The sequence below is a fragment of the Chryseobacterium sp. C39-AII1 genome, assembly GCF_039672645.1.
Lineage (GTDB): Bacteria > Bacteroidota > Bacteroidia > Flavobacteriales > Weeksellaceae > Chryseobacterium.
In genome coordinates this window covers 115344-230686 of the sequence record NZ_JBDFPQ010000005.1, presented here as the reverse complement: position 1 = coordinate 230686, position 115343 = coordinate 115344, and the positions used below count along the sequence as shown (strand labels likewise).

Annotated in this window: 94 protein-coding genes, 1 tRNA gene and 1 pseudogene (2 of these 96 cut by a window edge); 49 read left to right on the top strand and 47 right to left on the bottom strand. The window is 35.9% G+C overall.

Translation table 11 applies throughout. The features are described 5' to 3' along the window. Both ABEG63_RS10685 and ABEG63_RS10680 read left to right on the top strand, forming a co-directional pair. Positions 1–378: the final stretch of an SDR family oxidoreductase gene (locus tag ABEG63_RS10685; RefSeq protein ID WP_346584649.1), read on the top strand. The gene continues 426 nt to the left of window position 1, outside the view; only the last 378 of its 804 coding nucleotides appear in the window; its start codon lies beyond the left edge, outside the window; its stop codon occupies positions 376–378. Positions 379–414: 36 nt separating this feature from the next. Next, complete coding sequence (locus tag ABEG63_RS10680) at positions 415–1332, top strand: helix-turn-helix domain-containing protein (protein ID WP_346584647.1); 918 nt, start codon at positions 415–417, stop codon at positions 1330–1332. 12 nt (positions 1333–1344) lie between these two features. Here ABEG63_RS10680 and ABEG63_RS10675 read toward each other — a convergent pair whose 3' ends face one another. The 4 genes from ABEG63_RS10675 to ABEG63_RS10660 form a co-directional block, all read right to left on the bottom strand. Continuing rightward, entirely contained in the window at positions 1345–2253 is a 909-nt protein-coding gene (locus tag ABEG63_RS10675) for an AraC family transcriptional regulator (protein ID WP_346584645.1), read from the bottom strand. Between the two features lie 57 nt (positions 2254–2310). Then, positions 2311–3537: an MFS transporter gene (locus ABEG63_RS10670; RefSeq protein ID WP_346584644.1), complete on the bottom strand. Its 1227-nt coding sequence runs from the start codon at positions 3535–3537 to the stop codon at positions 2311–2313. A 97-nt stretch (positions 3538–3634) separates the two neighbouring features. Continuing rightward, the gene (locus ABEG63_RS10665) at positions 3635–4456 is read right to left on the bottom strand and encodes an SDR family NAD(P)-dependent oxidoreductase (protein WP_346584642.1); all 822 of its coding nucleotides are present in this window, start codon (positions 4454–4456) and stop codon (positions 3635–3637) included. A 530-nt stretch (positions 4457–4986) separates the two neighbouring features. Further along, positions 4987–5616, bottom strand: a complete 630-nt coding sequence (locus ABEG63_RS10660) for a nitroreductase family protein (RefSeq protein WP_346584641.1) — start codon at positions 5614–5616, stop codon at positions 4987–4989. A gap of 105 nt (positions 5617–5721) precedes the next feature. Here ABEG63_RS10660 and ABEG63_RS10655 point away from each other — a divergent pair, with 105 nt between their 5' ends. From ABEG63_RS10655 to arsB, 6 genes are all read left to right on the top strand, one after another. Beyond that, a complete protein-coding gene (locus ABEG63_RS10655; protein WP_346584640.1) occupies positions 5722–6087 on the top strand; it encodes a helix-turn-helix domain-containing protein in 366 nt (121 codons plus the stop codon). A gap of 450 nt (positions 6088–6537) precedes the next feature. Beyond that, positions 6538–6867, top strand: coding sequence for a metalloregulator ArsR/SmtB family transcription factor (locus tag ABEG63_RS10650; RefSeq protein WP_267406542.1), 330 nt, complete (start codon positions 6538–6540; stop codon positions 6865–6867). A 71-nt stretch (positions 6868–6938) separates the two neighbouring features. Beyond that, positions 6939–7403: a DUF6428 family protein gene (locus tag ABEG63_RS10645; protein WP_346584638.1), complete on the top strand. Its 465-nt coding sequence runs from the start codon at positions 6939–6941 to the stop codon at positions 7401–7403. A gap of 15 nt (positions 7404–7418) precedes the next feature. Continuing rightward, entirely contained in the window at positions 7419–7817 is a 399-nt protein-coding gene (locus ABEG63_RS10640) for an N-acetyltransferase family protein (RefSeq protein WP_346584636.1), read from the top strand. A gap of 119 nt (positions 7818–7936) precedes the next feature. Next, positions 7937–8548 carry a protein-tyrosine-phosphatase gene (locus ABEG63_RS10635; protein ID WP_267406538.1) on the top strand — a complete coding sequence of 204 codons (612 nt, stop codon included), beginning with the start codon at positions 7937–7939 and terminating at the stop codon, positions 8546–8548. A 4-nt stretch (positions 8549–8552) separates the two neighbouring features. Then, positions 8553–9581, top strand: coding sequence for an ACR3 family arsenite efflux transporter (arsB, locus tag ABEG63_RS10630; RefSeq protein WP_346584635.1), 1029 nt, complete (start codon positions 8553–8555; stop codon positions 9579–9581). A gap of 294 nt (positions 9582–9875) precedes the next feature. Here the strand turns inward: arsB and ABEG63_RS10625 are convergent, their stop codons facing one another. From ABEG63_RS10625 to ABEG63_RS10600, 6 genes are all read right to left on the bottom strand, one after another. Then, entirely contained in the window at positions 9876–10379 is a 504-nt protein-coding gene (locus tag ABEG63_RS10625) for a site-specific integrase (protein ID WP_346584633.1), read from the bottom strand. A gap of 40 nt (positions 10380–10419) precedes the next feature. Then, a complete protein-coding gene (locus tag ABEG63_RS10620) occupies positions 10420–10686 on the bottom strand; it encodes a phage integrase SAM-like domain-containing protein (RefSeq protein ID WP_346584632.1) in 267 nt (88 codons plus the stop codon). Then, complete coding sequence (locus ABEG63_RS10615; protein ID WP_346584631.1) at positions 10683–11102, bottom strand: Arm DNA-binding domain-containing protein; 420 nt, start codon at positions 11100–11102, stop codon at positions 10683–10685. Before ABEG63_RS10615 ends, ABEG63_RS10620 begins: the two co-directional genes overlap by 4 nt. 250 nt (positions 11103–11352) lie before the next feature. Beyond that, positions 11353–11440 (bottom strand) — tRNA-Ser (locus ABEG63_RS10610). Positions 11441–11587: 147 nt separating this feature from the next. Beyond that, a complete protein-coding gene (locus ABEG63_RS10605; RefSeq protein ID WP_346584630.1) occupies positions 11588–12856 on the bottom strand; it encodes a DUF4041 domain-containing protein in 1269 nt (422 codons plus the stop codon). 132 nt (positions 12857–12988) lie between these two features. Beyond that, positions 12989–13447 (bottom strand): hypothetical protein, encoded by a 459-nt coding sequence (locus tag ABEG63_RS10600; protein WP_346584629.1) that lies wholly within the window; start codon positions 13445–13447, stop codon positions 12989–12991. Positions 13448–13586: 139 nt separating this feature from the next. On the opposite strand from ABEG63_RS10600, the gene ABEG63_RS10595 reads away from it, so the two are divergent. After that, positions 13587–13760, top strand: a complete 174-nt coding sequence (locus tag ABEG63_RS10595; RefSeq protein ID WP_346584628.1) for a DUF4236 domain-containing protein — start codon at positions 13587–13589, stop codon at positions 13758–13760. 67 nt (positions 13761–13827) lie between these two features. On the opposite strand, the gene ABEG63_RS10590 is transcribed toward ABEG63_RS10595, so the two are convergent. Continuing rightward, on the bottom strand, positions 13828–15624 hold the full coding sequence (locus ABEG63_RS10590) for a hypothetical protein (RefSeq protein WP_346584627.1): 1797 nt from the start codon (positions 15622–15624) through the stop codon (positions 13828–13830). A 255-nt stretch (positions 15625–15879) separates the two neighbouring features. On the opposite strand from ABEG63_RS10590, the gene ABEG63_RS10585 reads away from it, so the two are divergent. From ABEG63_RS10585 to ABEG63_RS10570, 4 genes are all read left to right on the top strand, one after another. After that, positions 15880–18690 (top strand): TonB-dependent receptor, encoded by a 2811-nt coding sequence (locus ABEG63_RS10585; RefSeq protein ID WP_346584626.1) that lies wholly within the window; start codon positions 15880–15882, stop codon positions 18688–18690. A gap of 44 nt (positions 18691–18734) precedes the next feature. After that, positions 18735–19760, top strand: coding sequence for a phytase (locus ABEG63_RS10580; protein ID WP_346584624.1), 1026 nt, complete (start codon positions 18735–18737; stop codon positions 19758–19760). 270 nt (positions 19761–20030) lie between these two features. After that, on the top strand, positions 20031–21089 hold the full coding sequence (locus tag ABEG63_RS10575; RefSeq protein WP_346584622.1) for a ketoacyl-ACP synthase III: 1059 nt from the start codon (positions 20031–20033) through the stop codon (positions 21087–21089). Positions 21090–21236: 147 nt separating this feature from the next. Further along, complete coding sequence (locus ABEG63_RS10570; RefSeq protein ID WP_346584620.1) at positions 21237–22055, top strand: 5'-nucleotidase, lipoprotein e(P4) family; 819 nt, start codon at positions 21237–21239, stop codon at positions 22053–22055. Between the two features lie 157 nt (positions 22056–22212). Here ABEG63_RS10570 and ABEG63_RS10565 read toward each other — a convergent pair whose 3' ends face one another. Together ABEG63_RS10565 and ABEG63_RS10560 are read right to left on the bottom strand one after the other, a co-directional pair. Beyond that, positions 22213–23205 (bottom strand): SDR family NAD(P)-dependent oxidoreductase, encoded by a 993-nt coding sequence (locus tag ABEG63_RS10565; protein WP_346584619.1) that lies wholly within the window; start codon positions 23203–23205, stop codon positions 22213–22215. Between the two features lie 124 nt (positions 23206–23329). Next, positions 23330–24511: a glycoside hydrolase family 88 protein gene (locus ABEG63_RS10560; protein ID WP_346584617.1), complete on the bottom strand. Its 1182-nt coding sequence runs from the start codon at positions 24509–24511 to the stop codon at positions 23330–23332. Between the two features lie 114 nt (positions 24512–24625). Between ABEG63_RS10560 and ABEG63_RS10555 the strand changes: the two genes are divergently transcribed. After that, on the top strand, positions 24626–25084 hold the full coding sequence (locus tag ABEG63_RS10555; RefSeq protein ID WP_346584615.1) for a VOC family protein: 459 nt from the start codon (positions 24626–24628) through the stop codon (positions 25082–25084). Positions 25085–25088: 4 nt separating this feature from the next. Here ABEG63_RS10555 and ABEG63_RS10550 read toward each other — a convergent pair whose 3' ends face one another. Continuing rightward, on the bottom strand, positions 25089–25412 hold the full coding sequence (locus ABEG63_RS10550; RefSeq protein WP_346584613.1) for a helix-turn-helix domain-containing protein: 324 nt from the start codon (positions 25410–25412) through the stop codon (positions 25089–25091). A 365-nt stretch (positions 25413–25777) separates the two neighbouring features. Here ABEG63_RS10550 and ABEG63_RS10545 point away from each other — a divergent pair, with 365 nt between their 5' ends. Then, entirely contained in the window at positions 25778–26311 is a 534-nt protein-coding gene (locus ABEG63_RS10545; protein ID WP_346584611.1) for a hypothetical protein, read from the top strand. 9 nt (positions 26312–26320) lie between these two features. Here the strand turns inward: ABEG63_RS10545 and ABEG63_RS10540 are convergent, their stop codons facing one another. The 7 genes from ABEG63_RS10540 to ABEG63_RS10510 all read right to left on the bottom strand — a co-directional run bounded on the left by ABEG63_RS10540 (position 26321) and on the right by ABEG63_RS10510 (position 35506). Further along, positions 26321–27106 (bottom strand): DUF2490 domain-containing protein, encoded by a 786-nt coding sequence (locus tag ABEG63_RS10540; protein ID WP_346584609.1) that lies wholly within the window; start codon positions 27104–27106, stop codon positions 26321–26323. 82 nt (positions 27107–27188) lie between these two features. Continuing rightward, positions 27189–28355 (bottom strand): cytochrome-c peroxidase, encoded by a 1167-nt coding sequence (locus tag ABEG63_RS10535; protein WP_346584607.1) that lies wholly within the window; start codon positions 28353–28355, stop codon positions 27189–27191. 90 nt (positions 28356–28445) lie between these two features. Further along, positions 28446–29126 (bottom strand): hypothetical protein, encoded by a 681-nt coding sequence (locus tag ABEG63_RS10530; RefSeq protein WP_346584606.1) that lies wholly within the window; start codon positions 29124–29126, stop codon positions 28446–28448. 10 nt (positions 29127–29136) lie between these two features. Continuing rightward, positions 29137–29694 (bottom strand): 2Fe-2S iron-sulfur cluster-binding protein, encoded by a 558-nt coding sequence (locus ABEG63_RS10525; RefSeq protein ID WP_346584605.1) that lies wholly within the window; start codon positions 29692–29694, stop codon positions 29137–29139. A gap of 512 nt (positions 29695–30206) precedes the next feature. Then, a complete protein-coding gene (locus ABEG63_RS10520; RefSeq protein WP_346584603.1) occupies positions 30207–31634 on the bottom strand; it encodes a RagB/SusD family nutrient uptake outer membrane protein in 1428 nt (475 codons plus the stop codon). Between the two features lie 12 nt (positions 31635–31646). Continuing rightward, entirely contained in the window at positions 31647–34436 is a 2790-nt protein-coding gene (locus ABEG63_RS10515) for a SusC/RagA family TonB-linked outer membrane protein (RefSeq protein WP_267406518.1), read from the bottom strand. Between the two features lie 281 nt (positions 34437–34717). Next, a complete protein-coding gene (locus ABEG63_RS10510) occupies positions 34718–35506 on the bottom strand; it encodes an SDR family oxidoreductase (protein ID WP_346584601.1) in 789 nt (262 codons plus the stop codon). Between the two features lie 104 nt (positions 35507–35610). Here ABEG63_RS10510 and ygiD point away from each other — a divergent pair. From ygiD to ABEG63_RS10480, 6 genes and pseudogenes are all read left to right on the top strand, one after another. After that, positions 35611–36390 (top strand): annotated as a pseudogene (ygiD, locus tag ABEG63_RS10505) (4,5-DOPA dioxygenase extradiol). After that, a complete protein-coding gene (locus ABEG63_RS10500; RefSeq protein WP_346584599.1) occupies positions 36387–37118 on the top strand; it encodes an alpha/beta fold hydrolase in 732 nt (243 codons plus the stop codon). The pseudogene ygiD and the gene ABEG63_RS10500 overlap by 4 nt, the downstream one beginning before the upstream one ends. Positions 37119–37323: 205 nt before the next feature. Then, a complete protein-coding gene (locus tag ABEG63_RS10495) occupies positions 37324–39063 on the top strand; it encodes a hypothetical protein (RefSeq protein ID WP_346584597.1) in 1740 nt (579 codons plus the stop codon). Then, positions 39021–39935: a T9SS type B sorting domain-containing protein gene (locus ABEG63_RS10490; protein WP_346584596.1), complete on the top strand. Its 915-nt coding sequence runs from the start codon at positions 39021–39023 to the stop codon at positions 39933–39935. The genes ABEG63_RS10495 and ABEG63_RS10490 overlap by 43 nt, the downstream gene beginning before the upstream one ends. A gap of 352 nt (positions 39936–40287) precedes the next feature. After that, positions 40288–42642, top strand: a complete 2355-nt coding sequence (locus ABEG63_RS10485; protein WP_346584594.1) for a TonB-dependent receptor — start codon at positions 40288–40290, stop codon at positions 42640–42642. A 3-nt stretch (positions 42643–42645) separates the two neighbouring features. After that, positions 42646–43452, top strand: coding sequence for a DUF4249 domain-containing protein (locus ABEG63_RS10480; RefSeq protein WP_346584592.1), 807 nt, complete (start codon positions 42646–42648; stop codon positions 43450–43452). A gap of 285 nt (positions 43453–43737) precedes the next feature. Here ABEG63_RS10480 and ABEG63_RS10475 read toward each other — a convergent pair whose 3' ends face one another. Continuing rightward, entirely contained in the window at positions 43738–44538 is an 801-nt protein-coding gene (locus ABEG63_RS10475; RefSeq protein ID WP_346584590.1) for an HAD family hydrolase, read from the bottom strand. Positions 44539–44834: 296 nt separating this feature from the next. Then, positions 44835–45707, bottom strand: coding sequence for an AraC family transcriptional regulator (locus ABEG63_RS10470; RefSeq protein WP_346584588.1), 873 nt, complete (start codon positions 45705–45707; stop codon positions 44835–44837). 156 nt (positions 45708–45863) lie between these two features. Here ABEG63_RS10470 and ABEG63_RS10465 point away from each other — a divergent pair, with 156 nt between their 5' ends. After that, positions 45864–46460, top strand: a complete 597-nt coding sequence (locus tag ABEG63_RS10465) for a hypothetical protein (RefSeq protein WP_346584587.1) — start codon at positions 45864–45866, stop codon at positions 46458–46460. 672 nt (positions 46461–47132) lie between these two features. Here ABEG63_RS10465 and ABEG63_RS10460 read toward each other — a convergent pair. After that, on the bottom strand, positions 47133–47279 hold the full coding sequence (locus tag ABEG63_RS10460) for a hypothetical protein (protein WP_346584585.1): 147 nt from the start codon (positions 47277–47279) through the stop codon (positions 47133–47135). Next, positions 47280–47735, bottom strand: coding sequence for a hypothetical protein (locus ABEG63_RS10455; RefSeq protein WP_346584583.1), 456 nt, complete (start codon positions 47733–47735; stop codon positions 47280–47282). 462 nt (positions 47736–48197) lie between these two features. Between ABEG63_RS10455 and ABEG63_RS10450 the strand changes: the two genes are divergently transcribed. Continuing rightward, a complete protein-coding gene (locus ABEG63_RS10450; RefSeq protein ID WP_346584582.1) occupies positions 48198–49769 on the top strand; it encodes a sigma-54 dependent transcriptional regulator in 1572 nt (523 codons plus the stop codon). A gap of 139 nt (positions 49770–49908) precedes the next feature. Here ABEG63_RS10450 and ABEG63_RS10445 read toward each other — a convergent pair whose 3' ends face one another. The 12 genes from ABEG63_RS10445 to ABEG63_RS10390 form a co-directional block, all read right to left on the bottom strand. Continuing rightward, complete coding sequence (locus ABEG63_RS10445; RefSeq protein WP_346584581.1) at positions 49909–50529, bottom strand: TMEM175 family protein; 621 nt, start codon at positions 50527–50529, stop codon at positions 49909–49911. A gap of 320 nt (positions 50530–50849) precedes the next feature. Continuing rightward, entirely contained in the window at positions 50850–52202 is a 1353-nt protein-coding gene (locus ABEG63_RS10440; RefSeq protein ID WP_346584579.1) for a sigma-54 dependent transcriptional regulator, read from the bottom strand. A 16-nt stretch (positions 52203–52218) separates the two neighbouring features. Next, complete coding sequence (locus tag ABEG63_RS10435) at positions 52219–54465, bottom strand: histidine kinase dimerization/phosphoacceptor domain -containing protein (protein WP_346584577.1); 2247 nt, start codon at positions 54463–54465, stop codon at positions 52219–52221. 45 nt (positions 54466–54510) lie between these two features. Next, a complete protein-coding gene (locus tag ABEG63_RS10430) occupies positions 54511–55176 on the bottom strand; it encodes a YoaK family protein (RefSeq protein WP_346584576.1) in 666 nt (221 codons plus the stop codon). Between the two features lie 3 nt (positions 55177–55179). Further along, positions 55180–55653 carry a DNA starvation/stationary phase protection protein gene (locus ABEG63_RS10425; RefSeq protein WP_267406489.1) on the bottom strand — a complete coding sequence of 158 codons (474 nt, stop codon included), beginning with the start codon at positions 55651–55653 and terminating at the stop codon, positions 55180–55182. A 1-nt stretch (position 55654) separates the two neighbouring features. Beyond that, entirely contained in the window at positions 55655–56080 is a 426-nt protein-coding gene (locus ABEG63_RS10420; RefSeq protein WP_346584575.1) for a DoxX family protein, read from the bottom strand. An 11-nt stretch (positions 56081–56091) separates the two neighbouring features. Continuing rightward, the gene (locus ABEG63_RS10415; RefSeq protein ID WP_346584573.1) at positions 56092–57981 is read right to left on the bottom strand and encodes an amidohydrolase; all 1890 of its coding nucleotides are present in this window, start codon (positions 57979–57981) and stop codon (positions 56092–56094) included. Positions 57982–57987: 6 nt separating this feature from the next. Continuing rightward, positions 57988–58731 (bottom strand): M17 family peptidase N-terminal domain-containing protein, encoded by a 744-nt coding sequence (locus ABEG63_RS10410; protein ID WP_346584571.1) that lies wholly within the window; start codon positions 58729–58731, stop codon positions 57988–57990. Between the two features lie 502 nt (positions 58732–59233). Beyond that, on the bottom strand, positions 59234–60619 hold the full coding sequence (locus tag ABEG63_RS10405) for an alginate export family protein (protein WP_346584569.1): 1386 nt from the start codon (positions 60617–60619) through the stop codon (positions 59234–59236). Positions 60620–60638: 19 nt separating this feature from the next. Continuing rightward, positions 60639–61271, bottom strand: a complete 633-nt coding sequence (locus tag ABEG63_RS10400) for a hydrolase (protein ID WP_312389176.1) — start codon at positions 61269–61271, stop codon at positions 60639–60641. Between the two features lie 300 nt (positions 61272–61571). After that, positions 61572–61880: a phosphoribosylpyrophosphate synthetase gene (locus tag ABEG63_RS10395; RefSeq protein WP_346584567.1), complete on the bottom strand. Its 309-nt coding sequence runs from the start codon at positions 61878–61880 to the stop codon at positions 61572–61574. A 17-nt stretch (positions 61881–61897) separates the two neighbouring features. Continuing rightward, on the bottom strand, positions 61898–62719 hold the full coding sequence (locus ABEG63_RS10390) for an alpha/beta hydrolase (protein WP_346584565.1): 822 nt from the start codon (positions 62717–62719) through the stop codon (positions 61898–61900). 399 nt (positions 62720–63118) lie between these two features. On the opposite strand from ABEG63_RS10390, the gene ABEG63_RS10385 reads away from it, so the two are divergent. From ABEG63_RS10385 to ABEG63_RS10345, 9 genes are all read left to right on the top strand, one after another. Beyond that, complete coding sequence (locus ABEG63_RS10385; protein ID WP_267406993.1) at positions 63119–63592, top strand: DNA starvation/stationary phase protection protein; 474 nt, start codon at positions 63119–63121, stop codon at positions 63590–63592. Positions 63593–63663: 71 nt separating this feature from the next. Continuing rightward, a complete protein-coding gene (locus tag ABEG63_RS10380) occupies positions 63664–64359 on the top strand; it encodes a LytTR family DNA-binding domain-containing protein (RefSeq protein ID WP_267406995.1) in 696 nt (231 codons plus the stop codon). A gap of 94 nt (positions 64360–64453) precedes the next feature. Further along, positions 64454–66646, top strand: a complete 2193-nt coding sequence (locus ABEG63_RS10375) for an ATP-binding protein (RefSeq protein ID WP_346584562.1) — start codon at positions 64454–64456, stop codon at positions 66644–66646. A gap of 4 nt (positions 66647–66650) precedes the next feature. After that, complete coding sequence (locus ABEG63_RS10370; RefSeq protein WP_346584560.1) at positions 66651–67709, top strand: NADH:flavin oxidoreductase/NADH oxidase; 1059 nt, start codon at positions 66651–66653, stop codon at positions 67707–67709. A gap of 19 nt (positions 67710–67728) precedes the next feature. Then, the gene (locus ABEG63_RS10365) at positions 67729–68277 is read left to right on the top strand and encodes an antibiotic biosynthesis monooxygenase (protein WP_346584558.1); all 549 of its coding nucleotides are present in this window, start codon (positions 67729–67731) and stop codon (positions 68275–68277) included. Positions 68278–68971: 694 nt separating this feature from the next. After that, positions 68972–70018 (top strand): cupin domain-containing protein, encoded by a 1047-nt coding sequence (locus ABEG63_RS10360; protein ID WP_346584557.1) that lies wholly within the window; start codon positions 68972–68974, stop codon positions 70016–70018. A 5-nt stretch (positions 70019–70023) separates the two neighbouring features. After that, the gene (locus ABEG63_RS10355) at positions 70024–70716 is read left to right on the top strand and encodes a YoaK family protein (RefSeq protein ID WP_346584555.1); all 693 of its coding nucleotides are present in this window, start codon (positions 70024–70026) and stop codon (positions 70714–70716) included. A gap of 25 nt (positions 70717–70741) precedes the next feature. Next, positions 70742–71257 carry a thioredoxin domain-containing protein gene (locus ABEG63_RS10350; protein ID WP_346584553.1) on the top strand — a complete coding sequence of 172 codons (516 nt, stop codon included), beginning with the start codon at positions 70742–70744 and terminating at the stop codon, positions 71255–71257. Positions 71258–71523: 266 nt separating this feature from the next. Beyond that, positions 71524–72345: an alpha/beta hydrolase gene (locus tag ABEG63_RS10345; RefSeq protein WP_346584551.1), complete on the top strand. Its 822-nt coding sequence runs from the start codon at positions 71524–71526 to the stop codon at positions 72343–72345. 462 nt (positions 72346–72807) lie between these two features. On the opposite strand, the gene ABEG63_RS10340 is transcribed toward ABEG63_RS10345, so the two are convergent. From ABEG63_RS10340 to ABEG63_RS10330, 3 genes are all read right to left on the bottom strand, one after another. Beyond that, positions 72808–73329, bottom strand: a complete 522-nt coding sequence (locus ABEG63_RS10340) for a hypothetical protein (RefSeq protein WP_346584549.1) — start codon at positions 73327–73329, stop codon at positions 72808–72810. Between the two features lie 66 nt (positions 73330–73395). Next, on the bottom strand, positions 73396–80145 hold the full coding sequence (locus ABEG63_RS10335; RefSeq protein ID WP_346584547.1) for a hypothetical protein: 6750 nt from the start codon (positions 80143–80145) through the stop codon (positions 73396–73398). Between the two features lie 80 nt (positions 80146–80225). Further along, complete coding sequence (locus ABEG63_RS10330; RefSeq protein ID WP_346584545.1) at positions 80226–80816, bottom strand: hypothetical protein; 591 nt, start codon at positions 80814–80816, stop codon at positions 80226–80228. A gap of 588 nt (positions 80817–81404) precedes the next feature. On the opposite strand from ABEG63_RS10330, the gene ABEG63_RS10325 reads away from it, so the two are divergent. The 9 genes from ABEG63_RS10325 (at position 81405) to ABEG63_RS10285 (ending at position 101310) form a co-directional block, all read left to right on the top strand. Then, entirely contained in the window at positions 81405–82997 is a 1593-nt protein-coding gene (locus ABEG63_RS10325; protein WP_346584543.1) for a helix-turn-helix transcriptional regulator, read from the top strand. Positions 82998–83552: 555 nt separating this feature from the next. Then, positions 83553–90551: an SDR family NAD(P)-dependent oxidoreductase gene (locus ABEG63_RS10320; RefSeq protein ID WP_346584541.1), complete on the top strand. Its 6999-nt coding sequence runs from the start codon at positions 83553–83555 to the stop codon at positions 90549–90551. Positions 90552–90572: 21 nt separating this feature from the next. Beyond that, positions 90573–94808 (top strand): beta-ketoacyl synthase N-terminal-like domain-containing protein, encoded by a 4236-nt coding sequence (locus tag ABEG63_RS10315; RefSeq protein ID WP_346584539.1) that lies wholly within the window; start codon positions 90573–90575, stop codon positions 94806–94808. Next, positions 94796–95095 (top strand): phosphopantetheine-binding protein, encoded by a 300-nt coding sequence (locus ABEG63_RS10310; protein WP_346584537.1) that lies wholly within the window; start codon positions 94796–94798, stop codon positions 95093–95095. The genes ABEG63_RS10315 and ABEG63_RS10310 overlap by 13 nt, the downstream gene beginning before the upstream one ends. Beyond that, positions 95086–95877: an alpha/beta fold hydrolase gene (locus ABEG63_RS10305; RefSeq protein WP_346584536.1), complete on the top strand. Its 792-nt coding sequence runs from the start codon at positions 95086–95088 to the stop codon at positions 95875–95877. The genes ABEG63_RS10310 and ABEG63_RS10305 overlap by 10 nt, the downstream gene beginning before the upstream one ends. Then, complete coding sequence (locus tag ABEG63_RS10300) at positions 95870–98266, top strand: nucleotide disphospho-sugar-binding domain-containing protein (RefSeq protein ID WP_346584534.1); 2397 nt, start codon at positions 95870–95872, stop codon at positions 98264–98266. The genes ABEG63_RS10305 and ABEG63_RS10300 overlap by 8 nt, the downstream gene beginning before the upstream one ends. A gap of 4 nt (positions 98267–98270) precedes the next feature. After that, positions 98271–99539 (top strand): condensation domain-containing protein, encoded by a 1269-nt coding sequence (locus tag ABEG63_RS10295; protein ID WP_346584532.1) that lies wholly within the window; start codon positions 98271–98273, stop codon positions 99537–99539. Further along, positions 99536–100780: a condensation domain-containing protein gene (locus ABEG63_RS10290; protein WP_346584530.1), complete on the top strand. Its 1245-nt coding sequence runs from the start codon at positions 99536–99538 to the stop codon at positions 100778–100780. Before ABEG63_RS10295 ends, ABEG63_RS10290 begins: the two co-directional genes overlap by 4 nt. Next, positions 100777–101310, top strand: a complete 534-nt coding sequence (locus ABEG63_RS10285; RefSeq protein ID WP_346584529.1) for a hypothetical protein — start codon at positions 100777–100779, stop codon at positions 101308–101310. Before ABEG63_RS10290 ends, ABEG63_RS10285 begins: the two co-directional genes overlap by 4 nt. Positions 101311–101382: 72 nt before the next feature. Here ABEG63_RS10285 and ABEG63_RS10280 read toward each other — a convergent pair whose 3' ends face one another. From ABEG63_RS10280 to ABEG63_RS10255, 6 genes are all read right to left on the bottom strand, one after another. Continuing rightward, positions 101383–101778, bottom strand: a complete 396-nt coding sequence (locus ABEG63_RS10280; RefSeq protein WP_346584527.1) for a PEGA domain-containing protein — start codon at positions 101776–101778, stop codon at positions 101383–101385. 353 nt (positions 101779–102131) lie between these two features. Next, positions 102132–102494, bottom strand: coding sequence for a cupin domain-containing protein (locus ABEG63_RS10275; protein WP_346584526.1), 363 nt, complete (start codon positions 102492–102494; stop codon positions 102132–102134). A gap of 296 nt (positions 102495–102790) precedes the next feature. After that, positions 102791–103318 (bottom strand): GNAT family N-acetyltransferase, encoded by a 528-nt coding sequence (locus ABEG63_RS10270; RefSeq protein ID WP_346584525.1) that lies wholly within the window; start codon positions 103316–103318, stop codon positions 102791–102793. Positions 103319–103321: 3 nt separating this feature from the next. Then, positions 103322–103927 carry a DUF2911 domain-containing protein gene (locus ABEG63_RS10265; protein WP_346584523.1) on the bottom strand — a complete coding sequence of 202 codons (606 nt, stop codon included), beginning with the start codon at positions 103925–103927 and terminating at the stop codon, positions 103322–103324. 28 nt (positions 103928–103955) lie between these two features. Continuing rightward, positions 103956–104999, bottom strand: coding sequence for a methylated-DNA--[protein]-cysteine S-methyltransferase (locus ABEG63_RS10260; protein WP_346584522.1), 1044 nt, complete (start codon positions 104997–104999; stop codon positions 103956–103958). Continuing rightward, on the bottom strand, positions 104999–105775 hold the full coding sequence (locus ABEG63_RS10255; protein ID WP_346584520.1) for an isocitrate lyase/phosphoenolpyruvate mutase family protein: 777 nt from the start codon (positions 105773–105775) through the stop codon (positions 104999–105001). Before ABEG63_RS10255 ends, ABEG63_RS10260 begins: the two co-directional genes overlap by 1 nt. A 244-nt stretch (positions 105776–106019) precedes the next feature. Here ABEG63_RS10255 and ABEG63_RS10250 point away from each other — a divergent pair, with 244 nt between their 5' ends. From ABEG63_RS10250 to ABEG63_RS10215, 8 genes are all read left to right on the top strand, one after another. Then, on the top strand, positions 106020–106754 hold the full coding sequence (locus ABEG63_RS10250) for a hypothetical protein (RefSeq protein WP_346584518.1): 735 nt from the start codon (positions 106020–106022) through the stop codon (positions 106752–106754). 354 nt (positions 106755–107108) lie between these two features. Further along, positions 107109–108389 (top strand): L-fucose:H+ symporter permease, encoded by a 1281-nt coding sequence (gene fucP, locus ABEG63_RS10245; RefSeq protein ID WP_346584516.1) that lies wholly within the window; start codon positions 107109–107111, stop codon positions 108387–108389. Between the two features lie 133 nt (positions 108390–108522). Beyond that, positions 108523–110163: an altronate dehydratase family protein gene (locus tag ABEG63_RS10240; protein ID WP_346584514.1), complete on the top strand. Its 1641-nt coding sequence runs from the start codon at positions 108523–108525 to the stop codon at positions 110161–110163. 207 nt (positions 110164–110370) lie between these two features. After that, positions 110371–111135 carry an SDR family oxidoreductase gene (locus tag ABEG63_RS10235; protein ID WP_346584512.1) on the top strand — a complete coding sequence of 255 codons (765 nt, stop codon included), beginning with the start codon at positions 110371–110373 and terminating at the stop codon, positions 111133–111135. 238 nt (positions 111136–111373) lie between these two features. Then, complete coding sequence (locus ABEG63_RS10230) at positions 111374–112225, top strand: fumarylacetoacetate hydrolase family protein (RefSeq protein ID WP_346584510.1); 852 nt, start codon at positions 111374–111376, stop codon at positions 112223–112225. After that, positions 112222–112551: an L-rhamnose mutarotase gene (locus ABEG63_RS10225; RefSeq protein ID WP_346584508.1), complete on the top strand. Its 330-nt coding sequence runs from the start codon at positions 112222–112224 to the stop codon at positions 112549–112551. The genes ABEG63_RS10230 and ABEG63_RS10225 overlap by 4 nt, the downstream gene beginning before the upstream one ends. 217 nt (positions 112552–112768) lie before the next feature. Next, positions 112769–113593, top strand: a complete 825-nt coding sequence (locus tag ABEG63_RS10220; protein WP_346584506.1) for an amidohydrolase family protein — start codon at positions 112769–112771, stop codon at positions 113591–113593. 228 nt (positions 113594–113821) lie between these two features. Continuing rightward, the gene (locus ABEG63_RS10215) at positions 113822–114604 is read left to right on the top strand and encodes an SDR family oxidoreductase (protein ID WP_346584505.1); all 783 of its coding nucleotides are present in this window, start codon (positions 113822–113824) and stop codon (positions 114602–114604) included. A gap of 312 nt (positions 114605–114916) precedes the next feature. Here the strand turns inward: ABEG63_RS10215 and ABEG63_RS10210 are convergent, their stop codons facing one another. Continuing rightward, positions 114917–115343 carry the 3' portion of an HNH endonuclease gene (locus tag ABEG63_RS10210; RefSeq protein WP_346584503.1) on the bottom strand. The gene runs 260 nt beyond the window's last position, so 427 of the gene's 687 nt are visible here — the last part of the coding sequence; its start codon lies beyond the right edge, outside the window; its stop codon occupies positions 114917–114919.

The following is a 115343-nucleotide window of genomic DNA, read 5'->3' as shown; positions in this document are numbered from 1 at the left end:
GCCAGTTTATACAACAGCTCGAAATTTGCAGTAGAAGGATTTTCTGAAGCTTTACATTTTGAAGTTTCTCCGTTTGGAATTGATGTAAAAATCATAGAACCAGGAAGTATTGCCACCAATTTCAGAAGCGGAATCGAGATGATTCAAAACACGATTGAAGAATACAATACGGAATTGACTGCATTTATACCAAAATTCACCAAACGGACAGAACATCTTCCGAAAGCAAGCGCAGAAGAGGTTGCAGAAACTATTTTCGGCGCAGCAACCGACCGGCTTTCCAAATTAAGATATGTGATTGGCGAAGATGCGCAGTTTTACATTGATTTGAAAAACAAAAATTCTGAAGAAGATTTTCTGAGATTGATGCAGAATTAATCCCAAGAAATTTTAACTTTAATTAAAATCAGAAAAATGTCAGAAGCTTTTATTTCTATAAAGTCTGTTGCAGACCTCCATCTTTTTTACAATTACGGAAGTCCAAAACATCCTTTGATTACGGTGATTGATCTGAAAAATATAAGCCGTTCCGACGAAAATTTCGCAGACTATCTGTACAGCCTTGATTTGTATACGATTGTTTACAAAAAATTTAAAGGAAGTTTAAAATACGGCCGTTCAAACTATGATTTTCAGGAAGGAACTTTGATGTTTACCGCTCCGAATCAGGTGATGAGTCCGAGTGCGGATACAGAGATTGAGGAAGGTTGGTTTCTGGCATTTCATCCTGATTTTATTTACGGTTCGGATTTAGGCAGAAAAATTCAGAAGTACAGTTTTTTTCAATACGAAAACAATGAGGCACTTCATATTTCGGAAGATGAAAAAGTTTTGCTTGATGAAGTGATTGTAAGAATTAAAAAAGAATATTCCCAGAATATTGACCGCCATACGCAGGGATTGATTTTAAACCAGATTGAAATGCTTTTGAACTACTCCGACCGATTTTATGACAGGCAGTTTTTCACCCGCAACAAAACAGGAAACGATATAACCCAACGTTTTGAAAGTCTCCTTAATGATTATTTTAATGATGACCATTTGATAGAAAAAGGGATTCCCGAAGTAAAATATTTCGCCGAAAAACTGAATCTTTCTTCTAACTATTTATCAGATTTGCTCAGTAAATTCACAGGTAAAACAACGATAGAACACATCCATCTGAAATTGGTAGACAAAGCAAAAAATATCCTCTTGGGAACGACAAAATCGGTAAGCGAAATTGCTTACGAACTCGGATTTGAACATCCCTCCCACTTTACCAAAATTTTTAAAACCAAAGTCGGAATTTCTCCTTTGCATTTCAGAAAGCTGTTTCCTGAGCAGAATTAAAAACATTTGAAACTACTTAACCGCTTCCTTTTTATACTGAACAGGGGTTACGCCAACCACTTTTTTGAATAATCGGGTAAAATAAGACGGACTTTCGAAACCTAAATCGTAGGCTATTCCTGCAACATTACTTTCTGAACTTAACAACAGATTTTTAGCTTCTTTAATCAAATAAATATGAACGTGCTCCAACGCTGTTTTTCCCGTCTCCTGTTTCAGAATATCGCTAAGATAACGGGGAGAAACCGCAAGTTCTCCAGCCATAAAATTGACACTTGGCAAACCGTCTTCACTGTGTTTGTTTGCTTTGAAATAATCATCCAGAACCGTTAGGAATTTTTTAACCATACTTCCTGAAACATTCGGGCTTCGGTCTATGAACTGTCTTTTGTAAAAACGGTCGGAATATTTTAAAATTGAATCGATATGCGAAAGGATAATTTCCCTGCTGAATTCGTCAGAGTTTTCCTCATATTCTCTTCTGATCTTTTCATATAGTTCCCACATAATCACTTCTTCCGAAGGCGAAATATGAAGCGCTTCATTGATTTCATATTCAAAATAGCCGTATTTTTTGATCTGTTCATTCAACGGATGTCCCGACAGGTAATCTTCGTGAAAAAACATTACAAAACCCTTTTCGGCAAACTGTACATTTTGCACCTCAATAATCTGTCTGGGCTTCATAAAAACCGCAGAACCGTTGTTGTGATCGTATTTGGTCTTTCCATACAACACGTAACCGGATTTTATTTTCTTTAAACCAATCATATAAAAATCTCCTGTAAAACGGTCTTCACCAACAGAATATGTCATCAGTTCTTTACAGGTCATCAAACTCAAAAGAGGATTTTTCGGAGGCTCGAAACCGCTTTTCTCGTGAAGTTCAGTGATGCTTTTATAGTGATTGATTTTTTCCATATTTATTGGGGTTAGAAGTTTTAACTATAATCAAATTTAGTAAATAAAAAGGAGCTTTTATATCTTGGATTTTATAAGATGAGAAGGAATATCTGTATTGCTGACAATTGCTTTTCTAAACAGTAAAATAACTATAAACAATGTTACCACAATAATAAAATTAACCATTGCAAATGTCTGAATATCTTTAATTTCAAATACATTGATTAATCCGTAACCAGCAACTGAGCTTACAACATACACACCACCGCCCGTCAAACCACTAGCAATACCTGCATTTGTCGTGAATCTCTGCAAACTGTATGCATAAACATTGTTGAAAATGAAACCCGATAAAAGATGTAGTGATAAAGTGAATCCCAGTAAAAACACCAACCCGTCATACTTTGAAGTGACTGCAAACATTATAAAAACGATGATTAGCTGTAAAATAATCGCAGCATTTATTTTTGCGAAAAGTCCTTTTTTAATCATTAATTTAGAAATAATTCCGCCACTCATCAAAGCAATTCCGGAAGCCAACGAACTGTATCCTGTAACGACAGGTGAAAATCCGTATATTTTTTCGATAATAAACGGGCTTACCATTCCATAAATTACCAGAAGTGAATAACTTAAACCAATAATGATTAATCCCAAATAAAAATCAGGCGTTCCCAACATTTTCCTGTAAACTGCTGCGATTTCTTTTCTTTTAAATACCTGAAAATTCTGTAGAGATTCTCCTGTAAACCGAAGTTCAAAAAATAAAATAATAACGGTAAGAATTCCCAAAAGATAAAAGTTAGACCGCCATCCGAAAAGCACCTGCAAGTAACCTCCGATAAACGGCGCAACAATAGGTGCAGTCGCCCAGACAATCGAAAAAAGACTGGTGTAGTGTTTCAGTTTTTCACCTTTGTAGAGGTCAACAAAAAAAGCTCTTTTCCCAACAATAATTAATGAAACCGTGATTCCCTGAACGATTCTCATTAAATAAATCACATAAATTTCCGGAACTAAAGCAATAATAAAACTTGCCAAAGAAAAGGTAATCAACGCAAAAATATTGATTCTGTACCTTCCAAAACTGTCGAGGATACTTCCGATAAAAAGCTGGCTGAATCCCGAACTTACCATAAATAAAAGCAACGAAATCTGCACTTTTTCGACCGGAACATTCAGATCTTCTGCCATTGCCGGAAGTGACGGAATGTAAATATCCGTTGTCAACCCACCCAACGGAATGAGTATAAATGCCAGCAATGTACTGATGTATAAATATTTTGTATTTTGAAATTTCATCGTGATAATTGATTTTATGTGGAAAAACCCTTACATTTTTAAACAAAAAAGTAAATCCAATCTTAAGTCGGATTTACTTAATTTTTCACACTTGAAATTATCCGTGCGCAGCTTCGGAAACCTCTTTCCAGTCGTTCCAGACCTGGAGTTTTTCTGCGTACACTCTTTCCGTTTTTCTCAATCCTACTTTTCCTAATAATAAACGAAGGGGTGGATTCTCACTGTCAATTAATTTCAAAATTGCAGGAACCGTTGCTTCCGGCTTTCCATAATCTTCCGGTAATAACCCTTCAGCTTCTCCCAAACTTGATTTCAAAGCATCATAAGCTTGAATGGTATCACCGTGAACGGCTGAACTTCCGCCGAAATCGGTTGTGTAACCATTAGGTTCAATCATTGTCACATTTATTCCAAAAGGTTTTACTTCTGTCGCCAAAGCTTCGCTGAAACCTTCCACTGCAAATTTGGTAGCGTTGTAAATTCCCAAAGTCGGCAAACTCCAAACACCTAATACACTTGACAGCTGAATCACGTGTCCACTTCCCTGTGCTCTGAAAATTGGCAAAGCCGCCTGTGTTACCCAAAGTGTCCCGAAAACATTGGCTTCAAAAACATCTTTGGTCACTTTTTCTCCCACTTCTTCCACCGCTCCAAAAACTCCATAACCGGCGTTATTGATTACAACATCTAAATTTCCGAAGTGATTCTTCGCTTTATTTACCGCTTCAAAAACTGCTTCTCTGTTGGTAATATCTAAAGAAATAGGGAGAAAAGTTTCGGGATATTGTTCTGCCAAATCTTTATAGGCTTCAATATTTCTGGATGTTGCAGCTACTTTGTCGCCTCTTTTAAGGAACGCCTCAGTCCAAAGTTTTCCAAATCCTCTTGATGCTCCTGTGATAAAAATTGTCTTTTCCATTTTTAAAAATTTTAATTGTTTTGTTTTTTAATTTTGATAGGACAAAGTTATCTCGCATCGAAGCCAAACTTGTAGCTCAAATCAGCGGAAGAATAGCACAGAATTACGGAATGTTTTTTAGTTTTAAACTTTAAAGTAAAATCGGAAAAAAATTCTCCCCATTAATTCAATCACAAATATGAAATAAAGCTTACATATAATTTTATGTATTTCCAAGCCAAATTATCCCGCAGTAGTCTATTTCACATGCGAAGAATTAAATTGAAAAATTTTGCATTGTATCCATAAATTATGACTTAGCGATCAACCGTCAATGTCTGCTAATCGCTGGCTGAAGAGTTATGTAAGGTTCACAAACGCATAAATGACGTCAACTAAATACAGCGGATGCCATTTTAATTACTTTGAATAATTGTTTATTATTACTATACATTTTAAATATATCTGATAAAGTCTTTGATACATACAATATACTTTTGTACAGATTAATAATATTTTTTGAAGTATGAAAATTTAAACATGTAGTCGCATCAAATTATTTTGGTAGAAAATTCATTGATTGGCAAACGAGCCTTTGGAACCGATGCTAAATAATCATTGTCAGAATCCCGATAGCCCAATGACAAGATTACCGATGCATGCAGCCCTTTTTCCGACAAGCCTAAAACCTCATCAAACAATTTCGGATCAAAGCCTTCCATAGGCGTGGAATCTACTTTTAATTCTGCAGCAGCAATTAAGGCTGTACCCAAGCCAATGTATGCCTGTTTACTTGACCAGATTGCATTTTGTTCTGGTGTCTGGGTCGAGAAATAGTCAATCAAAGTGTCCTTGAGTAAATTCAACGCTCCGTTTTCCATATCTCGTTGCTGTTCCATCATCTCAACATAGTCAGTAATGTAATCATTAGTGATTTTATTGAACCCTGCAAAAACCAGTAAATGGGAAGAAGCGTGGATTTGCGCATTGAATGAACCTTCTCCCAATCTCTGTCTTATTTCAGGATTGGTAATTACAAACAACCGATAGGGCTGTATCCCACAAGAAGAGGCGCTTAGATTAATGGCTTCAATAATTTGATCAATTTTATCTTCGTTTACTGATTCATCTGAGTATTTCTTGACTGCATAACGCCATTGTAAATTTTTGATTAGATCCATTTTTTATTATTTTAAATTAGAGGAACAAAGTTATGCGTTCAATGTGTATATTTGTAACCAAGTGACAAAAAGTTATAGTGACAAACGAGTAACCAAGTGAATGGTATGGAACAAGAATTTGATTTAGTTAAGGATTGCAGTCAAAAAATAATGGCAATCAGTGATACAATGGAAATTTTAAATGGAAAGTGGAAAATGTCCATTATTGCTTGCTTGTGCTATAAACCTATGCGGTATTCTGAGCTTCTGAAAGAGGTTAAGGGAATTTCCGGCAAGATGCTCAGTCGTGAATTAAAAGATTTAGAGATCAATGAATTAATTGAACGCAATGTATTGAATACGGCACCTGTAGCTGTAGAATATCAAATTACAGAATACGGAAAATCGCTTAAACAGCTCACCAATACTATAGCAGACTGGGGATTTATACATAGAAAAAGGATCATATCCGGAATGAATAATAAAATTTAACAAGGAAGTGTAAAATAATTTTTATAAACGTTGATGTTCTAAATACTTTTTTTCTCTCTCTCAAATTGATGTAAAATGGTCATGGCAACAAAATTTGAATCTCCCAATTTAATTTCAATATGTTTTTAATGAGAAAAAATATCATAGTATTTTTTTCTTTATCAGAAAACTATTATACGCAGACAATTGTCTGATTTCATTTTTATAACTTAAATGTTAGTTAATACTTTCAAAATATTATTTATATCTTCTAATAAATGGTTTTAATAGAGTCTTGTTAAGTTCACAAACGCCTAAATGGATGTAATATAAGCCATTTTTTATACCAGAATAATCCAGATTAATCTTTTTTAATGTTTTAGTAAATTTAGTTTTTCAAATATTAAAGTAAACATTAAATATGGTTATTTAAAATTTATATCGTAATATTGCAATATAAAAATATCATATATGGGACTTACTAAAACAGAAATATTTACAGATGAGCAAAATAACCTGGCCTCTCTCTTTAAAGTTTTGGCACATCCTGCAAGAATTGCAATCCTCCAATACATCATTAATCAGAAAGCTTGTATCTGTAATGACTTAGTGGATGAACTTGGACTAGCACAGGCCACTATCTCTCAACATTTGAAAGAATTGAAAAGTATCGGGATTATTCAAGGTACTATCGAGGGAAAATCTGTTTGCTATTGTATCGAAGATAAAAAATGGAAAGAGGTTCAGGGATTGTTCAATCAATTTTTTGAACAAGATGTAAAAGTTGGGCAATGTTGCTAACAACTTTTTTTATAATTTCTATCATCGTAATATTGCAATATACAAATTAAATAACATCAATATTAATTATTATGAAACTATCAAAAATCAAAGCAATCTTACCTACACTGAACAATGTAGAATTTCAGTTAGAGAATGGAAAATTTATCCCTGAGCATTTCCACGTTACAGAAATAGGGGTTATCACAAAGAATTTTATAGACTGCGGTGGCAATACAAGAAATGAAAAGGTTGTCAATTTCCAATTGTGGGATTCGAACGACTTTGAACATAGATTGAAACCTACCAAACTCTTAGACATCATCTCTCTGTGCGAAGACAAACTGGGAATCGAAGATTCAGATATAGAAGTTGAATATCAAAGCGAGACCATTGGCAAATATGATTTGGATTTTAACGAAAATAATTTTGTTCTGAAAAATAAACAAACTGCTTGTCTGGCAAATGAAGCTTGCGGAATTCCAGCAGAAAATCAAACTGTAGAACCATCTGATTTGAATACTTCGTGCTGTACTCCCAAGTCAGGTTGTTGCTAAAAAAAAGACTGCATTATGGAAATCAAACCTATAACCAATGACAACTTTTCGGAAGTAATAGAAATCTACAATCAAGGATTGGCGACCAACATAGCCACTTTTCAGAATGATTCCCCACAATGGGAGGAATGGGATAAAGGACATCTCGCTTTTTGTAGAATCAGCATTTATGATAATGACAAGATGATTGGCTGGGCGTCTTTGACACCAGTTTCAAGTAGATGTGTTTATGCTGGTGTTGCAGAGGTAAGTATTTATATTGCACAAGACGAGCGAGGTAAAGGAATTGGGAAAACCTTGTTGACAGAATTAATTCAACAAAGCGAAGAAAACGGGATATGGACTTTGCAGTCTGGTATATTCGCTGAAAATGAAAGCAGTATCACGTTGCACGAGAAATGCGGATTTCGATAGGTTGGCTACCGAGAAAAGATAGGTAAGAAAAATGGGGTTTGGAAAGATAACGTCCTTATGGAAAGTAGAAGCAAAAATATCGGAATAGATTAATAATCAATAAAACTTAAACAACAATTATGTATTCAGAATTAACAAATACTATTGAACAATTGCATTATCAAAACATCAGCGAGGAAAGAAAAATCACATTGCAACCATTAATTGATTTTGTACAGCAAAAAATGGATGAAGGAAAAGATATTAATATCAATTTCATTTGTACACATAACTCGCGTAGAAGCCATCTATCACAAATCTGGGCGCAAGCTGGAGCTGCCTATTTTAATATTCCAAACGTACATTGTTATTCGGGAGGTACAGAAGAAACAGCATTATTTCCAAAAGTGGCTGAGACGCTGATTAATCAAGGCTTTAATATCTTCAAAATTGCACATGGAAATAACCCTGTATATTCTATTAAGTACAACGATGATTCGTTACCTGTAATTGGATTTTCAAAAAAGTATGATAGCGTGTTCAATCCAACAGCTGGGTTTGTTGCAATTATGACCTGTTCTCAAGCAGACGGAGGCTGCCCTTTAATCGCTGGAGCAGAGAAAAGAATCCCTATCACATTTGAAGACCCTAAAATCTCTGATAATACATCACAGCAGTCACAAGTATATGCAGACAGAAGTTTGCAGATAGCTTCTGAAATGTTCTACGTTTTCTCTAAGATTAAAAAGTAGTTTTATGCAACCAAAACTAAAATTTATTGACCGCTATCTTACCTTATGGATATTCCTTGCAATGGCAACAGGTATAGGCTTAGGATATTTCTTTCCTGCAATTTCACAAATCACAAATGCAATGTCAGTAGGAACGACAAATATTCCATTGGCAATAGGTTTGATTTTGATGATGTACCCTCCTTTGGCAAAAGTTGATTATTCATTATTACCTCAAGCTTTCAAAGATAAAAAAGTAATAGGTCTTTCGTTATTTCTCAATTGGTTTGTTGGTACGATGCTGATGTTTGGATTAGCTGTTTTGTTCTTACGAAATGAACCCGATTATATGACAGGATTGATACTGATAGGCTTGGCGAGATGTATTGCAATGGTCATTGTTTGGAGTGATTTAGCAAAAGCAAACAGAGAATATACCGCTATGTTGGTTGCATTGAACAGTATTTTCCAAGTTGTTTCCTACAGTTTTTTAGTTTGGCTTTTCATCAATATATTGCCAAGCAAATTAGGTTTAGCCAACTTCAATGTAACTGTATCAATGAAAGATGTTACAGAAAGTGTGTTGATTTATTTAGGTATTCCATTTCTGGCAGGCTTCCTAAGTCGTTACTTTCTTATCAAATCAAAAGGTACAGAATGGTATAACAGAAAGTTTGTTCCAAGAATATCGCCCATCACATTATATGCTTTACTATTTACCATAGTAATAATGTTTAGTTTGAAAGGAGATAAAATATTAGAATTGCCAATGGATGTGATAAAAGTTGCCATACCGTTGGTTATTTATTTTGTATTAATGTTTTTTGTCAGCTTCTTTATCAACAAATCTTTAAACATACCCTATGATAAAAATGCTTCAATCGCATTTACTGCTACTGGCAATAATTTCGAATTGGCGATAGCAGTAGCAATAGCAGTTTTTGGCATTCACTCTCCACAAGCTTTCGTAGGTGTTATCGGACCATTGGTGGAAGTTCCTGTGCTTATCTTGTTAGTGAAAACTAGTTTGTGGCTTAAGAAAAAATACTACTAATATTAAGACAATCGAAGTAGACAAAAGCCAAGCTATGCCAACTTCATTTGTTTAGAATGTTAAAAATTATATTGCAAAAAAAATAACTATCAGAAATTGAATGGTAAATTGACGGTAGACAATTCTTGTTTAATTTGGCTCAAACGAATTAAATCATCTACAAAAGTGTTTGTATAGACATACGTCAACGTCCCTTGGCAGGACTATAAAAATCCAATTTGATAAAATATTAAAAGATAATCCCATCTTGATTATGAGATGGGATTGTAATTATCATAATTATGAAATCTTACATTAGTTGTCACATTTCTCTCCAAGTTTGCTTTTTAGAATCGACATATCATCACTCACCTTCTTATCTAAAATCTTAGCATAATGTTGAGTAGTTTTTATGTTCATATGACCTAACATTTTGCTTATACTCTCTATCGGAACGCCATTAGACAATGTAACTGTCGTCCCAAAAGTGTGCCTTGCAATGTGAAATGTCAATTCTTTGTTAATCCCACAAACATTGGCAATTTCTTTGAGATAGGAGTTCATTTTCTGATTACTAAGAACAGGAAACAAGACCTTTAAATTTACACATTCAGGATGTTCTTCATATTTTAAAATCAGTTCTTGTGCTAGCGGTAATAACGGAACTCTTGTTGAAGTATTGGTTTTCTGGCGATTTGTAAATATCCATTTGTCGCCATCTATTCCGAAATTAATATGAGATTTAGATAATTTTTTCACATCAACATAAGCTAAACCAGTATAACAACTGAAAAGGAAAATATCACGTACTTGACTCAATCTATCTGATGCAAATTCCTTATCATAAATCGCCTGAATTTCATCCTTTGTAAGATAGGGGACGTTCTACTTCTTTAATCTTCGCTTTGTAGCCCAGAAAAGGATCTTTTGATAGCCAACCGTTTGCCATACATAGCCGCATAATCTTTTTGAAATTCTTGATATATTTTATTGCAGTATTATTAGCGCATTTTCGCTCACTACGAAGCCAGAAATCGTAATCCATAATAAAAGCGTGATCGATCTTTGTAATATCAATGTCTGAAATTTTATATTTCCAATTTAGAAATTCCTGCGTGTGTTTCAAGGAAGTTTTGTATCGTTCCAATGTACCTGGAGCAAATCCTGACCTATTAATGCTTCAACTTTATCATTGTGATCCTGAAAAATAGGAATGAGCATTCTTGTGGTAACATCAGTTCCAAGTAGTTTAGATTTTAAACTCTCTGCTGTTACGAAGTCTTCTTCTTTGAGCATCAGGTAGTGGAAATCATAAACTTTCTGTTCCAAAGTCTTAAGATAGAGATTCAGTGTTTTGGCTTCTTGACTATTACCTACGGCTTTCTGTGATTTATTATCCCATTTCTTTGGATCGATATACCTTTTAGCTGCAATCTCTGCAGCCTTGCCGTCTATCGTAATTCTTAAGTAGATAGGAGCAGTTCCGTTTGTTCTGATTTTATTCTTTTTTATAAAGAATAACAGGTTGAATGTTTTGTTCATTGTGTGATAACTTTAATTGTTTAATAATTTACTTTTTGTTACCACTTTTTGCAAGATGTTCAATCGTTAGACTCCCTATTGGTAGGGCTTTCCCTGATTTTTCGTGACCCATTTTTGTGTTTTTTTGAATGGGACACGAAATAGGACATATAAATAGTGACCTATTTTATTTTTTTTTATACTGTGCTCAAACAAAAAATGCTGTAAACATCAATGTTTACAGCGTCTTAGCTTATTTTGGTTTCCCAACTGGCGGAGAGTGAGGGATTCGAACCCCCGGACCTGTTACAGTCAACAGTTTTCAAGACTGCCGCAATCGACCACTCTGCCAACTCTCCTTTGAAACTCCGATTATATCGTTGTTTTTAGTGGTGCAAATATAGAAACATTTTTAATACTGACCAAATATTTTTTCGATAAACATTGAGAAAAATCGGTATAATTCTAAAATTCAGCAGGATAAAATTAATATATTTTTCTGTGAATTATATTTCCACTTCTTCTATTTCGGCATCTTCATAAATTACAGGATCAATTTCTTCCTGATAATGCTCCCAGTCGGCTTCTAGCTGGCGGTTATTTTTCATCTCATCTTCTAGTTTTTTCGTTTCACGGAACTGTTTTGCTTCCGCAGCTAACGTCCATTTACATGCTACCCCGATGGATTCAACATAATTTTTAATATCACTGATGCTTAATCTGAAGAATTCTTTTCTTGGATTAATTTTATTCAGCTGATTTTTAAGAAACTTTCGGTGCAGCTGTTTTTCCAGTGCCGGAGCATCTTCGGAATAGATCATCGCATGAACATCAAACTCAAAAGGCACACTCGCGTCACCCAATTCACGAACACGATCCATCGGTTCCAGCCTTCTCGTCATCCCAATTTTATACACATCTTCGCCAAAAGAGCCAATATTCGAAATAATATACACATTTCCCGTTCGGGTTTGCTGCGCCATAGAAATCGCTCTTTGGTTTTTCTCTTCCGCCAATTCTAATTTCTGCTGCAATTCATCAAGTTTTTGCTGGAAAAGCAATTTCTGTTCTTCATTTGCCCTCGCCACTTGTGATTCTGCTTTTTCAATCAGTTTTTTCAACGTTAGCTCTTCTTTTTCGGCTTCTTTCATTGCCTTTTCGTAATCTCTACGGGCTCTCTCTTCTTCGCGAATCTGCTCACGGATCTGGCGCTGCTCTTCCTGTTCCTGAGATTTTAATTCCTGAATAATACATGCCCACTTTAGTTCTTCCAATCTTGCGTGATGATAAACCTCGGAAATTCTTGCTTTTCTAAATGCTAATCCGTTAAAATTCACCAATTCAAAAGCATCATTTATTTTCTGTTTTAAAATTCCGAAATTATCCTTTTTCACCGATGCCATAATTGAATCTACTTTTCCGTTGTAAGCATCAATCACAAAATCGATGGCTGTATTTCTTCTTTCCTCATCCATATATTCACAGATTCCGGCCTGTCGGGAAATGATCATCTTTTTATTATTTTCGCGAAGTTTTTTCAATGTTTCACCCGCTTCTTTATGACTGTAATCACGGGCTAAATCATCCAATAAAGTATATGTTGGAACCAAATATTCATTTCCATATCCTTTGATTACATTTTTCATGGCCTGAATTCTGTTTTCAATCTGATCGGCTTCTCTCAAACTTCGATAAGCATCACCACCAATAGACTCGGCTTTTAACTCTGCGGTTTCAACAATACGTTTCGCTTCGTTTACTGCATTTTCAAACAACAAAGCGATTTCACGGTTCTTCTTTTCATTGTATTCTTTGGTTGCTCTTCGGGATTCTTTCGCTTCATTTTGAGCATCAATAAGATCCTGCTGTGTTCTTTCAATTAATTTTCGACTGTCTTTTTCTGCTTTCTACAAAAGATAGTCACACTCCACTTTTACATCAATGATATCCTGATATTTCTTTAAAGCGTCATTATTGGTCTGAACTTTTAAAATCTTAATATCCAAATCTCTTCTTTCAATTTTAAGATTTGTCACTTCTGTTTTTAGACTTTGATTTTTTTCATGAAGTAATTTTTTATCAGATTCTAAAGTATCATTAGTCGTTTGAATCTGTCTAATTTTAGCGTCTAAACTTCTTCTCTCAACCTGAAGATTCGCTACTTCAGTTTTTAAACTTTTATTCCTATCATTCAACGATCTTGTATCTGATTCAAATCTAAAAATTTCGGATCTGAGCTGACCGATCTCGACATTTAAACTGGTGATCTGAGCATCTTTTTGAAGCAATTCTTTCTTTAATTTATTTGATTTGGCAACAAAAAAGAAAACAACGCCAATCAAAATAATAATGAGTAATATTTCCATGGTATAATCTAAATAGTTTTAAACTTTAAATTGATGAGCAATATTAGTTAAAAATCATTTCAATTCTTTACGTGAAACCGTAATGAGTTACAATCCAACTCTAATAATTTTGTCATTATAAAAACAAAAAAAAATCATCATGGGCTGGAGCTATAGAAAAAGAATCAAGATAATCTATGGAGTTCATTTGAATATCAGTAAACGAGGAATTTCCACAGCGATTGGTAAACGTGGCGCAAGTGTGAATTTTAGCTCTTCGGGAACGAGAGTAAATGGCGGATCCGTTTTTAAAATTCTGAAAAAATTATTTTAGTTTAAATTTAATTGGAAAAATCCTTGTCAAAGTTTGGAACATTGACAAGGATTATAACATTTATCATTTAAATTTTAGGAATCTCAACTTCCAAAATCTTCAATCTATATTCCGAAAGCTGATTCATTAAATAAATATCCTTCCTGAAAAAATAAGTTTCTTTAAACAGGTTTTCATAATATTCTACGCCCAGCAAAAGGTTTTGCTTAAAAGTATTCCATTTTTTTATTTGGGTCTTGGTTACATTTCCGGTGAAGTCATTGAGCTCTTTCTTCAAATGTTCCACATACATTTTAAGCTCATTGATAAACATATTCGGACGATTTTTATCCCCTAAAATATCATCATTTCCGTAAATATGCTGAACCATTTTGGAAAGCGAAACTTCCTGATCAAAAAAAGCAAGATTAGGTCCCGGACAAATCACGACGCCCTGTTTTTCACCTCTTATTTCAAGATTATTTTCAATATAGGCAGAATTGACCAAACCTACACACAGACAGGCTTTTTCAGCTATATTTTCTTTTCTGTTTTGATATTCAATCTCATTCAGCTGCTGTTTTTCCGTTTCCAATTCAGTAAATTTAATATCCTGAAACTTTTTAGAAGCGATGCAAATTCCTTCCGAAGAATATTCTTTACTCAGTGCCAGTAATTTTTTCGGGCAAGAACTTCCGTAACGGTTTTTCTTTTCTTTTTTCTTTCTTATGATTTCATTGGATGTACCTTTAACGGTATTAAAAGGAACACCCAGCGGTGAAAGATTACTCAGATAAAAATCTTTTTCTTTAGATTGTAAAAGCAAATTTCGCGTTTCAGAATCCACCGAAGTCGCTTCAGGAACAAGTAAAAACGGGGAACCCCAACCGATACTGTCAACATTGTAATGCTGCAAAAGAAAATCATGTTCTTCCGATGTCCCTACGCCGCCCTGAACGGTAATTTTCATTTCCAACGGCTCAGAAATAGTAAATTTTCCTTTTTGTTCTAAAGCTTTTATCATCAATTGGTGTGCTGAATCGATAAGTTCATTCTTCTTTTGCTTAAACTCTTCCATAATCGGTCCTAAAAGCAGACCTTCTGTCGCAAAAGCATGCCCGCCACAATTTAAGCCAGATTCAATTCTGTATTCTGAAACCCAGAGTCCTTTTTTGGCTAAAAAATTTCCCTGAATCATCGCAGAACGAAAATCACTGACTTTAAGAATAATTTTCTTTTTCAGCTGACCATTTTCATTGGGAAAAAAATCATCAAATTCTTCGATATAACTGTATAATCGAGGATTCATTCCTGCAGAAAGTACCATGGAAGAAGATAATTTACTGTTCGCAAAACCGCGTAAAGAAGCATGGGCATCATTATAGATTACAGGCAATTGCTGTTTATCTTTAAAATTGTCCTTGTCCACTTTCGTCATGATATTAACATCAATACTTCCCGGAGAAAGATGGGTTTCGATGAAATTTTTAATGGTAGAAGCCAGTTCGTTCCGGTTCAGAAAATTCTGCAAACCGTCTTTCAGCTCTGAAGTATTGGGAAGCATTTCCATGAAGCTTTTCAGAGCCGTTCTGTTTTTGGAAATCTCTTCTTTAAATGCCTCAAATTTTTCATTCACGATATCATCTACCATATCAAGATAATCGGTAATTCTCTTGGCGCGGTAGTCGTCTATCTTTGTTGAAATACTTAAGTAATTCAGATTAAACTTCTTACTGTAAAAATTTTTCATTTTTTCTATAATCTCATCATCAATTATAGAAACTACGGAAGATATTCCGTATTGTGCCACACGAATAGGACTATCTATCGTATACGCTAATCCCATTACGGGAATATGGAAATTGTGCAAAGGTTTTTTGATCATTTTTATATTAATTAAATCAATTATTTACCTCTAAATTCCCATCAACTAATTCACTGCCGCAAAAGTATTGGATTTAAATCAATTATGCATTAAATAATAAAAATATTTCTACAAATCAGGTAAAAAATCATCCGCAAAATCTTTCAAAACCATTAATTCTATTAACAATTCGTTAAAACAACCTTAATCTTATATTCAAAGGATTTTCTAAACTACCGTTTAATTTTGCCAGAATTTAAATCTAAAGAAAGAAAAGTGAAGAAAATTTTAACTTCTGTTTTATTGTGTGCTTCTATTTATTTTTATGCGCAGAGTGGTACAGTTTCAGGGAATATTAATGATGATTCTAAAATCGCATTGCCCGGAGCCAAAATCGCCCTGACACCGGGGAATATTTACACCACATCAGACGAACACGGAAATTTTATTTTCCTGAATGTGCCTGCCGGAACTTATACCATGAAAGTGGATTATTTAGGCTACGGAGCGCATGAATACAACGTAACTGTAGAATCTGATAAAAATACAAAACAGAATATTGTTTTTGCTAAAAAAGAGACAACCATTCAGGAAGTTGTGGTAAGTGGCGGAACGCTGAAAAACCAGGCAAGAGCTTTAAACAAACAGAAAAACAATGCCAATATCACGAATGTGATTTCTTCTGACCAAGTCGGCCGTTTTCCGGATGCCAATATCGGTGATGCTTTGAAGCGTGTTCCCGGAATTACCATTCAGAACGACCAAGGTGAAGCGAGAAATTTAATTATCAGAGGTTTGGCCCCTAATTTAAATTCTGTAACGCTGAACGGCGACAGAATTCCGTCTGCTGAAGGGGACAACAGAAATGTTCAGATGGATTTGATCCCTTCTGATATGATTTCTACCATTGAAGTGAATAAAACCTTAACTCCCGATATGGATGCCGATGCGATCGGAGGTTCTGTAAACCTTATTACAAGGGCTTCTCCGAACGGGCAAAGAATTTCTGCAACTTTAGCCGGAGGTTACAACCCGATTCGTGAAAAAGGAAACTATACTGCCGGATTGGTGTATGGTGACCGTTTTTTAAACAAAAAATTGGGTGCAGTTTTCAGTTTTTCTTATAATAACAACAATTTTGGATCTGATAATATTGAACCCACCTGGAGCCTTGCCAATGATGCTGCACAAACGGCTTATGTGAGCAAAATGGGGATACGTTATTATGATGTTCAGCGTATCCGACATAGTTTTGATCTTAATCTTGATTATGAATTCAATTCTAAAAACAAGATCTATGCTTCGGCGATGTATAATTTCAGAACCGATCGAGAAAACCGTTATGCTTTAGGTTATAAAATCAAACCAACTTATAATGATGACGAAACGGAGATCACAGGTTGGAAAGGAAGCATGACGAGACAAAATAAAGGTGGAGATTTCAATAATGACAATTCTCGTCTTGAAAGACAAAAAGTTCAGAATTACGCATTGCGTGGAGAGCACGTTTTAGGTTCAAAAATAGATTTGGACTGGTCGATGAACTACGCCATGGCAAGCGAGAAAAAACCGCATCAGCGTTATATTGAATTTGAAAGTGATGGATTGAAATTCAACACCGATTTCAGTGATTCTTACAGACCGATGATCTCAACCATCGGAGCAGATAATCTTGGAAATTATTCGTTAAGTGATCTTTCTGATGCAAACGATTTCACTCAGGAAAAAGAATTTGGAGCTAAAGTGAATTTACGTTTTCCGTTTTCTGTAATTCAGAATCAGAAAGGTAGAATTCGTGTGGGAGGACGACTTCGTTTAAAGGAAAAAGAAAGAGTAAATGATTATTATGCTTTTGAGGCTATTAATGATATGGGAAGCTTACTTTCTGTACCGACCGTTAATTTAAACGGAAACAATTTTCAGGCAGGAAATTATGTTCCGGGAACTTTCGTAGATCCTGCTTACATGGGAGGTTTGGATTTATTTAACCCCAATTTATTCAATGGAGAATTGAGACCTGAAGAATTCCTTTCCAGTAATTACAGCGCAAAAGAGAATATTTACGCAGGATATATCCGATGGGATCAGGATTTTAACGATAAATTATCCATGATTCTGGGAGCGCGTGTTGAAACCACAAAAATTGATTATACCGGAAATTATGTGATGGATGAAGAAGATTTAGTGGGAAAAATCTCTAATACGAACACGTACACCAACGTGCTTCCTAATTTATCTTTCAAATATGTTCCGATGCAGGATTTAGTGCTTCGTGCCGCTTTCACAACGGCTCTAGCACGACCTAACTATTATTCGCTGGTTCCTTATTTAAATGTAATTTCAGGTGATGAAACCATCGCAGCCGGAAACCCGAATCTGAAAGCTACTTACGCTTACAATTTGGATTTTATGGCGGAGAAATATTTCAAATCAGTCGGAATTCTTTCGGGAGGTCTTTTCTATAAAAACCTAAACAATTTTATTTATACTTATACGAAAAGAAACTATTCTGCAAACGATTTTGCGAATGATTTTGCAGGACAATCCAATCCTATCCCGGCTGGACAAAACAACTGGAGATTTACCCAACAGAGAAATGGAGATAATGTAGATATCTATGGTTTTGAAGTGGCATTGCAAAGACAGCTAGACTTTATTCCTGGAGCGTTTTGGAAAGGTTTGGGAGTGTATATAAACTATACTTATACAAAATCTAAAGCCAAAGGAATTACCAATGAAGACGGTGATGAAAGAACAGATGTTGGACTGCCGGGCGCTGCGCCACATATGTTCAACGGGTCGCTTTCGTGGGAAAACAAGCGTTTTTCAGCAAGAGTTTCCATGAATTATGCGTCTCATTATATCGATGAATTGGGTGGAAATGCTTTTGAAGACCGTTATTATGACAAACAGATTTTCCTGGATGCCAATGCTTCCTACAAAATTACAAGTCAGTTGAGAGTTTTTGCTGAAGCGAATAATTTAACCAATCAGCCGTTAAGATATTATCAGGGAATCCAAAGCAGAACTGCACAGGCTGAATATTACAGACCAAGATTTACTATGGGTGTGAAATTTGATTTTTAATTAAAAAATATCATCCTTTGTCATCTGCAATTAGAAAAATTTAAATGAAAAAAGTCAATTATATTATCGCGCTATCCGTTTTACCGTTTGTCTTAAACTGTACCGGACAAAGCCAGTTAGGAAAAAAATTAAAACCAAGTGCGATCACTGAAACGGTGGTTCATGATACAGATGATCCCGCGATCTGGATCAATCCTCAGGATGCTTCTAAAAGTATCATCATTGGGACAGATAAAGATACCGACGGTGGTTTGTACGCTTTTGATCTGGATGGAAAAATCATTAATAAAGTAGTAGGATTAAAACGTCCGAACAATGTAGATCTTGAATACGGATTTACTTTAAACGGTAAGAAAATCGATTTTGCAGCCGTTACCGAAAGAGAAACCAATAAAGTAAAACTATATTCTCTTCCTGATTTAAAAGAAGTGGGAGAATTTTCTGTTTTTGACGGCGAAACCGAACGAGGACCAATGGGAATTTCAATCTATAAAAATCCACAGACTGAAGAAATTTTTGTGATTGCCGGAAGAAAATCAGGACCAAGTGACGGCTATCTTTGGCAATATAAATTAGTTGAAAAAGACGGAAAAATAACCGGTGAAGTTGTAAGAAAATTCGGAAAATATAGCGGTTTGAAAGAGATTGAAAGTATTGCTGTTGATGATGAAATGGGTTATATCTATTATTCTGATGAACAGTTTGGTGTTCACCAATATTACGCGGACCCGGCAAAAGGAAATGAAGAATTAGCCGTTTTCGGAAAAGGAGATTTTAAATCTGATGTGGAAGGAATTTCCATTTATCCTACTTCGTCGAATACGGGTTATATTTTAGTTTCCAATCAGCAGAAAGATACTTTTAATGTATATTTAAGAGAAAATCCGTCGAAAGGAATGATCGCCGAAATTCCTGTTTCTACAAAGGAAAGTGATGGTTCAGAAGTTACGAATGTGAATTTAGGCTCCAAATATCCGAAAGGTATTTTTGTAGCGATGAGCAACGGTCGTGTTTTTCATATCTATGACTGGAGAAACGTGGAAGAAAAAATTAAAGCACATATGAAGTAGTTTAAAGTAAAATTCACACTAACAAATTGTGAAAACCATTGTAATCTTATTGATTTGCAATGGTTTTTATTTTGAAACAATCTAAATTGACAGATCAGCATTAAACTTTAATTTTCCTTCCATCAAAATCAAATCAAGATCAGTTATTATGCTAAACTCTATTAAATTATATTAACTTTTAATAATAAATTTAATTTTCACTATTTAATCATTATATTTACGCACTTATTCAGGCCTCTAACATTTAAAATACTGAATATCAAAGTGTAAATGACAAGCAAGATTATCGGCGTAGGAAACTACATCCCTTCAGAAACGATTACCAATTTATTTTTTGATAACCATCTATTTCTGAGTCAGGATGGGAATGCTTTAAAAGAAAATAATGCAACCATCACTTCAAAACTCAAAAAAATCACCGGAATTGAAGAAAGAAGGTATGCGAGTGTCGATCAGGTAACTTCTGATTTGGGGTTAATAGCCGCTCAAAAGGCCATTGAAGATTCAGGAATTGATCCCGAAACGCTAGATTATATCATATTTGCTCATAATTTTGGTGATGTAAAATTCGGAACTGTGCAATCGGATGCTGTGCCTTGTCTTGCGGCGCGAGTGAAGCACTTACTTCAGATAAAAAATAATTTCTGTGTTGCCTATGATGTTCTGTTCGGTTGTCCGGGATGGATTGAAGGTGTGATTCAAGCCAATGCTTTTATCAAATCAGGAATTGCAAAAAAATGCTTAGTTATTGGTGCTGAGACACTTTCCCGAGTGGTTGATATTCACGATCGTGACAGTATGATCTATGCCGATGGCGCTGGAGCCGTGGTTTTAGAAGCAAGTAGTGATGAATCGGGGATAAAATCTCACCTTTCTGCTTCCTTCACTTTCAAAGAAAAAGATTATTTATATTTCGGAAAATCCTATAATAATGAAGGTTGCCAGGATACTCGATATATTAAAATGGATGGTAGAAAGATTTATGAATTTGCTTTGGTAAACGTTCCGGATGCGATGAAACAATGTCTTGATAAGAGCGGATATTCTATCGATCAGCTGAACAAAATCATTATTCATCAGGCTAATGAAAAGATGGATGAAGCGATTGTTGAAAGATTTTTCCAACTGTATGACAGGTCTGTTCCCGAAAATGTAATGCCGATGGTTATTGAAAAATTAGGAAACAGCAGTGTGGCAACTATTCCTTCTTTGTTATCGATGATTCTGAAGGATGAACTAGACCTTCATCAGATCGAAAAAGGAGATATTGTACTTTTTGCTTCTGTTGGCGCAGGAATGAATATTAATGCAATTGTTTATAAATTTTAATTGAATAGGTGAAATTTAGCTTAGATTAAATCAACATTATAATTCTCCGAAAATCAGTTAATAAAGATTTGAAATCATCAGAAATCAGGAAAAAAGTTGTGGCAAAAATCAAATTGTCATAGCTTTGTTTTTCTCTAATTTATTTCAATGAAAAATTTCAGTCTTATCATCGGAAGCTGCGCGCTGGCTTTAATGACTTCGTGCAAAACAGCAGCATCAGGGACTTCAAATCAACATACGCCTTACGAAAATCTTACTCGTGACGGGAAAATATATGCCGCTTTCTATCAGCAAAGAGCCGCGGAATATGAAGCGCTTTGTCTTCAGGCTTATAATATTGCAAAATTGCGTCTGGATGAGGCTTTAGAACAAAACTCAGATAAACCTTTAGCCATTGTTTCAGATATTGACGAGACTTTTCTTGATAATTCCTATTACGCTGTTGAAAGAGCAAAAATGGGGAAAAGTTACGACCAGAAAACCTGGGAAGAATGGACTGCAAAAGGTGCCGCCACTCCGTTGACCGGTTCTCAGGAGTTTTACCAATATGCGGCAAGCAAAGGGGTTCAGGTATATTATGTAACCAACCGTACAGAAAATGAACGTGCCGGAACTTTGAAAAATCTGAAAAAATATAATTTCCCGCTTCAGAATGAAAATAACCTGATCGTACGTTCTAAAGAAAGCAGTAAAGAAACGAGGCGAAATGATATTGCTAAAAATTATAATATTGTTTTATTTTTAGGCGATAATCTTGCAGATTTCTCTAATATTTTTGATAAAAAAACGGAAGTTGAAAGATCATCTGCTGTAAAAAATTCAGCTAATGAGTTTGGAAAGAAATTCATTATTATTCCTAATGTAGGCTATGGTGATTGGGAATCTTCTTTTTATAAATACAAATACGATGATACCGATCAGCAAAAAGATTCAATGATGTATGATGCTGTGAAATCTAATCCTTAAAATTAAAGTAAAAAGGTAAAAGTAAAAAGAGCCAAGTGGTTGGAGAGAATATTTCAAAATATTTTATTTGACTAAAAATGATAGACGTATAGATTATAGACAAAGTTTTTTAAAGTATGTTTTCTATCCGTCTATCATTTTTTAGCCTTAAACATTTCTATTTCTTCGAAGTCTTAACTTTCAAAAACATATACGCCAAGCCTAGCCCAAGCCCTGCTAACATGGCAATTTTTGTATTTTTGGACGGAACAGGTAAAATAGTTTCCCCGTAAATTCTATGAGGTTCTGAAGAAGGTTCAAGTACATTCCCTGAATCTGGCGGCGCATTTTTAACCTTCATCATCAGTCGCATTCCCGCTGATGCTGTGTTGATAATCGGTTTTGGAAATAAACCATATATATTTTTAAGCATCAGAGAAGTAACATCCGGAAACAGATCTTTTCTTGGATTTTTTGCCAGCTCCACAATTTTCGCGGCGGTATCTCTCGGATCTGCTGCAAATGGGGGAATTTTAAAATCCAATCCCGAAAATTTTGCCGAATGCATATTTCCTGTAGAACGTTGAATTTGAGGATATAAATTACAAATATGAATATTCTTAAAATCTGAAATTTCGCCGTGAAGACACTCCATCATTCCGCGGATTCCAAATTTTGTAGCCGAATAAACCGCGCTGTAGGGAGCCGGCATGAATCCGCCAATAGAAACATTATTGATTAGGATTCCATCTTCCTGTTTTTTGAAAATAGGCAACACGCTGTAAGCTCCGTGCATATATCCGAAAAGATTGGTTTTAATGACCTGTTCATTAATATCCATTGGAATTTCTTCAAATTTACCGCTTGACATGACGCCTGCATTGTTCACCCAAATATCTATTCTTCCGTTAAATTGTAATGCTTTATTGGCCAAATTCTGAACATCGGAAGCAATCGAAACATCCGTCGGAATGCCTTTTGCGCCTACACCTAAGTCTCTGCATAAGGCAACGGTTTCGTCCAATGCTTCCTGTCCTCTCGCCGCAATGATAATATTACAGCCTTCCAGTGCAAAGGCTTCTGCAGTCGCACGTCCTACTCCACTTGTTCCTCCTGTTATAACGACCGTTTTCCCTATAAGACTTTCTCTAAAAGCTTCTTTTGATTTCATATTATACTAATTTTGGTGATTCTGTTTATAAAATCAACCTATTATCATGCCATAAAAAGAATTCATTAAAATCATAAATTAGATTAAAATAAAACTCGGGCAAATCGAAGATTTGCCCGAGCCTTTATAAATACCAGTCTTTAAATCTTTTTAACGCTTCCAGAAAATAATAATCTGCGTAAATCAACGGAACATCAATTTCTGAATTCAAAGGAAGTCCACCTGTGCTGTGCATTAATAAGAAACCGCCATTTTCATTCAGTTTTGCATGATACTTTTTAGTTGATAAATTTACAAGCATCTGTTTCGCAGTCTGAATATATTTACTCTTTTCTTCTCCATTTGAATATTGTCCTAGTTCAAGTAAAGCAGAAGCTATAATCGCTGCAGCCGAAGCATCTCTGGGAACATCCGGAATTTTAGGATCATTAAAATCCCAATACGGAATCTTATCTTCAGGCATCGCAGGATTATTCAAAATAAATTTAGCAATATTCTGAGCCTGCTGTAAATATTTTCTATCTTTCGTCATTCGATACATCATCGTATAACCATACAAAGCCCAACCCTGACCTCGTGCCCAAGCTGAAGAATCCGCATATCCCTGAAATGTTTTTTTGCTTAAAACATCTCCCGTATTCACATCATAATCAATCACATGATACGAACTAAAATCTGGACGGAAATGATTTCTTATGGTGGTATTGGCATGGGTAACAGCCACTTCTTTAAGCTTTTTAGAGCCTCCATTTTGAGACGCCCACATCAACATTTCAAGGTTCATCATATTATCAATAATCACTGGATCTTTGAAATCAGCCATTTTATCCCAAGAAAGAATAGCCTTCATTTTCGGACGAAATCTTGTTGAAAGGGACTCGGCTGAAGTAAGAATCACATTTTTATATTCAGGATTTTTAGTAATTCTGTACGCGTTTCCGAAGCTGCAAAACATCATAAAACCCAAATCGTGATCTCGGGTAAAGGTTTTATTGGATTCAATAATTTTCAATCTTTGTTCGGCTTCTTTTTTTATTTCAGGATCTTTCGTCTGTTCATAAATCATCCAAAGAGAGCCTGGATAAAAGCCTGAACACCACCACGAAATATCTTTTGTGATTAATTTTCCGTTTTTATAAGATTGAGGCATTTGATCAGCAGGAACCCTTTTCATTAAATATTTATATTGCTGATTGGCAAATTCGAATTCATTTTGAATCAGTTTAGACATCTCTTTTTTACTTTGGGCAAAAAAGGAAATGCTTAAACATGTGAAAGCAGCAATGGCTATTTTTTGTAAAATCATTTTCTAAAAATTGCTGTACAATTTACTTATTTTTTAATGATCAACTTACAATTTTGTAAGTCCTTTCAAGAGAAGATTCCGCTTTTTACCTTTGATACAAATTAAATCAAAGAAATGGAATTATCAGAAAACATTACGGCTTTTCACCATGTTTCAATTAAAGCGCAGAATTTTGAAGAAACAATTGTTTTTTATGAAAAGTTAGGATTTACAGTCGCTCACGATTGGTCGTTACCGGAATTTAATCTTGAAAAATGCGCGATGCTTCATCATCCAAACATCAATTATTATCTTGAAATATGTGATAAAAATGCAGATATGCCAACACAGGGAAGAAAGCGAGTGGAAAATGAAGAATATGTTGAAAATGCTTTACTTCATATCTGTTTCACCGTAAAAAATGCAGAAACAGCGAGAGAAAAAGCAATAGAATACGGTGCAAAAGACCTTAGCGAAGGAACTTTTCAATTAGATTTAATCAATAAAAACAAATCGGTGACCGTAAAAAACAGCTTGGTCTACAGTCCGAATGGAGAAGTTATTGAATTTTTGGAAAATGTAAATTTTAGTTAATATTTTACTTTTGAAAATCTGATAAAGTCAATAAAACAGATTGTAAATTTTTCCCTTTTTTGGTGAGTGAATAAACGGAAGAGATCTTATTTTTTTCTTTTGAAATCAAACCATCCTCGATTAATTCTTTTAATTGTTTTGAAAGGCTTCTGTCACTGATTTCAGGTAAAAGAATTTTAAATTCAGAATAATTGACGTCTTGATCCATCAATTTAAATACAATCGAAAGTTTCCAGCGACCGCTGATCATCATTAACGTTTTTGAAGCATTGCAAAAATTTTGCAGTGCTTTTTCATTCATAGAATTGGTAGAATTTTCTTTTCGCATAAACTACAGCAAAATTAATTATTTCACTGGAAAATAGAGAATTCATTAAATTTTAATTTTGAATAAAAATGAAGTTTTGCTCTTTTTTATATCTTTGGAAAATAAACTATAAGTTTGTTTAAACTAATTTTAAATTTAACCGCAAAAGAAGCAAAAGATCTTATTGGATTTGTTTAAAGGAGTTCAAAAGTCTGCAAAGAGAAAAAATCAAAGATTTTTTTTAAACTTATGTGATCTTTTTTATTTAAATCTTAAACTTAAAAATAACTAAAGTGTTAAAATCTTTTGTTTCTTTTGTGGTAAAAAAGTTTAAACAAGTTTTTTGGAAAATAAACTATATAAAAACCATTTGAACTAAAATTAATATGAAAAATTTCTATTTTTTACTCGTTATATTTTCAATTTTCACTTCTTGTCATCGCGATTACGATAAAAATGTAGACACGGATACTTTACCTGCCGAAACACAGACCGGAGCGAGAACCGGAGGTGCTATTATTGACGGAAAAGTATGGGTCGCTACAAAAAATTATACCAACGACGGACCTGGAATTCATACCTATTGTGAGAAAATTAAAGACAGAACCTATATAAAAATCTATTTAAAAGGAATTAAGGATAATAACAGTATATACATCAGTTATCAGGCAGATCATTTTGAATTAAATAAAACATACACCATCACTCCCAATAATGGGGAAAGCGACAATACCATTTACTTTTCGCGAAGTCTTGATGATATTTTTTATAATACCAAATACGATTGTAAACTTAAAATCACCCGCCTCGATCTTGAAAACCAAATCGTTTCCGGAACATTTGAATTAAAACTCAACCGTTATGCAGGTGAAGGAATCATCAATATTGTTGAAGGCAGATTTGACAAAAAATTCGATTAATCTATTTCTTTATTGATGTTTAAAAGGTAAATTCCAGACCAGATCGGCAGCAAAATAATGCACGCCGCCGTGTTTAATACTTTCTGTTCCATCAATTAAATCATCCATATAGCCAATATCCATGGTGAAAGGCGAATTTGGAATTTTAAACATATAATAAGCTGTAACGCGCAATTCTTTATAATCAAATGAAGTCCATTTTGATTCAGGACTATTCAGATAACTTGTTGCCAACAAAGCTTCTACACCAAGAGAGAGCTTCTGACTGTTTTTTTCCGACAAATTATACGTGAGCTGACTTTTTAGCCTTGTTCTCAGCTGAAAATCTTCTTCCACTTCATGAAAATCAGCATCAAAAAATTTTCTAAACTCCTGACGAACGGTATTTTTAAGTTTAAGCTTATCATTTAGGCTAAAAGTATAAGAATACCTTCCATATACGCGAAATTCCTGCTCAGTACCTTCATTTTCGTAAGGAGAATCGCTTGCATAAGAAGGCTGTCTTCTGTAGCTGAGCGCATAACTGTACTGCTGATTTTTGGCAAAAGAATGAAAAACCTCGTGGTTTAAAACAAAAATAGCCTGTTTTGAAAGCAAATTATAATCATTTGGGCTGCTTTTTCTTCCGAGTGCAATATAACTCATGGAATGTTTTTTTCCTAAAGAGTCCATTTGTTTCTTTACACCGAAGGCTGTCCAAAATGCTGTTTTTGCATCTCCAAGTCCGGGTGGACTGATTTGTGCGTTTGCAACCCCAACTGTTCCTAAAAATAAACCTGCCAAAATCTTCTTCATCCCGTAAAGATAGCAAGTTTAAATTTAACCGATTTTTCTTAAAATCTAAAAAAACCTTTTAAAATAAGGATAAAATGAAAAACTATTGAGGCAATTGTGGTGGAGTTATTCTTTGCGTTTTCGTAGATAAAGTTCCTAAAAATGCTTCTAACTGAGCCACTTCTTCATCAGTCAGCTCCAACAACCTCAGCATTTGCGATTTCTCAGAATGTAAAGTTACACCTTCATAAACTGTTGAGCGTTTTTTGGGAGGTTCGGGATTTCCTTTGCTGTAAAACTGAATGACATCTACCATGGTCATGAATGCTCCGTTATGCATCCAAGGTCCTGTGCGCGTGATTTCTCTTAATGAAGTCACTCTGAATTTTCCTGCATCTTCAGGTTTTTTAGTCACCAAATATCTTCCCAGATCTTCCTGTTTAGAACCCAATAAAGAAGTTCCCGTATTTTCAAAACGGTTGTTGGAAAAATATCCTGAATTGTGACAGTTGATACACTGTGCTTTGGTTCTGAAAAGGTGAAGTCCCATCACTTCATTATTCGTAAAAGCATCTGCCTTACCATCAATAAACTGATCAAACTTACTTGGCGGACTTTTAATTGTTCGTTCAAAAGTCGCAATGGCTTTGGCAATTTTATCTTTTGTGACAGTTTTATCGCCAAAGGCTTTTTCAAATAAAATCTCGTATCCTTTAATTTTAGCAATTTTTCCGGCAGCAATGTCAATATGCTCGCTCATTTCCTTTTTATCCTGAATCGGCATTTGAGACTGCGCTTCTAAAGATTCTGCACGACCATCCCAGAATAAGCTTGTTGCATAGGCTACATTAAGGATGCTCATGGCATTTCTGGTTCCGACCTGCCTGTCGTGACCGAAAGAAAATGTTCGGTTATCACACCAACCCAGCTCGGGATCATGGCATGAAGCACAAGCAATCTGATTGGAGCCCGAAAGTCGAGGATCATAAAAAAGTGTTTTTCCTAAAAAAGCCTTTTCTGCAGAATACTGATTATCTGACGGATACTGAACATCTGGTAAATGCCCGATCTCGGAAAAATGCGGAACGGCTTCAGGATCAAGTAATGGCTTTGGCCAATTGGAAGAATCTCCTGATGAATATAGCTTTCTCAGTTTTGTCATAAACGAAATTTTATCGTTGATCTCTTTATTTACTTTATTGCTCAGGCAATTATTTAAAAGAGAAACGGTTACAAATAAAACAACAATCCAGCTTATAACATTCTTCATTGATCCTTGAAATTTTGGCAAAAATAGGTATTCTGAAATTATTTTTATTGATTCCGAGAAACCTATTCAATTTAAACAGTATAAATACTATTAATGATGGTGTACTTTTTGGTGTTGTTTTGCAGCTTCATTTCTCATTCTTATAATTTCAGGATTTAATTCAAAAGATTTATTCAGTATTTCTTCACTAGACAATTTAGCAATCATATTATAGTCTTGCTTAAAATCAGTTACTAAAATATTTTTGATTCTATTAATTTCAGCTTTTTTAAATTCAGATTCTTCATAATTACTTTTAAAATGTTTAAACATCAAATAAGGATGTTTATATTCATACTGAATGTTTAAGTTTTTTAAATCTCTTTCACTTCTATGTAAATAATAACCAAGCCTTTTCCAAGAAAATGTTATTTGTTGTTTAGCAATTCTTGTGGCATTCCAATCTTTTAACTCATACATTAAAACTACTCCCAATGAGTCTGAATAATTTTTTATCCTTTCTTTTATATAATGATTTTCCTTCAGAGATTTGTTGAAGGAATTATTATCTATTAAAATCTTGAAATCTTTATTTAAATATTTAAAGGAATGTGCTAAATAATCAATTTTCAACAAACTATCTACTTTTATTTGACTGTTTTCTTTTTCAACTGAAGAAATAATAGAATCTATAAATTGATCATTATTTTCTTTCTGTACCAAAACGTCTTTTTTCTGTGAACATGCTGATAATAAAATTACCCCTAAAACTGTTGTTAGGGATAATTTCATTTTTTTATAATTAAACATCAGGTAAAGTGTCTTCTTGATGTGTTTCTAATGTACAATCACTTAATGCATATCCTACACATAATAATCGATACCCTAAATCTAACTGCCCATCAGTTAAGAAATTGTTCAAAGTATTATCTACATCACCAGACACGAGTTTGGCAACACAGCTACTACTGGATCCCGCTCTGTCACATATTGGTAAGTCGATTCCATCTTCGTTTGCTTGATCATAAATATAAGTACTTTCATCACAATCAATCGTATGCTCACCATCAGGCATAATTAGCTTAACCTTGAAGGCATAAGGAGTTAATTTACTTTGGGTTTTCTTAATTTTGGTATCAGCGATAAACAATTTTCTTTTTATTACTTCGTTATAAAAATTCTCAGCACTTCCATACTTTACAATAAGTTTGTTTTTTTGATCTTGCGAGAAAGGTTTTTTCATGTTTAAAAGTTGTTCAACCTTTTCAAAATCATTTTCTTGAGCAATATTTTCATTATTGCTGCAACTGTTAAAAACTGTAAGGGCAGATAATAGCCCAATAGTCCAAAACTTTTTCATATTTTATTATTTTGTTATTAGTTTGCTTCTTTTAGCAAATATTTTATTATTCACAAATATTAGAAATAAATATTATTTATCAAAACTTCATTTAAAAAAATATTTTTGATGAATAATAAAAATAGCTTTTAAGATTATATAGAAACGATTGGTAAAAAATGACATGACAAATATCACTTCTTTTAATAAGGAATAATCGGAATAATGTGAATTAAACTCCCAACTCTTTTAAATAGCTTACATCCACAAAATACTCTCTGTTTTTGGAGAATTAATAGTAATAGTAATAGTAATAGTAATAGTAATAGTAATAGTAATAGTAATCTACCGAATTGGTCTTCACATAGGAGTTTTAATTTCTCGGCCTCGCTTTATTTATACTAAAACAATATATTACTTAGCTCCTCTTCATGTGCAATCAGTTTTTTAATTCGATCAGGATAAGTTTAGACAAAAAAACCTTCCGAGACAAATGCATCGGAAGGTTTACATTAAAATATATTAATATTCTGCTAATATCCTGGGTTTTGTTGCATGTTGCTGTTGACCTCCAGGGCTGCCTGAGGAATCGATGCCACAAACTTATCATTTGGATAAGAAGGACTGCAGTTGGTAGAGATGCAACCATTATTTCTTACAATATTTTTGTGATTTCTCATCAAATCAAAAAAGTATAGGTTTTCGAAGGCAAATTCTTTTCGCTTTTCTTCAATAAGTACATCAATCGTTATAGAATTCAGAGTATTAAGTCCTGCTCTGTTTCGAATGATATTGATGTCTGCCAATGCCTGAGCGGTGTTCCCTAAATGAAGAGCGGCCTCAGCACGGATGAAATAGAGTAAGCTAAACCTGTAGACTATATTCGTTGTTGTTCCATTATGTTTTTTAGTGAAATGATATGGAAGACTTGCAGTTCCCGCTGAGCTTTTAGTACTGATATTATAAGTATCAAACAGCTGTTTTCTTAGATCATCCTGACTGTACATATTATATACATCATTAGAAGCTGAGTACAATGGCCATGTTTGGGTTTCGTCTCCTATTGCCTTGACAAAAGTGTATATTAATGACAATGGAGAATCATTTTCATCTGTATTTGCCAACTCCCAAATAGATTCAGCATTTCCCCAATTATTTACCAAATCACTTTGAGCCGTTAATTGTAAACCCGAATTATTGATAATGTCTGTACTGTAATCATAAGCTTTTTGCCAGTCATTTCTGTATAATGCTATTTCAGCAGCAATGGCCTTTAAAGCAACAGGAGTGATAAAATTCTTGCTTTCTCCCGCAGGAATAGCTTTGTCTGGTTGAATCAAGCTTAAAGCACTATCAATATCATCTTGCAGCAAAGCAAAGGTTTCTGCTGTGGTTTTTCTTGAAGGATAATCAACTCCCACTTTTAATGGCTCAGTATTATAAACTATTCCAGGATGAGACGCATTAGAAGTGTAGGTATAATTTTGAGCATAATATTTAAACAACTGAAAATGTGAAAATGCTCTTAATGCCAATGCCTCAGCTTTAATTTCATTAATTTCCTGATCTGTAGCATCTGGCAAGGCATCTGCATATTGCAAAATTAAATTAACATTATTAATCAGCTGATAACTGCTACTATAAATCCCTGAAATATTGCTACTCGCTGGCTGATCATCAAAATTATAAATTCTAACAACTCTTGTAGGAATACTTATTATGCTTGTAGAAGAAGGCGTAAATGCTATATTTCCTGAAAGCAGATCTCCATAAATATAGGAAGCCTCACTATTGTATGTAAAACGTACCTGATAATAGGCTCCGTTTAATGCCTGTAGCATTCCTTTTTTATTACTAAGCTGATCTACAATAGAAATCTGTTCCACGGGCTCACTAACAAGAAAGTCACTACATGAAACCACCGACATCAAAAAAACAGTACCTACAATTATTTTTTTCATAAATTTTTTGATTTAAAAATTAAACTTAACTCCAAAACTGAAAGTTCTCATCTCTGGATATAAATACCTGAATTCCCTTATTCCATTTTTTCCTGCAGGAGATTTTTCTTTATACCAATACAAAACATTGGTGCAGTCGGCAAAAATACTAGCGCTTTTAATAAAACTGTTTTTTATGCTGTGAAGTGGAAGCTGGTAATTTAAATTAATGTTCTGAAGCTTAACATAGGTATTATCGTATAAATGCTTTGTACTGTTGGGAACAATTTTAGCATTGCTTTTAGGAATATGATTGATTGCAGAGATATCACCGGCACCCGTCCAATAATCTAAAGCATTAACGCTCATATTTCTGTTAGATAAAATATTATATTGATCTATAAGTTCTCCGGCTACCAATACATCTCCTCCAATTTCAAAGTTTATTAAAAATGAAAGGCTAATATTTTTATAGCGCATAGTATTACTAAACCCGCCAATGGCATCTGGTTGTGAATTACCTATTATCGTGTAGGTAGAAGAATTAGCAGTAAATTGATTAGCATCCGTAGGAACTCCATTAACCATGAAGATATCCTGGCCGTTATCCGGATTGATGCCCAACCATTGGTATCCCCAAATTGCAGAGGTTGAAACTCCAATTTTTTGGGCTCTCGCCATAGCTGCAGTAGAATACTGATCTTCAAGGCCTAATAAATAGGTCACTCTATTTTTTACCGTGGAAATATTAAACATTGAGCTCCATTTGAAGTTTGGTGTTGTGATCCAATTTCCACGCATGGATATTTCAATACCTTGATTATACATAGCTGCCCCGTTGATTTCTGCAGAGCTATATCCTGTTTCTAAAGGAACTTCTCTGCTTACAATCATATCTGAAATATTATTTCTATAAACTTCAACGGTGAAATCTAATTTTTTGAATAGCGTAAAGTCAACACCTATATTCAACTTTTCATTTTTTTCCCATGAAAGCATACGATTCGGAGGTGATGAATTTTCCGGATAAGCATAATCATAGTCGTAGGTAAAGCCATTTTGATACAATTTGTATAAACCTGAGGAACGATAGCTTCCAATTCGTGAATTTCCCGTTATTCCCCAAGATCCTCGAAGCCTCAAAAAGTTTAAAACAGAGTTATTTTTAAGAAAATTTTCTTTTGAAATCAACCAAGAGGCACCCACCCCACCATTCATAGCAGCTTTTGTATCCGTACCAAATGCAGAACTTTCATCTCTTCTCATACTTGCTGAAAGAAAATATTTTTTATCATAATCATAATTCAATTGTGAGAAAAAACTTCTTCCGCTATCTCTTAAAGTAAGCGTTCTGGTAGTATAATTTGAACCCTTGGAAGGATCCTGATAATTGATGAAATCTTCAAAGTTGGTTCCGCTTCTATATTCTTTGGAATCTTTATTTTGTCTTAGCTCCATTCCTACCAAAATATCTGCATGATGTTTTTTAAGAAAATTCTTTTCATACATCAGGTGTGAACTCCAGTTCCATTTTTCGCCATCCGAATCATTCAATCGGCTTCTCCCTAATATCTTATTAGCAATTCCACTTTGGTTCAATCCCGATCTCCAATCAATATTTTCTTTTTTGGATAGATCTACACCGAATAAACTGCTTATTTTAAGATCTTTTAAAAGTTCATAACTGACATTTAAGCTTGACAGCAATGAATTATTTTTAATATTGACTAAATTTTGATTTGCTGCTGCTAAAGGATTAGGAATTCCTGTATTTCCGGACAGCGCATAATCTCCATTTTCATCATAGGCAGCTCTGTTGGGTGCCAGAATAAAATTGAAATAGGTATTAGGCTGATTTTTATCCAAATTATTATAAGCAGCATAAAGACTAACCTGAAGCTTTTTATAATTAAACCCTATGGTAGCATCAATTCCTTTTTTCTCTAATGAATTCATGATCTTAGATTCATTATTATTGGAATAATCCAAACCAACACGGTACGTAATATATTTCCCACCCCCGCTGGTTGTTAAATTGGTTCTGAAAAAATCGCCATTGCCATTCATTAAATCAAACCAGTTGACATCTACTCCATTCCACTCTACCCCACTTCCCGGTTTATTATTATTCTGAAAGTCTCTGAAAAGTTGTGAATACTGTTGTCCACTCAAATATTTTATTTTGTTGATGCTTTGTGAAACACCATACTGGCTAGTGAGTGAAAATTGAGGTATTTTACTCTTTTTACCTTTTTTAGTTGTAATTAATATCACTCCGTTAGCAGATTCAGCACCATACAAAGCTACAGCCGCCGCATCTTTTAGAATATTTATGCTTTCTACATTATCAGAATTAAATCTTGCCAGTGGATTAATATTCATTTCTGCATTTTCACCTCCATCAAAACTTGCTGCATCAAAACCATTATCTTCTCTCATGATAACGCCATCTACTACGATTAAAGGCTGGGTTGATGTTCCGAACTTTTTAGTAGTTTGAACTAAAGAACCAAGCCCTCTGATATTAATACTCACAGGCTTCCCCAACTCCGTATTATTCACAATCTGAACACCCGGCGCCTGTCCGGCAATCATCTTATCAATACTTTCATACGGTTGTGAAGTCTGAATATCTTTTTCTGTAAGCGTCACGATGGAGCCGACAACCTCTTCTTTCAGTTTTTGGGTTCCGTACGAAGAGGTAACAATTACCTCTTCAATCGATTGCACTTTTAACGAATCATTTTTTAAGTTTGATGAAGTTTGGGCATTGATGTAAACGGCACCACAAATCATCAGAATGCTTGCGACAGATTTATTCATTACAGCTGAATGAGATTAATTTAAAATAAAAGAATATTGATAATTTTCCGAATTAGAACCATCGTTAAAAGCCTGACTTTGTGAAATATAACTAGAAATAAAATGATAGTGTTGAAAAACCTTCCTCATGAAAATCTTAATTAGAATCAATAAAAATAATTACAAATCTAGGTATTTTTATTGAATTAAAAAGTGTTAAAAATCATCTTTTGTTTCATAATGAAGCATAAAAAACCTCTAACCCAACGGATTAAAGGCATAAATTATATAAAAATTAATTTTTAATAAGAATTATTGAGTCCACCATCCAAAGGAATGTTCGTTCCTGTAAGATAAGCAGCATAATCTGAAGCTAAAAAAGTAACCAAATGTCCATACTCTTCTGTTTTTCCAAGCCTTTTCATCGGAATTTTACTTTCTCTTCCCTTTTTTATTTCTTCAACAGATTTACTGGTTTGCTCAGCCTCGTGATTAATCAATTTTTTAATACGATCTGTGTCAAAAAAGCCCGTCAAAATATTATTTACTGTTACATTATACTGTGCCACTTCATTTGCCAATGTCTTTGCCCACGCTGCCGTCGCAGAACGTATAGAATTTGATAACACCAGATTATTGATCGGTTCTTTTACCGATAAAGAAGAAACATTAATAATACGACCATGCTTTTGCTTAATCATATAAGGCAATGCTAAAGTTGTGGTTTCACAAACCACTTTAAAAACCAGATCAAAAGCTTTCTGATAATCATCCACCACTTTGTCTAAAGCAATTCCAGGCTCAGGGCCATTTGTATTATTCACCAGAATATCAATAGAATGATGCTGGAAATACTGAGTAATTATCTTTCTATACTGCTCAAAATTACCAAAATCTGCCACCAGATAATGATGTTTCTGATGAGCATTTACGATGGGAAGCGAAGCAACAAAACTTTTCAGCTTATCTTCATTTCGAGCCATCACCGTTACATTGGCACCACTTTTCGCCAGTTCAGAAGCAATTCCCGCTCCGATTCCCTGTGTGGCAGCCCCTACTAAAGCATTTTTTGAGGTCAGATCAATATTCATACGTTGTAATTTGAATTTAATGCATATAAAAGTAGTGAAAGATTTAAAATTTTCACTTACAAATTTTCTTTTTTAGGATCAATAACCTAGCGCCTACGGAACGAATGCCCGTTTTATTTCTGGGGCACGGCAATCCGATGAATGCGCTGGAAGACAATACTTTCACCCAAGGGTTTCAGGCAGTTGCCCAAAAACTTCCGAAACCAAGGGCAATATTATGTATTTCGGCACATTGGGAAACCAAAGGAACCTTTGTCACCGCCATGGAACATCCGGAAACCATTCATGATTTCGGAGGATTTCCTCAGGCTTTATTTGATGTGCAGTATTCTGCTCCCGGCAGCCCCGACCTGGCCTTGGAAACAAAAAAACTCATCTCATCTGTCGATATAGGTCTTACCGAAGAATGAGGTCTGGATCACGGATGCTGGACGGTTGTAAAATTTCTCTTTCCCCATGCTGATATTCCGATCATCGAAATGAGCATCGATTATACAAAAGAGCCGGAGTTTCATTATACATTAGGTAAAGAACTGGCCGCATTACGAAGAAAAGGCATCCTTATTATCGGAAGCGGAAATTCCGTACACAACCTCCGAATGGCAGCGTGGGACAAAATGATGACTCCCGGGTTCGGCTATGACTGGGCAATTACCGCCAACGAAAAATTAAAGCAGCTGATTACAGAAGGTGATCATAAATCTCTAATTCAGTATGATAAATTAGGAAAAGAGGTTCTGCTGTCTATTCCTACTCCTGAGCATTATCTTCCTCTGCTTTATATTTTAGGGCTTCAGGAAAAAGATGAAAAAGTAACGATTTTCAATGATGAGCTGGTGGGCGGTTCACTCAATATGATGTCCGTGAAAATTGATAAATCATGATAAAAACAAAACATCTGCTTTTATCTGCCTGTTCAGTTACCTTATTATTAATTTTTTTCAGTTTTAAAATGACAACAACTTCACCATCTCCCCGTTTACAGTATTTGATGAGAAAACCAAAAACATCTTCACCCAATCCACCGCTTATCATTCTTTTGCACGGCGTCGGAAGCAATGAAAAAAATATGTTTTCCTACTCAGAATCTTTACCTGATGATTTTCTCATCGTTTCGGCAAGAGGTCCATTAACATTGAGGGAAAACAGCTATGCCTGGTTTCAGGTGCAATTTACCCCAAACGGTTCTATCATCAATGAGCAACAGGCAGAAAATTCACGAAAAGAAATCATTAGATTTATTGATGATTTAAAGAAGATAGAACAATTTGATGAAAATAATGTCTATCTCGTAGGTTTCAGTCAGGGTGGAATTATGAGTTACAGCGTATCTCTCACCGCTCCCGAAAAAGTAAAAGGAATTGCCGTAATGAGCGGCCGACTTCTTCCTGAAGTAAAACCTCTCATTGCAAAAGATAACGAATTGCAGAAGCTTAAGATATTTATATCACACGGAACCCACGATTCGGTTTTGAAATTTCAATATGCCGTTGATGCTTTTGATTTTTTACAGTCGAAAAATTTACAGCCGCAGTTTCACAAATACAATGAAGATCATACCATCAACTCTTCCATGTTGTCTGATCTTAATCAATGGCTTACCGAAAAGTAATGAGCAAAAGCCTTACAATTTTTATTAATGTTATCAATAAAGTCAGTGAATATAAAAGTGCGCTGGCTTTATTTTTTTACCCAAAAACTAATTTTTTTATTAAAAATGATAATCCCCGATAACAAGATATTCGGAAATGATAATAAAAATTGGTGTACCACATAATTTTGCAGCGTTAATTTAGAATAATTAAAAATAAAATTTTATGTATACGATTGCACATCCCTTATTAAAAAAATTGGGAATCGGATTCGGATTACTTGTTTTGGGTAATTTACATGCTCAACAATGGGAAAATGTCGGAGGAGTGTCTACCGTTTCGGCGGGAGCAAGCAGCTTTAACAACTTGGTGATTGACAATGTAGGAAACTATTATCTTTCTTATTACGATCTTTCAGTTTCAAAAGGATCGGTTCAGAAATTTAACGGAACTTCATGGTCTTATGTAGGCGGAAGTGCTGGAATTACAACGAGCTACGCAACTTATAACTCATTATCCATTAACAATTCGGGAACAAATCTATATTATACCAATCAGGGAACAGGCTTTGAAGCAAGACAATTCGACGGATCTTCATGGGCAGTACTTCCCAAAGTAACCACCAGTACAACCAATTATCAGGCTTCGGCAGTTTCTCCTTCCAATGTATTATTTACTTACGGAAGCTACGGCAGCGGAACTGTAAAACGTTATGTAAACGGAGCTTGGGAACAAGTAGGAAACGCAGGATTTTCCAGCGGAGCCGAATTTGCAGAAATGGTAATCGGAACCAACAACATAGTTTATACGGCCAATGTTTCTTCAGGTTTAAAAGTATATCAAAATAATGTAAATGCTACCACTTCAGATGCTTGGACATTAGTAGGCGGAAGCAATGTTGATGGTGCTTCGTCAGGAGAACAATATTCATCAGATTTAGCTATTGATGCCAATAATAATCTTTATGTAGCGTATGTCTCTACGACTTCTGTCGGAAAAAAAGTAAACGTAAAGAAATTCGACGGAACTTCTTGGACACAGGTTGGAAACGCAGATTTCTCAAACGGAAAAACGCAATATGTAGCCTTGGCGGTAACAGATGCAGGAGTACCTTACGTGGTAGCGAGCAGATGGGAAGATGATAACTTTTTAAGAAATACAGCTTACAAACTAGACACAACAACTCAAAACTGGGAAACTTTCGGAGGAGATTTTGTTTCTACGGGAGAAGCTAAATACAATGATCTTGCGGTAGATAATACAAATAATTACCTTGTTTTAGCTTATTCTGAAGATAATACCATCGTTAAAAGAATTGCTTTGCCGGCAGATAATTCACAAGCCTGCAACAACGCAGATCCGGGGAGCAATCCTGGCAATATTGGCTGTGTTACTTTTCAGTATGCGGGGCAATCGGTTACATATAATACGGTAAGAGGTAATGACGGAAAAGTTTGGTTACAGCAAAACTTAGGAAGTACCAAAGTAGCGGAAAGTCTTACCGACGACAATGCTTACGGAGACTTCTTCCAATGGGGAAGATGGGCAGACGGGCATCAAAAAAGAAATTCACCATTGATCGGAACCCCTCCTAATCCAAATAATCCTCAGGGAATTGCCAACGGAAGTACTTCTTTCTATTCAGCGGGTTACAATTCAGCTTCAAACTGGTGGAAAAACGGGGCAACAACTGACAAATGGGACGGAGAAACCGCATCTTCAGCAAGCAGCACAACGGGAGTTGACCCTTGTAAAGCTATCGGAACCAACTGGAGATTGCCTACAGTAGATGAGATTGAAAATATTTTAAGTGTAGAAAACATTACAAATACAAGCTCGGCATTGGCAAGTAATTTAAAATTTGTTCCTGCCGGATATAAAGATTACAGCGGAATTTTCGATCCAGGAGTGAGACTTTATTTATGGTCTTCACAGGAACATTTAATCTTACTACAGCAGCAGTAACTACCGAAACAGGAATCACTAAAAAGTATTTCACCAGTTATAATGACGCCCTTGTAGAAATTAACGAAATTCCGAATCCGCTAGCCTATATTTCAGCCAACGGAACGGCGTATATTAAAGTCATCAACAGCAATGGTTGCGGAAGTATTGCGAAAGTAAATTTAAATGTTATTCCGCCTGTTTATTCTACAATACTGAAAGATCAGATCATCTGTATTGAAAATACTACCACTCTTGATGCTGGGGCTGGTTTTACTTCGTATCTATGGAGTACAGGAGCGACTACACAAAGCATTAGCAATGTCGGAGTTGGAACCTATTGGGTTGATCTGAAAACCGGAGACTGCGTTTTGAGACAGGAAGTAAAAGTCATCCCTTCAGAATCTCCCGTAATCAAGGAAATTCATCAGGAAGGCAATACTGCAACTGTTGAGGTAAAAGGCGGAAAATCTCCTTATCAATATTCATTAGACGGAATTAAATGGCAGGAATCTAATGTATTTTCGAACTTAATAAGAGGCGAAAATACGTTTTATGTAAAAGATTTTTACAATTGCGATCCTGTTGTCGTAATCGTTACGGTACCAAATCTGGTGAATGTAATTACTCCAAACGGTGATGGATACAACGATACGATTAATTATTCTGAACTTGGTTACAAGAAAAATTTATCATTCGTGATCTACGACCGATACGGGAATAAAATTTTTGAAGGAAACGCGTTCAACAATTATACATGGGACGGAACTATTCAGGGAAGAAAAGTACCTACCCAAACCTATTGGTATCATATTTCGTGGGACGAACCATCGAAAAAAGATAACCCGCAAATTAAATTGACGGGATGGATTTTGATGAAGAATAGAGATTGATGAGATTGGAAGCCAGAGGATGGAAGAAAGGAAGTGATGATGTTCATAAGAAAAAGATCTTTACTTGATTCTGAGTTTCTTTACACTTTCAGCATCCTGCCTCAAACTTCCCTCTAAATAAAAAAGTCTTTAAGCTCAGTGCTTAAGGACTTTTTTTTCGCCTTTAAACAATATTTTCAATCAACCTACGATAATATACTGTACCACATTTAAAAACTTTAACCAGTTTATTCAAATTACCCTTTACAATATAAAGGTATTGCGGGAAAAATTCATTTTCCGTTCATCTAAATTGGTCTAAAGAAAATTATATTTAATATTTTTAGATTTTCATCACATTAAACACCTATAAATGCAGACATTATCCTTGAAAATTGCCACTTCCGCAGCAGCAATTTGTTTCAGCACAATCGTTTTTGCGCAACAAAAGTACTCGGTAAGCGGCACTGTAAAAGATAAAAAGAATGGCGAATTACTGATCGGCATCACCGTGAAGGTTGCCGAAGATCCCACGATTTCAGTGGTTGCCAACGAGTACGGTTTTTATTCTTTATCGCTTCCAAAAGGAACGTATAACCTGATTGTTTCTAATCCGGGATATAAAGATTTTCAGCAAAGCATCAATGTTGAAGATAATATCAAACAAAATCTCGAACTGAGCTCCGGAGAGGAAGAAGAAAAAACAGAGGAAAGAACGGGAAAAATTGATGAAGTCGTGATTTCCGGCGTTAAAAAAGATAAAAACCTCACCTCCGCACAAATGGGGATGGAAACGTTAAGCATCAAAAACATCGAAAAACTTCCCGTTTTGTTTGGTGAAAAAGATGTAATGAAGACGATTCAGCTTTTGCCGGGAATTAAAAGTAATGGTGAAGGAAGCAGCGGTTTCAGCGTAAGAGGCGGCGCATCAGATCAAAATTTAATATTATTGGATGAAGCACCTGTTTATAATGCTTCTCACTTATTAGGCTTCTTCAGTACATTCAACAGTGATGCATTGAAAGATGCAAGCATCATCAAAGGAAATAGCCCGGCACAATACGGAGGTCGACTTTCTTCTGTGATGGATGTTAAAATGAAGGACGGAAATAACAAAGATTATAACGTAAACGGTGGAATTGGTTTAATCAGCAGTCGATTAAGCGTAGAAGGTCCTATTCAAAAGGAAAAATCATCATTTATCGTTTCGGGAAGAAGAACGTATGCCGATTTATTTTTAAAATCGACAGATGATTTCAAAGACAGTAAGCTTTATTTTTATGATTTAAATTTAAAGGCCAATTATCAGATCAATGATAACAACCGTCTTTATTTATCAGGATATTTCGGAAGAGATGTTTTGGGATTGGGCGACACTTTTTCAACCGATTGGGGAAATACGACGGCAACTCTTCGTTGGAACAGCATCATTAACAGTAAATTATTCTCAAATACATCATTAATTTACAGCAATTATAACTATAACGTAAGTTTAACCAGCAACGACAATACTTTCGGGTTGGATTCCCAAATTGAAGACTGGAATTTAAAGCAGGATTTCACATGGTTTGCAGGAAATAAACATTCGGTTCGTTTTGGATTACAGTCTATTTATCATACAATTACACCAAGCAGCGCTTCAGGAACTAGTGTCAGCAGTTTTCCGAGGAATCCTAGATCTTCTTGGGAAAATGCACTTTACATCAATGATGATTTTAAAGCAACTGAAAAATTAACCCTAAATTATGGATTAAGACTTTCCATGTTCAGTGTTTTGGGCGGCGACACTTTCAATACTTATGAAAACGGAAATCTTATCGGTTCTGAGTTTTTGGAAAAAGGAAAATTCGGGAAAACGTATGTGAATGTAGAGCCGAGAATTAGTGCTAATTATAGAATTAATGAAGTAAGCAGTATTAAAGGAGGGTATTCCAGAAACACGCAGAACCTTCATTTATTAAGCAACAGCGGCAGTGGAAATCCTACCGACCAGTGGATTGGGAGCAGTTACAGTGTAAAACCTGAAATTGCAGATCAGGTAAGCGTTGGCTACAGCAGAAATTTCAACAATAATAATTATGAATTGAATGCCGAGGTTTATTATAAATCTATGCAAAATCAAATCGATTTCAAAAACGGAGCCCAGATTTCATTTGATACGGCAGCCGATGTGGAAAGTGAATTGTTATTCGGAAAAGGAAGAGCTTACGGTCTTGAATTGATCGCCAAAAAGAAAAGCGGAAAACTGACCGGATGGATTTCTTATACTTTATCTAAAACCGAAAGAAAAATAAACGGAATTAACGATAACGACTGGTACAATGCCAGACAGGATAAAACCCACGATCTTTCTATTGTGGCAACCTATCAGCTGAATCCAAAATGGTCTTTCTCAGGATTATTCCTTTACAGCACAGGAAATGCAGTCACTTTCCCAACAGGAAAATATGAGCTGAACGGACAAACCGTATTCCAGTACAGCAACAGAAATGCCGACAGAATGCCAGCCTATCACAGAATGGATCTGAGTGCAACGTATGAACCGAGTGTAGGTTCCAACAAACGTTTCAAGGGATCCTGGTCGTTTGGTATTTATAATGTTTACGGACGTGAGAATGCCTACACCATTACCTTTGAAGATAATCCTGACAAGCCGGGAACAACCCGCGCTATGCAGACTTCCCTATTCCGTTGGGTACCCAACATCACTTATAATTTCAAATTTTAATTCATGAAAAATATATTTTTAATCATATTATCGCTGTTTTTATTGACCTCTTGTGAAAAGGAAATCGACCTCGATTTAAAAGATCAGAGCGGGCAAATTGTTATTGAAGGCAATGTAACTGATCAGGCAGGGCCGTATTTTGTAAAAATTACGAAGTCTGTGGCTTTTACAGAAGCCAATCAGTATCCTGCAATTGCCGATGCCGAGGTGATTTTAAGTGATAATTCAGGACAAACCGAAACCTTGCAATATGTAGGAAACGGAACCTATCAAACCTCTACTTTTGTGGGACAACCTGGAAACATTTATACTTTAAAAATCACTGCAGAAGGACAGCAATACACGGCACAAAGTACAATGCCCGATGCCGTGGATTTTGAAGATCTTGAACAGGATTCTTTTATGGTAGGCGGCGAAACGAGCTATACGCTTTTACCTGTTTTCACAGATCCTCCAGCGTTGGGAAACCGTTACCTTTTCAGCTATACAGTGAATAATAATCCAAAGAAATTTTTCTCAGAATTTTCTGATAATGTGAACAACGGAATGCCCAACCAAAGACCTTTGATCCTTCCTAATGACGATGAAGAAGTGGATGACATTAAAGTGGTTGTAGGGGATACCATTCATGTAGAAATGCAGTGTATCGACCAGAGTGTTTATACCTACTACTCTGCTCTTTTGCAGCTTTCGGGAGGTGGTCCTGGTGGTGGCGTGACTCCAACCAATCCACCGAGTAATATCAGCAATGGTGCATTGGGATATTTCTCTGCACATACGGTGAGAAAGAGAAGTACAGTAATTCAGTAAAATAAGAAAGGCTATTTCGCATTGAAATAGCCTTTTATTTTGATCTGATTTTTAGAATTAATCGACTCTTGCAGATTGAGCAGATTGATTTTTCAAAACCTTTAATTGATGAACACTAAGTCCGCAAAGTGCTTTGAAAACTAACCGTTTTAAGTTTCACCAAGTCGTTCTACTTATAAAAGCCCACAAAGATTTATTTCAAGATTATCGCATCATCTGTGAAAATGTGTGTCATCTGTGGGAAATAATAAAGCAGCAGCATTCGTGCATTCGCGGTAAAAAAAATTAATTGCTTTTCAGATATTCCTTAATAGTTTCCAGCACGCCAAATTGATCATTAGAGCAAGCTTCAAAGTTAGCCGCTTTTTTTACGGAAGGATGTGCATTTCTCATTGCATAAGAATATTTTGAGTTTTCAAGCATCTGAATATCATTCATATAATCTCCGAAAGCCATGGTTTGCTCCGGAGTAATATTTAATGATTTCTGAAGTTTCTCTAAAGCGATTCCTTTATTGATATTTTTATTCATGATATCAAGCCAGTACTGACCGGAAACTACCACTTCAAGATCATATTTTTCAAATTCTTTGGCAACAGGATATACATTTTGCTCCGAACCTTCGGGATGATAAATGGCGATCTTAAAAATACTGTCGTCCACAGGTTCTGTAAGATCCTCTCTCCTTTCATTATCCGTATAAAATTGTGAAATATAATCGATAAAATCCTGATTATCGGTTTCTACATAGGCTTTTTTCTTGCCTGATAAAACAGCCGTTGCTCCTGGAATGGTTCGGATTGCTTTGATGATTTCCGCAATATATTGTTGATCTAATTGATCCGCAAAAAGCTCTTCGTTTTTATAAATAACATACCCTCCGTTTTCTGCAATAAAAGCCATTTCGTTTTCAATATCTCCAAAATACTTAGTGATGCCCAACATCTGTCTGCCGCTCGCAGGAACGAACAGGATATTTCTTTTTTTCAGTTCTTCATAAATTTTCGGAAATTCCGGACTTACTTCGTGTGAAGAATTCAGAAAAGTTCCGTCCATATCCGTTACAATCAGTTTAATATCTTTCATAATGTTGTTCTGTGAAAATAATATTGAAATTTAAAGTAAAACTACTTAATTCATTTTTAAAATCTTGCCTTTTTGAAGATTTTTGTTATTTTTTATGACACAATTTTTTGTGGTATTTTTTAATTTTATCTAAATTTTATTGTTGATACAAATATCAATTTACCAACTCCCTCCTAGCCGTGATTGCAGCTTTGTTTGAGCTCATTTTATGAGTTTTGGGCGACGGCTGGCTTTGCCAGCCGTCGCCCAAAACTCATAAAATAGCGAGTGCGGAAAGCGCGAAAAAGCTCCTAAAACTATTCAATAAAAAAATTAAACTCTTTTCTGTACTGAGAAGGGTTTTTCTTCATATATTCTTTAAACGTTTTGTTGAAATAACTGAAATTATTAAAACCCGATTCAAAACAAACCTCAGTAATGCTCAAAGGCTTTTCAGCAAGCAGTTTCAGGGAATGTGTGATTCTATATTCATTCACGAACTGGGTAAATGTTTTATTGGTAATTTTTTTGAAATAACGGCAGAAAGACGGCACCTTCATATTCGCAAGATCTGCCACTTCATCCAGCGTAATCTGCTCTTTAAAATGGTCTTTTACATAATTAAAAATCAGGTTAATTCTCTCATTATCTTCTACCTGTGTCTGAAGATAATATTTTCCGGCATTCAAAATCCTGTAATCCTGTGTAGAAGCCAAAACATCAAGAATTTCGATGAATTTTACCAATCTGTCCAAAGAAGAAGATTCGTGCATTTCGACAATCTTTTTTCCGATTGATTTTTTGATAGTTTCGCTGAAAACAATACCCGCTTTTGCCTTTTCCAGCAAATTGGCAATTCTATGCATTTCAGGAAGTTCCCAAATCCCTTCCCCCAGAAAATCAGGCTTAAACTGAATCACCATTTCATAATCGTTATTCGTGTTTTCATTCGTCATCCCACAATGTGGAAGATTACTTCCCATCATCACTAGATCGCCATCTGTAAAATAGGAAATATTACTACCGATTTGCCTTTTTCCTGAACCTCCACATACGAAAATAAGTTCCACTTCGGGATGATAATGCCATACGTGAGACTTTATATTGTCATTTTTAAGAAATTTTAAACTCGTAAAACTGCTTCCTATATTCGGTTTTATCGCTTCAAAGGCTGGATTTGAATGTTTCATAACTAAATTAATAAATTCATGTACAAAATTAACAATTAATTTAAAATAAAACAATCGTTAGGGTAAAATAGAACATAAATATGAAAATTGTATTGTAGATTAAGATCATTGACTGTTCTAAATTTGCAGTATCAATAACAGATAAAAATTGTCATTATGAATAAAATATTAAAATCAGCTTTCCTTCTAGGATTTTTAAGCATCTCGGCAACTGCCATGAGCAAAGACAAAGATTTTTCTCTTTCTTTCGGAACGGCAAACGAAAAAACTGTAAATTTTGAAGTACTTAATGCGAAAAACATCTCTTTAGTAGTTTATAACGACACTTATGGAGAATTATTTTCCGAAAAATTAGGTACAGAAAATCATGTGGCAAAGTCGTATGATTTGAAAGATCTGAATTCCGGAACTTATTATCTGGTAGCAGAATCTGATCAGAAAATCGAAAAATATAGAATAAAAATCGGCAATAACAATACGCTTGAAATAGAAAAAACGCCTTTTTCAGAAATCAACAAACCGGAATATACGGTTTCAGGAAATGTAGCAAAACTTCACCTTTCCAATCTGAAAAGTAAAGCAACGATTTCCGTATCTGATTTTGCAGGAAACTCTTATTACACAGCAACAAAAAGTCCGGAAAACGGAGAGTTGGAAATGAGTTTTGACTTAAACCCTAAAACGGCTGATAAATACATCATCAGCGTTGAAGAAATGGGAAATGTTTTTAACAAAATAGTTACTCTTAACTAAAATTAAGAGATTCATATATTTCCGTATTTATATCGGAACTAAAATTTTACGTACAGTTAGTATTGAGGCAACTCTTCTTTCTTTAAATCACGGAGAATGAGTTGCCTTAATTTTTTTAATTGATAATGCTTTTATTTCCCACAGATCATACAGATTTTCAGGATCAGTTACAAAAATTGGGAAGTAAGCAAAAAGTTCGTATCCATCAAGTTTGTCATCCCTGTAGGGATCTAAGCATAGTATTAGAAAAAAGACTGAAACAATTCTTTATTTTCTCTTTAACGCTATCGGCCTTACATATCATTACACCAATTTTCGGTCGCGACGGCGTTTCACTCAGCAAATGATAGCAATACTTAACTCAGCTTAAATATTTGAACACAGAGCCAACAAAGTTTTTTTTTGACTATCAATTTTTTTAAGTTTCACAAAGCCATTCCATTTATAAAAGACAATAAAAAGTTTATCTACTTTCTCCCTAAGTTTTGAGATCGAGCCGATTTTCACAGATGATATGATCTGTATGCCATGAATGCTCAAATTTTAACGAATTGTTCTGTTTGTTCTTATTGTGAGACTTAAAAAAAATCTGCGTTATCTACCAAATCTGCGAGAGTATAAAACCTTCATGATCTGTACAAATTTGTGCAAAGATGATTACCTTCTTGTAGATTAATTATGATGCTTAAGATCCAGTTTTATCTTCTTCATATCTTCCAATTCATGAACAGGTCTTTCAATATCATAAGGAATCGGCATTTTTGAAAACATCTGAAAATACAATAAACATGCATTTTTCCACCAAACGGCATCCTTCACCTAAATTTTTAATTTAGACTGAACCGACCTAAACCTTTCCGCATCAACATACTTTTCCATTTTATCCCAAGTCTTCTGATATTCACGAACGTTCTGAACGCCCATATCATATTTGAAAGCCAATTCTTCCCACAATGTCTTTCCATTTTTCATTTTATAATTCCACGGAACATGATGAAACCATAAGATCAAATTTTCCGGACAGGTTTCTATATTTCCATAGATATTATTTAATGGAGAAAAATATTGCGAAACGGCATCACTTCCCGTTTTCGTTCTGTCAAACCCAATTCCGTTGGCATCTGCTTTATGATAATAAACCGGCGACCAGTCAGGTCTTCCACCTTGATAATCTCCCCAAGGTTCGGATCCGTAATGATGTCCCGACGCAAAAATATGGTGAAGTCCTGAAGGCATCATATAATCAACCGCCGTTTCGCGTGAAGAAAGCATCATGTAACATGACAAATATAAAAATTCAGTTGAATAAAAAAATAAATTGCAAACTATCTACTGTTTATCAACCACTTACTTATCTATTTTTAATGACAACTATACCATAAATTTAATGATAAGATTATCATAAAAAACATGATATAATTTTTATAAATCATTAAAAAATAAAACTTTAACTCAAAAAAAAATAAATCTTTCTTTTCATTAAATTTATGATAAGAAAAAACATAAAATATTTTAATATTTTTTTTAAAAATAATGATCAAAAACATCAATTTTGATATAAAATGATTAGAATTAGAGAAATTATTTTACCCAATTTTCACACTGGCATTACAATTTTGTGAATCAGTGAAAAATGACATCAAAAATTGAGATACAATCTAAAGTTCCGAAAATATAAACAACCCATTATAAAAACTCGTTTGGATTGATTACCTTTAAACTTTCTTTTCATTAACTATGGATAAACAGTCAGATCAGCACCTTCTTCTTATGAAACGGCTTCAGGAAATGCAGAAAGAGCAACTGACAATATCTGCCTTAAATCTTTCTTTTGCTAAAGTTTTAGACCAAAAAGAATTTCATCTTATTTTGAATCAAAATTTTAAAAATGAAGTAAGATGTAATGAAATTATCATTCTGAAAGCTGAAAATTCCACTGTTAAAAGTTTTTACAGCAGTTTTTCAATAGAAAAAGATCAGGAAAAACCAATGGATCTCTATTTTGAGCAATGTTTACAATCTCCGGAGCCCATTTTATTTGATTTAAAAGATCTCTCTGAAAAGAATGATTCTGCCCCTTTTTACTGTAAAACAGCAAAAAGTTTAGGAATGCGAATGGCGGTGGGTTTTTCCTTACCTTCCATTCAGAAAAGTCAGGAAGTTGTTTTTCTATTTTATAAGAATTTTATTTTGACAGACGATATCCGCGAAAGAATTTTAGAAGGAATTTCCACCCAACTTTCGATTACGATTAGGAATATTTCTATTCAGCAACAATTAAAATTATTTCAAAATCATCCAATTTCTTCTGCACCAGAAATTAATACTGAAAAACAGGAAGCTAAAAAGGGATTTCACGGAATTATCGGCGACAGCGATATGATGCAGAAAGTATATGAACAGATTTCACAGGTGGCTCCTTCTCAGTCTAATGTCATTATTTATGGTGAAACGGGAACAGGAAAAGAACTGATAGCTAACGCCATCCATGAACTTTCTGATGCTTCAAATCAACCCATGATCCGGATCAATTGTGCAGCAATTCCAGCCCATCTTATTGAGTCTGAACTTTTCGGACACGAAAAAGGCAGCTTTACCGGAGCCACCGAACAACGCAAAGGAAAATTTGAACAGGCACACAATAGCACCATCTTTTTAGATGAAATTGGCGAACTTCCTCTGGAACTTCAAGGGCGCTTACTGAGGGTTTTACAGGAAAAAGAAATCGAAAGAATCGGCGGAAATCAAAGAATAAAAGTGAATGCTCGAGTAATTACCGCCACGAACAGAAATCTGGATCATGAAGTGGAGAAAGGTAATTTCAGAAGTGATCTTTTTTACCGACTGAATGTTTTTCCAATTCACCTTCCGCCTTTAAGAGACAGAAAAGAGGATATTCCGTTGCTGGCTAATTTTTTTCTTGAAAAACATTCTGAAAAATTAGGGAAGAAAGTGAAAGGTTTTTCTAAAAAAGTGATGGATTCCATGATTGAAAATTCATGGTTAGGAAATATCCGTGAACTCGAAAATATGGTAGAACGAAGTATTCTGACCACGAAAACAGCTACTATCACAGAAATGGCTTTTCCGAAAACGGTTGAAACTAAAAATACGGAAGATCATTTTCAAATTAAACCTCTTTATGAATTTGAAAAGGAATATATTGTAAAAGTCGTGGAAAAATGCAAGGGCAGAATTTCCGGTAAAAATGGAGCTGCCGTTTTGCTGGGATTACCTTCTACCACGTTGATTTCTAAAATGCAGAAATTGGGTATTGAGAAAAAGCACCATTTCAAAAAAATTGAATAATTTTTTAACCATTAAGAACATTTAAGTTATTAAAGTTTAATGAAGAAAATTTTATAGGCTTTATAAACATTATACTGAAAAGCGAAGCTAATCTTAATATTCTAAACTTCTTAATCAAAATCTTAATGGTTTAAAATACTCAGACTTTCATACTCATTTCAATTTTTCCTGAGGAAAGCGCCCAGAAAATCCAAAGTCCGAGAATAATCATCAGTGAAATAACTGGAATCCAGAAGGAAAATGCCAACGCAATAATGTAAATCGGAAGTCCGTACAGATAGTTATTGTGAATTTTTCTAATGGCTTCATCGGTAATTCCGGGACGTAAAAGTTTTTTGTTTTTACTCGCCAGATACCATAATAAATTGTAGGCTAAATTAATCAGAACAAAAATTCCCGTATAGATCGCCACGACTACAGAAGCTGCTTCGCCATTGAAATATTTTGCCAATAATGCCGTCGGATATGAAACCGCAGAAACGAGAAAAAGAATCAATCCGTTGGCAAACATAATTCCTGAATTCCTGCTGTAAATCTGTTTGAAAATTTTATGGTGATTTACCCACATAATGAAAATACTGAAAAACGAAAGGATAAACGCCAAAAACGTTGGCCATTGATTTTTCATAAAAATTAATATCTCGTTTCCATTGTTAATCGCATCTGCTTCCGGTACATGAAGATCGAGTACCAAAAGCGTGATGGCAATGGCAAAAACGCCGTCGCTGAAGCCTTCTATACGGCCGGTTTCTTTTTCCATGATTTTTTATTTTTTTACTACAATTGTTGGCACTCAACGTCAATTCGAGTAAAATTCTGAAAGAATTTTGTATCGAGAATTTGTTATAAACTAAACTTCTATCTTGTTGATTTTTTATATGTTCTCGATACAATTTTTCTCCACTTTGTTTCGAAAAATCACTCGAACTGACGGAGTTTTTATTATAAAATAAGTACTTTCACTTAATCTAATAAGTGACTTTAAAAGTTTAATTATGTTTTTGGCTAAAGCCTTAGATTTTGCGTTTTTTGAAAGCAGACTAAAGTCCACTTCTATTGAATGAAATTATTCGTTACAATTTATTTATATCCTTTATCAATTCCCAGCTTTTTCATTTTAGAATACAACGTTTGAGGTTGAATTTTCAATAATTCTGCAGCACCGCCAATTCCGGAAACTTTTCCGTTGCAAGTTTGGAGTGCATTCAGAATGTGATCTCTTTCCATTTCTTCCATTGATTTTAACTGTCCGTGAAATGGTTCCGCAGATTGCTCAACCGATTTTGGAAGTTCGAAATTTTCGATTTCAGTGGTTTTTGCCAAGAGAACGCTTCTTTCAATTAAGTGTTCTAGCTCTCGAATATTTCCGGGCCACTTATAGTGTAATAATTGCTCTAAAGCATTTTTACTGATGGAAGAAATGTTTCTTCTCGAAGCTGTTGCATATTTATTCAGGAAAAAATTGGCTAGTAGTTCAATGTCTTCTTTTCTTTCTCGCAAAGGCGGTAATTCTATCGGGAATACATTTAATCTGTAATATAAATCCAGCCGGAATCTGCCTTCTGCCACTTCTTTTTCCAAAGATCGGTTGGTTGCGGCAACAATTCTTACATTGACTTTAAACGTCTTGTTTCCGCCTAATCTTTCGATCTCTTTTTCCTGCAAAACTCTCAATAATTTAACCTGAGAATCTAATGGTAATTCACCAATTTCATCCAGGAAAATGGTTCCGTTATTCGCCTGTTCAAACTTCCCGATTCGCTGTGTATTTGCTCCTGTAAAGCTTCCCTTTTCGTGTCCGAAAAGTTCGGATTCAATTAAAGATAAAGGTAATGCCGCACAGTTGACAATCACGATTGGCTGATCTTTCCGGTCTGATAATTCATGGACAGAATGGGCAATTTTTTCCTTTCCTGTTCCACTTTCTCCGACTACCAAAACCGAAGTTTCTGTTGGAGCAACCACTCTCACTTTTTCAACAACATCCTGAAGAACTTTACTTTTTCCGATAATTCCTTCAATTGATTCGTTGTCTACATTTTGAATGAATTCACATCCTTTTTCAATATCAAAACGATACTTCGCAATATCGAGCATCACAATCAGATCACGCTCACGGAAAGGTTTTACCATAAATCCATACGGTTGTGTTTCTTTTACCGCTTCCAACGTGGTTTGGTTGGTATTGGCAGAAATATATAAAAATGGCAGATTGATCTCACGCAATTCCCACGCAAGATCAATTCCTGTAAGATCGCCTTTCAGCATAATATCAAGCAACACCCAGTCGGGCTTTTTTTCGGCAATAGATTTCCTTGCCTGAACCACTGATGAAGCAATTCCGGTGATTTGGTAGCCCGCCTTTATCAGCATGATTTTAAGATCATTGGCTACAATAAATTCATCTTCTACAATTAATATTTTTTCTTTCATTTTTTATATGATCCACTTACTTTTCGTGAGCTTCAATTTCTGTATTTTTTCTAAATGTTATGGTAATTTTCAATCCGTTGTTGTTTTCAATTGAAAAATTTCCGTCAAGCTGATCGGTTAAGCCCCTCATTAAGTTCATCCCGAGAGATTCAGTTGCATCCATATCAAAACCTGCGGGAAGGCCTACTCCATTATCAGAAATTATTAATTCATAATTATCATTTTCTGTATTTTTAAAAGAGACAATAACTTCTCCTTTTTTATCATCAGGAAAGGCATATTTTGTCGTATTAATCACCGCTTCATTAATAATAAGCCCCATCGGAACTGCCTGTGCGACATCCAAAAAGACTTTTTCTGCATTTACGGTAAATTTAATCTTATTTTCAGAGGAATAACATTCTTTGATATAATTAATTAACTCATACATATACCAAGACATATCGATCATCGACAGGTTATCCGACTGATACAATTTCTGATGAATCAACGACATCGCGTGCATTCTGTGCTGACTGTTCTGAATAGCCATCAAGGCGTCTTCATTATCCAAATAAGCGGACTGTGTATTCAGTAAACTAATGACAATCTGTAAGTTATTTTTAACTCTGTGATGAATTTCTTTTAACAACCATTCTTTTTCAGCGAGGAGTTTTTTAAGTTGCTCATTTTGTTCGTCGATCTGCTTACGTTTTAATTCTAGTTCCTTATTTTTTTTCTTTTTAATCCTGAAGCTGTTGTACAAAATAGCTAAGAAAAGTACCAAAGCCAACAAACTTCCAATAAATACATAGCGAATTACTCTTTCATTCTGAATTTTTGCTTCCTGCAATTTTCGCTGATGTGTAAGCAATTTGATATTTTTATCTTTCTTTTCTGTTTCAAATTGTAATTCCAGAGCTTCAGAATGTTTTAATTTTTCCATATTAAAAAGTGAATCTCTGAATACCTGATGTTGCTTCAAATGTTTTATTGCCGACTCATATTTTTTACTGGCGTGATCGGACTGATAAGCTAAAAGCTCAATCTGAGAATACAGAATAAGCCTGTTCGATTTCTTCGCAAATTCTCTGAATTTATCAAGATAAGCATACGTTTCTTCTACACGATCCGCATTTTGCAGATAAATGATAATCCCGTTGAGCTTATAATAAAGACCGACCTCAGATTCTTTATATTTCTTCAATAATTCATTAAAATAAGGCTCTGCTTTATGAGGTTGTTTTAACAAAGAATAGCAGATGGTAAACATAAAAAGCTGTCTTATTTTAGTCTCTTCATCTGTCGGAGGATACGTTTTTTCAGTTCTTTTTAATGTTCGCAGTGCGTTGCGATAATCTTTTTGCTGACAATATAATGATGCCAGATTATATGTTAAAACATTAATATCACTGATGTTTTTATGTTTAATCGCAATATCCAGCGATTTTTCAAAATTCGCAAAAGCCTGATTATATTTTAAAACATCATAATACGCCAATCCCAAATGATTGTAAATTGTACACCACTGATAACTTTTATCATCCACATCTTCTGCTGTTTTTTCTGCCAACAATGCATATTGTAAAGACAACTGTGAATTTTGTAAAATTCCGTAATTGCCCGATATCAAAGTATAAACACCCTGCAATTCTTTGAAACCGATAGATTTGTAAACATTCACGGCATTTTCGAGGAGCTCCAAAGATTTTTGATTCTCCCCTAAAATGCTGTAATAATCTCCTAAATCTTTCAGGGCATCGCCTTCTTTTTTGAAGAATTTATATTTCTTATAAAGCGAAATCGCAAGCTCAAGATACTTTATTTTCTTTCTGAAATCTTCCTCTTCATATCCTTCATACGCACAGAGTTCACGGTAAATATCGGGAAGAACAGACAAGTTATTCTTTATGGCATAGGAAAGCGCTTCATTGGTCTTTTTCTGAGCCGTTTTAGAATCACCTTTTTCACGAGTAATCTGTGCATCCAACAACATCAGCTTTCCGTTTCCTAATTTATAATCTAAAGAATTGCTCAGTTTCTGAGCTTCCTGTCTCAGCTGATTGGCTTGGTCTATATCTGATTTTACTTCACCTTCTTTCGTAAGATAATAGTCACTTAATCTAATCAGTAATTCAACTTTCTGCGTATTAATTCCGGCTTTACTGATTTCTCTTTCCAACTGTTTTGGATCTTCTTTCGGTTGTCCTGAAGCCAACTGAAAAGCCGAAAATAGCAAGATTGCCGAAGAAAAAATACGCAGATATGTAAAATTGAATTTCATTGTTTAAAGATACTCTATTATCTAATTATTTTCATGCTTTATCAGCTATTTTTCCCGGTGATACAGATAGCAGATAATCATCGCTAAACCTGGTAAAACCAGCGTTACCAAACCAAACTGTTTTCCTGCATAAGCTCCTAAAAAACAGCCCACCAAAAATCCTAAAATGGTAATCAATTGTTTTTTTAAACTTTCTAAAGCTTCCGGATGATGAAAACCATTTTTCAGCAATGTTCCGAAATCCAGAGAAGCCTGAGTTACATTCCCAGTCATCATGGTAGTCGGGCCGTGCGTTTCTTTCGCATATAATTTTCCAAAGGCATTCTGAAGTCCCATCGCAAAAACCGCCATCATGGTTATCGCGTACATCATCCATTCTTCAAAGGCATTATTATAATTTAAAACGGCTACAATTACTCCGCTCAACAATAATAAAAAACCTTCCCAACACAAAATGGTGTAATGATTAAGGGCTTTTCCGGCGATTCTTCCTCCCGCAATTACTGCTAAAATAAAGACGGGGAATGTCAATAATTTTACCCAAGCATGAACATCTGAACCTTTCACAAACTGGTAGGCAAACACGATAAAGTTTCCCGTAACATGGGCAGAAAAAATAGAATCTGCCGCTACGAAAGTCACTGTATCACAATAACCTGCAATCATCGTGAGCAACAACGTAACAAAGCCAATATTATGTTTTATCTCCATGATTTATTTTAAATGTGAACGAAGCATCCACGCCATTTTTTCGTGAGTTTCCAATAATCCGGTGATGTAATCGCTTGTTCCGGCATCTTTAAATTCTACCGCAAAATTTTCTATATTTTCACGTAAATGAATTAAAATACTTTCGTGATCTGATAATAATTCTTTCATATACGTTAAACTGTCATTCGATTCTAAATGACTTTCAGAAAGATGAGTTAACGAAAGATATTCTCTCAACGTCGCCGGAGCGTAATGTCCCAACATTCTAATTCTCTCCGCCAAATCATCAATTATTCCGTCTAACTGCTGATATTGAGATTCAAAAAACAAATGTTTGTTATAAAAATCTTTTCCTTCTACGTTCCAATGCGCTTTTCTTGTTTTGGTGTACAGAATAAATTCGTCAGCTAGCGTCTGTATTAAAATTTCAGCAACTTTTGCCAAATTTTCGTTTTTAATTCCAATTGAAGTTTTCATTTTAAATAAGATTTAATAAATAATAATCGAGTGAATATTTTCCTGCTCCCAAGGCAAGAATTAGTAATAATGATAAGGTGTACATAAAAGGAACATCGCGCACTTCCAAAGAATCTTTTCTGTGAACTACAAAATATCCGATGGCTGTCACACCAATTGTCGGTAAAACAGCGAGCTTTGTTCCCAATCCTAAAATGATTAAAAAAGGAACCACCAAATCTGCAAATGAAGCCACCAAAGCATTCATTTTATCGGGTAAACCGAGCGGATTGGGAATGATTTCTTTCTGTCCGTTTTCCAATCTGAATTTCTTTAAGCCATGAGCTCTAAATAGCTGAACAGCAAAAAGTACACGGAAAATAAGAAAAGCGATGTCGTTAAATGACGATCCTAAATCTGAACTAAGGATCTGTTTTAAAATTTCCATAATTTTTAAGTTTAAAAAGCAAAACATGAACACCCTAAAGCGCCCCAAAATGTGTGATAATTATTCACCGGAAGATTGCTCATTCTCGCTGCATTATGATTATGTTCGTGAACATCACAACTTCCAACACAACTGTGAATTTGAGAAATCAAAGGATCTTTTAAATCTGACTTTGCATTTTTCTCAATTTCCTTTTGAAAATGCCCTCCGACAGGAGAATAACCGTTATACAAATTCGTTGGAGACCAATCCGGAAGAACTGGAATTGATGGCGGTGCAAAGCTTGAAAACTCTCCTTTTGCATACACAATTTTTCCATCTACCACGGTCATTTCTGCTTCAATATTTTTAATATCTTCATCATCCACAGTAAAATAATCCTGATTAAGAATCGCTAAATCTGCAAACATTCCCACCTGAATATCTCCTTTTTTCTCCTGTTCCTGAGAAAACCACGCGCTTCCTTTAGTGTATAATTCCAGCGCGGTTGCTCTATCTAACCTCGTTTCATGATACAATTGAAGTCCGCCAACCGTTTTCCCAACCGTCAGCCAATACATGGAAACCCACGGATTGTAACTGCTTACTCTCGTTGCATCCGAACCACCACCAACAGGTACTTCCATTTCCAGCATTTTTTTGATGGGTGGTGTACTTTCAGCAGCGGCAGAACCATACTGATCGGTAAAATATTCTCCCTGATAAGCCATTCTGCTTTGGATTGCGATTCCTCCGCCGAGCATTTTTACTCTTTCTATATTTTTCTCATCAATCGTTTCGGCGTGGTCAAAAATCCAAGGTAATCCGTTGAATGGAATGTCCTGATTTACTTTTTCAAACACATTTAAAAATCGAGAAATACTTTCATTGTATGTTGCGTGAAGTCTGAAAGGCCAACGGTTTTCAACCAGTAAACGGACTACTTTTTCAAGATCGGCTTCCATATTTTCAGGCAAATCGGGTCTTGGCTGAAGAAAATCTTCAAAATCTGCTGCCGAAAACACCAACATCTCTCCTGCCCCGTTGTGACGATACATATCATCGCCTTGATACAATTTTACCGTATTTATCCAATCGCTGAAATCTTCGAACTCGTGCTTCGGTTTTTGGGTGAATAAATTGTAGGCGATTCTCACTGTTAGCTGTTTTCTTTCATTTAATTCATTCACCACCTGATAATCATCAGGGAAATTCTGGAAACCTCCCCCCGCATCAATGACACTGGTAATTCCGAAGCGGTTGAGTTCCGTCATAAAATGTCTCGTAGAATTTACCTGATGTTCATATGATAATTTCGGACCTTGTGCTAAAGTTGAATATAAAATCATAGCATTTGGTGTTGCGATAATTAATCCTGTTGGTTCACCGTTGGCATCTCTTTCTATATGTCCGCCAGCCGGAGCCGGCGTATTTTTAGTAAAGCCAACTGCTTTCAAAGCCGCTCTGTTCATCAATGCTCTGTCATACAAATGCAGAATAAAAACGGGAGTTTCGGGGGCAATTGCGTTGATTTCTTCCAACGTTGGCATTCTTCTTTCTGCAAACTGGAATTCTGACCAACCGCCGACCACACGAACCCACTGCGGAGAAGGCGTTCTGTCGACCTGATCTTTCAGCATTCGAAGAGCATCGGATAAAGAAGGAACACCGTCCCATCTTAATTCCAGGTTATAATTTAATCCGCCACGAATCAAGTGAATGTGAGAATCATTAATTCCGGGAACGACTCTTTTCTTTTTCAAATCGATCATTTGGGTGGAATCATCTGAAAATTGTTCGCTTAAGCCATCATTTCCAACGGCGATAATTTTACCGTCTTTAATGGCAACTGCGGAAATTTCAGGTGTTTCTTTATTGAAACTGTGAACTTTTCCGTTATATAAAATTAGGTCTGCTTTCATTTTTTCTTATTTGGTGTTTAGTTTTGAAATGGCTTCCTGAATTCCTCCTCCGGCAACGGTAAAAAATGATGGTCCTGCCAGTAAAATCAGCTTCTGCAATTTGATTTTATCTGATAAATGCTGAGCATTTAAATACGTCTGCGTTCTGTAAGCATCGAAAGCTCCCAAAACCACATTTTCTGCCACCAGAGCCGTTGGAGAATCGATTCCTGCATCTTTAATGTCGCTCGCAAAAGAAACGGTTTTCACCTGTAATTTTAACGCTTCTCTCATCGCCACGCTTCCGATTTCTTTCATTAATTCGGCATCGAAAGAATTTCTGTTACCTAAGCCAATCAATAATAATTTTTTAGAAGACAAACTTCCTTTTGGCGGCGCAATAAGCAAGGTTTCTAGCGCATGACCTTTGAATTTCCCGGTTTTTCTGACTTCGGTAACGGCTCCTTTTAATGCGTCATCCAAATGAACCATTCCGTTAAGTTCTTTGGGAAGCGCGGGCGGATTGAAAATATCTCCGTCTGTATATTCGAAAACGCAGGCAATCTGTAAGTCTGCAACTGCGGCAGAAGGCCCCTGAACAAGCCCAACCACAGAAACTCCGTCGACGTTTCCCCAAATTTTTGTGGTTCCGATTGCGGTCTTTGTTTCAGCGGTTTGTGCTGAAATAAAAGTTGTTGTTGAAGTGGTTAAAATCAATGCGGTGAACATTGTTTTAGACCAGCTGATGTATTTTGAAATTGATTTTTGCATAATTAAATGATTTTTGTTTATTGTTGGAAATCGCAAAGGCACAAAGCTTTTTTGCTATTGTTATATTTTAAGGCACAAGGATTTTATCCGTTATAAAATTTTATATTACTTTTTTACTTTTTAAATTCTATTGATAAACTGTCGTCACTTCGAGTAGGTTTTTCAAAAACCGTATCGAGAAGTTTTGTTTAGTGTTCTCGATACATTTTTCTTCATTTCATTACGAAAAACACTCGAACTGACGGTGACAAATCCAAGATGATGATTGATCTTGGAAATATTCGCGTTTAGACCTCTACGGGATGACAAACTTTGGGGTTATTTTCTTCCCTTCAAATTGATGATTGACACCCTAGCCCCGATTGCAACGGCATCCTTTTTGGTTGCGGGCGAAGCGAAGCGGAGCCCGTAATCAAAAAGATACAGTGGAAAGCGGGATTAAGCTTCTTAAAAAGTTTTAGAGTAAGAGTGTTTTAGGGTTTTAGAGTTGATTTTTTTATGATTAAAATTTAAATCCTACGCGAATGTTATAAAAGACACCGCTTTTCGCATTCGGGATAATATCTTCGATAAAAGATCCTTTCTGGAAGTACTGAAACCCACTTACTAAATTGAAATATTTGTTAAAACTATAGGTGAAATTGGTTAAATAAGCTGTTCCGATATATCTTTTGTCTGAGCTGCTTCCGGGACGATTCAGGACACCGCTTGGTCGGTAAACCCCGTCGTTTAGTGAATATCGCCAGTTGAAAACGACATCGACCTGCATTTTCAGTTTTGAGGTTAAATCCAGCGTCGCATAGGGATGAATATCTATTAAATTGACGGGCCCAACCTGTGGACTGAAACCAAAATATCCGCCTTTCGGATACAAAGGATTGAACGTATTGAGCTTTCCATCTTCTTTGGATTTATCTCCAGAAATATAGTCGTTTCGAAGATTGATGCTCGGTTTGAATTTTACATTTTCAAATAGATATCCAATGTCGACAGAACCCGTCCATGCGCTGATGTCTTTGTTTCCAAAAGTTCCGAACTGATAGTCTGCTTCCAGATTATAAATGAATCCGCCGCCATATTTCCAGAGTCTTCCGCCAATAGTATGGCGTTTTTCTTTGGCTGTTCCTACTTCAAAAACAGATTCATCTCTTCGAATTCCAATGTAATATAAATCCAGATTTCCAGCTTTCGGAATAATGATTTTCGAATACGCACCCCAAAGATTGAGCTGTTTTGAGACTTTATTATCAAAAACTCCGGTGTTGATGCTGTCTGCCATCATTGCAAATGCATCTACATAAACATTTTTGTGGGAATACATCGCTTTAGCTCCGGTAAAAGAAAGTCTTGCATTGGGACCTTCTCTTACAGAAATTAATCTTCCCGAACCATAATCCAGTTCCTGTCGCCCCACTCTGAATGTCAGTTTATGATCATTTTTATGAATCAAATCAGCATCAATAAATAGATTCTGAATGCTTAGTTGATCTTCATCAATACCTCTGGAACCATTTTTTCTTCCATTCTGTAAAGCGCTTCGGACTTGTGAAAATATTCTGATATTTTTTCTGAGATGCAAATCTGCATGAAGATCATACCGTTGCAGAAAAAAGTTGTTGTGCCCAATATTCAGTCTGCCCCAATCTTCGTTGTTGAAATCTACATATTCATACCGTGCTTCGCCACCGAAAGACAGATAGATATCCTTCTTTTCATTGAGCGGAAGAAATTTAACCTTATTATAAAAACTATCTGCCGAATCTTTTAAATATTCATAATTCTCATCGTAGCGCAGGAGCTTAAAACTCTGAGCCGAAAGCATTTCTGAACATAAAAGAATCAAAACAATGGTGATTTTAAAAAACGATATGGAAGTAGATTTCAACATTGAAAATTGTATATAAATATTAGTGGTTCAGCATATTGTGAGCGTAGTGAATTCCCAATCCGTAAGAACCGCCGTATTTTTTCATCAGATTCGTTACCGGAACATACGTTTCCTGGCGCGCCCAATCTCTCTGAAGTTCAAGAATATACTGAATAGAAGTCACTGGTTTTACTCCCGCGTGAATCATTCTCTGAACGGCTCTTTCGTGAGCTTCGTCTGTCACATCTCCACAAGCATCGGTGATTACGTAAACATCATAACCTTCTTCAAGCGCAGATAAAGCGGGACCTACGATGCAAACACCTGTCCACAAACCTGCAAAAACAAGTTTCTGTTTTTGAGTTCCCGTGATCGCTTTGTAAGCATTTTCATCTTCCCAAGTATTCATCGTCGTTCTATCGATATATCCTGAAGTTGCGATGGGAAATGCTTCTTCAATTTCCGGGAAAACAGGCCCTGCAAAGCTCTCTTCGGCAACCGTTGTTACGATAGTCGGAACATTGAAAATTTTTGAAGCTCCGCAAACGACTGCAACGTTGTTACGCAGTTCGTTCATGGAAATACTTTTTGTGGCAAATGCCATCTGACCTTCAAAGTCGATTAATACTAAGGCGTGATTTTCCGGAGAAAGTAGTTTTGATGATGGTTTCATATACTTTTATTTTAGTTGTTTGTTACTATTTTATTATTGGATTTGTTGGTTTATCGCAAAGGCTCAAAGTGATTTTAAATTTGATACGTTTTTAAGGCACAAGGATTTTATCTGTGATAAAATTTTGAACCGCTGAGTTTTTGATTTGGTTGAGTTTTTTGATGAGATGCATCACTTCGGGTAGCTTAAAAAAAATCGTATCGAGAAGTTTTTACTATAATCAAAGTTCTCGATACATTTTTCTTCATTCCATTTCGAAAAACACTCGAACTGACGAGGCTTTTCTAATCAAAAAATCAATTAGTTTACAGACAGTTTTTTAATCAGTTCCGTGCTCATTTCATCGGCATAAATTCCATAGGCGCTCGTCATAATTCCTTTAATAGAATGCTTTTCGGAAGCAATTCCATAAACTATATCTTCATCGCCCTGATCGGTATCGCCTTCAAAACGGAAGGTGTATTCTATTTTGAAATCTTTTGGATAGAGATTAAGGAAATTGTTGAGGATGATGCAGTCGTTTTTCAGATTAAAATCTTCTGTAAACCCTTTTTGATTCAGCCACTGAACTGCCTCAGTCAACGTATCAAAAGCTGGCTGTGTATTCATTTTAAAAAATTGTTGAATTATTCTGTGATGAATTCTAATAAATCTTTGTTGATGGTTTCATGCTCTGTAGTCGGCATTCCGTGAGGGAAACCCGGATACGTGATCAACTTTCCGTTCTTTAATAATTTGGCAGATTTTATTGCTGAATTTTCAATCGGAACAATCTGATCATCTTCACCATGAAGCACCAAAACAGGAAGTTCAACTGCTTTCAGATCTTGTGTTAAATCCGTTTCAGAAAATGCTTTAATTCCGTCATAATGAGCTACCATCCCTCCCATTAATCCCTGTCTCCACCAGTTTCTCTGTACACCATCTTTTACATTCGCGCCTTCTCTGTTGTAACCGTAGAAAGGGAAAGTAAGATCATAGTAAAACTGATTTCTGTTGTTTAAGGTTTGTTCTCTGATGCCATCAAAAACTGACATTGGAACACCGTCTGGATTGTTTTCGCTTTGTACCATTACCGGAGGAATCGCACTGATTAAAACCGCTTTTTTTGCTCTGCCGTTGGCGTATTTGTTGACATAACGAATAACTTCGCCACCACCTGTTGAGTGACCGATGTGAACAACGTCTTTCAAATCAAGAAATTCTACCAATTCTGCAGCATCCGAAGCGTATTGCTCGATCGTATGATTGTAAATATTCTGGCTGGAACGACCATGACCTCTTCTGTCATGAGTGATTACTCTATACCCTCTTTGTAAGAAGAAAATTACCTGTGCATCCCAATCGTCAGATGATAAAGGCCATCCGTGGTGAAACATTAATACTGGTCCTTCTCCCTGATCTTTGTAGAAAATTTCTGTTCCGTCTTTTAGTTTTAGTGTACTCATTGTTGTATTATTTTTATTTAAAATTTTTAATTGAATCTATCACCATAATGCCAAAAAACAGCCCAAAACTTTAAAAACACTACCTTTCAAGCACTTAAACAAAAACACGAGTTAAATAAATTTACGAAATACCGTAATTTTATGAAGCGATTTTCAATTTTATATAAAATTCATACAATTGATTCACTTTAAAATTTAAAATATTTGATATTTTTCATTGAGTTTTAAAATTCAACGAAATAAATAAATAAATAAATAAATAAATATAACTTTAATAGCCATTCACCGATTCATTTTGCCCGTTCGTCGAAATTTTTGAAAATTCTTTACTTTTTCATACGACCTTTACTTCAGAAAAACAGCAATAACGCTCGTTTAAAACATTAAATCATACACATCATGAAAGCAAAAATCGGTATCACAGAAAAAAATTCACAAGCAGTTGCAGATCAATTGGCAAAATTATTAGCAGACGAATTTTTATTATACACCAAAACTAGAAATGCCCACTGGAACGTAACGGGAGATAATTTCCACGCCATGCATATTTTCTTTGAAAACCAATACAAACAGCTGGATGACCTCATCGATAGCGTAGCAGAACGTATGCGTAAAATCGGTCATTATGCCCCTGCCACGATGAAAGATTATCTTGAACTGACCCATCTTACAGAATACAGCGACAGAACAAACGACGGTTTAGGATATATGAAAGATCTTTTGAGTGATCACGAAAGCATCATTGATTTTTTACGTGAAAACATCACTCCTTTTGCAGAAAAATACAAAGATTACGGAACGAGTGATTTCATTACAGGTCTTATGGAAACACACGAAGAAATGGCGTGGATGATTCGTTCTTACTTCAGATAAAAGCAGCATCAGAACAGAAAAAAATAGAAAGTAATAAGTATATTTGTAAACAATCATAAATATACCCCACCATGAAAGCCTTAATTGTTGATGACAATGATATAGCGAGAACTACGCTGGCACATTTGGCAAAGCAAATCCCGAATCTTACCATTGTTAACCAATATACCAATGCAATAGACGCCTATCACCATTTGCTGAAAGAGCAGATTGATCTGGTATTTCTGGATATTGAAATGCCTGAAATGACGGGCATTGAGCTTACAAAAACGCTTTCGGGAAAAGATACCATCATTATTTTTACCTCTTCAAAAAAGGAATATGCGCTGGAAGCTTTCGAACTTAATATTGCAGATTATTTGCTGAAACCCGTAATGCCTGCAAGATTTTTACAGGCGATGAGCAAAGCGCAGGCTATTATTGAAAGCAGGAAAGAAAATATTCAGATCAGTAAAGATGAATTTTTGTTTGTAAGAGATTCTAATATTACAAGAAAGCTGAAACTTGATGATATTTTTTATGCGGAAGCAATGGGCGATTATGTAAAATTTTATACCAAAGAAAAAACATTCGTAATCCACGGAACGATGAAAGCCGCGGAAGAGCGTTTGCCAAAGGAAGACTTCATTCGTGTTCACCGTTCTTACATCATTTCGATGAATAAAATTGATACGTTGCAGGATGGCGGCATCATGATCAACGGAAAATTTATCCCTGTGGCAGATGCTTACCGAAAAATTCTTAATACAAGAATGAATGTTTTTTAATTAAGCTTATCCTTATCATCTTTCTATTTCTGTTTAACTGATTGAAGTACAACAATCATCAATATTTATTTTATTTATGCTCAATATTTCTGTCATGGGAAACAAACGGTTCAGTTATTTTATCATCCTTACTTTTATTGCGGGAACACTTCTGTTGATAGCGGTTCAGATCAATTCGGCAAGAAATACGAAAGAACTTATTCATAATAATAATACGTTGCTGAATGAACTTCGATCGAGCAATCATTTACGTGAAATCGACCGTGATATTTTGGGCGTCGAAAGCCGAATAAGAGCCTCAATCGCTACCAATGACACCACACATCTGGAAGGTATCAATCAGAAAATCAATCAGATTGAAAACTTTTTAGATTCTTTATCCAAAGACAATGCTGATGCGGAAGAAGAACGGCTGATCCACAGACTGAGCGTTTTAGCCATGGAAAAGAAAACAACAAAGGAAAGTCTTCTGCACCGTTATCTTACCTTGGGAAATATGGATGATAATACCTCCATTGCCAATCCGCGAGCCAGAGAAATTTCAAACGAAATCACTTCCATTACCGCTAAAATCTACGAAAGCAGACAAAAGCACATGGTTAAACTGAGCAAACAAAGTGAAGAAATGGGCAAAAAAGCGCGGATTTACGATGTGTCTCTGTTAGTTTTATTAATATTGGGTGGTGCCATCGTTGGCTATCATATTCTCCGTCAATTCAAAAGACAAAGATTGTTAATTGAAGATTTAGATATTGCCGAGAAAAAAGCATCCATTGCTGCAGAAACCAAAGAAAATTTCTTAGCTAATATGAGCCACGAAATCCGGACTCCTCTGAGCGGAATTTTAGGATTTACCAATTTACTGCAGAAAAGACTGCTGGATAAGACTTCAGCAGAATTTGTGTCTTCCATTCAAAGTTCGGGAGAGAATTTAATGACGATTATTAATGATATTTTGGATCTCTCAAAAATTGAAGCCGGAATGATGCGCATTACGTCAGGAACCTTTAGTATTAACGGTTTGGTGAATTCTGTGGAAACTTTATTTCTGGAAAGAGCAAAAGAAAAAAAACTGTCTATTTCAAGCAAAGTAGATCCGTCTATTCCAGATACTTTAATTGGCGATGCCACAAGATTGACCCAGATTTTAGTTAATTTAATTGGAAATGCCATTAAATTTACCCTTCATGGAAGCATTACTATTGAAATTTATAATAAACAGCTATCAGAAAATGAAGCGGTGGTCGGTTTTAAAATTTCCGATACCGGAATTGGAATCGATAAAGAAAAACTAAATGAAGTTTTTGAAAGGTTTAATCAAGGCGAAGATTCCATTACACGAAATTATGGAGGAACAGGATTAGGCCTATCTATTGTGAAAAAATTAATTCTTCTACAAAACGGCGATATTGAAGTCATTAGCGAACAGGGAAAAGGAACGACTTTTCATTTTTATATTCCTTATGGCATTTCAAAAGAGCAGCTAAATACAATTCATACAACAAATACACAGTACTTTAAAGATAAAACAAATACGCCTTTGCGTGTTTTGGTGGTTGACGATAATGCCATTAACCAAAGCCTGATGAAACATTTGTTATCCCAATGGAATATCGATTTTGAAATTGTTTCCAATGGTTTGGAAGCGGTTAATTATCTTAAAGAAAACAATTCAGACCTTGTTTTGATGGATATCCAGATGCCACAAATGGATGGTTATGCGGCCACACAGCAGATTCGCGAAGTATTGAATTTAGATATTCCTATTATCGCGATGACCGCACATGCTTTAGCTGGAGAACGTGAAAAATGCCTGAGCCGTGGAATGAACGAATACATTTCTAAACCTATTAAGGAAGAGGAATTATTTAAACTGATTTCAGGTTTTGGCCTGAACGAGACTGAAAAAACGGAAACAAAAAAGACAGAAATTACTTCTCATTACGAGTTCATAGACCTTACGTATATGAAATCGATCAGCAATGACGACAAAGATTTTGAAATAACAGTAACGCAACAGTTTTTAGATAAAGTTCCCAATCATTTGCAGGAATTGAAATCGGCTTATGAAAACAATGACTTCAAATTGCTGAAACTAAGAGCTCACGATTTGAAATCGAGTGTCGCCATTATGGGATTACTGCCTGTATTAGAGGAAAATCTAAATGTTTTGGAATTAACCAACGATGAAAATCTAATATCAAAAAAAGCGTTGGAAGAAACAAAAGATATCTTACTGAAGTCGTTTTTCGAAACCAAATTATTTTTACAGAATATTAAATCTTAAAACAATGAATTTATTCACCCCGATACAACTTCGCAATCTTACTTTAAAAAACAGGATTGCCCTCTCTCCCATGCAGCAATACAGCGCTACAAACGGAGTTCCCGGAAACTGGCACATGGTACATTTAGGAAGCCGTGCCGTTGGCGGCGCCGGATTAATTTTAACCGAATGTACAGCCGTTTCCGAAGAAGGTTTAGCCACATTATATGATACCGGAATCTGGAATGACGAACAGAAAAATGCCTGGAAAAACATCGTTGATTTTGTTCACCAACAGGATGCTAAAATTGGAATTCAGTTATGGCATTCAGGAGCAAAAGGAAGCCTTAAACATCCTAATGAACGAATGAAGCCCTTAACTCCGGAAGAAGGTGCGTGGATTGTAAAATCATCTTCTGCCACAGAAATTAATGGCGTTACTCCTCAGGAATTAACGATTGATGAAATTCAGGAGTTAACCGTCAAATTTGCAGATGCCGCTCTTCGTGCGGTAGATGCTGGTTTTGATACCATTGAATTGCATGCGGGACACGGTTATCTGTTTCACCAGTTTTATTCTCAAGTCATTAATAAACGTCAGGACGAATATGGCGGAAGTTTTGACAATAGAATTCGGTTTTTGGTAGAAACTGTGCAGAAAGTAAGAAAAGTAATTCCCGAAGGAATGCCTTTATTGGTAAGAATTTCAGCGGTTGATTATATCGATTCTGAAGAAGCCTGGACGTTGGAAGACAGCATCGCGCTCTCAAAAATCCTTAAAGAAAATGGTGTAGACCTCATCACGGCTTCCGGTGGAGGATTTACCAATGTGAGCAAAGATAAAGTGTATCCCGGTTATCAGGTTCCTTTTGCGGAAGCAATAAAAAAACAGACCGGAATTTCAACGGGCGCTGTAGGATTAATCACAGAAGCCGAACAGGCCAATACTATTATTGAAAATGAACAGGCCGATTTGGTTTTAATTGCCAGAGAGCATTTACGTGATCCTTATTTTGCGATTCATTCAGCTAAAAAATTAGGTCTCGAAACTGAGGTTCCGTGGCAATATAAAAGAGCTTTTTAACTCAATTAAAACATCAGTTATGGACAATCAGGGCGCATCTGTAGTTATTACTCATCATGTGATAGATGGTAAACAGCAGCAATATGAAGAGTGGCTTAACGAAATTTTACCTATTTCTAAAAAAGCAACCGGCTTTATCGATCTTCAGATTGTACGCCCTATTCCTACCCTTACTTTTTCGTATACGGTGATTATCCGTTTTGATACCATTGCTCATCTCAGAAGCTGGATGGAATCTTCCAACCGAAAAAAGCTCATTGACAAAGCGCACCCACTGTTCACAAAAGAAGATAATTACGAAATAAAAACGGGTCTCGATTTTCTTTTTTACGGAGAAACAAATGCCAAAGTTCCCGTACGCTGGAAACAGTATCTGGCAACATGGTCGGCCATTTATCCGCTATCTTTATTAATTCCGATGATTACCATTCCCATCTTAAGATCGTTTGGAATTCCTGTTAACCGTTATTTTGATGGTTTGGTATCTACAGGGTGTCTGGTTTTCTTAATGATTTACCTCATCATGCCGAATTACACGAAGCTGATAAAAAACTGGCTGTATAAATAATAAGAGCTTCAATATATATCATCATAAATTTCATCTATCAATTAACATCCGTTTCACAGTAATTGTGAAACGGATGTTTTTCTATTTTCTCATACTACGCTTGGATCCCTAACTTTGTGGTTTATTAATTCTTCCCATAAAGTTTGTCATGCTGTAAGCATCTAAACTCGACTTTTTTTATTCTAAAAAATACCTACGATCGGTTGCAAAGTATCTGCAACAAGTATCACAAGTACCCAAAGCAGGTAGTAAAAGTACATAGAGCTACTTCAGAAGTGGCTAGAAGTACTTTTGTAACTACCTACAACTGCTTCACGAGCCGTTGCAGGCACTTGTATAAATACCTGAAGCTATTTAGAAACCAGTCGCAGGTATTTACACAACCTGCTGTAGCTACTTCCGAAGGTGGCCCCCCTTCTGAACCACCCCTAAAGATTTCCATAACTGCCTACAACCATCTAAGGGAGGGGCTTCAACCATTTAACCAAACGTTATTTTAAGATTTAAATTTTCCTTTGTTTAGGATAAAATAGATTACATTTTATCATGATAAAAATTCATCAACTAAATAATCCCAAATCTCAACGACTGATTTTGCCTGTTCGTCGAAGACTACCTAAAAGTAACGGTGCTCTGGAGTAGCTTTACCATAGAAAAATAAACAAACAGTATTTAATCACTAAAAAATAATAGTATGAACAACGAAAAATTAAGCTTCAGATACGAGTTAGAAAAAAAAGAGCCCCGCACCAATGATGGCGGAACGACAAGAGGCGCTTCAGTAAAAGATTTCCCAGCCTCGATAGGTATCGCAGGAGTATCTATGAGATTGCAACCGGGAAGCATGAGAGAATTGCACTGGCATGCCAACGCCGCAGAATGGGCTTACGTAATTTCCGGAACGGTACGTACCACCATTATTCATCCTGACGGGCATAGCTATACAGATAATTTTGAGCCGGGAGATGTTTGGTACTTCCCAAAAGGATACGGCCATTCGATTCAAGCAACAGGAACCGAGGAATGTCATTTTATTTTAATTTTTGACAATGGTAATTTTTCCGAGGATCATACGTTTAGCGTAACCGATTTTGTTTCTAGCATGCCGCCGGAAATTGTGTCTCAGAATTTAGGTTTAAGTTTAGAAGAAGTTGCTGCTTTACCTCAAAAAGAAGCCTATTTTGCAGCAGGCCCAGTTCCTGACGAATTATCTTCTCTAGCCACAGCACGCCCTGAAGAATCAGACATCGAACTGACCAGTTTTCACCGTTATCCGCTGCATTCTCAACAGCCGAGAATTATTCCCGGAGGAGGTTTGCAAAGATTGGTAACGAGTAAAGAATTTCCTATCAGCAAAACAATGGCTGGTTCGGTTTTAGAATTGCAGCCGGGAGCGTTAAGAGAAATGCACTGGCATCCCAATGCTGACGAATGGCAATATTTCATCTCCGGACAGGCAGAAATGTCGGTTTTTTTAGCAGAAGGAACGGTAGTTACAGAACAGTTCAATGCAGGAGATGTTGGGTATGTACCGATGGGAGCCGGACATTATATTAAAAATACGGGAGACACCGTGTGTAAAGTCTTAATTGGTTTTAACAGCGGGGTTTATGAATCTATTGATCTGAGCGAATGGCTGGCAGGAAACCCTAAAGATGTGGTTGAAACCAACTTCGGGCTGCAAGAGGGCGAAATTGAAAAATTTCCGAGCCAGAAAGTATTTATTCAACCTAAAAAATAACGGTTTTGCTACCCGAAGCAAAGGCATCCTTATCGGCAGAACAGATTCGGCTGCATGAGAGATTAGCCATACTTTTAGCTTTCGTTGCGGGGTACATGGATGCCACAGGAATTATAAAATGGAAAACGTATGTGTCTTTTATGAGCGGAAATACAACGCAGCTGGGCACATCGCTTTCCTCCGGAAAATGGGGAATTATAATGACTTCAGTTACTGTTATCGGATGCTTTTTATTAGGAATTTATGCCGGAACGTGTTTAGCTGTATGGAAAAAATGTAAAAGTAAAACCATTTCATTTTACCTGGTTATTTTCCTATTAATCATCTATTCCGTAGTCTCCTATTATCATCAGATTCCTGCGATTCCTTCAATTGCCATTATAGGATTTTCGATGGGGATTATGAATACCATTGTAACCTCCGTAGGCAATCAGAAGGTGAATACAGATTTTGTAACAGGCACTCTTAACAGTCTGGCAAAGAATACTGCGCTATTCAGTATGACAAATGATCAAGAAGAAAGAAAAATGTATGGCAGTAATGCAATTCATTTATTACTTTTATGGTTAGGATTTTTATCGGGAGCGTTTGTTTTACCCCTCGTTATATCGTCCTTAGGAAGCTGGATTTTATTATTCCCCGTACTTATATTGCTTATTTGCGCAGTATGGATTAATAAATCTGCCATTCCAATTTAATATTAACACCAAAAAATAAAATACAATGTCACTAAAACCATCCGTAAGCAAAACCGATCATACTCAGGGAAATCCTGGTGCCGATCTGGTGATCGTAGAATATGGAGACTACCAATGTCCCTATTGTGGAGCAGCCTACCCTGTTTTAAAAGAACTGATGAATGAGTTTGGAAACCAGATTCAGTTTGTTTTCAGGAATTTTCCTTTATCTGAAATTCATGAATACGCCAGTTCAGCAGCTGTGGCAGCAGAAGCGGCCAATGTACAGGGAAAATTTTGGGAGATGCACGATGCCATTTATGAAAATCAGGAATACCTGAATGAACGTTTCTTATTTGAACTCGCAGAAAAGATTGGATTAGATCTTGCAAGATTTAAAACAGACATCCAAAAAGCATCTTTAGAAAATAAAGTAAACGATGATTTTGAAAGCGGCGTAATCAGCGGTGTGAACGGAACTCCTTCATTTTTCATCAATGGGAATAAATTCAACGGCAGTGCAACCGATTTACTTAAGTTGGTACGGGAAAATGCAGTGTAAAGACTGATATTCTAAAGATGACAAATCTTCGCAGCCCGGCTTGAACGGAGCTCTTTTTATCTGACTTGAAAAGGAAGAGAAAAAAGCGGGAGTGGAAGACGGAGAAAGCTGCCCCAAAAATAAATTATACATTTTTTATCAATATGAACGGAAATTAAACTAGATTAATTTCTAATAATCTAAACCTTTCTACATTTGCTAAAGAATTAAGACAACAACAAACATTATTAAAATAAATTAATCACAAACATTAAAAATTTACAGCAATGAGTACACTTACATTAAAAGACGGAACAGAAATTTTCTACAAAGATCAAGGAGAAGGACCAGTATTGATGTTTCACCACGGATGGCCTTTATCATCTGACGATTGGGACGCACAGGTAATTTTCTTCTTACAAAAAGGTTACAGAGTAATCGCTCACGACAGAAGAGGACACGGAAGATCTAGCCAGAATATTTACGGTCACAATATCGAACAATATGCGTCTGATGCTGCAGAATTGGTAGAATTTCTTGATCTGAAAGATGTGGTTCACATCGGGCACTCAACTGGTGGTGGCGAAGTTATTCGTTATGTAAACAAATATGCTAACGGAAGAGCTAAAAAGGCGGTTTTAATAAGCGCTGTTCCGCCAATTATGGTGAAAAACGAAAGCAATCCGGATGGGGTTCCTATGGAAGTTTTCGACAACATCAGAGACCAGACGTTGAACAACAGACAGCAGTTTTATATTGATCTTACAGTTCCTTTCTACGGATATAACAGAGAAGGCGCTGATGTAAAAGAAGGCATCCAGAGAAACTGGTGGAGACAGGGAATGATGGGTGGCATCGTTGCTCATTATGAAGGAATTAAAGCGTTTTCTGAAACAGATTTCAGAGAAGATTTGAAAGCGGTTGATATTCCTGTTTTGGTACTTCATGGTGAAGACGACCAGATCGTTCCTTACGAAAATGCAGGGGTAAAATCGGCTAAATTATTGAAAAACGGTAAGCTAATTACCTACCCTGGCTTCCCTCACGGAATGCCGACTACGGAAGCAGAAACAATTAATAAAGATATTCTGGAGTTTATCCAGTCTTAAAAAAACCGTTGGATTTTAATGAAGAGGAAAGAGAGTGAATCTGTTTAGATTCACTCTTTTTGTTTTTATTAATTCACTTAAATTTATTTTTTTGACGCAAAGTTTTAATTTAATTTAAATGTAAAACATTCAAGTGAGCAAAGAGAAATCAACAAGTTGATTCTATGAAGCTGTATTTTCAAACTTCGTTTTAGGCTATCGCTATATATAATTTCCACCACATTTGTCATCCCGTAGGGATCTCGGCTCGAATCTTTCGATTAGAATATCTAATACTACGCTTAGATTCCCACGGGATGACAATATGGAGAAAAACAGTTTAAAGAGATTCAGCAATATCTTCTAGTTTAAAAATAAAGCTAATAGTAAATCAAAAAAAACCTTGATGAAAATTTCACCAAGGTTGAAAACTAAATAAACATCAACCAGATACAGTTGATTTTACTTTTAATAATAATCCGATTAAGGTTTCCAAAAACTCCAAACCGTTCCGTTGTAGACGGCTAACTGTCGCTTTGTCGTATCATAAACCATCATTCCTGCACTTGGATTAATGATATTCAGATGCGGACTGGCGACTTTGGGAAGAATCATTGCTTTGTCGGCATCAGACAACACAAGAATCCCGGGAGTTGTGTCTGTTCCTGCAGTGGTTCCGATGGCAATTTTTGCTCCCGGCTGCTCGGTTTTATCATTTCCCTGAATGCCAAGATTGGCGGTTCCTGTTGCATCTACACTCAGATCAAACCACGTATTGGTGTCTTTTAAATATTTCACCTTATGATCTGTGGTATCGTAAATGATGGTTCCGTTTTGTGTAATTCCACTTTTATCAACAACATACGGAAGTACGAGACCTCTGTTTTCAGCATCACTGAACTGAACAGATACCGAACCATTCGCCACATCCGGTCTGCTGACTCCAATTTGTGCTTGTATGCAAATCGCAACAGGTACAATGAATGATATAATTATTTTTTTCATGATAATTCATTTAAATTTTGATAAAAGAGGTTGAGCAGAAATAAAACTCAACCTCTGAATTATTTTTTAATCTGGGCAAGTTTGTGTCGTTATACAATACCATCCGAAAGTAGTTCCTCCATCTTGTGAGGTGTACATTTTCAGACATTTGTTGGTGGTGTCATACAGTACCATTCCTTCCACAAAATTAGCAGGCGGAATTCCTACAGGATTTCCGGAAGCATTGAATGCCAATCTATTCACCACAAAACCTTTAGTTTTAGCTTCCAAAACCATCCATGCTCCGGTGCGAATTGCAGGGAAATTATCTGCAGTACTCATCGCTGATGTTCTGGTTAAAGAAGTAATTCCTATTTTACCCGGAAGCGCAGGGTTTCCTGCACTGGCAATGGCTCCAGGTTTATAGCAAGCTGTACTTAAAGGATTTTCAAATGTTGAAAAAGTAATGTAACGTTTTGTGTTTTCAGAATCGAAATTATAATTGAATTCCCACTTCCCGGAAACCTTGGTTCCCTGAACAAGAACTCTGTTTGTAGCAAAGCTCGCATCATCTGCAACTACCATATACACCAGATTTGAGGGATAAAACTGGCTTTCGTAAGCGGATAGATCTGCCTGAAAATACACTCTGTTGATCGTTCCTGTTCTTTGAAGAAGCCAACTTCTTTGAATCACCTTTGCATTATTGCCCGTAATAAAGCTAGCTGCATTCATTGGAGTTGCGGTGATATTGTTATCTCCTGTTAAGAAATATTTCTGATCGCCCGATAAAGCCGTTCTTGACACATCAATATTCTGAGATACAAAATCATTATTGGTTGCCATCGTAAGAATGGTTCCCGAATTCGCACTCTTAGAAACTTTTTGGTGTAAAGCTGAAATATCATCTTTAGCCAAACCGAATACGTTGTTATTATAAGTTGTATTGAAAGCTCCATTCCAAATCGTAGCATCTGCTGATGAAACATAATTATCTGTGGCAACACGACCTAAGGTAATACCGTATTTTACAGCCAAATAAGTATCTACTTTTCTTCTTTCTGCAACGGTAATATTTCCGCCACCATAAATAATAGTTTCACCAATATCTCCTACGATACCTCCGTTGTCGCTGGTATTTCCTGTCCAACGGGTGTCGCCGAAGACATGACCTCCTAACGCTAATCCTACAGCGCCTGTAGAAACCGTGGTTCCGTTGGCTGCACCATTCAATCCTCTTGCAAAAGAGGTATTGGTAAAGGTGTTATACATAATACTAGGAATCGTTGTGGAAAAATTGACTCCCGAACCTAAAATCTGAGTTCCGCCACCCACGACCCTTCTTTCAATATTGGCATTCGGATATAATCCTAAATAATCCCAAGCGTCAATATTCGTTACAGAATTATCTTCTGTAATACTGAAGAAATGCGGATTTGGGCTTCCGGAAGAAGTCATACCTTCTTTTGTAAATGTGAAAACATCTACATTGGTATTTGATATAGTCTGTATGGTATTATTACCTAAAGTCTGAGTAATAGTTGTAAAACTAATCCCCGGATTAAAGTTGAATGATGTAGCATCTCCTATTTTATATTTAGGTAAAACTTTTCCTGCAATCTGCCCGGAAATTGTACCTCCAAAATAATCTTTCCAGGAAGTAACATCAGTACCGTTTCCTGTATTCGAAGCATCAATATCTGCTCTGTACCATTGGCTCAAACCATTCACAACACCTCCCGGCGCATGGGCAAAAGCTGCAAATGTAAAATACTGTCCATTCGCTATCGTTACATCTGCATAATGATAGGTAACACCATTTATCGTTTGTGTATTGACAGACATATCTGTTGCCGTATCGTTTCCATCGAATGTTGCATCGCTACTTTGAATTAATTTCATCGCTGTTAAACCAACCGGCCACGCAATACGTACTGTTCCGACAGTGCCTGTGTTTTGCGCTTTCCAGATAGATTCAAAACGATAATTAACGCCTGTAATTCCACTTAAAGGAACGGATAGATTTTGTCTTAAACCATTATCTCCAACCATCAGGAACTGCCCGTCTGTTAGAGTATTTGTGTTTAAAGCATTTGTATTTGCCAATGCTCCGCCTGCCCCGATGATTAATCTCTGACCAACATTTATACTTTTGGATTGTTTTTGATCTAAAGCAGACAGGAAATCATTCGCAATACCGAAGATATTATTGTTGTAACCTGTATTCGCAGAACCGTTCCAAACATTTGCTGAGCTGCTGCTCAGATAATTCGGTGTGTTGGTTGTGTTTAAAGTAATACCTCCTTTTATAGCTAAATAAGAATCAATTCTATTCACATCATTGGCGGAAAGTACTCCATCAAAAACAATGGTTTCAGACATTGTAACGCCAGAACCGCCATCGTCGCCACCGTTATTGGCATTTCTACCAAAAATAATGCCTCCATCAGGCCCCGTAGTTGTGCTTGTGTAGGTAGAACCCGCTCCGGCAACATCTCCATTTAATGCTCTTGAAAAATTGGTGGTGGTAAATATATTTCTTGCAATTGTGGTGTTTGTAAATTGGGTGTATTTATAACCTGTTGCTGCGGAATAAGACATCATAATGTTTCCTGCAGCATTTCTCAAACCTACGACATCTGCTCCTATTCCCGGGCTGTCGTAGTTTGATCCTCCCGTTAAATTAGAATATCCTAATCCCACAATTCTGTCTCCTGTAGCCGCTGTTGTACTGGTATAAACCGTATAATTTCCTCCTGTTGTAGGATTTAATACACCCGTATTTCCTAGTGCATTCGCGGCGACAAAAGTTACCGCAGGATTAAAGTTAAAGTTGAGCCCAATTCCATCAACTGAAGAAGGAGCCGATGTAGCACCTGACAATACAGGCGAAACCGGAACCTGACCAGAAGAATAATCCGTCCAAGTTGTAACCGCACCAGCCGCTGGAGCCAATCCTTTGTCTGCTCTGTACCAAAGTGAAGAAAATACACCGCCCGGCGCATGAACAAACGCTGCAAAAGTGAAATACTGACCATTAGCCAATGTTACATCTGCATAATTATATGTTACTCCATTGATTGTTTGAGTATTTGTACTCATATTCGTCACGGTGTCGGTACCATCAAAAGTAGTATCCGAACTTTGAATCAACCTTAATGCTGATAAACCAACCGGCCACGCAATACGCACAGTCCCAACACTTCCTGTATTCTGAGCTTTCCAAACAGATTCGAAACGGTAATTAACTCCGTTTACCCCACTGATTGCTACCATTGGTTTTTGTTTTAAACCATTATCTCCAACGATCAGGAACTGACCATCTGTTAACGTATTTGTATTAGCAGTATTTGTATTAGCTAAAGCACCTCCGGCACCAATAACTAACTTTTGACCGTCATTGATACTAACGGATTGTTTCTGATATAGCGATGAAGTAAAATCATTAGCAATACCAAAAATATTTTTATTATATGCGGAATTTGCCGTATTATCCCAAACTGTTTGATTAGAAGACGATACATAATCATGCGGTAAGGTAATTCCGTACTTTACGCTGCTGTATGTTCTTACTTTAATCTTCTCTGCAACAGTAAGATCTCTTTCATAAGCAATCATATCTCCCATCATTCCGTTCATTACTTCCGGCTGAGAACCCAGAATACTTCCGTTGGCCTGAAGGGAGTTCCCTGCTGTTCTTGTCTGAGTTGTATTTGCGGTTGCACCATTAAGTCCATATTTTATTCCAGCTACTCCTACTGTATAAGATGCATCTGTTAACAAGAACTGATTATCGGGATATTGTCCTGAAAATGCAGATGTTGTAGAATCATACAATACAATATCATTGTTAAGTTTGGTTACTGTAGGTGAATTTGCATTGGTTAAGCTTGCTGTAGCCGTCGTTCCGCCAAAGCCCCAAATATCTCTGTAGCCGCTTGTTCCCCCTGTTCTCGTTAAAGTAGTTGAGAAAAATGTAGCACTCAGTCCGTTCGCTGTAAAAGGTCCGCCGGAAGGAAATGCCATAAATCGACCATCCGCAGATGCCGAACCCCCAAAATCTACAACCGGATTAAAATTATACATCGCAGTAGCTACGAAAGGTTGTCTGGCAGCATTGGTTTGTGTATAATCATTGGCATTGATTGATTTATCCTGCCAAACGGATGGTGAAAATCCGTTATCAGGTTTCAGCCATACTCTCAAATCACCAACTACACCACCCGGAGCTTGCACAAAAGCTGCAAAAGTAAAGTATTGACCATTCGCCAATGTCACATCTGCATAATTGTAGGTTACTCCATTTACAGTTTGGGTATTATTCGCCATATTTGTTACCGTATCGCCGCTATCAAATACAGCATCACTACTTTGGATTAGCCTTAAATTGGTCAATCCCACAGGCCATGTAACTCTTACTGTTCCTACATTTCCTGTGTTTTGAGCTTTCCAAATCGATGCAAATCGATAATTAATTCCGGAAATTCCTGCAATTGCAACGGTAGGTGTTTTTTGCAGACCATTGTCTCCCCAGATCAGATATTGTCCGTCTGAAAGAGAACTTGTATTCGCGGCATTATTTACCGCAAAACCTGTCGTGGAAATAATAAGCTGCTTTCCTGCATTTACGCTTATAGATTGTTTTTGATCAAGCGCCGATGCATCATCTTTTGCAATCCCTGCAATATTATTATTGTAAGCACTGTTGGTTGCTCCATCCCAAATCACTGCGCTTCCTGCCGAAACATAATTGTCCGTGGAAGTTCGCCCTAATGTAATTCCATATTTTATAGCTAAATAAGAATCAATTCTTCGTCTTTCAGCTGGTGTTACATTTCCGCTTCCGTACACTGCCACTTCACCGATATTTCCTATAAATCCCCAATCGTCTCCTCCCGGAGGATTTACTCCGCCATTAGCTCCGAAAATATGTCCACCAGTAACTAAACCAATAGCGCTGTGAGTAGCTGTAGTACCGTTGGCGTTACCATTTAGCCCTTTGCTTAAAGTAGTATCTGTAAATGTTTGATACATAATACTCGGAATATTGGCATCAAAAGCAATAGATCCGGGATTGGCTGCATACACAGTTCCGCTGCCGGCATTATTTCTGAAACCGATGGTTCCGTCTGCATAAAGCCCCGGCTGATCCCAGTTAGCCCCGTTAAATGTCGTATTATTCATCCCGATATTAAAGAAGCGGGTTCCCGTCATCCCTTCTTTGGTAAGGGTAATGATGTCATAATTAATACTATTCAATGTAGGATCGGAAATATTTCCTATCATCTGCTGAATAGCCGTAAAATTAACCCCCGGATTGAAATTAAAATAATTAATAGCTCCGGCTTTATACTTAGGCAGCGGTGCAGTTGAAATCTGTGAAGAAACGGTAGCCGATATCTGATCCGTCCATGCTGTAACATCTGTTCCGTCTCCTGTATTTACAGCTGCTGCATCTGCTTTATACCATTGCGTCAATCCGTTCACAACCCCTCCCGGAGCCTGAACATAAGATGCTAAAGTGAAATATTGTCCATTAGCAATAGTTACATCAGCATAATTATAAGTCACTCCGTTTATGGTTTGAGTATTGGCACTCATGTCGGTTACTGTATCGGTACCGTCAAATGTAGCATCAGAACTTTGAACAAGCTTAAGATTTTTCAGAGTGGCTGGCCATGCAATACGCACTGTGCCTACACTTCCCGTATTCTGAGCTTTCCAAATTGATGCAAAACGGTAGTTAACTCCAGAAATCCCCGAAATAGGAACAGTGGAGGTTTTAGCCAAACCATTATCTCCCCAGATAAGATATTGCCCTGCTGTAAGAGCTGTTGAGTTTGCCGCATTTGTATTGGCTAAACCTGTGGTTCCGACTAATAATTGTTTACCCGGATTTACGCTCCATGATTGTTTTTGATTCAAACCTGTAGCATCTCTGGCAATACCTGCAATATTTTTATTGTATGTGGCATTCGTAGCAGAAGCCCAAACGACAGCACTGGCAGAATTTTTATAATCTCTAGTTCCCTGAGCATAGGTGGTTCCGTATTTAATTGATAAATAAGACTCTACCCTATCCATTTCATCAACCGTAAGTCGATCTTCGAAAATAAGCATTTCGTTTATTTGCCCGTTTATAGATCCCCAGTTGGTATCTCCTCCTACCCGAATATCTCTTGCATTCACGTCCTGAATTGCATTTTGAAGCTGACTTCCAGAATAATCTGTCCGGTTTCCGTTAAGAGATACGGTAGCCGCAGCATAGGAAGCATTTGTTCCGGCTCCGTTTTGCCAGCTGCTTCCTGCGGTAAAGTAATGATTATCCTGAAAAGTATTACTGCTTAATCCCACATAGCCAGGCCCTCCCGTGAAGAAAAGCAAATTATACAAACCATTATTAGAGGTATGTAGTCCCGGATAATCCATCGTAGAATCAAATCCGAAAATACCACATCCCGTTAATGTATTAATATATCCTGCTGTAAACAAAGTTCCGTTTACACGATCTATAATATTGATACCTGTTCCTGGCTGAAACTCCATCCATTTACTTTGAAATGTAACTGTTGGATTAAAATTAGCGAGTGTTGTACTGTTAGAAAAAGTAGGGCGCAACCCGGCATTGGTTTGCAAAAGGTTAAAACCTTTCCCTTGAACATCATTCCATTGATATACCGTAGTATTATTCGCAGAATTGGTAACTCCTGCATCTGAAAACAATGAGCCCGAAGTATCTGCCTTGTACCAAGCCGCAGGGACAACTCCACCCGGAGACTGCCCAAATACCATCAGAGGCGTGGTAAAAGCGAGTAAGAGAGGTAATAATTTTCTCATTTTAGTTATTAGTTTATTATTTATTTTACTTTTTTGCTTCTAAAAGCTGTATCTGATTTATCAAAAGATTTAAACTAAAGCTAAAATGGCGGAGGACGTTGGAAATTTTGTCCTAAAATTCTTCTGAAAAGAATATTTTCGTTATCGTAAAAAATTAAATATAAAGTTGAAAAGAGAATAAAATATAAAAGGAAAAATCTGATAATAGCAAATACAATTGTTTGATGAGAGGTAACAATTCCTTTTCCTAAACTTTCATTTACAGTATTTAGCTGGCTTCTGTTTTGATTTTCGTATAAAAATATTTTTGAAGGTTTAGCAACAGTCTGAACTACTTTCTCTTGTTTTCTCTTAATTTTCTTCTTAAGTCTTTTTTGTTTTACCCGAAGAATTTGTTTTTGAGGATGATCTTTGATGATAACAATCGGAGAAACAATTGCATTCTCAACAAAGGAAATTTCGGCACCGCCTGTTACATATATTTTAACAGGAGATTTTTGTTCAGGCTTTTCATCTGATATTCTTTCGGGATTGCTTTCCGAGGGAGGATTGCCATTAGCTCCGTGCAAAGACTGAAAGCAGGAAAACAGCAACAAAAGAATAAGAAAAAAACTTCCCTTCAGGGCCAGGGAAGATTTTTCTTTCCACTCCTCATACAAATGTGCTTCCATTTTTTTTTTCTGTGTGTCTTAGAATCGTACAACTTGATGATACGACAATATCTGGCTTGAAAAACTCACAAAAACACAACTAATTAAAGATGAATTTCAAGGATATTGTCTTTATTTAAATAAAAAAACTTGTCGGCTTTAGAAAGATATCAACAGCAAAATCCAACTTTAAATTTTAAACTGATAAATATTAAATCAATAACAATTTTTCACTTTGTTTGATTTCAGATTACACTAAAAGTCCCGCAATAATATCAACAAGCAGTGAGACTTACAAAGATTTCAGTGAATGATTTAGGGTAATTATTCTTTATATTTTTATGCTTTTGAAGAAAATTTCAAGTTTTAAGTTTTACAAAAAAGCACAACTGATTATCAATCCATTAATTAATATTAGAAATGAATAATTGTAAGAAATAATTATTATAAAAATGGTAAACAAATTATAAAGAAATGTATTTTTGTGGTATTATAATTCTTCGGTTGGAGATATGATCAATAGCTTCTTTCAAGAAGAATTAGTAATAATTTTAACATTGAACAAAATTTCTTAAAAACTTAAAAATTCTTAAAAAAACTTTAACTCTTATGAAGCAAAATCTTTACCTGTTTTTTCTTTTCTTTTCACTTCATTTTTTTTATGCTCAAAACAATTCCATTTCTCCAAAAAATATAGATCAGCAACTTGCTCAATTCGGCGACAAAAGCACATCTGAGGATGATATAAAAAAGCTGGAACAAATTATCAAAGCTTCAACAGAAATCAATTATAAAAAAGGAATCATCGATGGGAAGATGAAATTACTTTTCGCTTATGCTACCAATGCTGATTACAAAAAAATACTCGAAACGATAAAGGAAATTGAAGCCTTAGATCCTACAGATAATGTGCATTTAGCAGTTCTTAATATCGATAAATCGATTGTAAACAAAGAGATGGGATTAGAAAAAGAAGCCTTGCAAAACCTTCGTGATGCTATAGAATATTCAAAACTGATAAAAGATCCCGATCAAAGACATCTGAAACTAGCAAATTGTTACAGTAGAATAGCCCTATATTACGATTACAAATCACCCGATTCTTTGATCAGCAATCTGAAAAAGCAGCGTAAAGAAATCGATCAGTTAAGCGAAGTTAATCCTAAAACAAAAATAAAAAAGCATAGTTTAATTGTTCAAAATAATATAAATATTGGCAATTACTATGTGGGTGTTGTGCAACCTATGCGTTTAGACCTTGCAGAGCCCTATTACATGGGGGCATACGCCTACAGAACGACACATCCTGAAATTTTTGAAAAATCTGCTATGGAAATTTTAAAAGGTGTGGGACGTTTTTATCTCGAAAAAAAAGAATTTCAGAAGTGTATTGAAATGGCTAATGAGGTGATTGCAAGAGAAAAAATCAATAAAAACCCCGTTCACAGATTATACGGCTTTCAACTTTTAGCGGATTCTAATGAAGAATTAAAAAACTCGAAAGAGCAGGCAAAATACACATTATTGTACGCGAAATTGCTCGACAGTCTTAATCAGGTTGCTAAAAAGGAAGTAGGGAAAGAAGTAGACCAGCTGATTACAAAAGCAAAAAAAGAAAAAGATAATGAACATAATTCTAACCTCAAAAACATTTTTTTTTGGATCGGCAGTTTTATCTTAATCATTACGTTGGGAATATGGCTTTATTGGAAAGATAAAAATAAAAAATTAAAAAACAGTTATCATCATCTTATTGAAAAACTTAATGATAAAAACCATCTGCAACAAATTGTTGTAGAGGAAATCAGCAATGAAACAGAACCCAAAACTTCCCTCAAGATTTCAGAAGAAACTATAAAATCGGTTCTTGCAAAAATGGAAAAATTTGAAGCTTCTGAAAAATTCCTGAAAAAAGATATTACCCTTACTTGGTTTGCCAATTATCTGAATGTAAATCCCAAATACCTTTCACCTATCATCAAAGCCCATAAAAACAATAACTTCAATGGTTATATCAATAAATTACGAATAGATTATATCATTAGAAAATTATATGAAAATCCGGTGTACAGAGAATACAAAGTGAGCTATCTTGCCGAAGAATGTGGATACGCTTCTCCTCAGGTTTTTACTTTGGCATTCAAAAAAGAAACAGAGATTACCCCTTCTTATTTCATCGAAAATCTAAAAAACAACAATTAAGGATTTTTTAGATTAAAATTATATTAAAAAATGCCCGTAAATTCTTAGATTTACGGGCATTTTTATCTCAACGACACAGTGAAATATAAAAGCAAAAATCATACCTCACTTCACATTGATTTAAAATTAAAAATTTTATTTTAAGTCTTAAAATCTGTTAATATTTTTTATCACCCTGATAATGTTTGATTTATAAAATTTATCCCTTGTTATTGAAATATTATATTTTTGTAATATTGAAAAATAAATCTCTTATTATTGAAGTATCTTATTTTTATTTATATATTTGCTCAACATTACTCAATTATAAACCATTATAATTGTAATTACAAGATTGTACCCGCTTTTTTAAAAGAATAAAAATACAAGCAAACCGATTTAACATTATTTTAACAATAAATGATATTTATTAAATAATTATTATGAAATTTCATTTATGGTTTTAAACAATGTTAAATAATTAATTTTATTCTATCAAACGAACGACTGGTCTTCATAGCGAAGTTCCATGATTTGTTGTTTAATCTGATTACTAACATTTCAATATCAAATGTAATGAAAAACTTGACCATTTTTGGATTAACACCTTTTGAAAAACCGGATGTTAATCTTACGCTTCAATTACACAAGGCAGGCGCTTTTCCTGTCTTAAGCTTAGGACATGATGAAGAAACTGCCCAAAAAGCAATCAATCAATTAGAACAAAAAGACATCCCTGCGTACGGGATATATTTGAGTAACGAAAAACTATGTTCAATTCAAATTCCTGAAAAGGCAGAAATTGCGATTCTTCCTTTTGGAATTTCCCTGAAGAGTAACAAAAACCTTGCCATAATTTATCAGGTAAATAATTTGGATGATGCCAAAAAAGCCGAGCAATCTGGCGCAAAAGGAATCATCATCAAAGGAAATGAAGCCGGAGGATTGGTAGGATACGAATCTACGTTTGTGCTTTTCCAGCGCGTGATCAAAGAAATCACAAGTATTCCCGTATGGATACAGGGAGGGATCGGGCTTCACACCGCAGCAGCCGCCAAATCTCTTGGTGCCGCAGGTGTTGTTTTAGACAGTCAGCTTGCCTTGTTCCCGGAAACTTCTGTTCCGAAAGAGATTAAAGATTTATGCTCAAAGTTAAACGGTACAGAGACAAAAATCATCGCCAATCATCGTGTATTGGTAAGACCCAACTCTCCTTCTCTCTCTGAAAATATAACTGCCGAAGAGCTTACAGCATATTTCACAGATCTTGATGTAAGTAAGAGCTATATTCCTATGGGACAGGATATTTCCTTGGCAATCGATCTATATGAAGACTTTAAGAATCTGAAAAAATTAGTTTTCGGATTTAAAGAAGCCATGTACGGTCATTTGAAACAGGCAAAGGCGCTTCAAATTATCGACAAAGAAAATAGTTTAGCGAAAGATTTAAACTTAAAATATCCCATTGCGCAAGGTCCGATGACTCGTGTGAGCGACGTTCCTGCATTTGCGAATGCGGTTGCAGAATCGGGAGCTTTACCATTCGTTGCTTTATCTTTATTAAAAGGTAATGCGGCAAAATCTTTGGTATTTGATACAAAAAATTTAGCCGGAGAAAAAACATGGGGTGTCGGAATTTTAGGATTTGCGCCACAGGAATTGAGAGACGAACAAACTTCTTATATTTTAGAAGCAAAACCACCGGTTGTTTTAATCGCAGGAGGAAGACCAGCTCAGGCAAAAGTCTTTGAAAAAGCAGGAATTAAAACCTTTTTACACGTTCCATCTCCTGCCCTTTTAGATATTTTTTTGAAGGAAGGAGCTACCAATTTCATCTTTGAAGGTCGTGAATGTGGTGGTCATGTTGGTCCGCTTTCCAGCACGGTTCTGTGGGAAAAACAGATTGAAAGAATTTTAAAAGAAGACCATCCTGAAAACATCAGCGTATTTTTTGCAGGTGGAATTCACAATGATTTTTCGACAGCTTTCGTTTCCATTATGGCGGCTCCGTTAGCGGCAAGAGGTGTGAAAGTAGGTGTATTAATCGGCACTGCTTACCTTTATACCCAAGAAGCTGTTTCTTGTGGAGCTATTCAGGAGGAATTCCAATTACAGGCTTTACAGGCTAAAGAAACCGTTTTGTTAGAAACCGCACCGGGACACGAAACACGTTGTTTGGATACGGCTTTTGCTAAATATTTTAACGAAGAAAAGTCTAAATTAATTGCAGCCGGAACCGACAAAAAAGAAGTTTGGGAACAGCTAGAAAAATTAAATGTTGGTCGTTTAAGAATTGCCGCAAAAGGCGTTGAACGTCAAGGAGATCAATTAGTTAATATTCCTAAAGAAGATCAACTGGATTTGGGAATGTACATGATTGGTCAGGTGGCGACAATGCAAAACAAAGTAATTTCTTTGGACGAATTACACGAAAATGTAAGTATTAATAATCAAAAATATATTCAGGAAGCTGAACTTTCAGAAGAACCAATTTCCGTAGAAAAACCTTTAGACATTGCTATTATCGGAATGGAATGTATTTTCCCTGATGCTAAAAATTTAGAGGAATACTGGAGAAATATCGTTCTTGGAAAAGACAGCGTAACCGAAGTTCCAGACGAAAGATGGAATAAAGAATTGTACTATCATCCAGATTCCAACGAAGCCGATGTTTCCCATTCAAAATGGGGCGGATTTATTCCTAAAATCGATTTCGATCCATTAGCCTTCGGAATTCCGCCACAATCTTTGGCAGCCATCGAACCAACTCAATTATTGACTTTATTGGTTGCAAAACGTGCGATGGACGATGCCGGTTATGGTGAAAAACATACCAACAGAGAAAATATTTCTGTCATCATCGGTGCTGAAGGCGGTAATGATTTAGCCAACAGCTACAGTTTCAGAGGATTTTACAAGCAAGTTTTCGGTGAACTTCATGAAGAAGTCAAGGAAGCCTTCCCTCACACGACAGAAGATTCTTTCCCTGGAATTTTAGCGAATGTAATTGCCGGAAGAATTACCAACCGTTTAGATTTAGGCGGAAGAAATTATACCGTAGATGCAGCTTGTGCTTCTTCTTTGGCAGCAATTGATTTAGCTTGTCAGGAATTGGTTTTAGGCAAATCAGATATGGTTTTAGCAGGTGGTGCAGATTTACACAACGGAATCAACGATTATCTGATGTTTTCCAGCACACACGCACTTTCCAGAAAAGGAAGATGCGCGACTTTCGACAGCGAAGCAGACGGAATTGCTTTGGGCGAAGGTGTGGCAATTTTAGTATTAAAAAGATATGAAGACGCTGTAAAAGACGGCGACAGAATTTATTCAGTAATAAAAGGGGTTGGTGGTTCAAGTGACGGAAAAGCACTAGGATTGACCGCTCCGAGGAAAATCGGACAGGTTCGTGCGTTGGAAAGAGCCTACACTCAAGCCGGAATCAGTCCTGCATCAGTAGGATTGGTGGAAGCGCACGGAACAGGAACTGTGGTTGGTGATAAAACGGAATTGAGCGCTTTGACGAATTTATTCAGTCGATCAGGAGCTTTGCCGGGACAGATCCATTTAGGTTCGGTTAAAACCCAAATCGGACATACAAAATGTGCAGCTGGTTTGGCTGGTTTAATTAAGGCTTCATTGGCGGTTTATCATGGGGTAAAACCTCCGACAATTCACCTTCAACAACCGAATGCGTATTACAACTCAATAACAAGTCCGTTCGCTTTCAATGCAGAAACCGGAATTTGGGCTGATAAAAACCGTTATGCGGGAATCAGTGCATTTGGTTTTGGTGGAACAAATTTCCATACGGTTATTGCCAATCACCCTAAACAAGACGATTCTGCGGTGTTGCAGTCTTGGCCTTCGGAATTATTTGTGTTCCGTGGAGATACGTATGATGAGGCTAAAATTCAATTGAATCAGATTAAATCTTTACTTGAAATTAACGACAGTATTGCTTTAAAAGATATTGCTTACAGTTTAGCAATAAATTCAGAAAAACAGGTTCAGTTGAGCATTGTTGCCGATACAGCCGAACATTTGATGATGAACATTGAACTGGCATTATCCGGAATTGAAAGCAAAGACACATTTACCGTTAATAAAAAAGAAGGAAAAGTAGCTTTCTTATTCCCTGGACAAGGCAGTCAGCGGATCAATATGGCCCGTGATTTATTTGTAGCCTTCCCAGAAATGCGAAAATTAATCGACGCTTATCCAGAACTGGAAAAAGTAATTTTCCCTTCAAAAACATTTGATGATACAGCATTAAAACAACAAAAAGAAACCATCAAAGATACGCGTTTAGCTCAACCTCTTTTAGGAATTGTTGATTTAGCTTTGGCGAAATTCTTACAATCCATCGGAATCGTTCCCGATATGTTAGCAGGTCACAGCTACGGAGAATTACCGGCATTGTGTTTTGCAGGTGTCTTTGAGGAAGAAGAACTGGTTGATTTAAGCATCAAAAGAGCACAGTCTATTTTAAATTCGGTTGAAGGTGGTGATCCGGGTTCTATGATTGCAGTAAGCGCAACGAAAGAAAACTTACAGCCAATTTTAACACAGGTTGAAGGTTGTTATCCGGTAAATTACAACGCTCCGACTCAATGTGTCGTGGCGGGAAGCACGGAAGCCATCAACAAATTAATGGAAGTCTTAAAACAGGAAAGAATTTCAGCGAAAAAACTGGAAGTTGCCTGCGCATTCCACAGTCCGTTGTTGGCGAAATCTAAAGGTTTGTATCAAACGGTTTTAGAAAATGTTCTTTTCAACGAAATGCAGATTCCAGTTTGGTCCAATACGACAGCAGAAATCTATCCTACAAATGTTTCTGAAATCAAAGAAAGATTGACAGACCATTTGGTACAACCCGTAAGATTCGTGGAAGAACTTCAGGCGATGTACAATGACGGCGCAAGAATTTTCATCGAGGTTGGTCCCGGAAAAGTATTGACTGGATTAACGAAATCTTGTTTGGAAAAAGACCAATTAACTTTATTTGTGGAAGATAATAACACCAATAAATTAACACATCTTCTTTCAACGCTTGCTCAATATTTGGGAACAGGTCGAAGCTTTAACATTGCTAAACTTTTTGACGGTCGAAATGCAAAATCCATTCAAATCGATCAGCCCGAATTGTACAAGAAAAGTCCTGCCATTTGGCGCGTGAACGGACAGGCAGCTTATCCAACGACAGGCTCACTCCCTGTTAATGGTGCATTACCAATCATAAATCCACTTCAAATGAACAATTTTACTCAAAATACTCAAACTCCTATCGCTGAAAATCAGACGAATGCGGAACGTATGTTACAGGAATATTTAAACAGCATGAAAATGATGATTCAGGCGCAACGTGACGTGATGCTTTCCTTCTTAGGACAGAATCCACAGGTTCACCAAGCTCCTGTTTATCAAGCTCCGATTCAAAATATTCCTACTCAGAATATTCCTGTGCAAGTGGTTTCTACACCAACGAATAACGGTACTCAAGCAACAACTGTTGTTCCTGTAAAACATGCTCCAACAAAGGATATTAAAACACTATTGCTGCAAGTTGTAAGCGATAAAACGGGTTATCCTCACGAAATGTTGGGTATGGAAATGGATTTGGAAGCAGATTTAAGCATTGATTCCATTAAAAGAGTTGAAATTATTGGTACGCTGAAAGCTGAATTGGGTTCTTTCTCTTCAAACACAGCGAATGAAGATACCATCATGGAACAGTTAGCGGGAATCAAAACATTGAATGGTTTAGTTTCTTGGTTAACAGAATACTCAGGTGCTTCAAATACAACAGAAAAAATTGAGGTTACAGAAAATCCAGCTTCAAAGTCTCCAGCTGAGGCGGGTTTTTCTCTTGAAGAACTTCAGACGGCTATTTTAAATATTGTAAGCGACAAAACGGGCTATCCTAAAGAAATGTTAGGTTTAGACCTTGATTTAGAGGCAGATTTAAGCATCGATTCCATCAAACGTATGGAAATTATCGGTGATTTGAAAACCAAAATCGGCTTCGGTGGAGATATGGAACAAGCAGATGATTTAATGGAAAAACTAGCTGCCATCAAAACATTGAACGGATTAGCTTCATGGATTCACGAAATGAGCGGAAATGTCCCTTCTGAACCAGAACAAAGCGCATTATCTCGTCTTCGTTTTGATTTGACTCGGACCGATATTTCTTTAACTGAAAACACAGAAATCCTTCACGGAAAACGTTTTGCCATCACTCAAAATGATCACAATCAGACTTTAGCTATTAAAAATGAGCTTGAAAAACATGGCGCCATTGCAGAATTAATTGATTCTGATAAAGATTTAACCAATTTTGATGGATTAATTATTCTTGATTTATTCTCATCTTCCGCAAATCACAACATCATCGATCATGTTGATTTAATCAAAAAAATGGATCTTGATAAAGCAAAATGGATTTACCTGATTTCCGATATTCCGGCTCACGTTCAGGAATTGACGGACACTACCCTTTTGCGCCATTACAAAGGACATCCCGGACTTTTTAAAAGCCTTGCTCGTGAATTTGAACAGACGAATTGCAGACTAATCAGTTTAACATCCCCTCAACAAATCGAGCAGATTGCGGAAATTGCGTTAAAAGAAATATTATCTACCGATAAACCTTCTGAAGTGATTTACAAAAATGATCAAAGGCATAAAGTGGATATTATTCCATCACCGTTGTCAACTGGTCTAAGCGAAGCACAAATTCAACTCGATAAAGATTCTGTTGTTTTGGTTCTTGGAGGTGCACAGGGAATTACTTCCGAACTCGCAAAACATATGTCACAGGCTTATCCTTGTACGTATATTTTAGTAGGAAGATCTGCTGATCCGAGAAATCAGGCAACAAATAGAGAATTAGAAGTCATGAAAACCAAGGAAGAAATAAGAGCCTATCTTATCAAATCCGGAACATTCACTTCGCCCTCTGAAATCGAAAAAGAAACAATAAAAGTTTTCAAAAATAACCAGATTCTACGCACCATCCGTGATATGGAGCAATTGGGAAATACAATTGTTTACCAGTCATTAGACCTTTGTGATGAAAATGGTTTGTCTGAATTAATCAACAATATTTACGAAAAATATAACCGTTTAGACGGTGTTATTCACGGTGCGGGATTGTTGGAAGATAAATTGTTCAAACAAAAAACAACAAGCTCTTTCGGGCGTGTTTTTGATACGAAAGTGAAACCGCTTCGTGTATTGGCGGAACAGCTTCGTACTGATTGTCAGTTTGTCGTATTGTTTTCAAGCATCGCTTCGGTGTATGGAAACAAAGGTCAAACCGACTACGCAGCCGCAAACTCTGTTTTGGATGACTATGCAAATGCTTTAAATAAAAAACTAAAAGGAAAAGTAATCTCCATCAACTGGGGACCTTGGAAAGGAGCCGGAATGGTTTCTCCAACCCTTGAAACAGAATATGAAAGAAGAGGTATTTCTCTAATTCCATTGGATCAGGGGAAGGAAATTTTCCTTAACGAAATAAAATATGGAACTGAAAGTCAGGTACTAATCATGTCTGGAAGTAATTGGTAATCTCTGTTTTAAATTAGATATATGAAAAAAACAGATGTTGCAGTAATTGGTTTGTCTTGTGTCTTTCCGGGGGCACAAGACGCCCAAACTTTTTGGCAGAATATTGTCAATAAAGTAGATTCTACCGAGTTGGCTCCGACTGACCGAATCGATCCTGTTCATTTCAGTGACAGCGCGAATCCGGTTGACCGTTTTTATTGTCAACGCGGTGGATTTATTTCTGATTATGAATTCGATCCTACCGCTTTCGGAATTTTGCCATTGGCGGTTGAAGGAACTGAACCCGACCATTTATTAACCTTGGATTTGGTTCAGAAAGCCTTAGATGATGCAGGTATTTTTCAGAAAAATATTTCGCTTGAAAAAACAGGAATCATCATAGGGAAAGGAAATTACACTGGACCGGGCGCAACCCGTGCTATCGAAATTGTAAGAACAGGTGAGCAGATTTCTTCTTTGTTAAAGGAATTGTTACCCGAAGTTTCTTCCGCTGATATCGAAAAAGTGAAACATGCTTTTCAGGAAAAAAAAGGACGTTTTGCAGCCGATACGGCAATGGGATTAATTCCTAATCTTGTTGCATCTTTGGTTGCCAATAGATTCAATTTAGGGGGTGCTGCTTTTACCGTTGATGCTGCTTGTGCAAGCGCTTTATTAGCTGTTGACCATGCTGTTCAGGAACTTCAAAGAGGCCGTTCCGACATCATGATTGCAGGTGGTGTTCACACCGGACAAAATGCAGCGTTTTGGAGTATTTTTGCTCAGTTGGGTGCCATGTCCCGTCAACAGCAAATCAAACCTTTCAGCAGTGATGCAGATGGTTTATTGATTGGCGAAGGTTGCGGATTTGTAGTCTTGAAAAGATTGGAAGATGCCGTTCGTGATCAGGATAAAATTTATGCAGTCATTAAAGGTGTCGGAATCAGCAGCGACGGAAACGGAACCAGTGTGATGAGCCCTTCTGTAAAAGGACAATTAAAGGCTTTGCAACAGGCTTGGAAAAATGCAGACTTAGATGAAAATCAAATCGGTTATATCGAAGCGCACGGAACAGGAACGCCACTTGGTGACAAGATAGAATTGCAGACATTAGCACAGTTTTTTGGAAAAGAAGAAGGGGCTAAAATTGCCGGAATCGGTTCTGTAAAATCTAATATCGGCCACGCGATGCCTGCTGCGGGAATTGCCGGTTTAATTAAAACCTGTTTAGCTCTGCATCACGATACATTGCCACCGACGTTATACTGCGAAAATCCAACTTCGGAAATGCAGAAAACAAGATTCGAACCTGTTCAGGAAGCAAAAAACTGGTCAAAAACAGGATTACCAAAAGTAGCGGCAGTGAATGCTTTCGGATTCGGAGGAATCAATGCTCATGTGGTGTTGGAAGGATATGATCTACCTAAAAAAGACAAGGTTTTAATCTTGGCAAGACCCACGCATGAAGAATTATTAACTGCATTACAAAACAATGAAACGACGGTTGGTGAAGGAAATTTCAGAGTGGCGATTTTTGAACCAACTCCTGCAAGAATTGAAAAAGCGACTAAAATTGTTGCTAAAAATAATCCGTGGAGAAATAAACAGGACATTTGGTACACCAATACTCCCCTTTTCCAAAACGGTGAAAAAGTAGCCTTTGTATTTCCTGGATTAGATGGACTGGCAAAAGGTGAAGTTGAAAGTGTAAGCCGTTATTTTAATATCAATGCACCGATTGAAACGGAAGGTGAAGGTTTGTTAAATGATGCTTTAAATATCTTCAACAGCTGCAGCATTCTTGATAATTCATTAAAGAAATTAGGAATTATTCCTGACATGAATGCAGGACACAGTTTGGGAGAATGGCTCGCAGGATATTCTTCTGAATTGGCGGAAGTAAACTCTGTAAAAGCTTTGATTGATGTTTTAAATCCTGAAACTTTTGAATTAAAAGACTCTAAATTCATCGCCATCGGAGCCGGAATTGAAACTATTAAACCCATCATCGAAGAGATTCCTAACGTTTATATTTCTAATGACAATTGCCCGAATCAGGTGATTCTTTGCGGAAGTAATTCTGCTTTGGATGAATTGGTTCCAATCTTAAAATCAAAACAAATATTTCATCAGATATTACCTTTCCAGTCTGGTTTTCACTCGCCTTTCATCGCTGATAAATTAGATGTGATTTTGGCAGGAATGGAAAAAGCACAGTTTCAGCAGACGAAAATTCCGTTATGGTCGGCAACGACATTGGAACCTTATCCGGCTGATCAGGAATCTATCCGAAAACTGAGTGCGGAACACCTTGTAGAACCCGTTCGTTTCCGTGAATTGACGGACAAATTATACGAAGAAGGCGCAAGATTTTTTATTCAGGTCGGAACAGGCGGTTTGATTGGATTTATTGATGATACGTTAAAAGGAAAAGCTTTCAGTACCATTGCTTCCAGTGTTGCGACGCGTTCCGCATTGGCTCAATTTCAGAGAGTAGTTGCGGCGTTATTCGTGGAAGGAAAAACAGTTGCACTGGACTTTTTAGATATTCAAAATCAAACCAAAAAATCGTCAGGAAAAGGCATTAAACTGGAATTAGGTTCGCCAATTATCCGTGATTTTAAAGAAATTCAGTATTTAGCAAAATCTATCGATACGCCGAAGCAAAAAGTTTCTGCAACCGTTGCAAAAACGGGACATCCGTTGGTTCAGGCATTTCAGGATAATATTTCGGATATGATTAAAATGCAGGAAGAAGTTTTAACCTTATTTCAGGATCGTCCGAAAGTTTCAATTCCGAATGTTGTGTTGCCAAAAGTTCAGGCTCCGATAAGCAAGAATTTTGAGAAAACATTGTACGTAACGTTGGAAACTCATCCTTACCTCATCGATCACAGCTTATTGAGACAGCCAAAAGGCTGGGCAGAAGTTGCCGATATGGAACCCGTGATCCCAATGACGATGATTTTTGAACAGTTAGCAGAAATTGCTCAGGCAGAAATTAAAGGAAGCCAAGTTCATAAAATCATGAATATAAGCGTTTTCCAATGGATGAATGTCGCAAAACCTTTCGAAAAAACCGTAAAAGGAGAATGGAAATCGACCAATCACGCTTATTTAGATATTGAAAATTTTGCAAACGCTGAAGTTGTATTAACCTCAACAGCAAGACCAAATCCTACCTTTAATCTTTCCATCGGAGAAATATTACCTATCGAAAGAACTCCCGAAGAAATCTATGAGATGCATATGTTTCATGGTGAAAAATATCAGGGAATTACGGAAGTTTCAAAAGTAGGAACGAAAGGAATTATCGGAAAAATAAAAGGAAATGGCGGAAAAGGTTCGTTGTTGGATAACGCAGGACAGTTATTCGGACTTTGGTTACAATTAACATTAACAAAAGACAGAATTGCCTTCCCTGTAAAAATCAAAGACATTGAGTTTTTCGGAGATTTACAAGATCAAGACGGTATTTTTGAATGCACTTGCTGTCTGACTGAAATGAATAACGAATTTGCGATCGGAGATATTCTTTTGACTAGAAACGGAAAAGTATGGTGCAAAATTTCAGGGTGGCAAAACCGCCGTCTGGAAATCGATGCCGCACTTTGGAATGTTTCGATGTCGCCTTTGCACAACCGTCTTTCAGAGGAAATTGCACCTGAAGTATTTTTCTTCCATCAGGCTTATTCAAGGGTTGCTTCTTGGGATTTTATTCTTAAAAGATATTTCAATCAGACTGAAAAACAGCGTCATCAAACCTTGCTTCCGAACAAGAGAAAAAGCTACATGGTAAGCCGAGTTGCTGTAAAAGATGCCGTTCGAAATCTTCTTAAAAAGGAAAAAAATCATCCTTGTTTCCCGATCACTTTTGAAGTTGGTAAAGATGAGGTCGGAAAACCGTTCTTAATCGGAGATGCTACAAAAGACATTCACATTTCTTTAGCGCATAAAGGAAAAGATGCGGTCGGAATTGCAAAAAGCGGAAAATCTGTCGGAATCGATATGGAAATCATGGAAGAAAGAAGCTCAGGATTTTATGATTTGGTCTTTACAGACAATGAATTAGCCTTATTAAAAGGAAAAGATCAGGCAGAATGGACGACCAAATTCTGGGTAGCGAAAGAAGCCTACGGAAAATTTATTGGAACAGGACTGAAAGGAAACCCTAAAAACTTCGAAGTCGAGAAAATTACAGAAGATTCTTTATGGATCAATCAAACAGAAATCAAAACAATTAAACATAAAAATTATATCATAGGATGGACACTATAAACACTACAGCAAAATTAAATCACGAAGAATTATTCACTCTTTTAAAAGGTTTCATCACAGAAGTTATCGGTGAAGAATTTGTAGAAGAAATGGACATTACACCGGAAAGTTCATTTACGAAAGATCTGGAAATGGACAGCATTGAAATCGTTTCATTTTCAGAAAAAATCAAAGCGCATTTTGGTGACCAGATCGACTTTACGGGATGGCTGTCATCCATGGATCTGGACGAGCTGATTAACTTAGATTTAAATATGATTATCAATTACATCTACGAATGCCAATAATTTCTGTTAACGATAAAAAGGTTCATATTCAGGAACTCAACAAAGGAGCTGAACAAACTGTGTTGCTGATTCACGGGATGTTCAGCAACCTTTCTATTTATTATTTTAATATTGCTCCGATTCTAGCAAAATACTTCCATGTGGTGATGTTCGATTTGAAAAGTCACGGCATGAGCGAGCGTTTTCTCGACGGCTATGATCTGGAAAATATGTCTTCCGATGTCTTGGTGTTAATGGATGTTTTGGAAATTGAAAAAGCACATCTTGTCGGTTACAGTTTTGGAGGATTGATTTCTTTAAAAACCGCTTTAAAAGCACCGAATCGTATCGAGCAACTGGTTGTTATCGAAGCTCCCGATCCGCAGGACGAAAAAGCGAGAAATATTATTGATGAATACAGCAAAGAGTTTCTTGAGCATTATGTAGCCAATTTTACCGACACCACCAAAGTACAGATGGGCAAAAGACAGATGGAAAAAAATCATCGTATGTATGAGTTTCTGTTTAATCAGACCAGCATAAAGGTAGATATGATTAAAGAAAAACATTTCCTGAGCGAAGCTGATTTTTCTAAATTACAACCATCAACAATGCTGATGTACGGAGAAGATTCCAACTGCAGACCGACAGGAGAATGGCTGAATGATCAAATCGAAAATTCTGAATTGCAATTAATTCCAGGAGATCATAATATCCCGATTCAGGAACCTGTTTTGATCGCAGAAACCATCGCCCATTTTTTATCAAAATCATTAAAAACCTTATCACAAAACCATGGCTAAATTTGTATTTATAGTTCCACCTTTAACTGGTCATGTCAATCCCACATTAAGCATCGGTGCTACTCTTCTGGAAAGAGGACACCAGGTTGCATGGATAAGTCTCGACCAGCACTTACAACATAAACTTCCAGAAGGCGGAGAATTATTATTGATTCAGTATGACCAAACCGACCAAGAAAAAAGAGAAAGTGAAAACTATCTCGATATTATTTCTAAAAAAGTGGTTTATGGAATCGACAGCATTAAATTTCTTTACGAAGATGTGCTGATTCCTTTAAACAGGCATTGCTATAACGGGATTATTCCTTTATTAAAAGAATATCAACCGGATTTGGTGATTGGCGACCATCAGTTATTTGCGGCTTCCATTGCTGCTAAAAAATTAGGTTTACCTTATGCTACGACAGTTACCGCTCCTGCTGCGATAAAAATCATGAGTGAACTACCGAAAGTTCATGAATGGGAAGAAAAACAAATCATCGCTTTACAACAGGAATTAGGCGTTGAAGAAAACCGCGCATTAGATTGTTCGGATTTACTAACACTGGTTTTAACCTCGCAATATTTCTTTGGTGAAATGGATTTGGAAGCGAATTACCAGTTCACTGGTCCGGTTCTTACGAAACGCCGTATTTCTTCTGAATTTGATTGGGAAAAATTCAACAGAAATTCAAGAAAGAAGATTTTAGTAAGTATTGGAACTACTTTCGACCACGAACATAAAAAAGCATTTTTCCAAAAGGTTATTGATGCTTTTAAAGATGAAAACTTAACGGTTGTTGTGGTTTCAGATCCTCAGCTTTTTGAGGAATGGCCAGAGAATTTTATGGTGTATCAGCAAGTTCCTCAATTAGATTTACTTCCGCATTTAGACGGCGTTGTTTCTCACGGCGGTCACAATACGGTTTCTGAAACGCTATCGAATGGTTTACCGTTGGTCGTAATTCCGATTGCGTATGACCAGTCGCATGTTGCGGGTCGTGTTGTGCGTACCGGAGCAGGTGAACGTCTGAATTTTAATCGATTTAAAGCGCATCATTTAAACGAAGCCGTACAAAATATTTTAACCAATTCTGAATATAAAAAAGCTGCAGAAACCGTTCGCGAATCTTTCATCGAAGCTGGAGGAAGCGCAACAGCAGCCAATTTATTAGAAAACGCCATTTCAAATTCAACTATGGAAAAACCGAAATCTAAATTTTTATTTGTTGTTCCTCCATTTTTTGGACATATCAGTCCGACTTTGAGCGTTGGAGCAAGTTTAATTGCCCGTGGTCACGAAGTAAAATGGTTCGGAATTACGCCTTTAGACAACAAACATATTCCTGAAGGAGGAAGTTATTTTTATCCTGAACAAGATTTGATTCCGTATCAGGAGGAAATCACTAAAATTTTAAAAAGACAGGATGATGGTCCCGCTTGTTCAGGTCCTGAAGTGATGAAACTGGCTTTGGAAGAAACCTATGTTCCTTTCGCAAAAATGATGATGCCCGGTTTGGAAACACTGACCAAAGAATGGCAACCCGATGTTATCGTGAACGATTGTATCACTTTCGGAGGAGCGCTTTATGCTCATAAAAATAATATTCCGTGTGTGACGACAACGCCTGTTCCACCCGATGTGATGGGCGATACAGAAAATAGCGCACCGAAAATTTTCGAATGGCAGCAAAATTTAATTAAAACTCTTCAACAAGAAGTCGGAATTGATGATGACGGAATTTTCATTCATTCTCATCATTTGAATTTAATTTTTACGTCTCAAAAATTTGCTGATTTTGAAGAAGTTCCAAGTCATATGCAATTTGTTGGGCCTGTAAAAGGTCGTCCAAATCCAGCACCTTTTGACTGGGATAAATTAAATGCTTCAACAACTCCGAAAATATTTGTTTCATTAGGAACACTTTTAGTAGATATTCGAAAAGCATTTTTCGAAAAAGTAATTGCCGCGTTTGCAGATCAACCTGTAACGGTAATCGCTGCTACTCCACCGGAAATTTTCGAGGAATGGCCATCGAACTTTATTGTAAGCAGTTTTGTGCCACAATCAGCTTTGATGCCTCACATGGATGCAGTGATTTGTCATGGCGGTTTTAATACCGTGAATGATACGTTTACGAATGGATTACCGATGTTAATCACACCAATTGCTTACGACCATTTTCATATTGCAAAACTGATTGAAAAAGCCGGTTGCGGAATTAGCATTAGATATAAAAGACTGCGTGTTGATGCGCTCCGACAAACTGTTTTTGAATTATTGGAAAATCCGACGTACAGAAATGCGGCGAAGGAAGTTCAAGCAAGTTTGATTAACGCTGGCGGAAATGATCGTGCGGTAGAATTGCTGGAAAATTTTGTAGAACAATCCACTTTAGTTCCTGTGTAAGCCTATGAAAAGAAAATTATTATTTGGCGAACGAATGTTGCTTGGTGACGGAACAGAGCCTTTCAATACGGTAATTCCTTTCAGGTTAAAGGGAACATTTGTGCTGAAGGATATTCAACATGCTTTAGAAAAAATTCAGGAAAAACATCCCTGGTTAAAGGCTGTGATTCAACATGATGAAAAAAATATTCCGTGGTTTGAAGTTTCAGAAAAAGTAAAAATTCCGATTAGAATTTTAGCCAGAAAAGATGAAAACGACTGGCTGGAAGAATCGAAAAATGAGTGGTATAAACTATTCAATTATAAAGAGCAACCATTGATGCGATTTGTATGGATCAAGGGCGAAGAAATTTCAGATATGATGTTTGTGTTCCACCATTGCTTATGTGATGGCGGTTCTGCCATGGCTGTTTTGGATGAATTTTTAAAATTGCTAGACAATCCGAATTACAATATTGGTGTTGAAGATCCGATTTTGGGAATTCAGGATGTGGTTCCGAGCAAAATTCTGAACAGCACTGGACAAAAATTTAAAGCAAAGATGATCGGAAGGCTTGCTGCAACAGCGATTAAAGTCATTCCTGTCAATAAAAAAACGACCGATAGACAAAGCGATTATTTAATCAATTGGAGATTCGATAAAGAGACAAGTCAGGAACTGATTGCTTATTGTAAATCTCAAAAAGTAACGGTCAATACTTTCCTTTGCGCAACACTTTTAAAGGCATTTGAGAAAATCAGAAAGGAAAAAGCATTTAATAAAGTTTCTTGTCCGGTTGATATCAGACGTTTTGCGAATCAGATAAAAGCCGATCATATTTTCGCTTTTGGATTGATGATTGTGGTTTCTTTAAACAAAAAATTCGGTTTTGAAGAAAATTTGAAACTGATGCAGGAAGCTGTCGAGAAAAAAACATCAAAGCTCAATCCATACATCACCATGATGGTGATGGAATCTGCTCATGATGCGTTGACGAATTTCACTAAATTACTGAAAAACGGAAAATCTTCGAACGATTGTATGTTTTCTAATTTAGGACGTATTCCAATTGCGCATGAATACAAAGAATTTACAGTAGAAAATATTTTCAGTCCTTCTGTAATCGGGCCGTTGGGAAATACGACAACGATGGTCACTTCTACTTTCCGTGGCGAGATGGATTTTGCGTTTATGGGAAGTGAAGGTTATTTGCCATATTCCGACGCATTGGCAATTCGGGATGAAATGATGAAAATTGTAAAACAGCAAACACAATCTTTGGCAGTATCATGATTAAAAGAAAACTGATGATGGTAGAAAGAATCATGTATGTTGATTCTGAAACTCCTGTAAATTGTGTATTTACAACCAAGATTAATGGTGAAATCCATGAGGATCATATTAGAATTGCTTTAGATAAAATCCAGCAGAAGCATCCGTTGTTAAGGGTTTCTATCGATCATAAAAGTGCAAAATTCCCTTTCTTTGTTGAAGAAACGGAGATTTCGCCTATTCCACTTCGAATTGTTGAAAGAAAAACCGACGAAGACTGGCTGCATGAATCTGAAAATGAATGGCATAGAACATTTGAAGACAAAAAAAAACCAATGGCACAGCTCGTGTGGATAAAAGGATCAGCTGTTTCCGAAATTCTCTGGGTAATACCACATTGCCTTTGCGACGGAACAACAGGCATCACTTTGATTCGTGAACTTATAACTTTACTAGATGATCCTAATATTGAATTAAGTTCGTATGAAAATTTTAATTCAGTTAATGATTTTCTTCCTACAGATTTTAATTTTAAAAAGAAGAAACGGATAGCCCGATTTTATGTAATGATGGCGAAATTGTTTTTTTTAATTCAATCTAAAAGTAAAGACAAAAATCTTGGAAAAAACTATGCCCTTCACAGAAAGCTGGATGCTGCTGTTTCCAAAAAAATACTTGAAAAATGTAAAGCGAACGGAATTTCTGTTCATGCTTTACTATGTTCGGCTTTTATGCAAGCTTTCAAAGAATTGCATGGTAAAAATGCCAAAGGAAAAGTAATTAGTCCGGTCGATGTTCGTCATTTTATCCCGGAAATTAAGCAGGATCATATTTTTGCATTTGCCCCCACGGTTGAATTGTCTATCAAAAAAGGACAAAGTTTAATTGAAAATGCACAACAGATCAAGAAAGACTTAGTTGAAAAAATTAAAAAAACCGAAGCCAGAGAATTACTTTGGATGGGCGAAAACATGCATCCTGTCGTTAGTCGTATGATTTCACTATTAAAATCCAGCAAAGGCGGGCACGATATTACGTTGTCGAATATGGGAAAAATTGATATTCCGGGTGAGTATAAAAATTTTACGTTGGAAACCATTTATAGTCCGACAGTTGCATTTCCTTGGTTGAATTCTAACACATTGGTGACAACCACTTACAACCAACAAATGGATTTTACGTTTATGTCTAATGAAAATTTTCTTCCGAAAGAAGAAGCGAAAAAAATAAAAGATAAAGCTATTGAGCTGTTGATTTCATGAAATTTAAAATAAAAAAGGCTCAACCGAAACCGCTCAAAAAAACAACGCTGAATCGCTTTCTCAGAAAGCGGATGATTCTTTATGTGATTCCGAATGTGTTTTTTAATTTCATTATTGCGTATGCAAGTTTTAATGAATTGGGATACACGCATTTCTTCGCTTGTACCCAAAGTTTAGCAAGATTAACGCTGCCTATGGCAATTTTTTTGCCCGTTGTTCTCACGATAGACATCATGAAAAGGGTAACCGATGCCGCTGGACAGGAAGCCATTGAATTTAAGGTTGACGATCAGCTTAATTTAAAAAAATTAATGACCAAGCTGAGCATTTTGCATGGTTTAATTACAGGTTCATTGGTTTTATTAAGTTTATTATCTGCTCAATATATTCTGTCTGAATTCTATAAGCTCGATGCCACTGCAATGGCTGTATTAGTGGGAGTTTTGGCAGGCTTACTATCTATTTTGTTTACGTATATCCCAATATTGATCCTGAAAAGATATTTATACAAAACACTCCCCGCTAATTAATATTAAAAATAAAAAACGATCTGCTTTATTATATGGCAGATCGTTGATATTTTTTCAGAAAATTAAAATAACTTATTTATTTTCTTCAGTTTTTGTTTCCTCTAAAGTAACACTGTACGCTTTTGGAGAATACTTTGTTAATGAGCCTGTAGCAGCATCAATTCCCACTCCGATAGCGCCACCTACAAGGATATTTAGTAAAGTAACAGGATTAAAATTTTTCTTTAATTTAAATTCTTCACTGCTGTAACCTTCTTTTTCGATGGTAATCATTTGTTTCCCCAATCCTCTAGAGATAGGAACTGTACAAGGTGTTGTGCATTTTTCAACGCCTTTGTGAAGAACCTTAGCTCCTTCCGGAACAGAATTAAAAGTGATTTTGTCTCTTGTTCCTGTGAACATAGTAGCACATGAAGTTGTAGAAAGCACCATTCCAAGCAATGCTACAACCAATAGTCTGTTTTTCATAGTTAAAAGTTTATTCCTAATAATTTCAGTGCGCGAACTTACAAAAATTATTCAATTAAAAAACTTTGAAAAAGCTTTTACAAACAAAACTTAACTAAAAAAACAAAATCACATTTCTATTCAGCTGATTTCATTACAATTAGAACACCACCAATATTCTTCTTTTTTATCTTTCAACTTTGTTTTTGTATGCTTCTGACAATTTTCACAGGTACATTGATCATTTTCATTTTCCTTAGCTTCATAGTCACATTCAAAGCAACTCCAGCTTGTTAAAGAAGTTTTTCCATTAATAAACCAGGTGAATGATTGCTCTTTACACTTGGGACATATTTGTAACGCCATATTTAAAATTATTCTTGTTCTCTATTCACCAATTCCATCGAAAACGCAGGAAGACAAATCGCGATATATTCACAAGGCTCTGAAAACGGATTGCTGTAACGAACTCTGGCTCCTTTTTCTATCAAAATACTCTGTCCTTTTTCTAAAGTAACCAATTCGCTATCGATTTCGAACTGCTTTTTACCTGAAATAATCAAAGTAAATTCATCAAATTCGGGAGTCTGGTGCGGTTCACTCCAATCTGGAGGTGCTACCATGTGAGCGATGGAAACATTAGAATTTCCTGTGGAATTTCCCCAATGTTCTTCGATTAATTTCCCATCGGTCGTCGGAACTACGAATGGGGATGTCTGGATTTTATATTTTTTCATCTTTATTTTTATTCAATTGAATTTGATTTTAACACAAAGTTCGCAAAGTTTTTTTGAATTACTAATTGTTTTTCAGTTTCACCAAGGCATTTCATTTATAAAAGTCAACAACAATTTTATTAAAATTCTATTTAAAATTTTGATTTTAAAACCATTAAGAGACATTTAAGAAGTTAAGATAATATTGCTTATGTACATTTTTAAGATAAAAGCAAAGCTTTTCTTAATTTTCTAAACCTCTTAACCATTTCTTAATGGTTCAAAAATATTATGTATTTACAAATAATAATTTTAACCTAAAAATGATCCTCTTTTTTAATTTCGTACACAAAATTAGTTCTTGAGAGCTCCCCGAAATAGGCAACCTCTTCTTCCGCAATTTTCTTTCCGCCTAATCTTTCCAACGCGGTTTGTGAGCGGTAATTTTCTTTTCCGATATGAAAATGAACAGTCTCCACAAACTGGAAAATATAGTCGAGCATCAGTTTTTTAATCTGAGGATTGATCCCTTTTCCCCAAGATTTTGTTCCGTAGAAAGTATATCCTATGAAAATGCTGTTTTTAGCTTCATCAAAATCATAAAAACGGGTGCTTCCCAAAACGTCGCCAGTCGATTTTTCAACAATTTTAAAAGCTCCTTTACTTTCAATGGCTCCTTTAAAAAAGTTTTCAAAAACCTCTCTTTGATATCGATCTTTATTCGGATGCTGCTCCCAGACTTTAGGATCAGAAGCCACTTCGTATAAAGACTCAAAATCCCCTTGCTGTAAGGGGATTAATTGATATTTTTCGTTTTCTAAAATCGTTTGAATAGAAAAATTCATTGCTTAACCTTTTGATTTTGCAGCGTCGGATTCAATTTTTTTGATTTCCTTTAATTTATCGGCAATCTTAGTTACAGCATCCGGGCTTGATGGTTTTAAAGCCACCTCAACCTGCGCCATATCCCATTTAATTACCAAATTCCCAGAGTTTTCTCCTGTTGGATTCAACGTAATTTCAAACCATTCCTGCTTATCTGTCAACGGATTTACCGGAACCATAACGTCTACCACATCCTGTTTTGGATCGTAAGTATAAGCACCCCACTGTTGGAAATCTTTATTTAAAATCACCTTCCATTCTTTTTCAGTCGGAACGATGAATAATCCGTAAGTACCTGCAGGAACTACTTTTCCGCCGAAATTAACAGATTGTCCGAAAGTAATTTTTGTAGATGAGTTTGCTCCCGCTCTCCAAACCTGTCCGTAAGGCACCAATTCTCCGAAGATCTTACGCCCTTTTACCCCAGGTCTTCCGTAGTCAACCGTGATTTTAGACATTGAAAACTGCTGCTCAACCTTCTGACGCGGGCTCGCTGCCGGCACCGAATAATCCTGAGCAAAACTTAAAGCTGAAGCCGATATGCAAACTGCAAATAGTAACTTTTTCACGTGTAAATTTTTGTCTAAAATTACGAAATCAAAACAAAATAGCCTTCTCCAATTCCAATAATTTTTGTTTACGCCAAATTCCTCCAGCATAGCCAACTAAGTCGCCATTTGAGCCAATCACGCGATGACAGGGAATTACAATCGCTATTTTATTAATTCCGTTGGCCGTTCCGACCGCGCGGATTGCTTTTAAATTTCCTAATAATTCCGATTGTTGTTTATAGGTTCTCACCTCTCCCATTGGGATTTCTCTTAACAATTGCCAGACTTTTTGCTGAAAATCGGTTCCGATGATTTGTAAAGGAACCTCAAAACCTATTCTCTTTCCTTCAAAATATTCTTTTAACTCTGTTTCAAGTTGTGGAAAGTGCTTATTTTCTCCCTGTACAATTTCAGCATGTAACGCTTTAGATAATGACGTGAACTGCTTTTCTATATTTTTACGATCGGTGAATTCAAGCATGCAAATACCTTCATCGGTGGCACATGCATACATGGTTCCCAGCGGAGTTTCAATTCTTTTAAGATCAATAACCATTTGTTTCTTACTATTTTTAGGCGAAGTTCCGAGAATATTTTTAAAACTTTCATTGAAACCGCTTAAACTTTCATATCCTGAATCTAACGCTGTTTCGATAATACTTTCCCCATTTTTTATCTTCTTAAATGCTGCATTCATCCGGAATTCTCTCTGAAAAGCCTGGAAAGTCATTCCGTGATTTTTTAAAAACCATCGACGAAGCGTTACGGGTTCTATATTTCTTTTTAAAAGGTCTGCATCTTTTATTTTTAATGATACATTTTGAGTCAATTCGGTTAATAATTCCTGAATATATGGAGGCGTTTCATTTAATTTTTTCAGAGGCTGACATACTTTACATGCTCGATATCCTTTTTCGATGGCTTCTTCGGTCGTTAAGAAAAATTCTACATTTTCCCGCTTTGGCTTTCGGGCAGTACAAACGGGACGACAAAATATTTCTGTCGTTTTTACCGCCATCCAGTAGATACCTTCAAATGAAGAATCTTTATCCAAAGACGCTTGATACATTCTTTCCTCTGTTAGTTTCATTAGGATACAAAAATCGGAGAAAAACTTTTAACATTGATAATTTCCTCATCTTTTTCTGCTAATTTTTGATAAATATATCCGTTAGCAAAATTACCAGATGAAATTCTTTTTACCCCTAATTTTTTCAGTGTATTAAAATCAGGAAGCTCAGGCATCGCCATCACATTCACCGGAAGTTTTGTAGAATTTACGATGGTTTCAATATCTTTTTCATCAGTAATGCAAGGGACAAAAATTCCATCAATTCCGGTTTCTTCAAACAATCTTACTCTTTCTAAGGTTTCTTCTACAGGATTTTCCAGTCCTAATAAAAAGGGATCTGTTCTCAGGTTAATGAAAATATCAATATGAGTTTCCTTTAATTTTGAAATAATTGATTTTAATTTTTCAGCAAAAACTGTTTTCTCTTCGATCTTTCTGAGGCCATCAACCACATAACTATCTTCAATATTAATTCCGACAACTCCGATCTCAGCTAATTTTGAAATATTTGCAACGATTTCGTCTGCATTTTTTCCATAACCGCCTTCCAAATCAACCGTTAACGGAATTGAGATTGACTTTAAAATTCGCTCAACAATATAAAGATATTCAGTAAAGCTCATATTTTCTCCATCTTCATACCCTAAACTGTGCGCAACCGCCGAACTGGAGGTTGCCACCGCTTTATATCCTAAATTTTCATACACTTTAGCACTTTGAGGATTCCAAACATTTCCTAATAATAAGGGTTCATCATTGTTATGCAGTTCTTTAAAAGTCTGAATATTCGTCATATTTCTTTTTTTTGACAAAACTATGGCTTCAGAAATCTACGGACAACCGAAAAATGGACAAGTATTTTTGTCTCTCAAAAATAAAAAGTAATTTAACCTTTATAATTTTAAACTGATAATCTCTTACATAATGTTAAAAAAATCAATCTTAATAATTACCATACTTATATCATTTTCCTTTTTTAAATCTCAAGAGAAAATCCCTTTTCGTCTTACTAAACACAATAATATCATTGTCAAAACTTTGGTTAACGGTAAAGATTCTCTTGATTTAATGTTTCAAATTGCGATGGAAGACGCTTCTCTTTCTCCTGACCGAACAAGAAAAGCAGATCATATTTTGTTCAAAAATGAAATTAGTAACGGAAATACGGTAAAAATCGGAAGTAAAGAATATAAAAACATTCGTTTTTTTGATAATGAACTCACAGGTCATGAAGCCGACGGAAAAATCGGAACAGGAATTTTTAAAGGAAAAGCTTTTAAAATCGATTACGACAATCATCAGTTTGTTGTTTATGATACAATGCCGGATTTGGAAGGTTATAGCTCAACCCCATTATTTTTCAATGACGGACAGTTTTTTATCGCTGCAGATAATATCATTGATAATCAACAACAGGAAGTTTATTTTTTACTACAATCAGGATATTCTGGCGGAATTCTTTACAGCAACGAATTTGCAGACGGAAAACAATTAGACCAAAAATTAAAAGTCTCTGGAGAGAAAATATTAAAAAATTCTGCCGGACAAAGTGTGATTACCAAACAAGGAATTTTACCCTTTCTAAAAATAGATAATATTGTTCTGAAAGACGTTTCAGCAGGATTTTTTGCTGGCGATCTCAAAACCCAAAAAGTGAGTTATTTCGGAGCCGATCTATTGAGAAGATTCAACTGGATTTTCGATGCCGACCGAAATAGGGTGTATATTCAAAAAAGTAAATATTTCAACGCTCCCTATTACAAGATCATATAATTTAAAACAATATTATACAATAGAAGACTTTCCGATTGGGAAGTCTTTTTTAATAGATTCTAAAGTGAATTATTTTTCTAACATTGGCAAAGCTCATTTACAATCACTGCTTAAAAAAGAAAATATAATAATAAATTCTCACAAAAACCACATTATAATTAAACTATCTTGTACTATCCTGCCCTATCGATTTTTATTCTATAATTTTTTTATACATTTAAAAAATCAGAAAGTGTTGAAATTTTGAATCCAAACAATAAGCTCGTTCGATTCAAAAATATTCTTATTAAAGATGATTATCACTTTCAGCATACACATAAAAACAGATATTAATGTATAAAACAAACCAGATCGATGAATAATGCCCAAACCGGAAGTTCGCTTTCTTCTATCTCCCGAAAAAAAAATTATGGACTGCCCCTCATACTTATCACAAGTCTGTTCTTTTTTTGGGGATTCATCCATAATCTGGATCCTATTTTAATTAAACATTTACGAAGTGCTTTTCAGTTGAGTCACTTTCAGGCTTCATTGGTCGATTCTGCCGTTTTCGCAGCGTACTTTTTACTCGCTATTCCAGCCGGAATTATCATTCAAAAGTATGGTTACAAAACAGGAATTTTAACCGGATTATTCTTGTTTGCAGCGGGTTGTTTTCTATTTATTCCTGCTGCGAATACAATCAGTTATCTGTTTTTTCTTGGAGCTTTGTTTGTGTTATCGTGTGGTTTAGCAATTTTGGAAACTGCGGCGAATCCTTATATCACAATCTTAGGCGAACCAGAAAAAGCAGCACAAAGATTGAATTTCGCTCAGTCTTTCAATGGTTTAGCAGCCTCTGTCGCTCCCATTATTGGCGGAATTTTTATTTTGGGCGAAGAACCAAAATCTCAGGAAGAACTCTCCACACTTTCTGAAACTGCAAAATTAGCCTACATTCAGGCGGAAACATCTTTGGTAAAAGGGCCTTACCTGATTTTAGGATTAATCCTTTTATTGGTGATGATTTTATTTCTATTCATAAAACTTCCGGAAGTATCGGAAAATAAAGAAAAATCAACGAAAAATTTCTTACAGGTTTTAGGTGTGAAAAATGTTGGATGGGGCGTTCTGGCTCAGTTTTTTTATATCGGAGCTCAAATTTATGTCTTTAGTTTTCTTTTGGTTTTTGCGGAAGATGCCATCCAAATGAAAGGTCAGGAAGCCAAATATTATGCAGGTGTTGCCGGACTTTTATTTATGATCGGACGCTTTGCCGGAACATTTTTCATGAAATATATTTCGCCACAAAAATTATTGGGAATTTACAGTGTAATCAGTATCGTCCTAAGTATTTGGATTGTGATTGGATCGGGAATTTCAACCTTATATGCACTTGTTTTACTGACGTTTTTCATGTCAATCATGTTTCCAACGATTTTTGCTTTAGGAATTGAAGGAGCAGCTTCGGAAACAAAATCTGCATCGAGTTTATTAATCATGTCGATTGTCGGAGGCGCAATCATTCCGCCAATAGCAAGTAAAATCACAGATATTTCAGGAAATATTCATTTATCTTATGTTGTTCCTGTCATCTGTTTTATCATCGTATTTCTGTTTTCATTAAGATTCAGAAATAAAAATTCTGTAGAATAAATTAATACGAAATAAAAACCTTTCTGATCTTATTTAAGTGAAACGCCTTTGCGAACTTAAAAACAGTTAGTAGTAAAAAAAATCTTTGCGCTCTTTGCGTTAAAACAAAGCGCATAAAAAGGATAAACTAAAAATGAGTAATTTAATTTTAAAAATAAATCAAAAAGACAATGTTTTGGTCGCATTGCAGGATATTCCCGCAGAAACCGAAATCATTTTCGAAAGTGTAACATACAAGACTTTAGAAGCCATTCCTGCAAAACATAAATTCTTTATGAACGACATGAAACAAGGCGATGAAATCTTTATGTATGGCGTTTTAGTGGGAAAAGTTCAGTATGATTTGGGAGCAGGAACCCGAATGACGACAGACAACACCAAACACGCAGCCGAACCTTATTATTACCGTGAAGTCGATTATCATTGGACAAAACCTGATGTCAGTAGATTTTTATATAAAACTTTTAAAGGATATCACCGTTCAAATGGCGATGTCGGAACAGCAAATTACTGGCTTTTTATTCCGACTGTTTTTTGTGAAAACCGCAATCTGGATATCATTAAAGAATCCCTATATAACGAACTCGGATATGCTGTAGATGCAAAATACAAAAGCTACACGCATCAATTGGTAGAAGCCATTTCAAAAGGAGAAAATTTGGATGATCTTGATTTTTCGCCATCCAATATTCTCGCAAAAGAAAGGATTTTTAAAAACGTTGACGGAATCAAATTTCTCAATCACACAGGCGGTTGTGGCGGTACAAGACAGGATGCAGATACACTCAGCAAATTGTTGGCTTCTTATGCAGACCATCCCAATGTTGCAGGGGTTACGTTACTAAGTTTGGGTTGTCAACATCTTCAAATTGATAATTTTAAAAGAGACTTATACAACAGAAATCCTGATTTTGATAAACCTTTACTCGTTTTTGAACAACAAAAAGCCGAAAGCGAAGAAACCATGCTTAAAAATGCAATTTTCGGAACATTAAAAGGGCTTCTTGAAATTAATAAAATTGAACGTGAAGATGCACCCATCAGCAAACTATGTGTGGGTGTAAAATGCGGCGGAAGCGATGGTTTCAGTGGGATTTCAGCCAATCCTGCGGTTGGTCATTTGGCAGATATGCTTTCCGTTTTGGAGGCAAAAGTTTTACTCGCAGAATTCCCAGAATTATGTGGTGTTGAACAGGAATTAATCGACCGTTCCGTAGACAAAGAAACCGCCGAAAAATTCATCAAATTAATGACGGAATACGATGAACTCGCTCATGCAGTCGGTTCAGGATTTTATATGAACCCATCTCCGGGAAATATCAAAGACGGATTGATTACCGATGCCATAAAATCTGCAGGAGCAGCTAAAAAAGGAGGTTCATCGCCGGTTGTCGATGTTTTGGATTACACAGAATCTGCCACCAAACCGGGATTGAGCTTAGTTTGTACACCGGGAAATGATGTAGAAGCAACCACAGGAAAAGCAGCTTCCGGAGCAACTTTAATTTTGTTCACAACAGGTCTTGGAACTCCGACAGGAAATCCGGTTTGTCCAGTCATTAAGGTTGCTACCAATACAGCTTTAGCAACAAAAATGTCGGATATTATTGATATTGATACAGGTGCGGTTGTTCGTGGTGAAAAAACGATTCAGGAAATGGGAGAAGATATTTTAGATTTCTGCATTGAAGTCGCCAGTGGAAATATTATTCCTAAAGCTGTTGCATTGAATCAAGATGATTTTATTCCTTGGAAAAGAGGGGTGAGTCTTTGATGGAAGAGCCAAGTTAAAAGTAAAAAGAATCAAGGTTGGAGTAAGTCGCATTAAGAATGAAAAGTAAAATAAAGATGGTATTATTTTCAAAATCAGCAGTAAGCCTTAGCTGAGTGAAACGCCTTTGCGAACGAAAAATATGCAGAACAATATTAAAAAAATCTTTGCGCACTTTGCGTTAAAAACAAATAAATAATTAAGATAAAAATGTTTTCATTAAAAAATAAAAAAGCAGTAGTAACAGGCGGAGGAAGCGGAATCGGACAAGCCATTGCCGTTCAGCTTGCAGCCAATGGCGCAGAAGTTCATATTCTCGAAATCACAGAACAAAACGGACAGGAAACGTTGGAAAAAATACAATCTGCAGGAGGAATTGCGAAAGTTTATGCTTGTGATGTTTCCAGACAAAAAGATGTTTTGGAAGTTTTTGATCAAATCGGATCGATCAATATTTTAGTTAATAATGCCGGAATTGCACACATCGGAAAAGCAGACAACACTTCAGAAGAAGATTTCGACAGAATTTATAATGTCAATATTAAAGGTGTTTACAACTGTCTGTTTGCAGGTATTCCACAAATTAGAAAATCAAATGGTGGTGTGATTATCAATATGGCTTCGATTGCAGCATTGGTCGGAATTCCTGATCGTTTTGCTTACAGTACGGCAAAAGGTGCTGTAAAAGCAATGACTATGAGTGTTGCCAAAGATTATATCAATGAAAATATTCGTTGTAATTCTATTTCTCCGGCAAGAGTTCACACGCCTTTTGTGGATGGTTTTTTACAGAAAAATTATTCTGATAATATCGACGAAATGTTTGAGAAATTATCTAAAACCCAACCGATTGGAAGAATGGCGCAACCGGAGGAAGTTGCTTCTTTGGCGTTGTATTTATGTAGTGATGAAGCATCTTTCATTACAGGAGTAGACTATCCTATTGATGGTGGTTTTACAACTTTGAATAATTAAAAAATAACCTACGAATTACTTTCTTTAACGCAATGTTCGCAAAGATTACAAATAAAACTGATAAAAAAATTTCGTTCGCAAGGGCACTTCGTTCAGCAAATGATAGCAATATGTTTTCGCTGAGTGAAACGCCTTTGCGAACGAAAAATATGCAGAATGATAATACAAAAAATCTTAGCGTCCTTTGCGTTAAAATAATTTTAGGCAAAAACAAAAATCAAATTAATAAAATTTAAAAATGAAATTAATAAAATTCGGAAAACCGGGACAAGAAAAACCAGGAATCATTATCAACGAAAAAAGATATGACGTTTCTCATTTGGTAAAAGATTATGATGAAAACTTCTTTTCCGGCGATGCCCTTGAAAGATTAAAATCTGAAATAAATACCCACAATTTACCCGAAATTTCTTCTGAAGAAAGATTAGGATCTCCTTTGGCAAGACCTTCCAAAATTATTTGTGTGGGCTTGAACTATAAAGATCACGCGGCAGAAACCAATGCTCCGATTCCACAGGAACCTATCTTGTTTTTTAAGGCGACTTCGGCGATTGTTGGTCCGAATGATGATCTGATTATCCCTAAAAACAGTACAAAAACTGATTGGGAAGTTGAATTGGCAGTTGTTATTGGAAAAAAAGCAAGTTATATTTCCGAAGAAAATGCACTTGAGCATGTTGCAGGATATGTTTTGCACAATGATTATAGTGAAAGAGCCTTTCAAATCGAGAGAAACGGACAATGGGTAAAAGGAAAAAGCTGCGATACGTTTGCGCCAATTGGACCTTTTATTGCAACTCCTGATGAAATTGAAGATGTTCATAATTTGCGCCTTTGGTTAAAGGTGAATGGGCAAATTTTGCAGGATGGAAATACTTCAAATTTGATTTTCAATATCCCTTTTGTGGTGAGCTATATTAGCCAGTTTATGACATTGCTTCCGGGAGATGTGATCACGACAGGAACGCCTGCTGGTGTTGGTTTGGGACAAAAACCTGAACCTTGGTATTTAAAAGCTGGGGATGTTGTTGAATTAGGAATTGACGGTTTGGGAAGCAGCACTCAAAAAGTAAAAGCATACGACGAATGAAAAAATATTGTCTTGCTTTAGACCTTATTGATAATTCTGAATTAATCGCAGAATACGAAAAATACCATCAAAATGTCTGGCCGGAAATCAGGCAAAGTATTTTGGATTCGGGAATTACGAATATGGAAATTTATCGTGTTCAAAATCGGTTGATAATGATAATTGAAGCGGATGAAAATTTTTCTTTTGAGGCTAAAAATGAAGCTGATAAAAACAATGCTAAAGTTCAGGAATGGGAAGAACTGATGTGGAAATTTCAGCAACAGTTGCCCAAATCGAAGACTGGAGAAAAGTGGAAATTGATGGATAAAATATTTTCGCTGTAAATTTTTGAATGTATAATTTTTTAACCGCAAAAGATTCAAAAGATAAGGATTGAGAAAATAGAATTTCAAAAGTTTACAAAATGTAAAAATTGGTTATCAATTGTTTTGTTAACTTTTGATTATCTAAAAACATCAGAAAAATCTTTTGCCTCTTTTGCGGTAAATATAATTTTATCACACAATATTTCACATTTTAATTCAACAAAAATTAATTAATATGATTATTGATTCTCACGTACATTTTTGGAAATTCGATCCGATTCGGGATGCCTGGATTACGAATGAAATGACTGCAATTCGGAGAGATTTTCTGCCTGAAGATTTTTCGTTTTATGTAAATGAAAATCAGGTTGAAGGTTGCATTTCAGTTCAGGCAGATCAAAGTGATGAGGAGACTTCTTTTTTGTTGAATTTAGCGAAAGAAAATCCTTTCATCAAAGGAATTGTCGGCTGGATTGATCTGACTTCCGAAAAGATGGAAGAATCTCTTCAAAATTATCAATCTGAAAAACTAATCAAAGGTTTCAGACATATTGCAGAAGGAGAAGAAATGGGATTTTTGTTGCAGGAAAATGCTCTGAATGGAATCAAAACACTTCATCAATTCAATTATACTTTTGATATTTTGTTGAGGCATCATCAGCTTTTGGATGCGGTAAAGCTTTCCGAAAAACTACCAGATCAATGTTTTATTTTAGATCATTGCGGAAAACCGGATTTAAAAACGAATGATCTAAAAGACTGGAAATCGAACATTTCAGAATTAGCAAAAAATCCGAATATGTATTGTAAAATTTCAGGACTTTTAACGCAAGGAAATTGGAACTTAATTGATGAAAAATCAATTTTCGAAATTTTAGATTTTGTTTTTTCTCAGTTTGGAATTAAACGTTTGGTTTTCGGAAGCGATTGGCCGGTTATGTTGTTGGGTGGAAATTATGCTTTATGGATTGGTTTGATTTCTAAATATTTAAATCAGTTTTCGAAAGAAGATCAGGAACTTTTTTTCTTTGGAAATGCTGTGAAATTTTACAATTTATAATTAATTTTTTACTACAAAATATTTTGACACATGAGTCACATTAGATTAAGTTTAAAATTTTTGAGAATATTTAGAACACATAAGTTTTTAAAAATCAAAGATTTTTAATTTGAAAATATATTGTAATAAAAAACTTTGTGGTCTTAGTTAAGTGAAACGCCTTTGCGAGCTTAAAAACATTTAGTAGTTAAAAAAATCTTTGCGCACTTTGCGTTTAAAAACAAAAACATGAATTTAAATTTAGATAATAAAATAATTATCATAAGTGGCGGTGCAAAAGGCATCGGAAATGGTATTGCTAAAATCTTAGCCGAAGAAAAAGCTTTCCCAATCATCATTGGAAGAAATGAAGAAGATAACAAAAAAGCTGTTCAGGAAATTATTAATAATGGAGGAAAAGCAGATTTTGTAACTGCTGAACTTTCTCAACCCGAAGAATGTAAAAAAGCCATTGATGAAGTGGTAAAAAAATATGATAAAATCGATGGAATCGTTAATAACGCTGGAGTCAATGACGGTGTTGGGTTGGAAAACGGTTCGTATGAAGGATTTATGTCGTCCTATCACAAAAATGTGGTGCATTATTATCTTTTGGTTCATCATGCACTTCCCTATTTGAAGGAAAATAAAGGTTCGATTGTTAATATTGGAAGTAAAACTGCCGAAACCGGACAAGGCGGAACTTCAGGGTATGCCGCAGCAAACGGTGCAAGAAATGCTTTAACAAGAGAATGGGCGGTAGAACTTTTACCTTACAATATTCGTGTGAATGCTGTGATTGTTGCAGAAGCATGGACTCCGCTTTACCAATCTTGGATTTCTACTTTTGAAAATCCGGAAGAAAAACTGAAAACGATTACTTCCAAAATTCCTTTAGAAAACAGAATGACAACTTCGGAAGAAATTGCGAATATGGTTGCGTTTTTGTTATCTGAAAAATCTTCGCATACAACGGGACAATTGATTCATGTAGATGGTGGATATGTGCATTTGGATAGGAATTTGGGGTAATATAAAATTCTTTTGTCTTGAAACAAAAGAACCAAAAATTCGAGACTTTGAAACTTCCACTAAAAATTAAAATTTAATCCTAAAATTCCCAAAACTTGCGCGAATTCAAGATTTGTTCTCCGGTTGAACATTTGTCTCGCGCTTCGAACAGTGGTAATTTTTTAACGGATTAATTTTTAATTTTCTTAACACTCCATTTTCCTATGTCGTAAAATATTGAAAACATAATCATTCAGATTTAACAGAATCCGATATCTCATATCAAGACAATTCTTAAATTATTAGCATTTTGATACAATTTTAGTTAAATATTTACATTTTAAATAGAAGCTCTTTAAATATTTCTCTATGTCGTCTCAAAAATGGAATATTTTCATAATGTATTTTATAGAGTTTAAATGATTTATTTATACCTAATTGGAAAAATAAGATTTCATCAATTTTATAAGAAAGTATTATTGAACCGTCATCATCAAATGAAATAAATCCTTTATCAAATAACTTATCGATATTTGGCTGAAGCAATAATCCATTGTATTTACTTAATCTTTCTACATCTGTTGCAATTTTCCAAGGCAAAATATGAGATGCAACAAGGAATTCTACTTTTTCAAATTGACTTACTGAACATTTACCCCATAAATCAATCAAATCTTTACGGAATTTTCCTTGTCCTATTCTTGCTTTCGTTAATAATTCTTTCTGAGTTTTTGATATTTCTTTAGAATTAATTTCCTCT

What these genes read in the sequence shown, in the direction of transcription:
- ABEG63_RS10680 (WP_346584647.1), top strand. Translation starts at nt 415, where the DNA reads ATGTCAGAAGCTTTTATTTCTATAAAGTCTGTTGCAGACCTCCATCTT.
- ABEG63_RS10675 (WP_346584645.1), bottom strand. Translation starts at nt 2,253, where the DNA reads ATGGAAAAAATCAATCACTATAAAAGCATCACTGAACTTCACGAGAAA.
- ABEG63_RS10670 (WP_346584644.1), bottom strand. Translation starts at nt 3,537, where the DNA reads ATGAAATTTCAAAATACAAAATATTTATACATCAGTACATTGCTGGCA.
- ABEG63_RS10665 (WP_346584642.1), bottom strand. Translation starts at nt 4,456, where the DNA reads ATGGAAAAGACAATTTTTATCACAGGAGCATCAAGAGGATTTGGAAAA.
- ABEG63_RS10660 (WP_346584641.1), bottom strand. Translation starts at nt 5,616, where the DNA reads ATGGATCTAATCAAAAATTTACAATGGCGTTATGCAGTCAAGAAATAC.
- ABEG63_RS10655 (WP_346584640.1), top strand. Translation starts at nt 5,722, where the DNA reads ATGGAACAAGAATTTGATTTAGTTAAGGATTGCAGTCAAAAAATAATG.
- ABEG63_RS10650 (WP_267406542.1), top strand. Translation starts at nt 6,538, where the DNA reads ATGGGACTTACTAAAACAGAAATATTTACAGATGAGCAAAATAACCTG.
- ABEG63_RS10645 (WP_346584638.1), top strand. Translation starts at nt 6,939, where the DNA reads ATGAAACTATCAAAAATCAAAGCAATCTTACCTACACTGAACAATGTA.
- ABEG63_RS10640 (WP_346584636.1), top strand. Translation starts at nt 7,419, where the DNA reads ATGGAAATCAAACCTATAACCAATGACAACTTTTCGGAAGTAATAGAA.
- ABEG63_RS10635 (WP_267406538.1), top strand. Translation starts at nt 7,937, where the DNA reads ATGTATTCAGAATTAACAAATACTATTGAACAATTGCATTATCAAAAC.
- arsB (WP_346584635.1), top strand. Translation starts at nt 8,553, where the DNA reads ATGCAACCAAAACTAAAATTTATTGACCGCTATCTTACCTTATGGATA.
- ABEG63_RS10615 (WP_346584631.1), bottom strand. Translation starts at nt 11,102, where the DNA reads ATGAACAAAACATTCAACCTGTTATTCTTTATAAAAAAGAATAAAATC.
- ABEG63_RS10600 (WP_346584629.1), bottom strand. Translation starts at nt 13,447, where the DNA reads ATGGAAATATTACTCATTATTATTTTGATTGGCGTTGTTTTCTTTTTT.
- ABEG63_RS10595 (WP_346584628.1), top strand. Translation starts at nt 13,587, where the DNA reads ATGGGCTGGAGCTATAGAAAAAGAATCAAGATAATCTATGGAGTTCAT.
- ABEG63_RS10590 (WP_346584627.1), bottom strand. Translation starts at nt 15,624, where the DNA reads ATGATCAAAAAACCTTTGCACAATTTCCATATTCCCGTAATGGGATTA.
- ABEG63_RS10580 (WP_346584624.1), top strand. Translation starts at nt 18,735, where the DNA reads ATGAAAAAAGTCAATTATATTATCGCGCTATCCGTTTTACCGTTTGTC.
- ABEG63_RS10575 (WP_346584622.1), top strand. Translation starts at nt 20,031, where the DNA reads ATGACAAGCAAGATTATCGGCGTAGGAAACTACATCCCTTCAGAAACG.
- ABEG63_RS10570 (WP_346584620.1), top strand. Translation starts at nt 21,237, where the DNA reads ATGAAAAATTTCAGTCTTATCATCGGAAGCTGCGCGCTGGCTTTAATG.
- ABEG63_RS10565 (WP_346584619.1), bottom strand. Translation starts at nt 23,205, where the DNA reads ATGAAATCAAAAGAAGCTTTTAGAGAAAGTCTTATAGGGAAAACGGTC.
- ABEG63_RS10560 (WP_346584617.1), bottom strand. Translation starts at nt 24,511, where the DNA reads ATGATTTTACAAAAAATAGCCATTGCTGCTTTCACATGTTTAAGCATT.
- ABEG63_RS10555 (WP_346584615.1), top strand. Translation starts at nt 24,626, where the DNA reads ATGGAATTATCAGAAAACATTACGGCTTTTCACCATGTTTCAATTAAA.
- ABEG63_RS10550 (WP_346584613.1), bottom strand. Translation starts at nt 25,412, where the DNA reads ATGCGAAAAGAAAATTCTACCAATTCTATGAATGAAAAAGCACTGCAA.
- ABEG63_RS10545 (WP_346584611.1), top strand. Translation starts at nt 25,778, where the DNA reads ATGAAAAATTTCTATTTTTTACTCGTTATATTTTCAATTTTCACTTCT.
- ABEG63_RS10540 (WP_346584609.1), bottom strand. Translation starts at nt 27,106, where the DNA reads ATGAAGAAGATTTTGGCAGGTTTATTTTTAGGAACAGTTGGGGTTGCA.
- ABEG63_RS10535 (WP_346584607.1), bottom strand. Translation starts at nt 28,355, where the DNA reads ATGAAGAATGTTATAAGCTGGATTGTTGTTTTATTTGTAACCGTTTCT.
- ABEG63_RS10530 (WP_346584606.1), bottom strand. Translation starts at nt 29,126, where the DNA reads ATGAAATTATCCCTAACAACAGTTTTAGGGGTAATTTTATTATCAGCA.
- ABEG63_RS10525 (WP_346584605.1), bottom strand. Translation starts at nt 29,694, where the DNA reads ATGAAAAAGTTTTGGACTATTGGGCTATTATCTGCCCTTACAGTTTTT.
- ABEG63_RS10520 (WP_346584603.1), bottom strand. Translation starts at nt 31,634, where the DNA reads ATGAAAAAAATAATTGTAGGTACTGTTTTTTTGATGTCGGTGGTTTCA.
- ABEG63_RS10515 (WP_267406518.1), bottom strand. Translation starts at nt 34,436, where the DNA reads ATGAATAAATCTGTCGCAAGCATTCTGATGATTTGTGGTGCCGTTTAC.
- ABEG63_RS10510 (WP_346584601.1), bottom strand. Translation starts at nt 35,506, where the DNA reads ATGAATATTGATCTGACCTCAAAAAATGCTTTAGTAGGGGCTGCCACA.
- ABEG63_RS10500 (WP_346584599.1), top strand. Translation starts at nt 36,387, where the DNA reads ATGATAAAAACAAAACATCTGCTTTTATCTGCCTGTTCAGTTACCTTA.
- ABEG63_RS10495 (WP_346584597.1), top strand. Translation starts at nt 37,324, where the DNA reads ATGTATACGATTGCACATCCCTTATTAAAAAAATTGGGAATCGGATTC.
- ABEG63_RS10490 (WP_346584596.1), top strand. Translation starts at nt 39,021, where the DNA reads ATGGTCTTCACAGGAACATTTAATCTTACTACAGCAGCAGTAACTACC.
- ABEG63_RS10485 (WP_346584594.1), top strand. Translation starts at nt 40,288, where the DNA reads ATGCAGACATTATCCTTGAAAATTGCCACTTCCGCAGCAGCAATTTGT.
- ABEG63_RS10480 (WP_346584592.1), top strand. Translation starts at nt 42,646, where the DNA reads ATGAAAAATATATTTTTAATCATATTATCGCTGTTTTTATTGACCTCT.
- ABEG63_RS10475 (WP_346584590.1), bottom strand. Translation starts at nt 44,538, where the DNA reads ATGAAAGATATTAAACTGATTGTAACGGATATGGACGGAACTTTTCTG.
- ABEG63_RS10470 (WP_346584588.1), bottom strand. Translation starts at nt 45,707, where the DNA reads ATGAAACATTCAAATCCAGCCTTTGAAGCGATAAAACCGAATATAGGA.
- ABEG63_RS10465 (WP_346584587.1), top strand. Translation starts at nt 45,864, where the DNA reads ATGAATAAAATATTAAAATCAGCTTTCCTTCTAGGATTTTTAAGCATC.
- ABEG63_RS10455 (WP_346584583.1), bottom strand. Translation starts at nt 47,735, where the DNA reads ATGATGCTTTCTTCACGCGAAACGGCGGTTGATTATATGATGCCTTCA.
- ABEG63_RS10450 (WP_346584582.1), top strand. Translation starts at nt 48,198, where the DNA reads ATGGATAAACAGTCAGATCAGCACCTTCTTCTTATGAAACGGCTTCAG.
- ABEG63_RS10445 (WP_346584581.1), bottom strand. Translation starts at nt 50,529, where the DNA reads ATGGAAAAAGAAACCGGCCGTATAGAAGGCTTCAGCGACGGCGTTTTT.
- ABEG63_RS10440 (WP_346584579.1), bottom strand. Translation starts at nt 52,202, where the DNA reads ATGAAAGAAAAAATATTAATTGTAGAAGATGAATTTATTGTAGCCAAT.
- ABEG63_RS10435 (WP_346584577.1), bottom strand. Translation starts at nt 54,465, where the DNA reads ATGAAATTCAATTTTACATATCTGCGTATTTTTTCTTCGGCAATCTTG.
- ABEG63_RS10430 (WP_346584576.1), bottom strand. Translation starts at nt 55,176, where the DNA reads ATGGAGATAAAACATAATATTGGCTTTGTTACGTTGTTGCTCACGATG.
- ABEG63_RS10425 (WP_267406489.1), bottom strand. Translation starts at nt 55,653, where the DNA reads ATGAAAACTTCAATTGGAATTAAAAACGAAAATTTGGCAAAAGTTGCT.
- ABEG63_RS10420 (WP_346584575.1), bottom strand. Translation starts at nt 56,080, where the DNA reads ATGGAAATTTTAAAACAGATCCTTAGTTCAGATTTAGGATCGTCATTT.
- ABEG63_RS10415 (WP_346584573.1), bottom strand. Translation starts at nt 57,981, where the DNA reads ATGAAAGCAGACCTAATTTTATATAACGGAAAAGTTCACAGTTTCAAT.
- ABEG63_RS10410 (WP_346584571.1), bottom strand. Translation starts at nt 58,731, where the DNA reads ATGCAAAAATCAATTTCAAAATACATCAGCTGGTCTAAAACAATGTTC.
- ABEG63_RS10405 (WP_346584569.1), bottom strand. Translation starts at nt 60,619, where the DNA reads ATGTTGAAATCTACTTCCATATCGTTTTTTAAAATCACCATTGTTTTG.
- ABEG63_RS10400 (WP_312389176.1), bottom strand. Translation starts at nt 61,271, where the DNA reads ATGAAACCATCATCAAAACTACTTTCTCCGGAAAATCACGCCTTAGTA.
- ABEG63_RS10395 (WP_346584567.1), bottom strand. Translation starts at nt 61,880, where the DNA reads ATGAATACACAGCCAGCTTTTGATACGTTGACTGAGGCAGTTCAGTGG.
- ABEG63_RS10390 (WP_346584565.1), bottom strand. Translation starts at nt 62,719, where the DNA reads ATGAGTACACTAAAACTAAAAGACGGAACAGAAATTTTCTACAAAGAT.
- ABEG63_RS10385 (WP_267406993.1), top strand. Translation starts at nt 63,119, where the DNA reads ATGAAAGCAAAAATCGGTATCACAGAAAAAAATTCACAAGCAGTTGCA.
- ABEG63_RS10380 (WP_267406995.1), top strand. Translation starts at nt 63,664, where the DNA reads ATGAAAGCCTTAATTGTTGATGACAATGATATAGCGAGAACTACGCTG.
- ABEG63_RS10375 (WP_346584562.1), top strand. Translation starts at nt 64,454, where the DNA reads ATGGGAAACAAACGGTTCAGTTATTTTATCATCCTTACTTTTATTGCG.
- ABEG63_RS10370 (WP_346584560.1), top strand. Translation starts at nt 66,651, where the DNA reads ATGAATTTATTCACCCCGATACAACTTCGCAATCTTACTTTAAAAAAC.
- ABEG63_RS10365 (WP_346584558.1), top strand. Translation starts at nt 67,729, where the DNA reads ATGGACAATCAGGGCGCATCTGTAGTTATTACTCATCATGTGATAGAT.
- ABEG63_RS10360 (WP_346584557.1), top strand. Translation starts at nt 68,972, where the DNA reads ATGAACAACGAAAAATTAAGCTTCAGATACGAGTTAGAAAAAAAAGAG.
- ABEG63_RS10350 (WP_346584553.1), top strand. Translation starts at nt 70,742, where the DNA reads ATGTCACTAAAACCATCCGTAAGCAAAACCGATCATACTCAGGGAAAT.
- ABEG63_RS10345 (WP_346584551.1), top strand. Translation starts at nt 71,524, where the DNA reads ATGAGTACACTTACATTAAAAGACGGAACAGAAATTTTCTACAAAGAT.
- ABEG63_RS10340 (WP_346584549.1), bottom strand. Translation starts at nt 73,329, where the DNA reads ATGAAAAAAATAATTATATCATTCATTGTACCTGTTGCGATTTGCATA.
- ABEG63_RS10335 (WP_346584547.1), bottom strand. Translation starts at nt 80,145, where the DNA reads ATGAGAAAATTATTACCTCTCTTACTCGCTTTTACCACGCCTCTGATG.
- ABEG63_RS10330 (WP_346584545.1), bottom strand. Translation starts at nt 80,816, where the DNA reads ATGGAAGCACATTTGTATGAGGAGTGGAAAGAAAAATCTTCCCTGGCC.
- ABEG63_RS10325 (WP_346584543.1), top strand. Translation starts at nt 81,405, where the DNA reads ATGAAGCAAAATCTTTACCTGTTTTTTCTTTTCTTTTCACTTCATTTT.
- ABEG63_RS10320 (WP_346584541.1), top strand. Translation starts at nt 83,553, where the DNA reads ATGAAAAACTTGACCATTTTTGGATTAACACCTTTTGAAAAACCGGAT.
- ABEG63_RS10315 (WP_346584539.1), top strand. Translation starts at nt 90,573, where the DNA reads ATGAAAAAAACAGATGTTGCAGTAATTGGTTTGTCTTGTGTCTTTCCG.
- ABEG63_RS10310 (WP_346584537.1), top strand. Translation starts at nt 94,796, where the DNA reads ATGGACACTATAAACACTACAGCAAAATTAAATCACGAAGAATTATTC.
- ABEG63_RS10305 (WP_346584536.1), top strand. Translation starts at nt 95,086, where the DNA reads ATGCCAATAATTTCTGTTAACGATAAAAAGGTTCATATTCAGGAACTC.
- ABEG63_RS10300 (WP_346584534.1), top strand. Translation starts at nt 95,870, where the DNA reads ATGGCTAAATTTGTATTTATAGTTCCACCTTTAACTGGTCATGTCAAT.
- ABEG63_RS10295 (WP_346584532.1), top strand. Translation starts at nt 98,271, where the DNA reads ATGAAAAGAAAATTATTATTTGGCGAACGAATGTTGCTTGGTGACGGA.
- ABEG63_RS10290 (WP_346584530.1), top strand. Translation starts at nt 99,536, where the DNA reads ATGATTAAAAGAAAACTGATGATGGTAGAAAGAATCATGTATGTTGAT.
- ABEG63_RS10285 (WP_346584529.1), top strand. Translation starts at nt 100,777, where the DNA reads ATGAAATTTAAAATAAAAAAGGCTCAACCGAAACCGCTCAAAAAAACA.
- ABEG63_RS10280 (WP_346584527.1), bottom strand. Translation starts at nt 101,778, where the DNA reads ATGAAAAACAGACTATTGGTTGTAGCATTGCTTGGAATGGTGCTTTCT.
- ABEG63_RS10275 (WP_346584526.1), bottom strand. Translation starts at nt 102,494, where the DNA reads ATGAAAAAATATAAAATCCAGACATCCCCATTCGTAGTTCCGACGACC.
- ABEG63_RS10270 (WP_346584525.1), bottom strand. Translation starts at nt 103,318, where the DNA reads ATGAATTTTTCTATTCAAACGATTTTAGAAAACGAAAAATATCAATTA.
- ABEG63_RS10260 (WP_346584522.1), bottom strand. Translation starts at nt 104,999, where the DNA reads ATGAAACTAACAGAGGAAAGAATGTATCAAGCGTCTTTGGATAAAGAT.
- ABEG63_RS10255 (WP_346584520.1), bottom strand. Translation starts at nt 105,775, where the DNA reads ATGACGAATATTCAGACTTTTAAAGAACTGCATAACAATGATGAACCC.
- fucP (WP_346584516.1), top strand. Translation starts at nt 107,109, where the DNA reads ATGAATAATGCCCAAACCGGAAGTTCGCTTTCTTCTATCTCCCGAAAA.
- ABEG63_RS10240 (WP_346584514.1), top strand. Translation starts at nt 108,523, where the DNA reads ATGAGTAATTTAATTTTAAAAATAAATCAAAAAGACAATGTTTTGGTC.
- ABEG63_RS10235 (WP_346584512.1), top strand. Translation starts at nt 110,371, where the DNA reads ATGTTTTCATTAAAAAATAAAAAAGCAGTAGTAACAGGCGGAGGAAGC.
- ABEG63_RS10230 (WP_346584510.1), top strand. Translation starts at nt 111,374, where the DNA reads ATGAAATTAATAAAATTCGGAAAACCGGGACAAGAAAAACCAGGAATC.
- ABEG63_RS10225 (WP_346584508.1), top strand. Translation starts at nt 112,222, where the DNA reads ATGAAAAAATATTGTCTTGCTTTAGACCTTATTGATAATTCTGAATTA.
- ABEG63_RS10220 (WP_346584506.1), top strand. Translation starts at nt 112,769, where the DNA reads ATGATTATTGATTCTCACGTACATTTTTGGAAATTCGATCCGATTCGG.
- ABEG63_RS10215 (WP_346584505.1), top strand. Translation starts at nt 113,822, where the DNA reads ATGAATTTAAATTTAGATAATAAAATAATTATCATAAGTGGCGGTGCA.